General features: G+C 65.9%; 76 protein-coding genes. 31 read left to right on the plus strand and 45 right to left on the minus strand.

Features of this window, described 5'->3' with window-relative positions; genetic code table 11:
- Window positions 1–131: 131 nt before the first annotated feature.
- A complete protein-coding gene (locus tag Q4E25_RS00995) occupies window positions 132–734 on the minus strand; it encodes a sigma-70 family RNA polymerase sigma factor (RefSeq protein WP_303153026.1) in 603 nt (200 codons plus the stop codon).
- A 9-nt stretch (window positions 735–743) separates the two neighbouring features.
- Window positions 744–920, minus strand: coding sequence for a hypothetical protein (locus Q4E25_RS01000; RefSeq protein ID WP_303153028.1), 177 nt, complete (start codon window positions 918–920; stop codon window positions 744–746).
- Between the two features lie 161 nt (window positions 921–1,081).
- Here Q4E25_RS01000 and Q4E25_RS01005 point away from each other — a divergent pair, with 161 nt between their 5' ends.
- Window positions 1,082–2,659 carry a cytochrome c biogenesis protein CcdA gene (locus Q4E25_RS01005; protein ID WP_303153031.1) on the plus strand — a complete coding sequence of 526 codons (1,578 nt, stop codon included), beginning with the start codon at window positions 1,082–1,084 and terminating at the stop codon, window positions 2,657–2,659.
- 23 nt (window positions 2,660–2,682) lie between these two features.
- Here Q4E25_RS01005 and Q4E25_RS01010 read toward each other — a convergent pair whose 3' ends face one another.
- A complete protein-coding gene (locus tag Q4E25_RS01010) occupies window positions 2,683–3,123 on the minus strand; it encodes a hypothetical protein (protein ID WP_303153033.1) in 441 nt (146 codons plus the stop codon).
- A 168-nt stretch (window positions 3,124–3,291) separates the two neighbouring features.
- Here Q4E25_RS01010 and Q4E25_RS01015 point away from each other — a divergent pair, with 168 nt between their 5' ends.
- Entirely contained in the window at window positions 3,292–4,623 is a 1,332-nt protein-coding gene (locus tag Q4E25_RS01015; protein WP_303153036.1) for an O-acetylhomoserine/O-acetylserine sulfhydrylase, read from the plus strand.
- Window positions 4,624–4,665: 42 nt separating this feature from the next.
- Window positions 4,666–5,769, plus strand: a complete 1,104-nt coding sequence (locus Q4E25_RS01020; protein ID WP_303153038.1) for a homoserine O-acetyltransferase — start codon at window positions 4,666–4,668, stop codon at window positions 5,767–5,769.
- 32 nt (window positions 5,770–5,801) lie between these two features.
- Here Q4E25_RS01020 and Q4E25_RS01025 read toward each other — a convergent pair whose 3' ends face one another.
- Together Q4E25_RS01025 and Q4E25_RS01030 are read right to left on the minus strand one after the other, a co-directional pair.
- Window positions 5,802–6,173: a DUF3017 domain-containing protein gene (locus Q4E25_RS01025; protein WP_303153040.1), complete on the minus strand. Its 372-nt coding sequence runs from the start codon at window positions 6,171–6,173 to the stop codon at window positions 5,802–5,804.
- Complete coding sequence (locus Q4E25_RS01030) at window positions 6,173–7,030, minus strand: bifunctional methylenetetrahydrofolate dehydrogenase/methenyltetrahydrofolate cyclohydrolase (RefSeq protein ID WP_303153042.1); 858 nt, start codon at window positions 7,028–7,030, stop codon at window positions 6,173–6,175. Before Q4E25_RS01030 ends, Q4E25_RS01025 begins: the two co-directional genes overlap by 1 nt.
- Before the next feature lie 38 nt (window positions 7,031–7,068).
- Here Q4E25_RS01030 and Q4E25_RS01035 point away from each other — a divergent pair, with 38 nt between their 5' ends.
- The 5 genes from Q4E25_RS01035 (at window position 7,069) to Q4E25_RS01055 (ending at window position 12,276) form a co-directional block, all read left to right on the plus strand.
- Entirely contained in the window at window positions 7,069–7,539 is a 471-nt protein-coding gene (locus Q4E25_RS01035; protein ID WP_303153044.1) for a tRNA (cytidine(34)-2'-O)-methyltransferase, read from the plus strand.
- 109 nt (window positions 7,540–7,648) lie between these two features.
- Window positions 7,649–9,559 (plus strand): pyruvate kinase, encoded by a 1,911-nt coding sequence (locus Q4E25_RS01040; RefSeq protein ID WP_303153046.1) that lies wholly within the window; start codon window positions 7,649–7,651, stop codon window positions 9,557–9,559.
- A gap of 192 nt (window positions 9,560–9,751) precedes the next feature.
- Window positions 9,752–9,997: a FeoA family protein gene (locus Q4E25_RS01045; protein WP_303153048.1), complete on the plus strand. Its 246-nt coding sequence runs from the start codon at window positions 9,752–9,754 to the stop codon at window positions 9,995–9,997.
- A 6-nt stretch (window positions 9,998–10,003) separates the two neighbouring features.
- Complete coding sequence (gene feoB, locus Q4E25_RS01050) at window positions 10,004–11,965, plus strand: ferrous iron transport protein B (RefSeq protein WP_303153050.1); 1,962 nt, start codon at window positions 10,004–10,006, stop codon at window positions 11,963–11,965.
- Window positions 11,966–11,979: 14 nt separating this feature from the next.
- The gene (locus Q4E25_RS01055; protein ID WP_303153051.1) at window positions 11,980–12,276 is read left to right on the plus strand and encodes a FeoC-like transcriptional regulator; all 297 of its coding nucleotides are present in this window, start codon (window positions 11,980–11,982) and stop codon (window positions 12,274–12,276) included.
- Here the strand turns inward: Q4E25_RS01055 and Q4E25_RS01060 are convergent.
- Together Q4E25_RS01060 and Q4E25_RS01065 are read right to left on the minus strand one after the other, a co-directional pair.
- The gene (locus Q4E25_RS01060) at window positions 12,242–13,732 is read right to left on the minus strand and encodes a PH domain-containing protein (RefSeq protein ID WP_303153052.1); all 1,491 of its coding nucleotides are present in this window, start codon (window positions 13,730–13,732) and stop codon (window positions 12,242–12,244) included. The two genes, Q4E25_RS01055 and Q4E25_RS01060, sit on opposite strands and share 35 nt — an antisense overlap.
- Window positions 13,729–14,178, minus strand: coding sequence for a PH domain-containing protein (locus Q4E25_RS01065; RefSeq protein ID WP_303153053.1), 450 nt, complete (start codon window positions 14,176–14,178; stop codon window positions 13,729–13,731). The genes Q4E25_RS01060 and Q4E25_RS01065 overlap by 4 nt, the downstream gene beginning before the upstream one ends.
- A gap of 97 nt (window positions 14,179–14,275) precedes the next feature.
- Between Q4E25_RS01065 and Q4E25_RS01070 the strand changes: the two genes are divergently transcribed.
- Complete coding sequence (locus Q4E25_RS01070; protein WP_303153055.1) at window positions 14,276–14,536, plus strand: helix-turn-helix transcriptional regulator; 261 nt, start codon at window positions 14,276–14,278, stop codon at window positions 14,534–14,536.
- A gap of 2 nt (window positions 14,537–14,538) precedes the next feature.
- Window positions 14,539–15,012 carry a hypothetical protein gene (locus Q4E25_RS01075; RefSeq protein WP_303153057.1) on the plus strand — a complete coding sequence of 158 codons (474 nt, stop codon included), beginning with the start codon at window positions 14,539–14,541 and terminating at the stop codon, window positions 15,010–15,012.
- 28 nt (window positions 15,013–15,040) lie between these two features.
- Here Q4E25_RS01075 and Q4E25_RS01080 read toward each other — a convergent pair whose 3' ends face one another.
- On the minus strand, window positions 15,041–17,143 hold the full coding sequence (locus tag Q4E25_RS01080) for a BCCT family transporter (RefSeq protein WP_303153060.1): 2,103 nt from the start codon (window positions 17,141–17,143) through the stop codon (window positions 15,041–15,043).
- Between the two features lie 370 nt (window positions 17,144–17,513).
- Here Q4E25_RS01080 and Q4E25_RS01085 point away from each other — a divergent pair, with 370 nt between their 5' ends.
- From Q4E25_RS01085 to Q4E25_RS01100, 4 genes are all read left to right on the plus strand, one after another.
- A complete protein-coding gene (locus Q4E25_RS01085) occupies window positions 17,514–18,563 on the plus strand; it encodes a sensor histidine kinase (protein ID WP_303153062.1) in 1,050 nt (349 codons plus the stop codon).
- Window positions 18,560–19,225 carry a response regulator transcription factor gene (locus Q4E25_RS01090; protein WP_303153064.1) on the plus strand — a complete coding sequence of 222 codons (666 nt, stop codon included), beginning with the start codon at window positions 18,560–18,562 and terminating at the stop codon, window positions 19,223–19,225. Before Q4E25_RS01085 ends, Q4E25_RS01090 begins: the two co-directional genes overlap by 4 nt.
- Before the next feature lie 70 nt (window positions 19,226–19,295).
- Window positions 19,296–19,994: an ATP-binding cassette domain-containing protein gene (locus tag Q4E25_RS01095; RefSeq protein ID WP_303153066.1), complete on the plus strand. Its 699-nt coding sequence runs from the start codon at window positions 19,296–19,298 to the stop codon at window positions 19,992–19,994.
- An 889-nt stretch (window positions 19,995–20,883) separates the two neighbouring features.
- Complete coding sequence (locus Q4E25_RS01100) at window positions 20,884–21,447, plus strand: hypothetical protein (RefSeq protein ID WP_303153068.1); 564 nt, start codon at window positions 20,884–20,886, stop codon at window positions 21,445–21,447.
- On the opposite strand, the gene Q4E25_RS01105 is transcribed toward Q4E25_RS01100, so the two are convergent.
- Window positions 21,444–24,626 carry an error-prone DNA polymerase gene (locus Q4E25_RS01105; protein ID WP_303153070.1) on the minus strand — a complete coding sequence of 1,061 codons (3,183 nt, stop codon included), beginning with the start codon at window positions 24,624–24,626 and terminating at the stop codon, window positions 21,444–21,446. The two genes, Q4E25_RS01100 and Q4E25_RS01105, sit on opposite strands and share 4 nt — an antisense overlap.
- Before the next feature lie 185 nt (window positions 24,627–24,811).
- Between Q4E25_RS01105 and Q4E25_RS01110 the strand changes: the two genes are divergently transcribed.
- The 4 genes from Q4E25_RS01110 to Q4E25_RS01125 all read left to right on the plus strand — a co-directional run bounded on the left by Q4E25_RS01110 (window position 24,812) and on the right by Q4E25_RS01125 (window position 28,443).
- Window positions 24,812–25,693 carry a MetQ/NlpA family ABC transporter substrate-binding protein gene (locus tag Q4E25_RS01110; RefSeq protein WP_303153072.1) on the plus strand — a complete coding sequence of 294 codons (882 nt, stop codon included), beginning with the start codon at window positions 24,812–24,814 and terminating at the stop codon, window positions 25,691–25,693.
- Between the two features lie 6 nt (window positions 25,694–25,699).
- Window positions 25,700–26,602, plus strand: coding sequence for a MetQ/NlpA family ABC transporter substrate-binding protein (locus Q4E25_RS01115; RefSeq protein WP_303153074.1), 903 nt, complete (start codon window positions 25,700–25,702; stop codon window positions 26,600–26,602).
- A gap of 93 nt (window positions 26,603–26,695) precedes the next feature.
- The gene (locus Q4E25_RS01120) at window positions 26,696–27,766 is read left to right on the plus strand and encodes a methionine ABC transporter ATP-binding protein (protein ID WP_303153076.1); all 1,071 of its coding nucleotides are present in this window, start codon (window positions 26,696–26,698) and stop codon (window positions 27,764–27,766) included.
- Complete coding sequence (locus Q4E25_RS01125) at window positions 27,763–28,443, plus strand: methionine ABC transporter permease (protein ID WP_303153077.1); 681 nt, start codon at window positions 27,763–27,765, stop codon at window positions 28,441–28,443. Before Q4E25_RS01120 ends, Q4E25_RS01125 begins: the two co-directional genes overlap by 4 nt.
- 11 nt (window positions 28,444–28,454) lie before the next feature.
- Here the strand turns inward: Q4E25_RS01125 and Q4E25_RS01130 are convergent, their stop codons facing one another.
- Window positions 28,455–29,315 (minus strand): sucrase ferredoxin, encoded by an 861-nt coding sequence (locus tag Q4E25_RS01130; RefSeq protein ID WP_303153079.1) that lies wholly within the window; start codon window positions 29,313–29,315, stop codon window positions 28,455–28,457.
- 110 nt (window positions 29,316–29,425) lie between these two features.
- Between Q4E25_RS01130 and Q4E25_RS01135 the strand changes: the two genes are divergently transcribed.
- Complete coding sequence (locus Q4E25_RS01135; RefSeq protein WP_303153081.1) at window positions 29,426–30,025, plus strand: hypothetical protein; 600 nt, start codon at window positions 29,426–29,428, stop codon at window positions 30,023–30,025.
- Here Q4E25_RS01135 and Q4E25_RS01140 read toward each other — a convergent pair.
- Window positions 30,022–31,566 (minus strand): DNA polymerase Y family protein, encoded by a 1,545-nt coding sequence (locus Q4E25_RS01140; protein ID WP_303153083.1) that lies wholly within the window; start codon window positions 31,564–31,566, stop codon window positions 30,022–30,024. The genes Q4E25_RS01135 and Q4E25_RS01140 overlap by 4 nt on opposite strands.
- Window positions 31,563–32,255, minus strand: coding sequence for a hypothetical protein (locus Q4E25_RS01145; RefSeq protein WP_303153085.1), 693 nt, complete (start codon window positions 32,253–32,255; stop codon window positions 31,563–31,565). The genes Q4E25_RS01140 and Q4E25_RS01145 overlap by 4 nt, the downstream gene beginning before the upstream one ends.
- A 65-nt stretch (window positions 32,256–32,320) precedes the next feature.
- On the opposite strand from Q4E25_RS01145, the gene Q4E25_RS01150 reads away from it, so the two are divergent.
- Window positions 32,321–32,722 carry a hypothetical protein gene (locus Q4E25_RS01150; protein ID WP_303153087.1) on the plus strand — a complete coding sequence of 134 codons (402 nt, stop codon included), beginning with the start codon at window positions 32,321–32,323 and terminating at the stop codon, window positions 32,720–32,722.
- Between the two features lie 21 nt (window positions 32,723–32,743).
- Here the strand turns inward: Q4E25_RS01150 and Q4E25_RS01155 are convergent, their stop codons facing one another.
- On the minus strand, window positions 32,744–33,880 hold the full coding sequence (locus tag Q4E25_RS01155; RefSeq protein WP_303153089.1) for a hypothetical protein: 1,137 nt from the start codon (window positions 33,878–33,880) through the stop codon (window positions 32,744–32,746).
- 79 nt (window positions 33,881–33,959) lie between these two features.
- Here Q4E25_RS01155 and Q4E25_RS01160 point away from each other — a divergent pair, with 79 nt between their 5' ends.
- Both Q4E25_RS01160 and Q4E25_RS01165 read left to right on the plus strand, forming a co-directional pair.
- Window positions 33,960–35,000 (plus strand): low specificity L-threonine aldolase, encoded by a 1,041-nt coding sequence (locus Q4E25_RS01160; RefSeq protein WP_303153090.1) that lies wholly within the window; start codon window positions 33,960–33,962, stop codon window positions 34,998–35,000.
- Window positions 35,001–35,033: 33 nt separating this feature from the next.
- Complete coding sequence (locus tag Q4E25_RS01165) at window positions 35,034–36,080, plus strand: HNH endonuclease signature motif containing protein (protein WP_303153092.1); 1,047 nt, start codon at window positions 35,034–35,036, stop codon at window positions 36,078–36,080.
- Between the two features lie 266 nt (window positions 36,081–36,346).
- Here the strand turns inward: Q4E25_RS01165 and guaA are convergent, their stop codons facing one another.
- The 3 genes from guaA to guaB all read right to left on the minus strand — a co-directional run bounded on the left by guaA (window position 36,347) and on the right by guaB (window position 40,673).
- Window positions 36,347–37,909 (minus strand): glutamine-hydrolyzing GMP synthase, encoded by a 1,563-nt coding sequence (gene guaA / locus Q4E25_RS01170; RefSeq protein WP_303153094.1) that lies wholly within the window; start codon window positions 37,907–37,909, stop codon window positions 36,347–36,349.
- Between the two features lie 78 nt (window positions 37,910–37,987).
- Window positions 37,988–39,118, minus strand: coding sequence for a GuaB3 family IMP dehydrogenase-related protein (locus Q4E25_RS01175; protein WP_303153096.1), 1,131 nt, complete (start codon window positions 39,116–39,118; stop codon window positions 37,988–37,990).
- Between the two features lie 34 nt (window positions 39,119–39,152).
- Window positions 39,153–40,673 (minus strand): IMP dehydrogenase, encoded by a 1,521-nt coding sequence (guaB, locus tag Q4E25_RS01180; RefSeq protein WP_303153098.1) that lies wholly within the window; start codon window positions 40,671–40,673, stop codon window positions 39,153–39,155.
- 161 nt (window positions 40,674–40,834) lie between these two features.
- Between guaB and Q4E25_RS01185 the strand changes: the two genes are divergently transcribed.
- Window positions 40,835–41,209 carry a DUF5319 domain-containing protein gene (locus Q4E25_RS01185; RefSeq protein ID WP_303153099.1) on the plus strand — a complete coding sequence of 125 codons (375 nt, stop codon included), beginning with the start codon at window positions 40,835–40,837 and terminating at the stop codon, window positions 41,207–41,209.
- 143 nt (window positions 41,210–41,352) lie between these two features.
- Here the strand turns inward: Q4E25_RS01185 and Q4E25_RS01190 are convergent, their stop codons facing one another.
- Both Q4E25_RS01190 and Q4E25_RS01195 read right to left on the minus strand, forming a co-directional pair.
- A complete protein-coding gene (locus Q4E25_RS01190) occupies window positions 41,353–42,153 on the minus strand; it encodes a hypothetical protein (protein WP_303153102.1) in 801 nt (266 codons plus the stop codon).
- Window positions 42,154–42,273: 120 nt separating this feature from the next.
- Window positions 42,274–42,846, minus strand: a complete 573-nt coding sequence (locus Q4E25_RS01195; protein ID WP_303153103.1) for a sigma-70 family RNA polymerase sigma factor — start codon at window positions 42,844–42,846, stop codon at window positions 42,274–42,276.
- Window positions 42,847–43,355: 509 nt separating this feature from the next.
- Between Q4E25_RS01195 and Q4E25_RS01200 the strand changes: the two genes are divergently transcribed.
- A complete protein-coding gene (locus tag Q4E25_RS01200; RefSeq protein ID WP_303153105.1) occupies window positions 43,356–43,661 on the plus strand; it encodes a WhiB family transcriptional regulator in 306 nt (101 codons plus the stop codon).
- 564 nt (window positions 43,662–44,225) lie between these two features.
- On the opposite strand, the gene Q4E25_RS01205 is transcribed toward Q4E25_RS01200, so the two are convergent.
- On the minus strand, window positions 44,226–45,743 hold the full coding sequence (locus Q4E25_RS01205) for an LGFP repeat-containing protein (RefSeq protein ID WP_303153107.1): 1,518 nt from the start codon (window positions 45,741–45,743) through the stop codon (window positions 44,226–44,228).
- On the opposite strand from Q4E25_RS01205, the gene Q4E25_RS01210 reads away from it, so the two are divergent.
- The gene (locus tag Q4E25_RS01210) at window positions 45,735–46,208 is read left to right on the plus strand and encodes a hypothetical protein (protein WP_303153109.1); all 474 of its coding nucleotides are present in this window, start codon (window positions 45,735–45,737) and stop codon (window positions 46,206–46,208) included. The genes Q4E25_RS01205 and Q4E25_RS01210 overlap by 9 nt on opposite strands.
- Before the next feature lie 53 nt (window positions 46,209–46,261).
- On the opposite strand, the gene Q4E25_RS01215 is transcribed toward Q4E25_RS01210, so the two are convergent.
- From Q4E25_RS01215 to Q4E25_RS01280, 14 genes are all read right to left on the minus strand, one after another.
- Window positions 46,262–48,607 carry an excinuclease ABC subunit UvrA gene (locus Q4E25_RS01215; RefSeq protein ID WP_303153111.1) on the minus strand — a complete coding sequence of 782 codons (2,346 nt, stop codon included), beginning with the start codon at window positions 48,605–48,607 and terminating at the stop codon, window positions 46,262–46,264.
- Between the two features lie 125 nt (window positions 48,608–48,732).
- Complete coding sequence (gene groL / locus Q4E25_RS01220; RefSeq protein ID WP_303153112.1) at window positions 48,733–50,346, minus strand: chaperonin GroEL; 1,614 nt, start codon at window positions 50,344–50,346, stop codon at window positions 48,733–48,735.
- An 8-nt stretch (window positions 50,347–50,354) separates the two neighbouring features.
- Window positions 50,355–50,648, minus strand: a complete 294-nt coding sequence (groES, locus tag Q4E25_RS01225; RefSeq protein WP_303153113.1) for a co-chaperone GroES — start codon at window positions 50,646–50,648, stop codon at window positions 50,355–50,357.
- A 190-nt stretch (window positions 50,649–50,838) separates the two neighbouring features.
- Window positions 50,839–51,267: a hypothetical protein gene (locus Q4E25_RS01230; RefSeq protein ID WP_303153115.1), complete on the minus strand. Its 429-nt coding sequence runs from the start codon at window positions 51,265–51,267 to the stop codon at window positions 50,839–50,841.
- A gap of 145 nt (window positions 51,268–51,412) precedes the next feature.
- Window positions 51,413–52,462 carry a tRNA (adenosine(37)-N6)-threonylcarbamoyltransferase complex transferase subunit TsaD gene (tsaD, locus tag Q4E25_RS01235; protein ID WP_303153116.1) on the minus strand — a complete coding sequence of 350 codons (1,050 nt, stop codon included), beginning with the start codon at window positions 52,460–52,462 and terminating at the stop codon, window positions 51,413–51,415.
- Window positions 52,459–52,965: a GNAT family N-acetyltransferase gene (locus tag Q4E25_RS01240; RefSeq protein WP_303153118.1), complete on the minus strand. Its 507-nt coding sequence runs from the start codon at window positions 52,963–52,965 to the stop codon at window positions 52,459–52,461. Before Q4E25_RS01240 ends, tsaD begins: the two co-directional genes overlap by 4 nt.
- Window positions 52,966–52,975: 10 nt before the next feature.
- A complete protein-coding gene (gene tsaB, locus Q4E25_RS01245) occupies window positions 52,976–53,680 on the minus strand; it encodes a tRNA (adenosine(37)-N6)-threonylcarbamoyltransferase complex dimerization subunit type 1 TsaB (protein WP_303153120.1) in 705 nt (234 codons plus the stop codon).
- 20 nt (window positions 53,681–53,700) lie between these two features.
- The gene (locus tag Q4E25_RS01250) at window positions 53,701–54,189 is read right to left on the minus strand and encodes a hypothetical protein (protein ID WP_303153122.1); all 489 of its coding nucleotides are present in this window, start codon (window positions 54,187–54,189) and stop codon (window positions 53,701–53,703) included.
- Between the two features lie 61 nt (window positions 54,190–54,250).
- Window positions 54,251–55,843: an aspartate:alanine exchanger family transporter gene (locus tag Q4E25_RS01255; RefSeq protein WP_303153125.1), complete on the minus strand. Its 1,593-nt coding sequence runs from the start codon at window positions 55,841–55,843 to the stop codon at window positions 54,251–54,253.
- 1 nt (window position 55,844) lies between these two features.
- On the minus strand, window positions 55,845–56,309 hold the full coding sequence (gene tsaE / locus Q4E25_RS01260; protein ID WP_303153126.1) for a tRNA (adenosine(37)-N6)-threonylcarbamoyltransferase complex ATPase subunit type 1 TsaE: 465 nt from the start codon (window positions 56,307–56,309) through the stop codon (window positions 55,845–55,847).
- The gene (gene alr, locus Q4E25_RS01265; protein WP_303153127.1) at window positions 56,302–57,396 is read right to left on the minus strand and encodes an alanine racemase; all 1,095 of its coding nucleotides are present in this window, start codon (window positions 57,394–57,396) and stop codon (window positions 56,302–56,304) included. Before alr ends, tsaE begins: the two co-directional genes overlap by 8 nt.
- A gap of 48 nt (window positions 57,397–57,444) precedes the next feature.
- On the minus strand, window positions 57,445–59,316 hold the full coding sequence (gene glmS / locus Q4E25_RS01270) for a glutamine--fructose-6-phosphate transaminase (isomerizing) (RefSeq protein ID WP_303153129.1): 1,872 nt from the start codon (window positions 59,314–59,316) through the stop codon (window positions 57,445–57,447).
- A 64-nt stretch (window positions 59,317–59,380) separates the two neighbouring features.
- Window positions 59,381–60,565: a mannitol-1-phosphate 5-dehydrogenase gene (locus Q4E25_RS01275; RefSeq protein ID WP_303153131.1), complete on the minus strand. Its 1,185-nt coding sequence runs from the start codon at window positions 60,563–60,565 to the stop codon at window positions 59,381–59,383.
- A complete protein-coding gene (locus Q4E25_RS01280) occupies window positions 60,565–62,562 on the minus strand; it encodes a PTS mannitol transporter subunit IICBA (RefSeq protein ID WP_303153132.1) in 1,998 nt (665 codons plus the stop codon). Before Q4E25_RS01280 ends, Q4E25_RS01275 begins: the two co-directional genes overlap by 1 nt.
- A 204-nt stretch (window positions 62,563–62,766) precedes the next feature.
- Here Q4E25_RS01280 and Q4E25_RS01285 point away from each other — a divergent pair, with 204 nt between their 5' ends.
- Window positions 62,767–63,600, plus strand: a complete 834-nt coding sequence (locus Q4E25_RS01285) for a dienelactone hydrolase family protein (RefSeq protein WP_303153134.1) — start codon at window positions 62,767–62,769, stop codon at window positions 63,598–63,600.
- Window positions 63,601–63,623: 23 nt separating this feature from the next.
- On the opposite strand, the gene Q4E25_RS01290 is transcribed toward Q4E25_RS01285, so the two are convergent.
- From Q4E25_RS01290 to eccCa, 10 genes are all read right to left on the minus strand, one after another.
- The gene (locus tag Q4E25_RS01290) at window positions 63,624–63,887 is read right to left on the minus strand and encodes a hypothetical protein (protein WP_303153136.1); all 264 of its coding nucleotides are present in this window, start codon (window positions 63,885–63,887) and stop codon (window positions 63,624–63,626) included.
- Window positions 63,887–65,497 (minus strand): zinc metalloprotease, encoded by a 1,611-nt coding sequence (locus Q4E25_RS01295; RefSeq protein ID WP_303153138.1) that lies wholly within the window; start codon window positions 65,495–65,497, stop codon window positions 63,887–63,889. The genes Q4E25_RS01290 and Q4E25_RS01295 overlap by 1 nt, the downstream gene beginning before the upstream one ends.
- Window positions 65,498–65,505: 8 nt before the next feature.
- Window positions 65,506–65,817 (minus strand): hypothetical protein, encoded by a 312-nt coding sequence (locus tag Q4E25_RS01300; protein ID WP_303153141.1) that lies wholly within the window; start codon window positions 65,815–65,817, stop codon window positions 65,506–65,508.
- Between the two features lie 150 nt (window positions 65,818–65,967).
- Window positions 65,968–67,311 carry a phosphoglucosamine mutase gene (gene glmM, locus Q4E25_RS01305; RefSeq protein WP_303153142.1) on the minus strand — a complete coding sequence of 448 codons (1,344 nt, stop codon included), beginning with the start codon at window positions 67,309–67,311 and terminating at the stop codon, window positions 65,968–65,970.
- A 127-nt stretch (window positions 67,312–67,438) separates the two neighbouring features.
- On the minus strand, window positions 67,439–67,975 hold the full coding sequence (rpsI, locus tag Q4E25_RS01310) for a 30S ribosomal protein S9 (protein WP_303153145.1): 537 nt from the start codon (window positions 67,973–67,975) through the stop codon (window positions 67,439–67,441).
- Window positions 67,975–68,418 carry a 50S ribosomal protein L13 gene (rplM, locus tag Q4E25_RS01315; RefSeq protein ID WP_303153148.1) on the minus strand — a complete coding sequence of 148 codons (444 nt, stop codon included), beginning with the start codon at window positions 68,416–68,418 and terminating at the stop codon, window positions 67,975–67,977. Before rplM ends, rpsI begins: the two co-directional genes overlap by 1 nt.
- Before the next feature lie 382 nt (window positions 68,419–68,800).
- Window positions 68,801–69,088: a WXG100 family type VII secretion target gene (locus Q4E25_RS01320; protein ID WP_303153150.1), complete on the minus strand. Its 288-nt coding sequence runs from the start codon at window positions 69,086–69,088 to the stop codon at window positions 68,801–68,803.
- Between the two features lie 44 nt (window positions 69,089–69,132).
- Window positions 69,133–69,450, minus strand: a complete 318-nt coding sequence (locus Q4E25_RS01325; protein ID WP_303153152.1) for a WXG100 family type VII secretion target — start codon at window positions 69,448–69,450, stop codon at window positions 69,133–69,135.
- A gap of 138 nt (window positions 69,451–69,588) precedes the next feature.
- A complete protein-coding gene (locus Q4E25_RS01330) occupies window positions 69,589–70,695 on the minus strand; it encodes a type VII secretion-associated protein (RefSeq protein WP_303153154.1) in 1,107 nt (368 codons plus the stop codon).
- A complete protein-coding gene (gene eccCa / locus Q4E25_RS01335; protein ID WP_303153189.1) occupies window positions 70,692–74,273 on the minus strand; it encodes a type VII secretion protein EccCa in 3,582 nt (1,193 codons plus the stop codon). Before eccCa ends, Q4E25_RS01330 begins: the two co-directional genes overlap by 4 nt.
- Before the next feature lie 309 nt (window positions 74,274–74,582).
- Here eccCa and eccD point away from each other — a divergent pair, with 309 nt between their 5' ends.
- Together eccD and Q4E25_RS01345 are read left to right on the plus strand one after the other, a co-directional pair.
- On the plus strand, window positions 74,583–75,983 hold the full coding sequence (eccD, locus tag Q4E25_RS01340; RefSeq protein ID WP_303153156.1) for a type VII secretion integral membrane protein EccD: 1,401 nt from the start codon (window positions 74,583–74,585) through the stop codon (window positions 75,981–75,983).
- Window positions 75,983–77,224, plus strand: a complete 1,242-nt coding sequence (locus Q4E25_RS01345) for a S8 family serine peptidase (RefSeq protein ID WP_303153158.1) — start codon at window positions 75,983–75,985, stop codon at window positions 77,222–77,224. Before eccD ends, Q4E25_RS01345 begins: the two co-directional genes overlap by 1 nt.
- On the opposite strand, the gene eccB is transcribed toward Q4E25_RS01345, so the two are convergent.
- Both eccB and truA read right to left on the minus strand, forming a co-directional pair.
- Complete coding sequence (eccB, locus tag Q4E25_RS01350) at window positions 77,221–78,516, minus strand: type VII secretion protein EccB (protein WP_303153160.1); 1,296 nt, start codon at window positions 78,514–78,516, stop codon at window positions 77,221–77,223. The genes Q4E25_RS01345 and eccB overlap by 4 nt on opposite strands.
- Before the next feature lie 61 nt (window positions 78,517–78,577).
- Window positions 78,578–79,435 carry a tRNA pseudouridine(38-40) synthase TruA gene (gene truA / locus Q4E25_RS01355; RefSeq protein WP_303153162.1) on the minus strand — a complete coding sequence of 286 codons (858 nt, stop codon included), beginning with the start codon at window positions 79,433–79,435 and terminating at the stop codon, window positions 78,578–78,580.
- 364 nt (window positions 79,436–79,799) lie between these two features.
- Between truA and Q4E25_RS01360 the strand changes: the two genes are divergently transcribed.
- From Q4E25_RS01360 to Q4E25_RS01370, 3 genes are all read left to right on the plus strand, one after another.
- Complete coding sequence (locus tag Q4E25_RS01360; protein WP_303153163.1) at window positions 79,800–80,111, plus strand: peptidase inhibitor family I36 protein; 312 nt, start codon at window positions 79,800–79,802, stop codon at window positions 80,109–80,111.
- 93 nt (window positions 80,112–80,204) lie between these two features.
- On the plus strand, window positions 80,205–80,909 hold the full coding sequence (locus Q4E25_RS01365; RefSeq protein ID WP_303153165.1) for an ABC transporter ATP-binding protein: 705 nt from the start codon (window positions 80,205–80,207) through the stop codon (window positions 80,907–80,909).
- On the plus strand, window positions 80,902–81,960 hold a 1,059-nt coding region (locus Q4E25_RS01370; RefSeq protein WP_303153167.1), incomplete at its 3' end, for a hypothetical protein. The genes Q4E25_RS01365 and Q4E25_RS01370, both read left to right, overlap by 8 nt.

The following is an 81,960-nucleotide window of genomic DNA, read 5'->3' on the forward strand; positions in this document are numbered from 1 at the left end:
CCCAGCGCCGTCAGACCCAGCGCCGTCAAGCTGGGCGAAGACCCTGTCCTTCAGCGCGGGCGGCGGGGTGACCTCGGGAAGGGAGTCAAGGAAGTCATCAAAAGTCTCATCGGAGAACTCGTGTGTTGAGCTCATCGCCCCTCCTTTCCCAGGATCCTTTTCAGTTTCTTCACGCCGTCGCGCACGCGGGTCTTCGCGGTCCCCAGCGGCACAGACGTTGATTCTGCCAGTTCAGCGTGGCTTAATCCATCGAAGAAGGCGAGCATGACCGCCGTGCGATGCGGCTCGCCGATTCTCTCCACCGCCGCGCGCAGCCGCTGCGATTCCACGTTGCCCAGCGCCTCCTCCTCGATGCTCACGGCGGCATCACTGAGCTTGGCGTGCGCATCGTCGCGCTGCACGCTGGCCACGTGGCTGCGCAGCTTGTCGACGGCCCTCCCATGCGCCATCCTGCCCACCCACGCACGTGCGGTACCCAGCGAGGGATCGAAGGCAGCGGAGCTCGTCCACGCCTCGACGAAGACGTCCTGGGCCACCTCCTCCGCCAGCGCGGGGTTTCGCAGAACGTGCAGGCACACGCTGTAGACGGAGGGCGCGAGGGCGTCGTAAAGCTGGCTGAAGGCGCGCTTATCGCCCGCGGCGGACTCGACCAGCAGGTGGTTGAGTCGCGCGTGTTCTTCGGCGGTGAACGTTGGCACGGGGTGAGAGCTTACCTCCAGCGGCGGGGCGGTCATAACGCCGTGCTAGTGGGACATTTCGGAGCTGGGCGCCATCATCTCCGAGCTCATCATCGCGTCGGACTCGGGCGCTATCATCTCCGAGCTGGGCTCCATCTTCTTGGTGTCCTGCGCGTTGTTGCACGCGGCCAGGCTGGCGGCGGCGAAGGCGAGCGCAGCGGTGGTGGTCAGAAGCTTGTTCACGGTTTTCTCCTTGCGGTTGTGGGCCGGCCTTTCCGTCCCTCTCACCACCCATTCGGAGCCGGGGCGCGGGGTGGATTGGAAAAAATTTCTTGCAATCCACTTGCCGGGTGCGCTCCGAAGTGATGGATGCAAGCTTTCACTGGCATGGAGAAAGGAATCTCATGTTATCTACCCTGCTCATCGGGTTCAGCGGTGGCCTCATCACCGGCATCTCGCCATGTATTCTGCCGGTGCTGCCGCTGGTCCTCGCCGTTAGCGGCGGCTCGCGGTGGCGGCCGTGGCAGGTGGTCGGCGGGCTGGTGACCAGCTTCACGCTCGTCACGCTCTTTGCCACCACGGTGCTCAGCGCCCTGCACTTGCCGACGGACATCGTGTGGAAGGTGGGCATCGGGCTGCTCATCCTCGTGGGCCTGGGCATGATCTTTCCCCGCTTCCAGGAGCTCCTCGAGTGGCCCTTCCAGAAGCTGCCGCACGCCAGCTCCCTGCAGAATAAGGCCCGCGATAAGGGCGGTTTTGCCGTGGGCCTGGCCATGGGCATCGTCTTTGTGCCTTGCGCGGGCCCGGTGCTGGCCGCGATTTCAGTTGCCGGGGCCACGGGCAGCATCGACGCCCGCATCCTCGCGTTGAGCGTGTCCTTCGCCGCGGGCGTGGCCATCCCGCTGCTGGCCTTCGCACTCGGCGGCAACGAGGTGGGCAAGCGCGTCGATGCTTTCCGACGCCACCAGCGCAGCGTCCGCATCACCGCCGGCGTCGTGGTCATTGCCATGGCCCTGGCGATTGCCGGCGGGGCGCCGGCCTGGCTGCAGCAGAAGCTGCCCAGTGTGGGCCAGGAAGCGGTGATTGGGGAGGCCTCGGCAAGCAAGGCGGGCGATCTGGTGCCGGAATTGGTGGGGCTCAGCGGCTGGCTCAACACGGACTCCCCCGTTGATCCGCGTACGAACGGCAAGGTCACGCTCATCGATTTCTGGGCCTATGCCTGCATCAATTGCCAGCGCAACAACGTGCACCTGGTCAAGCTTTACGAGCACTACAAGGACTACGGCCTCGAGGTGGTGGGCGTTCACGCGCCGGAGTACGCCTTCGAGCGCGAGGCCGCCAACGTGCGCCGCGCCGTTGAGGAGCAGGGGATTTCCTACCCAGTGGCCCAGGACAACGACTTTGCCACCTGGCAGGCCTTCAACAATCAGTACTGGCCGGCGCACTACCTGGTGGATAGCACCGGCGTGCTGCGCGAGTCCCACCACGGCGAGGGCGATTACGCCGAGACCGAAAAGCTTGTGCGCGAGCTGTTGCGCGAGCGCGACCCGCAGGTAGCACTTCCCGCCCCGCTGGAGGAGGCCGATTCCGCCACCACCGCGATGCGCAACCCGGAGACCTACCTGGGAACCGCGCGGGCGCGCTACTTTGCCAACGAGAACTACTCCCCCGGCACCCGCGAGTTCCAGCTGGGCACCCCGGAGCTAGGCCAGTACTCGCTGGGCGGGACGTGGACGCTGGAGGGCCAGCCCATCACCGCCGGCGAAGGCGCGCGGCTGCGGCTGAACTACCACGCCGCGTGGGTGCAACTGGTGGTCTCCGGCCAGGGCAGCATCACGCTGCACCGCGCCGACGGATCCACGCGGGTCTTCCCCGTCACCGAGGACGGCACCGTGGACCTCATCAAGGGCGAGGAGAACATCGAGACCATTGAGTTGGAGGTCAGCGAGGGCCTGAGGCTCTACTCCTTTACCTTCGGCTAGGCTGCGGTACCCCAGCGGCGAATCTAAGCCGCTGCAGCCTTGCCGTCCGCCCCACGTCGCAAGAGCGCGCCCAGCCCCACGCCCACCACGGCGCCGGGCAGGAAGATGGCCAGCCAGAACAGCAGGTAGCCCGTGCCGTCGAGAGCGGTGCCATCGCCACTGCCGGAGAGGGAATAGATTCCCAGCCCCACCACGACCACCGCGGCGAGCACCGCCGCGTTGACCAGGCCCGCCCCCACCGAGGAGGGAAAGGCCACGAGGGCCACAAAGATCGCCGGGATGGCAAAGAGCAGCCAGCTATCTACCAACGCATCTGGGGCCACGAGCAGCCAGGCGGCCACGGCGATGCCGCCGAGCACCCCGGCCAGCGGCGCCGGGCGGGCCCCCGTGCGGCGAGCGACAGCCCAGGCCACGGCACAGACAAGAACAAGCGGGACCAGCCCGAAGAGTGCAAGAAAATACATAAACCCAGCGTAAAGAGTTCCCCCCCAGGCTCAAGGGCTTAACGGTAACCATTCCGTCACAATCGCCGCCCATTCCCGACTGCTCTGTCTATTTTTATTCACCCTGTGGCCTGCATCTTCGCGGCAACCCCCTTGTGACGTGAACCGCTTGGTCTAGTCTTGCCAAGCATGACAACCAAGTACAACAATTCCGCAGTCAATGAGTGGTCCTTCGCCACCCGCTCCGTCCACGCCGGCCAGAACCTGGACGGCTTCCTCAACGCCCGCAACGTCCCCATCTACCAAACCGCCTCCTACGTCTTCGACGACGCCGCCCACGCCGCCGCGCGCTTCGACCTCTCCGATTCCGGCCCCGTCTACACCCGCCTGACCAACCCCACCCAGGACGCCCTGGAAGAGCGCATCGCCTCCCTGGAGGGCGGCGTGGCCGCCGTAGCCTTCGCCTCCGGCCAGGCCGCTGAGACCGCAGCCATCCTCAACCTCGCCTCCGCAGGCGATCACATCGTGACCTCCCCGCGCCTCTACGGCGGCACCAGCACCCTGTTCACCGTGACCCTCAAGCGCCTGGGCATCGAGGTCAGCTACGTGGATAACCCGGACGATCCCAGCTCCTGGCAGGAGGCCGTACGCCCCAACACCAAGGCTTTCTACGGTGAGACCTTTGGCAACCCGGTGGCCGATGTCTTCGACATCCCGGCCGTGGCCGAGGTCGCGCACGCCAATCAGGTGCCGCTGATTATCGATAACACCATCGCCACCGCGGCACTTGCCCGCCCGCTGGATCTGGGCGCGGACATCGTGGTGGCCTCGACCACCAAGTTCTACACCGGCAACGGCACGGCGCTCGGCGGTGTCATCGTCGACGGCGGTAAATTTGACTGGACCGTCGAGCGCGACGGCAAGCCCGTCTTCCCCTACTTTGTCACCCCGGACGAGGCCTACCACGGCCTCAAGTACGCCGACCTCGGCGCCCCGGCCTTCGCGCTCAAGGCCCGCGTGGGCCTGCTGCGCGATACCGGCGCCACCATCTCCCCCTTCAACGCCTGGCTGACCCTCAACGGCATCGAGACCCTGGAGCTGCGCATCCAACGCCACAACGAAAACGCCCAGGCCGTCGCCGAGTTCCTGGAGTCCCACCCCAAGACCGCCAAGGTCAACTACGCCGGCTTGGAGTCCTCCCCGTACAAGGCCGTCAAGGAGAAGCTGGGCTACTCCTACACCGGCTCGGTTCTCTCCTTTGACATCACCGTGCCGGAGGGCAAGGACGCGCGCGAGACCGCGTGGGCGTTCATCGACGCCCTGCAGCTGCACTCCAACCTGGCCAACATCGGCGACACCCGCTCGCTGGTGGTGCACCCGGCCACCACCACCCACTCGCAGTCGGACGAGGCCTCGCTGGCCGCCGCGGGCATCACCCAGGCCACTATCCGCCTCTCGGTGGGCATCGAGGATGTCAAGGACATCATCGCTGACCTCGAGCGAGGTTTCGCAGCCCTCTAATCCACCCCGTCAGTCACACCAGGCCACGTAAAGGTAGCGAGGATGACCCAACTCCCCCAGCTGGCGCCCGAAGGCGAGCGCACCGTAGTTCCCATCGGCACATTCCGCACGGAGGCGGGCGCTGTGCTTGACGACGCCTCCCTGGCCTACCAGCGCTGGGGCACCCTCACCGTGGATGAGGCGGGCGCGAGCAACGTCATCCTCGTCGAGCACGCCCTGACCGGGGATTCCAACGTGGCTGACTGGTGGGGCGATCTGCTCGGTCCGGGCAAGGCGCTCGATACCGACCGCTGGTGTGTGATCGCCACCAACGCCCTGGGCGGGTGCAACGGATCCACCGGGCCGAGCTCTCCGCACCCGGACGGGGCGCCCTGGGGAAGCCGGTTCCCGGCGCTGTCCATCCGCGATCTCGTCGAGGCGGAACAGGCCCTGCTGGATCGCCTCGGCATCGAGCGCGTGCACGCCGTCGTCGGCGGGTCCATGGGCGGTGCGCGCGCCCTGGAGTGGACGCTGCTGCACCCGGAGATGGTGGATTCCGCCTGCGTCATCGCGGTTTCGGCCCGCGCCTCGGCGTGGCAGATCGGCATCCAGTCCGCGCAGATTTCCGCCATCGAGCGCGATCCCCTGTGGCAGGGCGGCGACTACTACGCCGGCGAGGCTCCCCGCGAAGGCCTGGCGGCCGCGCGCCGCATCGCGCACCTGACCTACCGCGGCGAGCAGGAAATAGACGAGCGCTTCGGCGTCCAGGCACAGGCGGGGGAAAACCCGCTCGGGCCCCACCGCCGCCGGGATCAGCGCTTCGCCGTGAACTCCTACCTGGATTATCAGGGCACCAAGCTGGTGGAGCGCTTCGACGCCGGCTCCTACGTCACGCTCACCGAGGCTCTCAACCGGCATGACATCGGCCGCAGCCGCGGCGGCCTCAACCGCGCCTTAGGCAACTCGACGGTGCCCACGATGGTCGTCGGTGTGGACACCGACATCCTCTACCCCTACCACCAGCAGGAACACCTCTCGCGCAACCTGGGCAACCTGATGGGCATCGCCAAGATTTTCTCGCCGGTGGGCCACGACGCCTTCCTCACCGAGTCCCGCCAGATGGACCGCATCCTGCGGCAGTTTCTCCGGCTCAGTGCGCGGCGCTGAACCGAGACCCCCTCACGCAGCTGGCCAAGCAGCTAGCTGCCCAGCGCGTCGATGGAATACGCCAAAAAGGCCATCGCCGCGCCCAGGGCGCCGGTGAAGGTGGCGTCGAAGCGGCGCGAGCGCACCGCCAGGATGCCCACCTTCTGTGAGTCGCAGGTCAGGCGAACCACCGATAGCCACATCAGCGCCCCACCCAGCAGGAAGGTGGCGCGGCGCCAGTGATCGAGCAGCGCGTAGACACCGGATAGCGCCACCGCGGCCACGAAAAGCCCGATGCCTGCCCACTGCACCGCTGCGGGCAGGGGCGAGGGGGCAAGGCCGACGTCGTGAGGATTGTGCAAGGACAAGCGCGGCGCCTGCGCTACCGCCTCATCCGCTTGCTCCGTGCGCGCGTGCCGAGCCATTAGGCCTGCTGCGCCAGCTTTTCTGCGCGCTCCACAATGTTGCTGACCAGGAAAGCGCGCGTCAGCGGGCCCACGCCACCCGGGTTCGGGGAGACGTAGCCGGCCTTCTCCCAAACGTCCGGGGCGACGTCGCCAGCCAGCTTGCCGTCCACGCGGGAGACTCCGACGTCGAGCACCGCAGCGCCCTCCTTAACCATGTCCGCAGTGAGCATGTGCGCCTTGCCGGCGGCGGCGATGATGATGTCCGCGTTGCGGGTCTCGGCGGCCAGATCCTTGGTGCCGGTGTGGCACAGGGTGACGGTGGAATTCTCACTGCGGCGGGTGAGCATCAGGCCGATCGGGCGGCCCACGGTCACGCCGCGGCCGATGACCACCACCTTGGCGCCGTCCAGCTCCACGCCGAAGCGGCGCAGCAGGTGAATGCAGCCGTTCGGGGTGCACGGCAGCGGGGCTTCCTCGTTGAGCACCAGCTTGCCCAGGTTGACCGGGTGCAGGCCGTCGGCGTCCTTCTCCGGGTCAATCTTGGAGAGGATGCGGTTCTCATCGAGGTGCTTCGGCAGCGGCAGCTGCACGATGTAGCCGGTGCAGGCGTCATCGTTGTTGAGCTCGTCGATGACCTTCTCCAACTCCTCCTGCGTGATATCGCCCGGCAGATCCTTGCGGATGGAGTTGATGCCGAGCTTCTCGCAATCACGGTGCTTCATCTTCACGTAGGAGTGAGAGCCGGGATCATCGCCCACCAGGACGGTGGCCAGGCCCGGGGTGATCCCCTTCTCCTTTAGGGCGTTCACGCGCTGCGCTAGGTCTTCGAAGATCTCGTCGCGGTACAGGTTGCCATCAAGTTTGGTTGCACTCATGCCCACCATCCTAGACTCAATCCCTAGACTGAAAACCCATGAGCACTCTGCATATCGTCTTTGACAATCCCGTCATCCCCACCAACACCGGCAACGCCATCCGCACCGCCGCGGTGACGGGCGCTACCCTTCACCTCATCGAGCCGCTGGGATTCAACTTCGACGATAAGCACCTCAAGCGCGCCGGCCTGGACTACCACGACCTAGCGGAGCTACGCATCCACAAGGACTTCGATGCCTGCATGGACGCCCTGCCCGGCTCCCGCGTCTTCGCGTTTACCACCCACACGGATAAGTGGTTCACCGATGTTCAGTACCAGGACGGCGACGTCCTCCTCTTTGGCACCGAGCCCACCGGGCTTCCCCCGGAGCACCTCAACCACCCGCGGGTCACCGAGCAGGTGCGCATCCCCATGGTCCCGGCGCGCCGTTCAATGAACCTCTCCAACGCGGCCTCCACCGCCGTCTTCGAGGCCTGGCGCCAGCTGGGCTTTGCCGGCGGGGTCTAGCTCCCGCGCTGCGCGGCGGGCTGGGGCGCGGCACAATAACACTGAAACAATAAGAAGAGCCGACCGCGGCACCTGCACTTGAGACCTGCCTATAAAGGAGCCCACCGCAATGTCCCCGAATACCGCACCGCTTCGCCCGCTGCTCAACGCCTTGATTTCCGAGGTGCAATCGGCCACCGCCGAGCACTCCGCGGCGATTGCCAAGGTCACCCCCAATCACCGGGCGGGCGCGGTCAACCTGGTGCGCTACCTGGCGCTGCGCAATCACGACGTCGTCTCGGTGCAGGACGGCCTCTCCGCCCTGGGCGCGACCAGCCTGAGCCACCCGGAGCCGGCGGTGCTCGACCGCCTGCACGCCGCGCACAACGTGCTCGACGCCTACGACGACGTCCCTCCGCGCTACCCGCTCGAGGCCATCTCCACGGCCTACGCCTCGGCCGATTCCCTGCTCGAGGCCAACACCGACGCGCTGCTGGGCGAGCCGCGCGAGGGCACCTACTCCCGCATCATGGTAACCCTGCCGCGCGAGGCCGCCGATGACTACGAGCTGGTGCTCTCCTTTGCCGCCGCGGGCATGGAGCTGGCCCGCATCAACTGCGCACATGATGACGCCGACGTGTGGGCCCACATGGTGGACAACGTGCATCGCGCGGCCGAGGAGGTAGGCCGCGAGATCAAGATCTCCTGCGACATCGCCGGACCCAAGGTGCGCACCGGCTCCATCGCCCCGGGCCCGCGCGTGATCCGGGTACGCTGCACGCAGTCCCCGGCCGGCGAGCTGCTGGCCCCGGCGGTGCTGGTGCTTTCCAGCACCCCCACTATCGAGCTCCCCGACGTCCCCCTCTCCCCCGCCGCCAAGCGCCCCGCCGTGCACGCCCAGGCCGATGAGCAGTGGCTCTCCGCGCTGCGCGCCGGGGCCACGGTGACCTGCACGGAAGCCCGCGGGCGGGCGCGCACCTGGGAGGTGGCCGAGGTAAGCCCGGGCTGGGCGGTGCTACACGGTGAGCGCAACGCCTACCTGGCCGAGGGCACCACGCTGCACTGCGAGGGTCGCACCGCCACGGTCAGCGGGATTCCCCCGCTGGAGCAGAAGATTCACCTCCACCAGGGCGATGAGCTGGTGCTGAGCACCACGCAGGATCCAGCACTGATCTCCGCCACGGGCCCAACCACCATCGGCTGCACCGCCCCGGAGGCCGTCACCGCGCTGGAGGAAGGCCAGAGGGTGCTTTTTGATGATGGGGCGATTGAGGGCGTCGTCAAGCAGGTGCGCCACAGCGGCCAGCAGGGCACCGCGCACGAGGGAGCCGGTGATGCTGGTGATACTGAGGCCGTCGTGACGATCACCCGCGCCGGGCTGGGCGGCACCAAGCTCGCCGCCTTTAAGGGCATCAACCTGCCGGATACCGATATTCCGCTGCCGAGCCTGACCGAGGAGGACTTGGAAGCGCTGCGCTTTGTGGCCACCCACTGCGAGATCGCGGCGATCTCCTTCATCCGCACCGCCCACGACGTCGAGCAGGTGCTGGCCTGCCTCGAGCGCATCGCCGAGGAGCAACCCACCGAGGAGGCCGCCCGCCGCGTGCGCGAGCTCGGCGTGGTGCTCAAGATTGAGACGGTGCCGGCCTACGAGTACCTGGGCAGCATCCTGCTCGCGCTCATGCAGCGCCGCACGGTGGGTCTCATGATCGCGCGCGGTGACCTCGCCGTGGAGCTGGGTTTTGAGCAGATTGCTCAGGTGCCCGGGCGCATCATGAAGGTGGCCGAGGCCGCGCACATCCCAGTCATCATGGCCACCCAGATCCTGGAGAACCTGGCCAAGACCGGCCTGCCCTCCCGCGCGGAGATCACCGACGCCGGCTACGCCCTACGCGCCGAGTGCGTCATGCTCAACAAGGGCCCGCACATCACGGAGGCCATCACCATCCTGGACCGGATGTCGCACACGCTGGGGCGGTCGCGGCTGAAGAACCGCCAGCGCCTGCGCCAGGTCTCGGGGTGGAAGCACGCCCTGGACTAAGCCTTGATGAGGCCCAGGCAGCGCCGCCGCGGGCCCGGCCGCTGTGCGCAGTATCACGCTTTCTAAGAACACCCTAAACTAGACAAAGCTACCCTAAGTAAGGGTAACCTATAAGCAGTTATAGACGGCTACAATCAAGCCGCTTCCGCGCCACTGCCTCCCCAGCGAGGCGGACTGGAAAGGTGTTCTCTTATGACGCTAAGCTGCCCCCGTTCCACGGCCGATACCCTGCCCCCTGGCTGCACCGTCACCCTGGGGCAGGAATGCGTCTCCTGCACGTGCGATGCCGCCCTGGCGCTGCGCCTAGGCGAGCTGGGCATTCGCCCCGGCGCCACCTTGACCATGGGCCAGCGCGTGGCCGGCGGCGCGCGCATTGTCTCCGTGGGCGCGTGCCGCTACGCCATCGATCAGCGCACCCTGCGCGCCATCGAGGTGTAGGCCGCGATGTCCACAACCTCCCCCAGCTGCCACGGCCATCCCGGCGGGGCGGTTGCCCCTGCGGGCTCGCCCATCGTCGCCATGGTGGGCGCCCCCAACTCCGGAAAGTCCACCCTTTTTAACGCCCTGACCGGCGCCAAGGCCCAGACGGGCAACTGGCCGGGCACCACCGTCGAGGTCAGCCGCGGCGCGTGGAAGCTCGGCAGTACCCACTGCGAGTCGGAGACCATCAGCGCCGACCTCATCGACTTTCCCGGCACATACTCCTTAGATCCGCTCAGCCCCGATGAGGCACTGACGCGCTCCATGCTCATTGACTGCGCCGACGAAGAGCGCCCCGACGCCGTCATCGTCGTAGTCGATGCCACCGCCGTAGCCCGCGGCCTCAACGTGGCCTTCCAGCTAGCCGAGCACCCCTACCGGCTCATTATCGCGCTGAGCAAGCTGGACGTGGCCGAGGCCCAGGGCCACAGCGTGGATCCGCGCGCCCTCGAGGAGGCCACCGGAATCCCGGTCTTTGCCGTGGACGGGCGCCGCCGCCAGGGGCTCGACGCCCTGCGCGAGCGCACGCTGGCCTGCCTGCAGGAGGAGCCGGTGGTGCTGCGCACGGACACCTCGCTCGACGCACGCTTTGCGGATCTCGATTCCGCCGCCAAGGCCGCCGTGCGCGAGGTCGAGCACGTCACCCCGCTGTCCCACCGCCTCGACTCCGTGGCCCTGCACCCCGTGGCCGGCCCGCTGCTCTTCCTGGCGGTGATGTGGCTGGTCTTCCAGATCACCACCACCGTGGCCGCGCCCCTGCAGGACGGCCTGGAAGCACTGGTCACCGGCCCGCTCAGTGACGCCGCCCGCTCCGGGCTGGAGGCCATCGGCCTGGGCAACCGCTTTGTCACGGGCCTGCTTGTCGACGGCCTCATAGGCGGCGTCGGCATGGTCCTCACCTTCGCCCCGCTCATGGCGCTGATGTTTTTGTGTCTGGCGGTGCTGGAGGACTCCGGCTACATGGCGCGCGCGGCGGTGGTCACCGACCGCGTCATGCGGGCCATCGGCCTGCCGGGCAAGGCCTTCATCCCGATCGTCGTGGGCTTTGGCTGCAACGTCCCGGCGATCTCCGCCACCCGCGTGCTGGGCAGCCCGCACCACCGCATCATGACCTCCCTGCTCATCCCGTTTACCTCCTGTTCGGCGCGCCTGGTGGTCTTTGTCATGCTGGCCTCCACCTTCTTCCCCGAGCACGCCGGCAACGTGGTCTTTGCCATGTACATCATCTCCATCGCGCTCTTAGTGCTGGTGGGCCTGGCGCTGCGCAAGACCCTGTGGCGCGCGGTGCCGGAGGAGGCCTTGGTCATTGACCTACCCACCTACCAGCTGCCCACCCCGCGCCTGGCGCTGAGCGTGATGTGGACTCGCCTCAAGGGCTTTCTGCAGACCGCCGGCGGCATCATCGTGAGCACCGTCGTTGTGGTGTGGCTTCTCATGGCCATCCCTTTCGGCGCAGCAGCGGGCTCGACCAGCCTGGCCGATGGCCAGCCACCCGCCCCGGAGGACTCCGTCTACGGCGCGGTCTCGCGCAGCATCGCTCCGGCCTTCGCCCCAGCGGGCTTTGATTCCTGGTCCCTGGCCGGCCCCCTGGTCACCGGCTTCGTGGCCAAGGAGGCGCTGATCTCCACGTGGTCGCAGACCTACGCCGTCGAGGACGTCACTGACTCCGCCCCGGAGGAGCAGGCCTCCAGCGCGCTGAGTGATCACGTCCGCGCGGACTTCGCCGAGGCCTCCGGCGGCCACACGCTGGCCGCGGTGTGGGCCTACATGCTCTTCCTGCTGGCCTACACGCCGTGCGTGGCCACCATCGCCGCCCAAAGGCGCGAGATTGGCTGGCGCTGGACGCTCTTCGGCTTCGGTGTACAGCTGGTCACCGCGTGGGTGCTGGCCGTGGCCGCCTTCCAAGTACTCAAGCTCTTCCTCTAAGGCCGGGCCTCACCATGGATTCACGGAACTCTTCGCACAGGCTCAGCCCCATCGACGCCGTGCGCGCCGCCATGGCCGAGGGCGCCGGCTCGCGGGCCGGCATCGCGCGCAGAACGGGGCTGGAGCCGGGCACCGTCGACCTCATCCTGGCCCACCTTGAGGCGGTGGGGGATCTCAGCGTGGAGACCATGAGCGCGTGCCCCAGCGGCGGCTGCGGCTCCTGCGCGGCGGCCTCGGCCTGCGGCTCGGCGGGCCACTCCCGCGGGCCCGTCATGCTCAGTCTGCGCCGCCGCGCTCCCCGCTCTCACTAACCGGGGCCTCCAGCGGCGGCAGGCTGCGCTGCCGCAGGCGCTGCAGCAGATCCTGTGCATCGGCGGGATCCAGCTCGGCGCCGGTCATCCGGACGGGGCCGGTGACGAGGTCGAAGCGGACGTCGTGAAGCCTAAGCAGGTGGCCCAGCGGCCGCACCACGAGGGTGAGCTCCTGGATGTGCGGGGTGGACACCGCGGCCACCCGGCGGCACCAGCGCCCGGAATGGACAATGGCCACCGGCCGCGGCCCCTCCACTAGGGTCACCGCCTGGCGGGACCAATCCACGGGGCTGGCCCACATGGCCCGGCGCGGCGAGGTGTAGGTGGGCTGCGTGTAGCCCTCGGGGCGGGCGTAGGCCTCGATCTGCGCGTGGGAAAGCTCGGAGACCAGCGCGAAGAGCGCGAGGGCTTGCTCGCGGCTGCCCACCGGCAGGATGCGGGTGGAGCCGGACTGCTTCCCGCCGCCGATCGCACCGTAGCCAGCCACGGAGACCTGCACCTCGTACCAGCCAAAGAAGCGCCACAGCGTGGGCTGGGCCACGCGCACCGCATGGATGCGGGAGAGCCGGATGGATTGGCGGCGTCGATCAGCCAGGCCGTAAGAAATGTGCACTACACCTTGGTCGGAGCCGAGGTTAACGTCGTCCCGCCCCTCCTCATGGCGCGCGGAAAACCGCCACGAGGTGTCAATGAGGTTCCATACCGAGGGGAACCAGCCCACGATGATCGGCACCGCCAGCGCGCGGGTCAGCGGGAAGCACACCAGCACCAGCATGCCCAGCAGCGTGAGGAGCGTGGGCAGGCGCAGCAGCTCCGAGCACAGCGTGCGCCGGATGGGGATTTCCTCGATGAGCGCGGGTTCCTCCGCAGCGGTGTGGCTCGCAGTGTCGCTCACGGCGGTGCTCACGGCGTGGCTTCCAGCGCCGTCCGCGCTATCTGCGCCGTCCACGCCATGCACGCGGTGCAGCAGCTCCGCGCGCAGGCCCTCAGCCTCGGCCTTGCGCAGGTAGCCGATCTCGATGGCCGAGGAACGCCCGCCGGCGGTCTCCACGCGCACCGCGGCCAGCCCAAAGAGGCGAGCGATCACCGGCTCCACCACGTCGACGGCCTGGATGCGCTCATAACGCGCGGAGCGAAACGCCGTGGTGAACACGCCGTGGCGCAGGGCAACGTCATCCTCGCCCAGCGCGAAGCCCAGCTTGCGCCACCACAGCTCGGAGACAAACCAAATGACCAAGCACACCAGCACGAAGCCGCCCAGCGCAATGAGCGTGCCCAGGCCGATCTCGCTGAGACGCCCGCTGCGGAGGTAGCGTAGGGCGTCGCCCAGCAGCGAGGCATTGAGGTTGAGCGCGAAAACCGCCAGCAGCGCCAGGATGATTGACCAAAAGCGCAGCAGCGGGGTGAGGCGGTGGACGCGGTGGAAACCGTCGGAATCGATAAGCTGGCGCTTCACAGCCCGCTCATCCTCTCGCGGGCCTTGATGGCGAGGCGCTCGCGCAGGGCGTCGGCATCGCCTGCCTCCAGGCCCTTGATGGTGCAATCGCTGCTGGCCGACGCCGTATGGATCTCCAGCCGCTTCAACCCCAGGGCCCGCTCGATGGGCCCGGCGGTGACGTCAACGAATTGGATGCGGCCATAGGGCACCACGGTGAAGGTGTGCCAGAGCTTGCCGCGGGTGATGAGCAGCTCGTCCGCGGTTTCCTGCCAGCCCATGTTGTTGACCTGCGCGGGAATGAGCCACAGGCAGTAGGCCATGAGCAGCACGTAGGCCCCGGCCACCCAGTAGAGCCAGCTGTGCCAGAAGTAGCCACCGAGCACCGCCGCGAGGGCAAAGAAGGCTTGCCAGGACAGGTGGTGGATGTAGCGCGCGGTCACGAGCTTGCGGGATACAGGATTCACGGTCTTTGAGCCTAACATCTTGGGATTTTGTGATGAGTAAACGACAGTTCTGTTGCAACCATTGACAGAACGTTGGGTTTATACAACACTGTGGTGCATGTCCCCAAAGAAGAAACCCAGCAAGCCCCTCTACAACCGGGTGCGCGTGCTCCGCGCTGAACGGGACATCTCGCGCGCCCAGCTCGCCGAGGCCATCGGCGTCAACCACCAAACCATCGGCGCGCTTGAACGCGGTGACCACTCCCCCAGCCTGGACCTCGCCTTCAACATCTGCGAGTACTTCGAGCTGCCCGTGGAGGCCGTCTTCTCCCGCACCGAGTTCACCCCCATGTCCCACGAGATCTACCGGAAGGACTAGCCATGACCTCTGAGAAGACCACCTCGGCCGTGCGCGCCCGCAATCTCTACACCACCGGAGCCGACGTCGGCATCGTGCTCATCATCCTCTCCATCGCCCTGCAGTTCACCTCGGTGTTTGGCTCGTTCATGCTTGCCGCCGTGGGCATAATCCTGGCGTCCTTCTTTACCTCGAAGCTGCGCAAGGCCATCGGCTACGCGGACATCCGCACCGAGGATCTCGATGAATACCAGATGCAGCAGCACGCCGAGGCCCGCGAGGACGGCCTGCGCAACGCGCTCATCGTGCTCATGGTGATGTTCCTGCTCACCGGCGTCATCGCCGTGGGCACGCGCTTTGTGCCCATGATGGACGGCATCTTTGTCACCCAGATCTACTTCAAGCTGCTCATGGGCCTCATGGTGTGGATCCCACTGTCCGTGGCACGCAGCCTGGCCGGAAAAATCAGCCGCGACGAGCTCATCTCTAGCGAGTAGCCGCCGCGGCCGATGGGGCGAGGGCAGGTTACTTGCTGTCCTCGGTGCCTGATTGCTGGGTGCCTGAGTGCTCGGTGCTGGATTCTGTGGTGCCGGACTTCTCGGTGCCGGGGGCGCTGTCAAGCGCGGCTTCCTCCCAGCTCTCCACCAGCTCCTGGATGTCCGCGTGCCCCAAGTCACGGGCCTCCTCCTCGGAGATATACTCGCCCGTCTCGTAGTCATAGGGCACGGGGTCGCCGTCCTCATCGGTGCGCACGTACCACTCCGTGACTTCCTCGGAGGTCGAGTCAAACTCGGCGCCGGTGGCGTACTCGGAATCATGAGCCGTCTCCTCCACCGTCAGGGCAAAGTCATCGCCGTGCTCGCGCACACCGTGGACCACCGCATTGGCCAGCGCCTGCTCCTCAAAGTGATGTCGGATCACCACCGGATCCGAGGAGAGCTCGCGCATCAACGCCACCACCATAAGCACAATAATGACCGCGAACGGCAAGGCGGTCACCGTAATGAAGTTCTGCAAACCGCGCAGCGCCTGGTCGCCGCCAGAGAGCAAGATGACCACCGCGATCCCGGCCATGCACACCACCCAGAAGATGGTGACCAGCTTGTTGGGCTGCGGGTTGCCGCGCTGGGACAGCTGCGAGTTCACGATGGACGCCGAATCCGCCGTGGTAATGAAGAACACCGCCAGCATCACGATGACCAATGGGGCAATCAGATTCGCCCCCGGCAGGTGATCCAGCACGATGAAGAAGATATCCTCAGCCGCCGGAATCGAATCAATCGTGCCATCCGGGGCGATGGGATCCGCCGAGTTGCGCTGCAGCCAGATCGTCGTGCCGCCCAGGATGGTAAAGGCCGCGACGATGATGATCGACGGGATGAAGAGCACGCCCAGCACGTACTGCTTGATGGTGCGGCCGCGGGAAATCTTGGCCACGAAGATGCCCACGAAGGGCGCCCAGGACACCCACCACGCCCAGTAGAACGTGGTCCACGAGGACAAGAAGGTCTCCATATCTTCGCTCTCCGCCATGTTGGCCGAGAGCATCTCCGGGGACGTCGAGATGTACTCCACGATCACCGAGGGCAGCATGTTGGCCAGGAAGGCCGTGGGGCCCACCACGAAGAAGAAGATGGCCAGCAGCAGGGCCAGGCCCAGGTTGATATTGGACAGCCACCGGATGCCCTTAGCCACGCCGGATACCGCAGAGATGATCGTGCCGATGGACAGCACCACGATGATGCCGATGGCCACCGCGTTGCCCTCCGCGGACCAGCCGGTGACCACGGTGACGCCGCGGCCGATCTGCAGGGCGCCGATGCCCAAGGAGGCCGCCGTGCCAAAGAGCGTGGCAATAATCGCCAGACCATCAATGATGCGCGCGGGCGTGGACTGCGTGCCCTTCGGCCCCAGGAAGGACTGCAGGATGGAACTCATCAGCGGCACACGCCCGCGGCGGTAGGACACGTAGGCCACCGCAAGGCCCACCACGGCATAGATAGCCCAGGCGTTGATTCCCCAGTGCATGGCCGCCTGCGCCAGTGCTCCCAACTGTGCTTCTGCCGACGCCGCCTCATAGGCCCCCGGGCGCGGGGACAGGTAGTAGGTCAGCGGCTCGTAGGGGCCGAAGAAGATGATGCCGATGCCAATGCCGGCGCCGAAGAGCATCGCCGCCCAACTCACCGTGGAGTACTCCGGCTCCTCGCCATCGAGCCCCAAGGGGATCCTGCCGAACTTAGAAAACGCCAGATACAGCAGGAAAAACAGCAGGCTGGCCGCCAGGATGGTAAAGACCCAGCCCAGGTTGGACATCACCCACGACAGCGCCGCCGAGGAGACATCAAAGACCTGCTGCGGGCGCGTGACACCCCACAGCACGAAGGCGATGATGAGCCCGCCGACGGTAATGAGGATGGGCTTATCGATGCTGTACTTGACCTTCTGTTCCTCAATCGAGACACCCGGCACCAACGCGGGGTGAATGTTGTGCGGGTAGACGATGTCCTTGAGGATGCGCCGCGCCCTGCGCGTGCGGCTTCGGCTCGCGACGTCCGGGGTGACGCTGTCTGGCTCTGTAATTCCGTGCGCATCGACGGAACGTGCGCCGGATTTCTTCCGCTCTTCCATTAATGCACCTATATTTTCTTCAGCTTTATCAGCTCTATGCCCCGTGCAGGGCTTTCTTACTCTGTACTCAGTACTGTGAACTTGGTTTAATTCGGCCACGCGCCGACGCGCCTATAGCCGATGGCTCCCCATTTGCGGGGAGCCATGCCACCCACCATACCTGGCGTTTTCCCTGAATACGGGCCTACCCACATTTTGACGCCACCCCCTGGCTGGTAAGTTCGCAGTGGTGAGATCCCCTGTACACGCACTTTCCACCCCTGTGTGGGTTCGGCCGCGTCTAGGGGACGTACTGCTCACCATCGCGGGTGCGGCACTCGCCCTTTTCTATTCCTTCAATGCCTCCTCAGCAGTGGGAATAGCGCAAGCAGTGCTGTCGTGGGCATTCATCCCCGGACTGTTGTGGTGGCGCACGCGCCCTGTCCCAAGCGCCGCGTGGCTCACCGTGTGTTTGGCCGGGTGGAGCATCACCTGGCTTGCCGCGCTGCCCGCCAACACCGGCTACTCACCGTGGCTGTTGGCCGCGCCGCTAGCGGTCTATAGCACCACGCGCCACAGCGCCCAGCGCAACGCCGGTGCGATTATGTACGCCGTGATGCTCGCCGCCAGCTTCCTCTCACCGGTGATGTGGCACATCGATCTCGATGATTTTTCCTTGCACTACCGCACGGGCACCCAGCTCGTCTTCGGCATTAGTTTCCACTGGCTGTTGCTGAGTGCTGTCTTTAGCCTGGCCCGCTACATGCGCCGCCAGGAGGAGGACCGTCGCGCCCGCGAGGCCGCGGCCCACCGGGAGGAGCGCCTGCTCATCGCCCGCGAGCTGCATGATGTGCTGGCGCATTCCCTCACGTTGCTCAAGGTGCAGGCCAACGCGGGCTTGGTGGCGGCGCGCGAGGAGCCGCAGGCCGCGCGCGAAGCCCTCGAGAATGTGCGAGATACCGCCGATGCTGCGCTTGGCGATGTCCGCTCCATCGTCCATGCCCTACGCGGCTCGGAAGGCAACGCCTCCTCCGCGGACCGCCAACCCACACAACAGCTGGCAGATCTTCCTGAACTCATTGCCGGATTCCGCGATGCCGGTTTGCTCGTCGCAGCCGATAGTGCTCCACCACCCTCGCCCCCACTGCCGGCACTGACGCAGTTGGCCGTGGTGCGCATCGTCTCAGAAGCCCTCACCAACGTCGTGCGGCACCAAGGTCCCGGCACCGAGGTTCAGATCAGTATCAACTACTCTCCTCAGGTGCGCATTGACGTCGAGTCCCGCACCACTCACCCCTCGCCCAGCGGCGCTCACGGCACCGGCAACGGATTGACTGGGCTACACGAGCGCGCGGAATCCCTCGGCGGAGCACTTTCCGTCTCAGGGGATGCCCACCACTTCCGCCTGTGTGCCACACTTCCTCCAGGAGCTCTGTCATGACTATCCGAGTTCTCCTTGCTGATGACCAAGCGCTGCTCGTCACAGCGTTGTCCACAATCCTCAACACACAGCCCGATATTGACGTGGTCAGCACCGCTGATAACGGCCGTGCTGCCGTCGCAGCCTGCCGTGAACATCTCGTTGACGTCGCTGTTCTCGACATTCGCATGCCGGGAATGGATGGCATCGCCGCGGCCCGCCTCATCCGGGCACAGCATCCCACGGTGCGCATCATCATCTTGACCACGTTTAATGATGATGGCTTGGTCCGCGAGGCACTCGAGGCCGGCGTTCACGGCTTTCTTCTCAAGGACGCCGACCCAGACCAGCTATGTGATTCAGTCCGCTGCGTCGCACGCGGCGAATCCGTGCTCGCCAGCGCAGTCACGGGCGGGGTGCTGGACGCGTACCGCGCAGCAATCGGCGGGCGCGGCGAGCTCAGCCCAGCCCAGCGCCAGGGGATCGCACAAATTACCTCCCGCGAGCGTGACGTCCTTCTGCTGGTGGGCCAAGGTGCAACCAATCCGGAGATTGCCGAGGCCCTCCACATCGCACCAACCACCGTGAAAACACATGTCTCCGCACTCATGAGCAAGCTGGCAGCTCGCGACCGGGTAGCACTCGTACTCACAGCGCTCAAGGCCGGCCTCCTACCGCGGTAGGAGAAGAAGCCTCAGAGTTTCCTCCGCCGCGCCGATGTGCTTCCTATGCGGGCAGCGCAGTGTTGACGCTATGGCTGAAAACAGAACGCATCCCACCCTCACTCTGTCTCACGTGGCCGCCGGCTACGGCTCCGATCCAATTCTCCAGGACATCTCGCTGGAGCTACGCGGCGGCAAGGTCTTTGCTCTGCTGGGCAGAAACGGCGTGGGAAAGTCCACGTTGCTCTCCACCATCGTCGGCCTGATCACTCCGACGGCAGGCCGCATTGCGCACACGGGGCATATTGGAGCAAGCATCAACGAGCCCGCCCTGTACGAGCACTTGAGTGCCCTCGACAACCTCCTCGTACATACGCGTCTTTTAGGGCTTCCCCGCGCTGAGGCCGGGCGCGCACTGCGCGTCGTAGGCCTAGACGCTCGCAGCCGCGCAAAGGTAAAGACCTTCTCCACGGGCATGCGGGCCCGCCTTGCTCTGGCACAAGCCATCCTGGGAGATCCGGAAATCCTCATCCTCGACGAGCCACACAATGGCCTTGATCCGCAAGGCATCGCCCAGCTGCGTGTCCTCCTTCGTTCGTGGGCACGCGAGGGGCGATTGGTTATCGTAAGCTCTCACCAGCTTGGTGAGGTCCTGCACCTCGCCGATGACGTAGCCATCCTCGCCGCAGGACGAATCAGCTACAGTGGACCGCTCGAAGAGCTGGCCCCAGAGGGCAACCTCGAAGAGGAGTTCTTCCGTCTATCCGCGCTGGAGGGCAGCCGTGCCTAGAACACGACAGCGCGGCAATGCACGTGCAACGATTCCGCTCAGCAACTATCTGCGCAGCGAACTTACCCGCGCTCACGGCTCGGCCTTGCAGTGGCTGCCGCTGCTCAGCCTCCCCCTCGCGTTGCTCACCTTCATTCTCGCACGCGTGACTGGCAGTGGAGGAGCGGAACGCTCCAGCGTCCTGCTGTGGCAGGCCATCTTCGTCACTGGTCTACTCGCGCCCCTCGCTGCGGTGTTTGCTTCCACTGCGGAGGCGCGCGAGAAAGCCGCGCACGGCGGCGGTATCTCCTACCGCGGGGTAAGTTCCTATCGGCTACGCCTCGCACGGTTCGTGGTGGTTGCGACCTCGATTGGCGCATTCTGCCTCATCAACTTTGGGCTCAGCGCTCTGGCTGCTTGTGGTGAAGCCCCACGCATCCTTCTCATCGGCGCGGTCTGCTGGCTGGCCATGAGCGCCATGGCTGGTTTCAGCGCAGCGGCCGCACGGCGTTGGGGCACGGTCCCTGCCTTGGTCGCGGCGGTGGTCTGGCAAGGGCTAAGCATCATTCCTTCCGTGGTGGAAGGACCACGGTGGTGGATCCTTCCCATGGCTTGGCCCATGCGGCTACTTTTGCCCCTCATCGGTGTGCACACGAACTCCACGCCTCTGGAGGAGGACGCCACATTGGCCACTGCCGACGCATGGGCGCCGTTGCTCCTGTGCCTACTGCTTGGTGTCTCCGGAGCGTGCAGTGCGATCTTCGCTTCCCCGCGCCACCCGCATAGCTCCCGGCGAACACGCGCTTCCCAGACAACTGATCTGTGCCTTGTCCCCGCTGTTCTCCGGAGGGCAGAGGCCGGGCCGCGTTACCCGCTGCGCGCTCTAGCGCCAGTGATACTGCATCCAGGAGTGCGCGCATGTTTGGTGCTCGCGGCGATATTAAGTGGGGCGATTGCCTGGATTTACCCCACCAAGTACGTCCAGGGCTGGTGTGTCTTTGGGCTCTTCCCGCTGGGTGCCGGGCTGCTGGCGGTGCTGGTGTGGCCGGTGCTCAAACCTGCCTGGGGGCTGCTGCGCACTGAATATCCCCATATAACGCAGAGCGTCCTGATCTTGTGCGCGCTCATTGTGGCAGCAGTAGTGTGCATGGGTTGGCTTCTGGGCCTCTCTTCCCCCGGAGCCGTGATGGCGCTGGCCACAACGTTGTGCTTCTTCCTCGCCGCAGTACTGTGCATGGTGAAGTGGGGAGCAGCAGTGACCCTGGCGCTGAGCATCATCCTCACGATTTTCTCCGCCACCATCGGCGGCGATGTGCTCGCGGATTCTGCGTTGTGGATCCTCGCTATGCCTGCGTGGCCGGAAATTGCCACCAGCGCCGCACGCTTCCCCATTGCCCTAGTCCTGAGCATCGCGATGAGTGCCGCCGCGTGGATTGGCGCATCCACACTGCTCCCCAAGCTACTGACGCGCTAACGAAAATCCCGCGAACCGCGCGAGAGCCACTCCCCCAGCGCCAGGGGCTCGAACTTATCGGCGCTCACGGTCACGGCGCCGGAGGCGTTGTGCACGATGCCCCGTACCACCAGCGCCTTCGATGTGCGGGCCAGCACCTTGTGGCGCTCCCACAGGCCGGGCGAGACCATGACGTTCATCAGCCCTGTCTCATCCTCCATGCCCAGAAACGTTACCCCGGAGGCCGTGCGCGGGCGCTGCCGGTGGGTGATGATCCCTGCGATGCGCACGCGGGTGCCGTCGGGGACCTCGTGGAGTTGGACGGCGGTGCGGATATCGTCGCGGTCGAGTGCTGCGCGCACCAGCTCCATCGGCTGGGCGTTGTGGGTAACACCGGATGCGGCGACGTCGGCAGCCATGAGCTCAAAAGCACTCATGCCCGGCAGCGCGGGGGCGTCAATGGCAGACAGCCCCGGCAGCATCCCGGCGCGCTCCGTGGCGGCCACGCCCGCCTGCCACAGCGCCTGCCGGCGGGTCACCCCAAAGCAGTCCAGCGCGCCGGCGGCGGCGAGGGCCTCGACGTGCTCGACGCTGAGATCGGCACGCCGGGAGAGATCCGCGATGTCGCTAAACGGGCGCTGCGCGGCCGCGGCCTCGATGCGCTCGGCGGCCTTCTCCCCCAGGCCATTGATGAGATTGAGGCCGAGGCGGATGCCGACGGCGTCGGTGGTGGGGGCGTCGCCAAGCCCGGCGCGAGGGTATTTCTCCGGGCGCGCCTGCGTGCCGGAGGCGTTGACGTCCAGCGGGAAGATGCGCACCCCGTGGCGGCGAGCGTCCTGGATGAGGGACTGCGGGGAGTAAAAGCCCATCGGCTGCGCGCGCAGCAGGCCCATGCAAAACTCCGCCGGGTAGTAGCGCTTAAACCACGCGGAAAAGTACACCAGGGAGGCAAAGGACTGCGAGTGGGACTCCGGGAAACCGTAGGCGGCGAAGGCGACGATCTTGTTCCACAGGCGGTCAGCCACCTCCCCCTCAATGCCGTTGGTGGCCTTGAGCCCATCGTAGAAGCGCTGCTTGAGCGCGGCCATCCGGGCAGGCGAGCGCTTGGAGCCCATCGCGCGGCGCAGATCATCGGCTTCGGCGCCGCTAAAACCGGCGGCGTCGACAGCAATCTGCATCAGCTGCTCCTGAAACAGCGGGATGCCCAGGGTCTTGCCCAGGGATTTCTCCAGCACGGGGTGGTCATAGGTCACCGGCTCGCGCCCGTCGCGGCGGCGCAGGTAGGGGTGCACCGAGCCGCCCTGAATGGGGCCGGGGCGGATGAGCGCGACCTCCACGACGAGGTCGAAGAAGACCCGCGGTTTCAGCCGCGGCAGGGTGGACAGCTGCGCGCGGGACTCCACCTGGAACACACCGACGGCGTCGGCCTGGCAGAGCATCTCGTAGACTGCTGGGTCCGCAAGATCCAGCTCCCAGAGGTTGATCTCCTCGCCGGTGGTCTCCCGCACCAGGTCGATCATGTGGTGCAGTGCCTCCAGCATGCCCAGGCCCAGCAGGTCGAACTTCACCAGGCCCGCCGCGGCGCAGTCATCCTTGTCCCACTGCAGCACCGAGCGGCCCTCCATGCGCGCCCACTCGGTGGGCACCACGTCGGCGATGGGCCTATCGCACAGCACCATGCCGCCGGAGTGGATGCCCAGGTGGCGCGGCTGGCCCAGGAATTGTTCCGCCAGCTTTTCCACGTCACTCGGCGGCTGACTCAGCCCCTTGGACCAAGAATCCGCCGCACCCTGCGGGTAGCCCAGGGCCCGGGCGGCGTCGCGGGTTGCACCCTTGCGGCGGTAGGTGATCACGTTGGCCACCTGAGCGGCGCGCTCGCGCCCGTGGGTGTCATAGACGTACTGAATGACCTCCTCGCGGCGGCCGGATTCGATGTCGATGTCGATGTCCGGCGGGCCGTCGCGGTCCGGGGAGAGGAAGCGCTCGAAGAGCAGGCCCGCGGAGATCGGCTCGGCGTTGGTGATGCCCAACGCGAAGCACACCGCGGAGTTCGCCGCCGAGCCACGCCCCTGGCACAGGATGTTTTCCCGCTTACAAAAATCCACCAGATCGCACACGATGAGGAAGTAGCCGGGAAAGCCCAGCTGCCCGATCACCCCCAGCTCGTAGCGGATCTGCTCCCAGGCGCGCTCGCGCACGTCTGCCGGCCGCGAGGCGTAGCGGCGCTCGGCGCGCTGCCAGGTGAGATGTTCCAGCCAGCTCATCTCCGTGTGACCTTCCGGCACCGCGCAATCCGGCAGGTTGGGGGCTAAGGCCTCCCAGGTAAAGGAGCATTCCTGCAACACCTGCACGGTCTCCGCGATGAGCTCGGGGCGGTCAGGCAGCATCTGCCGCATCTGCTCCCCGGAGCGCAGCCAGCCGGCACCCATGGGGTGCGCGCTGGGGGCGGCCTCCGCCACGGAAAGCCGCTGGGCAAGGGCCTGCTTGGCCGCGGCGAGGCGGGCACGCTGCCGGGTGGCGGCCGCGGGGCGGGCGGTGGCGATGGCCCGCATGTTGTTATATTTATCCAGCATGAGGTGGTGATCAGCGTCTTGTGGGGTCATGGTGCAGGCATACTCCAAAACCATGCTGTCTATTTTTATTCTTTCGAGCACATCATCGATTCGCTCCATCCACCGCCAGTCCAGCAGGAAGAGGCACTCCTCCTGTAGCTGCGCGGCGATCTCCTCCAGCGGAGGGTAGGCCACCCCGCCCTTCTCCCCGGCGTCCATGCGAGCGCGCGCGATGAGGCGCGAAAGCCGGCGGTAACCCTCCGGGGTGCGCGCCAGCACGGTCAGCGGGGCCGGGCCCACGCTGAGCTCCGCGCCAAAGACGGCGGGCAGGCCCACCGTGGCAGCGGCTTCCGCGAACTTCATCAGCCCGTAAAAGCCATCCCTATCTACCAGCGCCAAGCCCTCAAGGCCCAGCTCCACCGCGCGGGCCACCAGCTCCTCCGGCTCGGAGGCGCCCTGCAGGAAGCTATAGGAGCTCACGGCGTGCAACTCCGCAAAGGGCACGCTGCTGCGCCCGCGCCGCACGGCCCCGGCGGTGCCGGCCGCCTCCCCGCGGTGCGCCACCGGGACCGGCGTGGGCGTGGGCCTGCCAGATAGAATGCGCTCCACGCGCGACCACGGCAGCGCCGCTCCCCCATTGAATCTCATGCACCAACCATAGGATCGAACACCCGTTCCCGTCAAGACAGCTCGGGGCGGCGCGAAACTAGTAGACAAAGCGGTTCAATCATTGCTAGGTTTTCCCCAGCGCACCGCACAACACTGCATGAATAAAAGTGTGTGAATAAAACTGTGCCAACGAATTTTTAGTACCAGAAGGGACCCCGCCCACCATGAGCATTCGCCGCATCGTCGCTGCTGCGTCGGCAGCCGCCATCGCCGCCACCGGCCTGGCCGCTTGCTCCTCCGACTCGGAGGACTCCGCCAAGGAAATCACCAAGGAATCCACCATCCGCATTGGCACCACCGACGCCAACATGGAGGAGTGGTCGGTGTTCCAGGACCTGGCCAAGGAACAGGGTTACAACATCGAGCTGGAGAACTTCTCCGATTACAACACCCCCAACCAGGCGCTGGACCAGGGTGATCTGGAGGCCAACAAGTTCCAGCACCTCAAGTTCCTCGCCGAGTACAACAAGGGCAACGGCACCGACCTCGTCCCGCTGGCCGCCACCGAGATTTACCCGCTGGCCCTGTACTGGAAGGACCACAGCGACATCAAGGACATCGAGGGCCAGGAAGTCGCCATCCCCAACGACTCCACCAACCAGGGCCGCGCCATCGGCCTCTTGGTGCAGCAGGACCTCGTCACCCTCAAGGAGGGCACCGGCCTGACCCCGAGCCCACTGGACATCGACGAGAAGAAGTCCAAGGTCAAGGTCACCCCGGTGGATGCCGCCCAGACCCCGGCCGCCTTCGGCGAGGGCAAGCCCGCCGTCATTAACAACTCCTTCCTGGAGCGCGCGGGCATCGACCCGAAGTCCGCCGTGGCCCAGGATGATCCGAACTCCACCGAGGCCGAGCCCTACATCAACGTCTGGGCCGTGCGCTCCGAGGACCTGGACAACCAGACCCTCAAGGAGCTGGCCGAGCTGTGGAAGGACAAGTCCGTGGAAGAGGCCATCCTGCGCTCCTCCGGCGGCACCGCCGTTCCGGTTGAGCGCCCCCAGGAAGAGCTGCAGGAGATCCTCGACCGCCTCGAAGAGCAGGTCTAAAGCACCATGAAGCTTCAACGCATCGCGGCGGCCTTCGCCGCCAGCCTGGTCACGCTCGGCGGCCTGAGCGCGTGCTCCTCGGCCTCCTCTGAGGTCTCGGCGGGCACGGCGGAGGATCCGATCATCATCGGCACCACCGACGCCGAGCTGCCCGAGTGGGCTGTGCTCAAGGATCTCGCCTCCGAGGAGGGCATCGAGATCGAGATGAAGAGCTTCACCGACTACGCCACCCCCAACCAGGCTCTGGCGGAGGGCTCCACCGATACCAATAAGTTCCAGCACCTGAAGTTCCTCGCGGAATACAACGTGGGCAACGGCACCAGCCTGGTGCCCATCGCCGCCACGCAGGTCTACCCGATGCCGCTGTTTTGGAAGGGACACACGGACATCACGGGCATCGAGGGCCAGGAAGTCGCCATCCCCAACGACTCCACCAACCAGGGCCGCGCCATCAACCTCCTGGCCGCCAACGGCCTGCTCACCCTCAAGGAGGAGGGCAAACTCACCCCCGACCCCGCCGACATCGACGAGGCGAAGTCCACGGTGACGGTCCTTCCGGTGGACGCTGCGCAGACCCCCTCGGCCTACGGCGAGGGCAAGCCGGCCATCATCACCAACTCCTTCTTCAAGCGCGCGGGCATCGACCCCACCACGGCCGTGCTTTCCGACGACCCCGAGAACCCCAAGGCCGATCCCGCCATCCTCTTCGACCCGTACATCAACGTCTGGGCCGTCCAGGAAAAGGACAAGGACAACGAGAAGATCAAGAAGCTCGCCGAGCTCTACCTCTCCGACGAGGTCAAGCAGGCCGTGCAGGACACGACGGGTGGCACCACCATCTTCGTGGACACCCCGCAGGCCGAGCTCCAAGAGATTCTGGACCGCCTCGAGGACGAGGCCGCCAAGTAACGTGCGTGCACATCCCCCCGCCCACAGCTGGTGGCCGGGGGTTTCGTCCGTCACCAGCCACCTACTCATCACAGTCTAAGGACATCCTTCGAAGTGACATCACCATCGCAGAGCAAACTTCCGCAGAGCAAACCTCAACCCCGCCAGGGCACCCGGATCGAATTCCGCAACGTCACCAAGGTCTTCAAGAACAAGAAGACCACGACGACCGCCCTTAACGAGGTCTCCCTGACCGTCGAGCCCGGCGAGATCATCGGCATCATCGGTTTTTCCGGCGCCGGCAAGTCCACGCTCGTGCGCATGATCAACGGCCTGGATAAGCCCACCTCCGGTCAGCTGCTGCTCGACGGCACCGACATCGTCCCGCTGCCCGAGTCCAAGCTGCGCGGAATCCGCCGCAACATCGGCATGATCTTCCAGCAGTTCAACCTCATGACCTCGCGCACCGCGGCGGGCAACGTGGAGTACCCGCTGCAGCTGGCTGGCGTGCCCAAGGCAGAGCGCAAGAAGCGCGCCCAGGAGCTGCTCGAGTTCGTCGGTCTGGGTGACAAGGGCTCAAACTACCCGGAGCAGCTCTCCGGCGGCCAGAAGCAGCGCGTCGGCATCGCCCGCGCCCTGGCCACCAACCCCTCGCTGCTGCTGGCCGACGAAGCCACCTCCGCCCTCGACCCCACCACCACCCGCGAGGTCCTCGACCTTTTGCGCAAGGTCAACCGCGATTTCGGCATCACCATCGTGGTCATCACCCACGAGATGGACGTCGTGCGCTCGATCGCCGACAAGGTCGCGGTCATGGAGCACGGCCGCGTCATCGAATCCGGCAGCGTCTACGAGGTCTTCTCCAACCCGCAGACCGAGGTCGCCTCCAAGTTCGTGGCCACCTCCCTGCGCAACACCCCGGACGTCGTCGAGGCCGATGACCTGCTCGCCCACGAGGGCCGACTGTTCACCATCAACCTCACGGAGAGCTCCGGCTTCTTCTCCGCGGCCAGCACGCTGGCCGAGCGCGGCGTGTCCATCGCCGTCGTGCACGGCGGCATCACCACGCTGCAGCGCCACTCCTTTGGCAAGATCACCGTCCGCCTCAACGGGCCTGACGACGCCATCGAGCAGTTCTACTCCACTCTGCAGACCACCACCGACATTGAGGAGATCCAACGATGACCACCACCTACCTCGCGGAAGCGAACTGGAACCGGCTCGGTGACACGCTTGTCGACGCCATCAAGGACACCCTCATCATGGTGGCCACCACCATGGTGCTCGCCGGCATCATCGGCCTCGTGCTGGGCATCCTGCTCTACACCACCCGCCCCGGCGGAATCCTGCAGAACAAGCCCATCTACGTCATCATCAACGTGCTGGTGAACTTCGTCCGCCCGATCCCCTTCATCATCCTGCTGGCCTTCGTGCAGCCGCTCACCGTGGCCGTGCTGGGCGGCTCGATCGGCCGCGGGCCAGCCACCTTCGTCATGGTCATCGCAGCCACCTTCGCCGTGGCACGCATCGTCGAACAAAACCTCGTGGCCCTAGATCCGGGTGTTATCGAGGCCGCGCGCTCCATGGGTGCTTCCCCGTGGAAAATCATCACCACGGTGATTGTTCCTGAGGCCCTCGGCCCCCTGGTGCTGGGCTACACCTTCCTGTTTATCGGCATCGTCGACATGTCCGCGATGGCCGGCTACGTCGGCGGCGGCGGCCTGGGTGACTTCGCCATCGTCTACGGCTACCGCGCCTTCGAGTGGGAGGTCACCGTGGTGGCCACCCTCATCATCATCGTGCTGGTGCAGGCCGCACAGTTCTTTGGCAACTGGCTCTCCGCCAAAATCATGCGCCGCTAACGCGGCAGGAATCACGCGCTGCTAACAGCCTTCGCCACCAACGCCGTCGAGGTCTTCGGCTCATCCCCACACGAGGAGATGGTGCCGGAGACCTCACGCGTATCCAGCTCCACGCTCCACGCGCGGCCGTCGGCATGGCGCACCGTCACGCGGCTTCCCGCCGCCGCGGCACCCTCCACCGGCTCGACGGTGAGATCCCCGTAGTACAGGGCCTCGGAGGCGTCGAGAAGCTGGCGGGCCACCGCCAACTCCGCCACCTGCCCGGCCGGGGAATACAGGCCGCACCCGCGGTTGGCCGGGTAGAAGTACTCCCCGCGCAGGCTGGCGCGCATGAGCTGGCGCCCCGCCTCGGCGTTGAGGCGGCCGAAGGAATAGCCCCACGGCATGAGCAACACCGAGGGCGCAAAACGGTGCCCCTTGGTGTGCGAGGTCTCCCACACGTTCTCCCCAAACTCCTCCGCCAACTCGGCGGCCAGCGGGCGGCCCTTGAGTGCACAGCACACATCGCGCTTGGCGTGGGTGCACACCAGCGTCAGCGGCAGGCACTCGCCCTCCGGGTGCTCCAGATCCAGGTCGAGGATCTCCTCCGGGGAGCGCAGAACATGCGCCTTGACCAGGCCCTCTTTCGCCCACACCACGAAGCAACGGTAGTGGCCGCAATCGCTATGACCCTGCCGGCCGGGGCGGCGGATAAGTTGCAGGGAGGCCGTGCCCAGCTTCTTCTTCAACGCAGCGGTGAGCTCTGGGCCGAAGGTATCGCCGTCAAGGACGTCGCGCGACCATCCCTTGGGCCACTCGAAGAGAACGTAGACCTCGGCCTTCTTAGCAGTGCCGGGCAGAGGCTCTACCTGAACGTCGGAGCAATGCGTCATGGCGGACAGTCTAGTCCACCGCGGGCCTGCGTCACTGCGTTCGCAACAATGTGGTTACGATGCCCTAAGTCCCACTCCGGCCTGCGCAGCATCCGATTACTGTCAAAGGCATGCCGAATCTAACTCTCGTGCGCGCAGCCGCCGTCTTTCTCGCCGGCGCTGTCATCCTGCAAGGCTGCGCGGCCTCAACGGACACTGGTTCCGGCCCCACCTCCACCGTGGCGGCTACGCTTTCTGGTGCATCCTCCTCCACCGCCCCAGCCGGCATCTCACCGCTGGGCAGCGCCAACCTCGACCTTAAGACCCTGCGCCCGGCGGTGCCCTCGCAGCTGGTGGTCACCGACGTGCGTGTGGGCAAGCACGAGGGCTTCGAGCGGGTGGTTTTTGAATTCGTCGGGGACGGCTCCCCCGGCTGGTTCATCGACTACACAGAATCCCCCGCCCAGCAGGGCTCGGGCACTCCCATCAAGCACGGCGGCTCCACTGCCCTCAACGTCAACATCGATGGCACCACCTACCCCTTCGAGCTGGGGATGGAGGACCCACACATCGGCACCGTCAAGGGCGATGGCGGCGCGGTCACCGAGGTCACCCCGGCCGGCACCTTCGAGGGGCGCTCCCAGTTTGTCATCGGCATGGCAGAGCGCCACGCTTATTCCGTCGAAGTGCTCACCGGGCCCACCCGCTTGGTCATCGACATCCTCAACTAGGTATAGGTAGCCTCCACAGACCAGCGCCCGGCGGCCCACACCAGCAGCCAGGCGCGCTGGCCGCGCTCGGACTCCCCCACCACCTGCAGGCGGGCGCAGCGCTGCTCGCCCCAGGCCTCCACCGGCCACGGCCCGGCCCAGCCGATCACCCGGTAGCGCTGCCGACTCCAGCTCACCGCGGCGGGCTCCCCGGATAGCAGCGCCTCGGCGGTGACAAAGAGCTCGGCCGCGGAGGCATCAACAATCCGGATGCGCGCCGCCGGGTGTGCCAGCTGGGCCGGCAAAGGAGCCGGGATCCTCCCCGGCCAGGTGCCCTGCGGGGCGGGTTCACGCTGCTCGCCGTAGGGGACGTACTCGATCCTTCCGGCCACCCCGCGCCCGCCACCATCCCGTGGCTGCAGCACACGGTCCACCCCCAGCTGCGACTGGACGCGGGAAATCACCCGCTTGGCCTGCTCCGTGGAGGCCGCAGCCCCCCACAGCCCACGGGCCTCAGGCGCGGCGGTCTCCACTGGCTCCAGCAGCAGCTTCACCACCCCGCCGCCCTCGCCCGCGCGGGCGCTGCTTAGCCACCCATCCAGCTGCCAGCGCACGCGATCAGCCGTGGCGGACTCGCTCAGCGCTTCCTGGGTGCGCCACACCCGCTCCACGCGCTCACCCCGCTCAAACTCCGCACACACCCGCAGCCGCAGGCACACCTGCCCCGCCGCGCGCAGGCGCACGTGCAGGCGCGCTGCCAGCTGGCGCGCCGCGAAGGCCGCCGCATCCACGCGCTCCAGCGGCTCCTCAAAGTTCTCCTCCACGGCCAGATCTGGGCGCGCCAGCTCGGGGGCCACCCTCCTATCGGGGGCGGCGCTCGCGATGGCGTGGCAGCGCTTGCCCGCCTCACCAAACCGGGTGCTCATCTGCCGCAGCGGCAGCTCCGCCAGCTCGCCGAGGGTGCGCAGACCCAAAGCGCGCAACTGCGCGACCAGCTCCGGCGGGCAGCCCAGGCAGACCTCCGCCGCGAGCACGCCGAGCGGCTGGGCGGCCAGGAACTGCCGGGAGCCTCCCTCCGGGACCACCGCGCCCAGCCCCTCGTGGCGCGCGGCAATCAGTGCGGTAGCGATTTCATCCGCCACCCCGATGGTGGCGTCGAGCCCGGCGTGGGCGGCTGCGTCCACGAGCATCTCCGCGGCGGTATCCTCCCCGCCGTGGAAGCGGCCCGCGGCGGCGGCATCCACAATCACCAGGCCCGGGCGCAGCACCTCCACCGAGGAGGCCACCGCGTCCAGGCCCACCGCTATCTGGGCAAAGACTGCTCCGTCGCGGTCGGGGTTGGCCTCCTCCACACGCAGCTGCGGGGCCACCGCCTGCGCCTGCCGCACCCGCATGCCGCGGCGAATCCCCGCCCGGCGCGCGGCGGCGTTACACGCGAGCACCTGGTGCTGGCGCACCACGGCGCACGCGCCCTGTTCCTCCTGCGTCTTCCCCTTGACCGGCAGGCCTTCCCGCAGGGCCTGGACGGGCCAGTCTGGAAACCACAGGGCCGCGACTCTCACACTGCCTCCAGGCGACGGCGCTGTCCGCAGGTCACCACACCGCGCACGGGGTTGCGCCCCTTGGAGTCCACGTGCACGTCAATGTCCAGGCCACGGATGCGCCCGCTTCCCTTGCCCACGCCGCGGAAGGTGACCACCTCAGCCCGCAACGCGGTGGAGGTCCCCGGCAGGCGCGTACCCACGGTGAGCACCGCAGCCTGCCCGCCGCGCAGCTTGGCCAGCACCGGACGCGCCCGGGTGGGCGAGAGCTCGCCCGTGCCGCGGTGGATCACCAGATCCAGCCCCTCACACAAAATCCCCGTGACCGCCCAGGGATCCGCCCCGGCATCGGGCACCGTGACCACCCGGGAGACATCGCCTTCCTCGGCCACCTGTGCGAGCGATAGATTCGGCCAGCCCACCACCCCAACGTGTCCACCGTGCGCGCTAACATGCGTGATGAGTTCTACCGCCAAGGCGGCACACTCGCTGCACGCCACCGCCTGACGGCGCGCCAGGCCACCTGCGGGAAGCAGCCCGGCCAGCGCGGATGGCACCCCCACCACCTCAACCGCGGGCTGCACCTTAGGCTGGCGCGCAGGCGCGGCGGAGTTCTCCACAGCGTCAATGCGGGCACGCAGGGCCGCGATGCGCTCGGCCCTACTCAAGCCGGCCACCGCCCCATCAATGCGAACGCCTGTTTGATTCATGCACCTATTATGAACCCCGCCCCGGACACGTGCAATTGCGTGTTCGAATGGTAGCGTTAACCGGCATGAACACCCTGCGCACGAACACCACGCCCATCCCCACCCCGCTCTGGGTCCGCGCGGGTTCCTCCGCCCTTTCCGGTGCTGCCATCGCGGTGGGCGCCAGCCGCCTGCACTTCGGTCTCGCCCTCGGGCTGAGCTTGGTGCTCATCCTCCTCGCGTGCAGCCTCACGCTCCTGCACCCCTACCGCCAGGAGCTGCGGGACTACGCCCAGGACCACAACGTCACCATGCTGCCCACCATCGCCCAGCTGCTGCCGCTCATGGTGCTGTGGCTGCTCTTCATGCTCGCCCCGCTGTTCAGCCTGCCGGTCTGGGGCTGCGTGGTGGTATTCCTCCTCGTCACAGCGGCCACCTACGTGCTCTTCCCACACGTCGACGGCAGCCGCAAACTGGCCTTCGCTTAAGCCTTTGCCTGAGGCGCGCGCTTAGGGCCAGGGCCGCAGCACATCGTTCGTCGGCCAGCCGCTGCGGTCGAGGTCGGAAGTGACCTCCACCTTGCGCGGGCCGTCCTCCTCCAGGCGGATGGCGACAGAGGAATCGGAAATCAGCACGCTATCGCCACGGGTATCGATGAGCCGGCCGGCCACGTAGCTCACTTTTTCGTCGGCAAGCGCGGCGTCGGTGTCAAAGAAATCATCGCCCACCTGCGCAGGAAACACGCCGAAGGGCATCGTCATCGACAGCTTGGCGGCGCGCTCCTTCTGGTTGGAGGGGCCGGAAAGCTCAAAGTCGGCCTCGCTGCCAAAAGGCGTGGAGTCCTGGCTGGCGCAGACAAAATCAAAGCTCTGGAAGCCGCACACGTAGGAGCCTGTGGCCGAGGGCACGCGGAAAGTAACCTCGTTAAGGTCCGCGCGCTCCTCGTCCCAGGGCTTCACCCGCGCGTTGCCAAACCCCACGCGGCGCCCGCCGTCGCTACCCGGTAGCGACTTGCCCAAATCGAGGTAGACATCCGTGCCGCCCTGAACATCAGAGTCAACCTCGTCGATCTCCTCGCTGGGCTCCACAAAGGTGCCATCGCGGGTGTAGTCCACCGTGATGTCGCCGTAGGTCACCGTCGCGGTCTCGCCCTCGATGGAGACGTCATCCACGCTCGGGGCCACCTTGACCTCATCGCCGTCGAAACCTGCATCAAGGTACTCCGTGCCCGCGAAGAACAGCACCGCCTGCCCCTGCTTCACAAAGCCGTCCTCGTCATAATCCCCCACGTCCACCACCACATAGCTAAGCTCCGCGCAGGGGTCGAAGCGGTTCTTCGTCATCTTAAGGGAGGCAAAAGGGAAGTCGCTGGAAACGTCGCCAGCCAGCGGGGCCTTCATCTGCATGAGGTAGTAGCCGGCATAGGTGTTGCCCAGGTCCATGAAGGGATCCGCGCACTCCTGCGGGGCCTGCGCCCTATCTTTGGTGACGTTGCCGGACATCACGTCAATCATGGCAAATTGCGGTTCAGCGCTCTGCGTGGACTGCGCTTCTGGGTCAAAGGCCGGTTCCTCCTCGGCGGGGGAAGAACAGGACACGAGCGCAAGAGACGCAGCAACAGCCGGCGCCACCAAGGCTTTACGCATGATGAGCCTTTCTAGGAGAGAGACGGACTCCAACAGCATATCGCCCGCGGCGGCGCTGGGTGCTGACTACACTAGCCGCATGATTCACTTTGGCAACGATTACCACCGCAGCGCTCACCCCCGCGTGCTCGAGGCCATCGCCCGCGCCGAGGGCCCCTTCGACGGCTACGGCCTCGACCCGCTGTGCGCGAAGGCAGCCGCGGCCATCCGCGGCGCTTGTCAGGCGCCGGAGGCCGGCGTGCACTTCCTGGTGGGCGGCACCCAGACCAACGCCACGGTGATAGCCTCCCAGCTGCGCCCCTGGGAGGGCGTGATTTCCGCGGACGGCGGGCACATCGCCACCCACGAGACGGGCGCCATCGAGCACGCCGGCCACAAGGTGCTCACCCTGCCCGCCGATCTGGGAAAAATCAGCGCTGAGCAGGTGGATTCCTGCGTGCGCGAGTACCACGACTCGGGCGTCGAGGAGCACATGCCCGAGCCCGCCATGGTCTACGTGTCCCAGCCCACCGAGTACGGCACCGTCTACTCCCGCGCGGAGCTGCGCGCGCTGCGGGAGGTCTGCGATGAGCACGGTCTTTCGCTGTTTGTCGACGGCGCCCGCCTGGGCTATGCGCTCTCCGCCAGCGATGTCACCCTCCCGGAGCTTGCCACGCTTGCCCACGTCTTCTCCATCGGCGGCACCAAATGCGGCGCCCTCTTCGGCGAGGCGGTGGTCTTCCCGCGCACGAGTACCTCCGCGCGCGTGAGCGACGCCCGCTTCCGCAACGCCATGAAGCAAAACGGCGCCCTGCTGGCCAAGGGCTGGCTGCTCGGCGCACAGTTCACGGCCCTGTTCACCGACGATCTCTACGCCACCATCTGCGCCCAGGCCAACGCACAGGCCCGGCGGATCGCGCAGGCTTTCGCGACGGCGGGCATCGACATGCTCTTTGACTCCCCCACCAACCAGCAGTTCGCGCTGCTCACCCGTGAGCAGGAGGAAGCGCTCTCGGAGCAGTTTGTCTGCCAGTTCTTCGAGGAGCACCAGGGCCTGCGCGCGGTGCGTTTCTGTACGAGCTGGGCCACGGATGAGGAGGACGTCGACGCCCTGTGCGCTGCGATTTCCGCGCTCAAGTAGCGGGCGCGGACGGCCTGCCTTAGGGTGTGGGGCATGGAACTGGGGGGTTATCTGAAAGCGCTGGCGCATGGGCTCGACGTGGTCGAGCAATGCGCCGGGCTCACGCACGAGCAGCTCGTGGCGCTGGGCGCACGGCCGGGCTTTGCGCAGCAGCTGCTGGAGCTGCACCACATCTACTTCGCCGCCACCGCCTTCAGCGGGCGGCAGCGCACCGCGCGCACAAGCAGCCACGACGTGCACACGCTGCTGCGCATCGAGGAGCACTGCGCGCGGCTGCCGCAGGCCCAGGCGTGGAAGCTGCGCGCGGAGCTGGCGCTGACCCCGGCGGAGCAGATCGACGCCGTGGCCCGGCGGCGCCTCAAGGAGTTGCGGCCGGCACGAGCGCCCGAGGCCGGCGTGCGGGTTACCCGCCGCAGCGAGGGCAACCACACGATTTCCATCACGGATAGCCCGCTGCGGATTGCGGATCTGCTCGGCGCGTTCAAGGCCCGCAATCCAAAGGACCTGCTTGCCGGGGTGCATGACGTGGCCTTCTCCGGCGGCGGCGCGCCAACCACCCTGCAGACCAACGTGCTCGTTCACCTCGATGAGCTGGTGCAGATCCTCAACGGCGACGGCGAGGAGATCGAGCTGCAGCTGACCAACGGCGCCACCATCACCGGCGCCGAGTTTGTGCGGCGCACGCTTGCCGACGTCGGCCTCGTCACCCTCATCCACCCCCACCACGGCTCGGTCAACCTCTACCAGGATGAGCGCTTTGCCAACACCAAGCAGCGCTTGGCCAAGATGGCGGAGTACCCGCGCTGCGTGTGGAAGGACTGCCTGAAGCCGGCGGAGGAGGCGCAGTTCCACCACATCGAGCGCTGGGAGGACGGCGGCTTCACCAACCTGGACAACCTGGTGCCGCTGTGTGCCTATCACAACGCCGTCAATGACGACGATCCCGCCAAGCCCACCGGCCGCGGGCGGATAGTTCGGGTCGGCGGCCGGGTGGCGTGGTTGCCGCCGTGGGGTGGCCCGCCGCAGCTGGTGCCCAGCCGCGCCCACGACGCCCACCCGAGCCCAGAAGCCGGCCCCTAGGCATCAGCCGGCCCAGCCAGCCGCGATTTCGCGCTGCTCAGGGAGCATAAAACACAGAATGGACCCACATCAGCCGCCGTCCGGGGGGACGCGCGGCTACCTCTGCGTGCCCCGCCCCCGTACCCGCCACCGTGTGCCTGCCTCCCCGCGTGCCTGTCACCGCATACGCCAAAGGCCCCGCCCTTCAGAGCGAGGCCTCTCAGCGTTGGGCAGCGGGAGCGCTCAGCTCCCGCTGAATGCGAGCGCTCAGCTCGCACTGGCGGGGATTACTCCCACTCGATGGTTCCCGGCGGCTTCGAGGTCACGTCAAGCACGACGCGGTTGACATCCTTGACCTCGTTGGTGATGCGGGTGGAGATCTTCTCCAGGACGTCGTAAGGCAGGCGGGTCCAGTCCGCGGTCATCGCGTCCTCAGAGGAGACCGGGCGCAGCACGATCGGGTGGCCGTAGGTGCGGCCGTCGCCCTGAACGCCGACGGAGCGGACGTCGGCAAGCAGCACCACCGGGCACTGCCAGATCTCGTCATCCAGGCCGGCGTTGGTCAGCTCGGTGCGGGCGATGAGATCCGCCTGGCGCAGCACCTCAAGGCGCTCCGCGGTGACCTCGCCGATGATGCGGATACCCAAGCCCGGACCCGGGAAGGGCTGGCGGGCGACGATCTCCTCCGGCAGGCCCAGCTCGCGGCCCACGGCGCGCACCTCATCCTTGAAGAGCAGGCGCAGGGGCTCGACGAGCTCGAATTCGACGTCGTCAGGCAAGCCGCCGACGTTGTGGTGGGACTTGATGTTGGCCGTGCCGTCACCGCCGCCGGACTCCACCACGTCCGGGTAGAGGGTGCCCTGCACGAGGAAGGCGGTGTGCTCGCCGCCGAGGGCCTGGTCCACGGCGCGCTCAAACGCGCGGATGAACTCCGCGCCGATGGCCTTGCGCTTGGCCTCCGGATCGGTCACGCCGGCCAGCTTGGACAGGAAGGCCTCGCGCTCGTCGGCGGTAATGAGCTTGGCGCCGGTGGAGGCAACAAAGTCCTTCTCCACCTGCTCGCGCTCGCCGGCGCGCAGCAGGCCGTGGTCCACGAAGACACAGGTGAGGCGGTCACCGATGGCGCGCTGCACGAGGGCCGCGGCCACGGCGGAGTCAACGCCGCCGGACAGGCCACAGATGGCGCGGCCATCGGGGCCGATCTGCTTCTGGATATCGGCGATGAGCTGCTCGGCGATGTTATCCGCCGTCCAGTTCTGCTCCAGGCCCGCCACCTCGGTGAGGAAGCGGGTGAGCACCTCCTGGCCGTGCGGAGAGTGCAGGACCTCCGGGTGGTACTGGACGCCAGCCATGCGCTTGTCCAGGCACTCGAAAGCGGCCACGGGAGCGCCCTCAGAAGACGCGGTGACCTCGAAGCCCTCCGGGGCAACAGAGACGGAATCGCCGTGGGACATCCACACCTTGTGGGTGGACTCCAGGCCGGCGTGCAGCACGCCACCGGAAACGGTGAGGTCGGTGCGGCCGTACTCGCGGGTGCCGGTGGAGGCCACCGTGCCGCCGAGGGCCTGGGTCATGGCCTGGAAACCGTAGCAGATGCCGAAAACGGGAATGCCCAGCTCCAAGAGCTCAGGCTTGAGGGCGGGGGCGCCGTCCGCATACACAGAGGACGGGCCACCGGACAGGACGAGGGCGGCCGGGTTCTTGGCCTTGATCTCCTCGACAGACGCAGAATTGGGCACGACCTCGGAGTAGATGTTGGCCTCGCGCACGCGACGAGCAATGAGCTGCGCGTACTGAGCGCCAAAATCCACCACGAGGACAGGACGCGGAGTAGTGGTTGGGTTAGTCACGGCAAACAGTCTAACTCACCAACCGCCCCGCGAAGAAGCGCGGCGAAGCAGCCCGCATAGCGAGCGCTGAGTACACGCTTAGCGCACCGCCAGGCCGACCTTCTGGAAGGACTTCAAGTCGGTGTAGCCGCACTTGGCCATGGCGCGCTTGAGGCCGCCGACCAGGTTGAGCTCACCCAGGGGTTCGTTGGAGGGGCCGTGCAGGACGACCTCCAGGCTCGGAGACGCGCCCTCGTTGAGCGGGGCGTAATCCCAGGGTCCCAGGCCCACGGCCTCGATGATGCCGCGCGGGAAGCGCGGGTGGCCGGCCGTGGAGGGCCAGTACCAGCCGTTGCCGCCGGCCTCCGCCGCGCGGGCCAGGACCGGGCCCAGGACCACGCCGTCGGCGCCGCAAGCGATGGCCTTGGCGATGTCCGCGGAGGTGTGGATGTCGCCGTCGGCCAGCACGTGCACGTAGCGCCCACCGGTCTCATCGAGGTAGTCGCGGCGCGCCGCGGCGACGTCGGCAATGGTGGTGGCCATCGGCACGTCGATGCCCACCGTCTCCGCGTTGGTGTTCACGCCCGAGCCGACGATGATGCCGGCCGCGCCCGCCCGCATGAGGTGCAGCGCCGTGGTGTAGTCCGCCACGCCGCCGGCGATGACCGGGGTGTCCAGGGTGCCGATGAACTCCTTGAGGTTAAGCGGCTCCCCACCGGACTGCACGTGCTCGGCGGAAATCAGAGTGCCCTGGATGAAGAGAATCTCCGCGCCAGCCTTGATGACCACCGGCGCCAGCTCGCGGGCGCGCTGCGGGGAGACGCGCACCGCCACGGTCACGCCGGAGTCGCGCACCTGGGCGATGCGCTCCGCCAGCAACTCCTCGTTGAGCGGCGCGGCGTGCAGCTGCTGCAGGGTGGTGAGATCATTCGGGTTCCCCGCCACCTGCGCCAGGGCGCCCTCGAGATCCTCGTGGCGGCCCCACAGGCCCTCGGCGTTGATGACGCCCAGGCCGCCCTGCTTGCCCATCTCGATGACGAACTCGGGCGTGGCCAGGGCATCGGTCGGGTGCGAGACCAGCGGAATGTCGAAGGTGTAGGCGTCGATGTTCCACGAGGTATCCACGTCCTTGGAGGAGCGGGTACGGCGGTTGGGCACCAGGGACACCTGGGCCAGGTCATAGGTGACGCGGGCATCGCGCCCGACGCCGATTTCAACGTAATCGCGCATGATTAATCCTTATCGCTGTGTCGCTGCCGCCGCGTTAGCGGTAGTTCGGGGCCTCGATGATCTGCTGCAGGTGGTGCGGGTGGGATTCCTTCAAGCCCGCGGCAGTGATCTGGACAAAGCGCTTGGTCTTCAACTCCGCCAGGGTGGCCGAGCCGGTGTAGCCCATCGAGGCGCGCAGGCCGCCGATGATCTGGTGCACGATGGCGTCGATGTCGCCGCGGAAGGGCACGCGGCCCTCGACACCCTCCGGCACCAGCTTGTCCTCGCTCTTGACGTCGGCCTGGAAGTAGCGGTCCTTGGAGTAGGAGCGCTTCTCGCCGCTGAGGCCACGGCCCTGCATGGCACCCATGGAGCCCATGCCGCGGTAGCGCTTGTACTGCTTGCCCTGGACCACGACGATATCGCCGGGGGCCTCGGTGGTGCCGGCGAACATGGAGCCGAGCATGACGGCGTCGGCGCCCGCGGCCAGCGCCTTGGCGACGTCACCGGAGTACTGCATGCCGCCATCGGCAATGATCGGCACGCCGGCCGGGCCGGCCACGGCGGCGGCCTCCATGATGGCGGTGATCTGCGGGGCGCCCACGCCGGCGACCACACGAGTGGTGCAGATGGAACCCGGGCCGATGCCGACCTTGATGGCGTCCGCGCCGGCGTCGATCATGGCCTGCGCTGCCTCGCGGGTGGCGAGGTTGCCGCCGACGACGTCGACGCGGTCGCCGAAGTCCTTCTTCACGCGGGTGACCATCTCCAGCACGCGGTTGTTGTGTGCGTGGGCGGAGTCGACGACGAGGACGTCCACGCCGGCGTCGACAAGCGCGCCGGCACGGTTGTAGGAATCCTCGCCGGTGCCGATGCCCGCGGCCACGAGCAGACGCCCGGAGGCATCCTTCGAGGCGTTGGGGAACTGCTCGGACTTCACAAAGTCCTTGACGGTGATAAGGCCGACGAGCTTGTTGGCATCATCGACGATGGGCAGCTTCTCCACCTTGTTGGCGGAGAGCAGCTCGAGAGCCTCATCCTTGGACACGCCCTCCTTGGCCACCACCAGCGGCATCGGGGTCATGATCTCGGAAACCTTGCGGCTGAAGTCCGCCTCAAAACGCATGTCGCGGTTGGTGCAAATGCCCACCAGGGTGCCATCGGCATCCACGACCGGCAGGCCGGAGATGCGGTAGCGCGCGCAGAGGGCGTCGACCTCATCGATGGTCATGTCCGGGGAGGCGGTCACCGGGTCGGTGACCATGCCGGACTCGGAGCGCTTCACAATCTCCACTTGGGAGGCCTGCTCCTCGGTGGAGAGGTTTCGGTGCAGCACGCCGATGCCGCCCTGGCGGGCCATGGCGATGGCCATGCGGGCCTCGGTGACGGTATCCATCGCGGCGGAGGCCAGCGGCACGCCCAGGCGGATGTTGCGGGTGAACTGGGCTGAGGTATCAACTTCAGAGGGGACGATGTTGGATTCTGCCGGCAGCAGCAGCACGTCGTCGAAAGTAAGGCCGTAAAGCGCGACCTTATCCGGGTTGTTTCCGCCGGTACGTACGTGGCTATCACTCATGAGTGTGAGGCTCTCCTTCAATGACCAAATAGGACCAAGTTGGTTTCGCGGTAGTCCCAACTGTACTGCTTGTTTAGCCCTTGGTGGTAGCCGCGCAAGCCGCCCGGGCCTCCCCCGCGCGGGAATTGCCTTGCAGGGGCGAAGACAATAGGCTCGCAGGCGTGAACTTCTTCGCCAACATGCCCCGAGACCCCTTTGCGGACGATCCCAACGATCCCGCGTCCTTCCTGGAGGAAGATGACCACGTTGAGCCTTTGTCGGAGGAAGAGCGCGTAGCTCTCATCCACGATCTCGCCCTGGTCAAGGAATTCGCCCGCGTGCTGGGACCGCGCGGTATCGATGGCATCTTCTTCCTGTGCGAAGACTGCAACGAGAACCACTTCTACGAGTGGGACATCATGGCCGCCAACATGCAGGCCACCCTGCGCGGCGAGCTGGCCGCGGTGCACGAGCCGGGCGCGCAGCCGGACCCGATGCGCTACGTGCCGTGGGATTACGCCCTCGGTTTTATGGACGGCCTCGACGCGCGCGACTAGCCGCCGCGCGTAGCCGGCTTAGATCCGCCACGCCCGTGTTGCGCGAAAAATCCCCTGTACCAGCGATGTTGCGCTGGCGCGGGGGATTTCTTTCGGCGTGATGCGGGCCGGTTGCAGGCCCTGCTGCGCCCGGCCGCGGGGCCCTACTGCTGGAACTGCGGCGGGGGCAGCAGGCCGTTGTCACCGTTGCCGCCATGGCCGCCGTTGCCTTCAGATTCCTCGTTGCCGTTGTCACCCGGGGAGGTGGGCTCGGTCTGCTGGCCAGTCGGCGGGAACAGCGGGTTGCCCGGGTTCACGGTGCTGGTGACCACCACGGTGGAGACCACGGTCTGGTTCTCCGTCACGGTCACCGGTGCCGGCGACTCGGTGGGCTCCTTCTCCGGTTCCTTTTCCACCGTGGCGGTGGCAGTGACCGTGGTGCGGTTGGTGGTGGCGGCTTCGCGCTGCTTCTCGTCAGCCTTGTTCTTGTTCACCTGGTTGACCAGCTTGCGGGCCTCCTCCAGCAGCTGGCGGGTGCCGTCCATGTCACCTTCGGCGGAGCGCTTGTCCATCTCCTCCAGGGTCCCAGCCAGCTCCACCACAGAGGGGTTCTCCTTCTCGGTGGAGATCACGCCGGTGTTGATGGCCACCGCGCCGGCGCCAGCGATGAGCACCGTGGCTGCGGCCGCACCGACGAGGCCGTTGAGGAAGGGGCGGTTGCGGCGACGTTTGCGGGCGGCGCCCAGCGAGATGACCTCCGGCTCCATCTCGGCGCCCTCAATGAGCGGGGCGGGCGGCATCTGCTTCTCGACGTCCTCCCGCAGCTCCAAGAACAGCGCCGCGAGCTCATCCTCCCCGTCGGAAGGGTCCTGGCCTTGAGAGAGGTGAGTAAGGAATGCGTCATCATCGACCAAAGGCTGCAGCTGCTCGGCGATGCCGGGCTGGTTCTGCTCCTTCTTAGCCATGATGTCCTCCCTTCCTAGGGTTGGTAGCGCTGCCGCTGCGAACGCTGGTAATACGACTGCAAATACGACCGCTGTGATTTAACAAGAGATATGTGCCGACAAAGTTCCGAAGCGCCGACCTCATTGCTGCGAATCTGGCTGAGAATTGAGAGTTTTTCTCAACTGTGCCAGTGCACGGTGTTGGGCCACGCGGACAGCCCCCGGGGTGGAATCCACAATTTCTGCGGTTTCCTCCGCGGACAGGCCCACGAAAACTCGCAGAATGATGATGTTCCTCGCCTTGTCACTTAATGTATCGAGCAAAGCGCGGACTCTGTTACTTCCGTCCATCGCCAAAGCCGATTCTTCTGGGGTGGCGGACTCCTCGGCGTTTTCCGGCACCTCATCGGTGGGGTTGGACTGGTCGCGGCCCATCGCGCGGTGGGCGTCGGTGACCTTGTTGAAGGCGATGCCATAGACGTAGGCCATGAAGGGCCGGCCCTTGTCCTCATAGGAGTCGATGGAGGTGGCCACTGCGAGGCACACCTCCTGGGCCACGTCCTCCGCGGTGGGCTGGCGCCCGCCGCCGATGCGTGCGCGGCAGTAGCGCAGCACCTGCGGGTGGATGATCCGCATGATGCCCTGGAGGGCGCGTCGGCTGCCGTCGACAGCGTGCGGAACCAGGTCCGCCAATTTCTGATCGCTATCGCTCACTGTTGATTCCCTCTAGAGCAAGCAGCAGGGTGCAGCAGGCTCGCCACCGCCCGCGCCGCCGCTTTCTCGTATTTCTTTTTCAGATTTATTCGTGCATATTTTTCAGCTCTATTAGCTGCACCCTATTACTGCGGCTATCATGCCACATCTGACGTGCAGCCCAAAGCATATCCAAAACAGCATATCCAACTACGCACCCGCGGCCGCATTTCCCGGGCGCATGTCAACGGGCCTGTCCTGCGCTTTCACCCCAGCATTAAACTCACCAAGGAAAGTTCATAAAGCGTTCACCTTAGGCATCGACGCAGGTCACCCCACACAAAACCCAGAACAGTACCGGAAGTCCACCTGGTAGAAAGCAACGCGTAACTTTCAGTTCATCCACGGGGGCAAGACTGCTGTGCGTCTCTACAGAAGCGCCCCGGGGCGTTCCGCCTCGCCGACTCAACTCGCATGGTGCCGCGCGGATGGCATCCCAGCGGGCGCAGACCCATGAAGGAGAATCTCACGTGTCTCAGCCGCAACTACTTCCCGGACCCAACGCGGATTTTTGGGATTGGCAGCTGCAAGGAGCCTGCCGTGGCGAGAATTCTGACGTCTTCTACCACCCGGACGGAGAGCGCGGCCGCGCCCGCGCCCAGCGCGAGAACCGCGCCAAGGCCATCTGCTTCTCCTGCCCGGTCATCGAGTTGTGCCGCGAGCATGCCCTGGCCTCCGCCGAGCCCTACGGCGTGTGGGGCGGCATGAGCGAGTCCGAGCGCGTCGCCGCGCTGCGCTCGCGCCGCAATCGCGCTTCAGTCAGCGCAAACGTCTAGGCCCCGGATCTGAATCCCGCGCTCGTCTCTACGTTTCTTCCTTGGCGTCCCTTATTTCGGTTTTCTGCAGCCAAGAATTCTTAACCCAAGCGTCGAGTCCACTATTCTGGTTCAACCTCAACCGGCTCGGTGAACCGGTAGCATGATGGGGCTGAAATCCTTTTCATAAACTCACTCGCTCACAGTCGACAATGCAGCGGTATTTCGAGACTCGACGTCTTGGGCAATTTTCCTCCTCAGTCGATGTTGCGCTCTAAATTAAACCATTGAGGAACAACACCACTCCCGGCATTCGTCTCATATAGCGGAAACATAGTATTCACTCCACGCGTTTCTGAAGCGCTAGGAAGGAAAACTTGAGTTTCCACCACTCCTCGGAGCGTAAATGACCGCCCAGTATTGATTTGTTTGCCGTCGCTGGTACGGAAAGCTTCATAGATAGGGGTCTCGTAAACCCGATCGGTTCCCTCCATGCGATCTTGACAAAGACCCTCAAAATACTTCTTGATGGAATACAGGTTCCAGATACCGTGCTTGTGATAAATCTTGTCATAGCCCCAAGGTTTACTTCCTGTAGTGTTGTACCACCCCCGCCGCAGAACCACAGGAACACCGCACCTGTCTTTCGTAGACAGGACCACTGCATCGGTATACGCGTTGCCCCCCAGCCGTGGGGACGGATCGAAGTGTGCGGTTCGCGTGCTCAAGGCCGCCTCCGGGAAGAAAGCCGGGGAAGAGCTTTTCTAGTTGTTGGCCGTGAATACTTCCCTTCTCAAAGGTTTGTTTTCTCCAACCGTCGGCTTCTTGGACAGGATCCCCCGTAGGGTATCCGACATCACCGGCAATAGCGCCTGAGTACACCCATTGTAAAAGAACGTCGCCGGTTATAGCGTGCGCTCCGTAATGTGGATGCCAGATCATTATCCCACGCTGAAATAGGTTATATCGTCCTATTCCGTCGGGGGCCGGTTCTTCACTGCTGATGGGAAAACCCAGCACACTGTTCTGCGCCCCGAGTTCTTGCCATTTGTCATAAATCCGCCCCTGGATACCCGCCTGTACAGCAGGAATAGCATTGCGAGTGTAGATATGACCACCTTGGTAGTCCTGCTTGAACCAGGCATCCCCCAAGGCGATGTCATTAGTGAGCGGGTAGCCGAAGTAACCTCTTTCCCAACCGTGCGCTGCCCACACGACAGTGGCAGGAATACTCACGCTGTGAGCCCCGGTAGTGGGATGCCAGTAAATAAACCCGTTGACAAACTCAGAGCGCTTACCCACCTTGTCCGGATTGGTCAGCTCGTTGCTTTTGGGAAAAGCCAGGAAACTGCGTGGCCCTCCCAGAGAATCATAGAGTTGGCGAATTGCTCCGCAGACCTCAAAAGGCGATGGCCAGTACACTCTACACTGAGGGGCAGCAGACAGGGCAACGCCGCTTCGCTCTTGAGCTTGCAGGCGTGCTTCTTTGGTTTCTGCCAGATCTGCTTCTTGTTTAGTGAACCCGGCGGGTACCTGTTGCCTATCGCTGCGCATCTGCCCAGGAACAACAGTTGCGTGTGGTGAGACTGTCGGCGTCCACTGTTCGCCGCGATGCGGGTGCAGCTCATTATTCTGGACGTCTACTGAAGGCCTCTTAGCCCACTCTGGAAGGATTGGGATGACAAGAGCATCAGAGGGATTCTCGTGGGCAGTTCCCGCATCGGGTGCAGTCGCTTCAGCTGTTCCACCAAATACGCTTGCTTGCGTATTAGTTAAACCAGGCAGAGAGACAGACTGTGCTACCGCGCTTACGGGGGCAGCAACGACCAGTATGACCGATGAGAAAAAGCAAAGAACCGAGACAAGAAAGAATTCATAACACAAACCTCGAGAAAAACGAGAATGGACGAGACCTGCGCCTGTTTCAACACATAGCGGCAACCGGCAAACTCCGCTACTCAACCTCAGTCGCGGGCATTGGAATCCACAGGCAACATATACACTCGCTTCCAGGGGATGCCCTAGGCTACGAGCAAGGATGTAAAAAGCCTTCGCAGCTTCGCAGGTATACAGCAGAGCTTTGGTAGGTAAATCATGGAGCATATTGAGCTTATCGACGGGAAATGGGTCACGACGGATGACTGGAACATTACCCTCTTTGGGCGATATATGAACTCACTTTTGAAAAGATATCAGCCGTCCGAAAATGGTCTTTCTCCAGAAGATTTTGAACTTCGTGCAGCTTGGAGAACCCACAAACACGTCTTTGCTGTATTCTCCGTCAAAACATCCACAGGGCTCGCCTTCGTCGGAATGGAGATTGACCCACTACCTGGAGCCGTTGTTCCATCGGAAGGGCTCAACGTCTCGTCAGAAGAGCAAACAGCGGTGTCTGCGTGGACCGATCAACTTGCGGGCGATGCCATAGCACATAGAATCGATTACACCGCCGGAGATAAAATTCAGTGGCGTTGGAAAAGCACCGAGGGTGTTCCTCGCTATTTCTCCGACCTCAAAACAATGAATACCGAGGTCTACCTTCCTTCCACACCACACGACGAAGCGTAAGCGGTGCATGAGGTGCGCCGAATGCGCGCGCCGCGTCCGGTGGTGCGGCATCTCTAGGCCACGTAGCTGGCCAGATAGCGCCCGGTCACGGACTCGGCGGCCGGCCCGCTGCCGGCCTGGGCCTCCACGAGCTCGCGCGGCGAGCACGCCGCCACCACCTGGCCGCCGGCCGAACCGGCTCCCGGGCCCACGTCGATGACGTAGTCCGCGTGGGCAATCACCGCGAGGTGGTGCTCCACGCAGATAACGCTCATACCGGAATCCACCAGGTAGTCGAGCAGATCGAGGAGCGCGGAGACGTCGGCAAGATGCAGCCCCGTGGAGGGCTCATCGAGGATGATGATGTCCGCCACCGCCTTCTTATCCGCCAGGTGCACCGCCAGCTTGAGGCGCTGACGCTCACCGCCGGAGAGCGTGTTGAGCGGCTGGCCCAGGGTGATATAGCCCAGCCCCACCTTGACCAGGTGCTCGCAGATCTTGCGGGCCGCGGTGACCTTCGCCTCCTGAAAGAACTCCACGGCCTCCGCCGCCGGCAGCGCGAGCACCTCGGCGATGTTCTTGCCGGCCAGGGTGTGCTCGAGCACCTCCTGGGCAAAACGGCGTCCCTCGCAGACCTCGCAGGGCACGTCCACCCCATCCATGAAGCCGAACTCCACGTAGACCACGCCCGCACCCGAACACTTGGGGCACGCGCCCTCGGAGTTAAAGGAATAGAGCCCCGGCGTGGTGCCCGCGTTGGCCTTGGCAAAGGCCTTGCGGATGGAATCCAGCGCCCCAGTGTAGGTAGCCGGGTTGGAGCGCCGCGAGCCGCGAATCGCCCCCTGGTCCACCACCAGGATCCGCTCGTTATCCGGCAGGCAGCTCAGCAGCGAGGACTTGCCGGAGCCGGCCACGCCGGTGATAGCACCCAGCACCCCCAGCGGGATATCCACGTCCACGCCGCGCAGGTTATTCGCCCGCGCGTCCCGGATGGGCAAGAACTCTGCCGGCGTGCGCACGTTGGGCTTGAGCTGCGGCCTATCCGCCAGGTGGCGCCCGGTGAGGGTATCGGCCGCACGCAGCTCCTCCACCGTCCCGGCAAAGACCACCTCTCCCCCGCGGGGGCCGGCCAGCGGGCCCATGTCCACGACGTAATCGGCAATCCCGATGGTCTCCGGCTTGTGCTCGATGACCAGCACGGTGTTGCCCTTGTCCCGCAGCTGCAGCAGCAACGCGTTGAGCTTGGCGACGTCATGCGGGTGCAGCCCCGCGGTGGGCTCATCGAAGACATAGGTGACATCCGTCAGCGCCGAACCCAGATGCCGCACCATGCGGGTGCGCTGCGCCTCACCGCCGGAGAGCGTGCCGGTGGGCCGGTCCAGGCTGAGGTAGCCCAGGCCGATCTCGATGGCGTTGGCGACGGCGCGGCGGAGGGACTCGACAAGCGGGGCGGAGCCGGGATCGGTAATCCCCTCCAGCCACGCGGCGACCTCGACGAGCTCCATAGAGCAGACCTCGGCGATGGACTTGCCCGCCAGCAGCGATTCGCGGGCGTGGCGCGCCAGGCGGGTGCCACCGCACTCGGGGCACTCGACGGCCACCACCGCGCGCTCCACGAACTCGCGCATGTGCTTTTGCAGGCTGGCCTTGTCCTTAGAGAGCACCGAAGCTTTCATCCGGGCCACCAGCCCCTGGTAGCTCATGGAGACCCCGCCCACCTTGACCTTGACGTCGGTGAGGTAGAAGAGCGCCTCGCGCTGCTCCTCGGTGAACTCGCGCACCGGCTGATCCGCCGGGTAAAGGCCGGATTCCGCGTAGGCCTTCCACATCCAGGAGCCCACCTTCATTCCGGGGTAAAGGATGGCGCCGTCGTTGAGGCTCAGGGAGAAATCCACCAGCTCGTGCAGGTCGATATCGTACACGCGCCCGGTGCCCTCGCACTCCGGGCACATGCCGCCGGTGCGCTCGAAGCTGCGCACTTCCTTGGATCCGTTGATCTCAATCGCGCCGCGCCCCGAGGCCGAGGGCACGTTGAAGGAATAGGCAGCCGGCCCGCCGGCGTTAGGCTGCGCCAGCCGGGAGTAGAGCACGCGTAGCGAGCCCAGGATGTCTGTGGCGGTGCCGAAGGTCGAGCGCGCGTTGGCCACCATCGGCTCCTGCCCCACCACGATGGCAGCGGTCAGCCCTTCGAGCTGGTCCACGTCCGGCCGCGCCAGCGACTCCATGAAGCCCTGGACAAACCCCGGGTAGGTCTCGTTGATGAGCCGCTGGGACTCCGCGGCGACGGTGCCAAAGACCAGGGAGGACTTTCCGGAGCCGGAGACACCGCTAAAGACCGTCAGCCGGCGCTTGGGGATGTTCACCGAAACGTTGCGCAGGTTGTTATCCCGCGCGCCATGAACGCGAATGTATTCTTGCACGCACTCATCCTAGGTGCTCGCCGGCCGCTGGGCACATGAGAAACACTGCGCGCATGGGAAACGCCCCGCGCGCTGCCTGCCGGAGCAGGCGAGCGTGCGGGGCGCAAAGAGAAGCAGGGCCAGCGCTAGTGCTGGTGGCCAGCGGCCGGGGCGGGGTGCTCCTCAGCGGGCTTTTCCACCACGGAGGCCTCGGTGGTCAGCACCATGCGGGCCACGGAGGCGGCGTTGACCACGGCGGAGTGGGTGACCTTGACCGGGTCGATGATGCCCTGCTCCAGCAGGTCACCGTACTCCAGGGTGGCGGCGTTGAAGCCCTGGCCGTTGGGCAGGTCCGCCACGTGGGAGACCACGACGGAGCCGTCCAGGCCGGCGTTGGCGGCGATCCAGTAGGCCGGGCGGGTCAGCGCGCGGGCCACGGAGAGCACGCCAATCTTGGCCTCGCCTTCGAACTCCTCGGCGTAGGCCTCGAGTTCCTTGGAGATCTGCACCAGCGCGGAGCCGCCGCCGGCGATGACGCCCTCTTCCACGGCCGCGCGGGCGGCGTTGATGGCGTCCTCAACGCGCAGCTTGCGCTCGTTGACCTCGGTCTCGGTGGCCGCGCCCACGCGGATGACGGCCACGCCGCCGGAGAGCTTAGCCAGGCGCTCCTCGAGCTTCTCGCGGTCCCAGGTGGAATCGGTGCGCTCGATCTCGCGGCGCAGCTGCTCGCGGCGCTCCTCGACGGCCTCGGCGGTGCCGGCGCCATCGACGATGACGGTGTCCTCCTTGGACACGGTCACGCGGCGGGCTGAACCCAGAACCTCCAGGCCGACCTCGTGCAGGTTGATGCCCACCTCCGGGTCCACGACGGTAGCGCCGGTGACCACGGCCAGGTCATCCATGAAGCCCTTGCGGCGCTCGCCGAAGTACGGGGACTTCACGGCGGCGACCTTGAGCACCTTACGGATGGAGTTGACCACGAGGGCCTGCAGCGGCTCGCCTTCGATGTCCTCGGCGATGATGAGGGTCGGGCGGGAGGACTCCGCGATCTTCTCCAGCAGCGGCAGGAAGTCCGGCAGGGAGGAGATCTTGTTGCGGACGAGGAGAATGGCGGCGTCGTCAAGCACCGCGTTGTAGGTCTCCTCCTCGGTGGCGAAGTACGGGGAGAGGTAGCCCTTGTCAAAGGAAATACCCTCGGTAACGTCAACGGCGGAGTCAATGGTCTGGGACTCCTCGACGGTCACCACGCCGTCCTTGCCCACCTTCTCCATGGCGCCGGCGACCATCTCGCCGACCTCCGGATCGCGGGAGGACACGGTGGCCACCTGCGCGATTTCCGACGCCGAGTTGACCGGCGTGGCGCGCTTAACCAGCTCCTGCACCGTCTTCTCCGCCGCGGCGGCGATGCCGCGGTTGAGCTCGATCGGGTTGGAGCCAGCGGCCACGTTGCGCAGCCCCTCGAAGATGAGTGCCTGGGCCAGCAGGGTGGCGGTGGTGGTGCCGTCGCCGGCGATGTCATTGGTCTTCACGGCCACGGACTTCACCAGCTGGGCGCCGAGGTTCTCGAAGGAATCCTCGACGTCGATGTCGCGGGCGATGGTCACGCCGTCATTGGTGACGGTGGGGCCGCCGAAGGACTTGGAGAGCACGACGTTGCGGCCGCGCGGGCCGAGGGTGACCTTGACGGCGTCGGCAAGCGTGTCCACACCGCGCTGGATGCCCTCGCGAGCTTCCTGGTCGAATGCAATAAGCTTTGCCATATCGGCGCCTACTTCTCGATGACGGCGAGCAGGTCACGTGCGGACAACAGGAGGTACTCCTGGCCGTCGTACTTCAGCTCGGTGCCGCCGTACTTGGAGAAGATCACGGTGTCGCCCTCGGTGACGCCCACCGGGACAACCTCGCCTTTATCGTTGGTGCGGCCCGGGCCGACGGCCACGACGGTGGCCTCCTGCGGCTTCTCCTTGGCGGAGTCCGGGATGACCAGGCCAGACGCGGTGGTGGTCTCAGCCTCGACGATCTGAACGAGGACCTTGTCCTCCAGCGGCTTGATGTTTGCCATGATGTTTCCTCCAGTAAGTCTGTACGCAATACGTAGGTGTGCGCGAGCCGAGCTCGCAGTGGGTGTCCAGCACAGCCGTCGTCGCGGGTGAACAACTGTGGTTCAACACTGACTAGCACTCTACCCCCGAGACTGCTAACCCTCAACGTCGCCCGGCGCAGCGCGCTTTGAGACAGACGTAGCCGCGCCTTTAGACAGACTTATCGGAGTTGATGACCGCATTGCGCCACAGGTTGTATTCCTCCGGCATGTCCTCGCGGTAGTTCTTCACCGCGCGGATGCCGTGCTCCACGGCGGCGATGACCTCATCGATGTTGTGGTCCTCGCCGTCGGCGGCCACGAAGATCACCGGGCCGCAGATGGCGCGGATCGGATCCTGTAGAAAGGCGGAGTTGCCGGTGTCGGCGGCGTTGCGCGCGAGGGAGGCCACGGGGTTCGGCTCCGCGCCCTCTGCCTTGGCGTTGGGGTTGAAGAGCGCAGCGTAGGTGGAACCATCCTCCTGGAAGGCCACGGACACGCGGTCCTCGGTGGCACCGCCCAGGAACTCGGCGGCGGAGTCCAGTTCGAAGTTGACGGAACGACGAGTCAGATCAGGATTGACAAGAAAACCGGCGGTCATGGCGAAAGAGAGCTCCTTGAAAGGCCAGGTGGGCAGTATCGCGTGAAACGTTACCGCCGGTCAGAGCTAGCTGCATCCGCTGCAGGGAAAACTTTTGGTGAACAGTGCGCTCTGCCGAGCACGAAGCTGCCTGGCGCGCGGCTGCCTAGCGCGCGGCCACCAGTGGCACCTCGGCCTCCAGCTGGGTGTCCGTGGGGCAGTCCAGCCCGGAGGGCGCAGCGCCCTCGTGGATGAGCTGCGCGGCCACCGCCGCGATCATAACGCCGTTATCAGTACAGAGCTTGAAGCGCGGCACGCGCAGCTCGATGCCCGCGGACTCGCAGCGCTTGGCCGCCAGGGCGCGCAGCCGCGAGTTAGCCGCCACGCCGCCGCCGAGCAGCAGCACTTGGGCGCCGGTGTCCTGGCAGGCGCGCACGGCCTTGGCGGTGAGCACGTCCGCCACCGCCTCCTGGAAGGAGGCGCAGATGTCCTCGATGGAGACCACGCGGCCTTCTTTTTCCGCCTTCTCCACGTAGCGCGCCACCGCGGTCTTGACCCCGGAGAAGGAGAAGTTGTGCCGGTTGGGCCCGCGCAGATCCTCCGCGCGGGACAGCCCCCGCGGAAAGTCGATGCTCGGGCTGCCCTGCGCGGCCAACTTGTCGATGATCGGCCCGCCCGGATAACCCAGCCCCAGCAGGCGGGAGACTTTGTCGTAGGCTTCACCGGCGGCGTCGTCAAGCGTGGTGCCCAGCTCCTTCATCGGCTTGCCCACGGCCTCAACCTCCAGCAGCTGGGTGTGCCCGCCGGAGACCAGAAGCGCCACAGCGTGCGGCAGCTCCTCGCCCTCCAGGTTGGCCACCGCGACGTGCCCGCCCAGGTGGTTGACCCCATAGAAGGGCACGCCCCACGCGGAGGCGAAGGCCTTGGCCGCCGAGGCGCCCACCAGCAGCGCACCGGCCAGGCCCGGGCCCACGGTGGCGGCCACGGCATCCGGCTTGTCGATTCCCGCCTCCTCCAGCGCCGCGCGCATGACCTGCGGCATGGCCTCGAGGTGCGCACGGGAGGCGATCTCCGGGACCACGCCGCCGAAGCGGGCATGCTGCTCCATGGAGGAGGCGACGGCGTCGGCGAGGATCTCCATGTGGCCGTCCTCGGAAAGGCGGATGATGCCCACGCCGGTCTCATCACAGGAGGACTCGATACCCAGAATGATCATCGCTGGTTCCTTTCGCTGGTGCGGGGCCTGACCATGGTGTGTGCGTCGGCCCCGGAGGGTTGGTAGTAGTTGCGGCGGATGCCGGTGTGGATGAAGCCATAGGCCTCGTAGAGCGAGATGGCCGGCACGTTGCCCACGCGCACTTCGAGGAAGACGGGGGCGTCATACATGTCGGCCACATAGACGATGTTGTCCATCATCATCCGGGCCACCCCACGGCGCTGAGCCTCGGGCGCCACGCCGATGGTGTGGATTTCAAACTCCGGGGAGTCCGCGGGCCCCAGCTTGCCGATGCCCGCGTAGCCCAGCAGCGGCCGCGGCGGCGCGGGATCCGCGCCCTCCGGGTCTTCGGGGGCCTCATCCACCGCGATGTAGAACGTGTGCGCGGCGGCGATCTCCTGCTCGAAGGCCCGCGCGGGCCAGGGGCTCTCCCCCGGGAAGAGGACTTTCTCCAGCTCGGCGCAGCGCGCGGCGTCCGCGGCCTCCAAGGGGCGCAGCCTCATCGCATACCCCCTAAAGCAGCCCGGCGACGTCCGGCAGCGCGGACGAGCGCGGCTTCGGCTTCGGCGGCACCGCATCCGGGCGGCGCAGGTAGAGCGGAACCAGGGGCTCCGGAGTGCAGTCCAGCTGCGCCACGCCCACCAGGCCCGCAGCCCGCGGGGTGGCCCACTCGCGCGGCAGGCCGGCCAGCTGCTCGGGCAGGCGCGGGGCGATAGCCTCGGGGATGACGATGTGCTCAAGCCCTCCGGCAGCCTCCCCTGCGGCTTCTTCCACCGCAGCGAGGAGATCCTCCGGCCGGGTCACCCCGGGGCCGGCCAGGCGCTCCTCCCCTTGGAAGATGGCCCAGTAGACTTCCTTGCGGCGGGCGTCGATGGCCACCAGCCGGGTCCCCTCACCACGGGCGGCCACTCCCCGATTGATAGCGTCAAGCGTGCACACGCCGTGCACCGGTAGCGAGAGCGCAACCCCGAGCGCGGAGGCGGTGGCCATGCCCACGCGCAGCCCGGTGAAGGGGCCGGGGCCCGTGCCGACGACGATGGCGTCGAGGTCGGCGTAGCTCCGCGCGGCCCCAGCAAGCAAGGCCTCAATGGTGGGGATGAGCTGCTCGTTGTGGGCGCGGGTATCGCCGATCACCCGGTCCACCGCCTGCCCGGTCTCGGTGTCCACCAGGCCCGTCACCAGATCGGTGGTGGCGGTATCTATTGCCAGAACCAGCATGCTTGTTATCCCTTGACTTCTTAGCCCACGAACTGCCAGGCGTCACCCACGCGCTGGAACTGCAGCGGCTGGCCGGGCTGTACCGGGTAGACATCGGGTTTGCCCTCAGGAATGTACTCTGCCAACACGCCGCACATATCAATGCTCTGCGGATCCATCTTTTCGGCGGCAGCCGAGCCGAACTGATCAACGGCCAGGTAGTATCCGGCGCCCTCCGGAACCTTGCCGTCAACAAAATCCACGCCCATGGGATCCAGGCCGGACTCCTTCAGGTCTTGCTCGGTGGTGCCGGGGCAGACCACCAGGCCCTGCATCCAACGATCACCGTAGACATCCTGCGGAACGAGAACGGCAAACTGCAGGTTATCGGGGTACTTCTCCAACGTGGCAGCAACGGTGCTTTCCATCAACGGCTTGTCACGGAACTGCGTCAATGCGATCAACAGTGCGAGAAAAACGGCGAATCCGCCAATGACAACGGTGGTGATGAACTGAGCAACCTTGCTCATAAAAACTGCGCTCCTTTGTTGGGGGTCGGACGCGTACATCCTACTCGACGCCCCCACCGCATCACACGATAAGCAGCGCGAGCATCTGGCAGGCGAGGATCTTGCCAATCATCGCGGTGGGATACACGGTGGCGTAGCCGCGCTCGGCCAGCTGGGTGCCGGTCTGCGGGTTGAGGTAGGCCATAATGGCCGGGTTGGTGGTCATGCCGGCCACCACGCCCATGCCCTCATCAAACTTGAGCTTGAACAACACCATGCTGACCAGCAGCAGGCCCAAAGCAGAGATCAGGGTCAGGGCCAGGCCCACCCCGATGTAGGTAAAGGAGGCCGGATCCTGCAGCGCCTCACGGAAGGAGCCGCCTGCCGAGGTGCCCACGCCGGCCAGAAAGAGGGTAAGCCCCAGGGCGGACAGGGTCTGCTTGGCGTGGAAGGGCAGCTGCCAGTTCACGGGCCCGCTGCGCCCCAGCGCGCCGAGAATAAGTCCCATCACGATGGGCCCACCGCCAAAGCCGAAGGTCAGGGCGCTCCCGCCAGGCAACGGGATGGGGATGACACCGAGCAGCAGGCCCAGCAGCAGGCCCAGGGAAAAGGGCAGGAGGTCCACGTTGCCCAGCGTGGTCTCGGAGTCACCCAGGTAGCGGCGCACGGAGTCGAGGCGGTTGGGAGTGGTGACCACGCGCACGCGATCCGAGTAGTTCAGCACGGTGTCCTCAGCAGGAACCACGTCGGAGTCACCGGCGCGCACGCGGGCGATGAGGAAGCCGTGCTCGGCGATGTCCAACTCATCTAACCGGTGGCCTGCCACCTCCGGGTTGGAGACAGTCACGCGGCGGAAGATGAGGCCGTCGCGGTCGTGGAGGTTGACCTCGGCTTCCTCGCCCAGCTGCGCGATGGCCGCCGCCAGAGCGTCCGCGGTGCCGTTGAGGATAAGCACCATGCCCGCACGCAGCGGCTCATCCGCCTGGGCCAGCTCGTGAGAGTCCGGCCCGTGGACCACGCGGGTAACCACCACGCGCTGGCCGGTAATGGCGGGCACCTGCGCCAGTGTGGCGTCGACGTCGCGCGTGACCCGCAGCGCCTTCCACTCCAGCGGGGCGGCGATCATGCCTTCCTCCGTGGCGTCCTTGATGTGGTTCACCTTGAGCAGCTTCGCGCCGATGGCCGCCACGAGGATGGTGCCGATGACGCTTCCCGGGTAGGTCAGCGAGTACCCCACGACGGGGCTGGTATCACCGCCGATAGCTTCCACGATGGCCGCCATGCCCGGCGTCGAGGTGATAGACCCGGCCAGGGTGCCCACGCCAATAGCGGGATCCAGGTTGAATGCCCTGATAAAGAAGGCCGTGACGGCGGCCAACACCACCAGCATCACCACGATCAGCAGCGAAAGCTTCCACCCACGGCCCCGGAAATCACGGAAGAAGCTGCGGCCAAAGTTGAGGCCAATGACATAGACAAAAAGCGCGAGACCGAATTGATAAATGAGAGGCGGGATGACGATCTCCGGGTTGGCGGCAGAAAGGCCCAGGGCCACGAACATGGCCGCGGCCGCGCCGAGGGAGACACCTGCAACGCTAGTCTTGCCTACCGCTAATCCCACCGCCATGATGAGAAACAAGGTGAGGAGGGGCTGGCTGGCAAGAAAATCTAACATGTTAGGTCATCCACTTCCACGAGATCAGGCGTACATCGTCCTCGGAGTCACGGTTGATGCGCACCAAGAGGTACTCATCCGAGAGCTGCTCGAAGAAACCCCCACCCCACTCGGCCACCACGACAGCATCCTCGATTTCTGTGTCCAGATCGAGGCTATCGAGCTCGCCGAGCGGATCAGTGGACTGATCGAGCAAACGGTAGGCATCCACGTGCACGAGCGCTGGGCCGCCGACCAGCGAGCGATGCTCGCGGGCGATGACGAAGGTGGGCGAGGTCACCGGCCCCTTGACCTGCATGCCGCGGGCAATCCCCTGGGTCACGGTGGTCTTGCCTGCGCCCAGCGGCCCATCCAGAATCACCAGATCCCCGGCCTCCAGGGCAGCCCCCAGCTCGGCGCCGAACTCGTGCGCGTGCTCCGGAGTGGCGATCTCTCGCTGCCCCTCACGGGGGAAGCCGCTACGCAAGATCGATTCCTCCCTCATACTCGCGCCGCGTGCGCCCGCTGGGGCAGCACAACACTTCGTAGTTGATGGTCCCGGTGGCCTGCGCAAGCTGGGTTGCGCTCATTCCTCCAGTACCAAAAATAATGGCTTCGTCTCCGGCCTGCACCCCAAACTCATTATCCTCGAGCGATATCACAATCTGGTCCATGCACACCCGGCCCACCTGCGGGTAGAGCTTGCCGCCGATGCCCACCTGGAGCCCGCCCTGGAAGGCGCGCGGCAGGCCGTCTGCGTAGCCCACGGCCACGGTAGCCAGTTGGCCGGGCTTCTCCGCGGTCCAGGTCAGGTCATAACAGGTCCCCTCCCCTGCCGCGATGGGCTTGACGTTAAAGACGGTGGCCGCCCAGGTCATCGCCGGCTTGAGGCCGTGGTCCAGCCCCGGAATTGGCTCGTGGCCGTAGAGCGCGAGGCCCACGCGCACCATCTCGAAGCGCGCGCTGGGGCGGCTGAGCGCCGCCGGGGAGTTGGCCAGGTGGTTGACCGGGCACTCCAGCCCCAGCTCGCGGGCGCGCGCCAGGGCGCGGCGGAACTGCGACTCCTGCTCGTCGTTGTGGGGGTGCTGTGGCTCATCCGCGCACGCAAAGTGGGACATCAGGCCCAGGACGGTGATCTGGGGGGCGCTGCGAAGCAGGCTAAAGACCTCGTCCCACTGCGCCGGATCCACCCCGGAGCGGTGCAGGCCGGTCTCCACCTCGATGTAGACGCTGGCGGGCACGTCCGTCTCCACTAAGGCGCGGGCGTGAGCCAGGGAGGGCACGGCCACGTGGATGCGGCTGGCCAAAGCGCCGGTGATATCGGCCTCGGCGTCCCACATCCAGGCCACGATGGGCTGATCGATGCCGGAGTTGCGCAGCGCAACCGCTTCCTCCAGGGTGGCCACGCCAAAGGCGTCGGCCCCGGCCTTGGCCATCACCGGGGCCACGCGCTGCATGCCGTGGCCGTAGGCATCCGCCTTGACCACGCACATCAGCTGCGCGGGGGCCACGGCTTCCTTCACTGTGGCCACATTGTGGGCGATGGCATCCAAATCGATCCGAGTACGAAGCATGAACCTATTGTGCCACCGGTTTCCCCACGGCAAAATTGACCGCGCGCTTTACTCCACCGTGACGGATTTGGCCAGGTTACGCGGCTGATCGACGTCGTAGCCCTTGGCCGTGGCCACGCCGCAGGCGAAGATCTGCAGCGGCACCGTGGCCAGCAGAGGCTGCATGAGGGTCGGCGACTGCGGGATGCGGATGACGTGGTTAGCGTAGGCCTCCACGGCCTCGTCGCCTTCCTCCGCGATGACGATGGTGATAGCGCCGCGGGCCCGGATCTCCTGGATGTTGGAGACCACCTTGGAGTGCAGGGAGTCGCGCCCACGCGGGGAGGGAACGATAACAAAGACCGGCTGCCCCTCCTCCACCAGGGCGATGGGGCCGTGCTTGAGCTCGCCGGCCGCAAAGCCCTCGGCGTGCAGGTAGGCGATCTCCTTGAGCTTGAGCGCGCCCTCCAGGGCCACCGGGAAGCCCACGTGGCGGCCCAGGAAGAGCACGGAGTCGGCGTCCTGCATGGACTTGGCCAGGGCGTAGACCTGGTCCTCGTTGTCGATGACCTTCTGCACCTTCTCCGGCATGGCGCGCAGCTCCTGCAGCACGCTTTGGACTTCATCGGCAAACATGTTGCCGCGCAGCTGCGCCAGGTAGAGGCCCAGCAGGTAAGTGGCGGTGATCTGCGCCAGGAAGGCCTTGGTGGAGGCCACGGCGATCTCCGGGCCAGCGTGGGTGTAGAGAGCGGCGTCGGATTCGCGCGGGATGGAGGAGCCCTGGGTGTTGCAGATGGCAATCACCTTGGCGCCCTGCTGGCGGGCGTGGCGCACGGCCATGAGGGTATCCATGGTCTCACCGGACTGGGACAGGGCCACCACGAGGGTCTTCTCATTGACAATGGGATCCCGGTAGCGGAACTCGTGGGCCAGTTCCACCTCGGTGGGGATGCGGCACCAGTGCTCGATGGCGTAGCGGGCGACGTGCCCGGCGTAGGCGGCGGTGCCGCAGGCGATGACGATGATCTTGTCAATGGACTTGAGGATGGACTCGTCAATGCGCACCTCGTCGAGGCTCAGCTTTCCGGTCTCGTCAAAGCGGCCCAGCAGGGTGTCGCGCACGGCGGCGGGCTGATCGTGGATCTCCTTTTCCATGAAGGAGTTGAAGCCCCCCTTCTCCGCAGCGGCGGCGTCCCACTTGATCTCAAAGGGCTTACCCTCGGCGGGGTTGCCCTCGTAATCGGTGATGACGACCTCGTCGGCGGTGATGGTGACGACCTTATCGTTGTCCATTTCCACGGCGGACTTGGTGTAATCGATAAAACCGGAGACATCCGAGCCGAGGAAGTTCTCACCCTCACCCAGACCGATGACCAGCGGCGAGTCGCGGCGGGCGGCAACAATGCGGTCCGGGCAGGAGGAGTGGATGGCCAGAAGGGTGAACGCGCCCTCGAGGCGCTGGCAGGTCAGCTGCATGGCCTTGGTGAGATCCTCACCGGCCTCGTTGTGGAAGACATCGCCCAGCAGCGTGGCGGCGACTTCGGTGTCGGTCTCGGAGACAAAGTTGTAGCCCTTGCTCAGCAGCTCGTGCTTGAGCTCGGCGAAGTTCTCGATGATGCCGTTGTGTACCACGGCGAGCTGCCCGCCGTCCACCACATGCGGGTGGGCGTTGAGGTCCGTCGGGCCACCGTGGGTGGCCCAGCGGGTGTGGCCGATGCCCAGAACCGAGTTCTTCAGCGGGCGGGCCTTAATCTCCTCATCGAGGGCAGCGACCTTTCCGGCCTTCTTGCGCCAGGAAATTTCACCGTCGGCGTAGACAGCAACACCAGCGGAGTCATAACCGCGGTATTCCAGGCGGCGCAGCCCCTCGAGGACAACGTCAAGGGCAAAGTAGTCACGGCCTTCGGAGGCGTGACCCACATATCCAACAATTCCACACATAAATCGGAATTTTAGCGCATGACGTGTGGATCACGGTGGTATCGCCCGGGGTGTGACCGAGCGCCTATTCGGCTGCCTTTGCGAAGGCCTGCGAGAGCGCAGCGAACAGCGGGTGCTCGCTACCGATTCCGGTGAGCTCAGTCACTAGCGCGTCGGAGGCAGCGCGATCTCCGCGCACGGCGGCGAGTTTGGATTGCAGCTCCACGGATTCGGCGTCTTCAGGCACATCGAAGGCCAGCGCCGCCGAGACCGCGCCAACGAGAGCCGTTGCCTCGTAGCCGCGCTCCGCCAGCTCGGCCGCGGGCCCGATGAAGCGCTCATTACGTGAGATCTTGCGCAGCGGGGCACGGCCCACACGCTCGGTGGTGTCCGGTAGATCCGGGTTCTGGAAGCGGGTGAGAATCTTGTCCACGTAGGCCTGCTGGACCTTCGGGTCAAAGTTGAACTTCTCCACAATGAGCTGCTTGGTTTCCGCCAGCACCGCGGAAACCTTGGCAAAGACATCCTTATCCGCCAGCGCCTCAGCGATCTTCTCCTTGCCGGCCTGCTTGCCAAAGTAGGCCGTGGCGGCGTGCCCGGTGTTCACGGTAAAGAGTTTGCGGGTGATGTAGGGCGCCAAGTCCTCCACCCAGGTTATGCCCGGGATGTTCGGCACCTCTACCCCGGCGGCGGCAAACGGCGCGGATTCCACGGCCCACTCGTGGTAGGTCTCCACGGTGACGTCGAGGGCACGCTCGCCCTCACGGCGCTCCTGGTTGGGCACGATGCGGTCTACCGCAGTGTTGGCAAAAAAGGCTACTTCGTCCGCGGCCGGGTAAACCTCCCGGATAGCGGCCGCCAAGCCGTCGGTGGCGTTGATGGCGTTTTCGCAGGCCATGATGGCCACCTTGCCCTTGCCGGCTGTAGCGCGCTTTTCCAAGCCCTTGGCGATAGTCGGCGCGATGATGCGCAACACGGTGGGGCCCACAGCCGTGGTAATGAGGTCGGCCTCAACGATCTGCGCGTAGAGCCCCTCGAGGTCCTCGGCGGAATTGATCCCGGAGAAGCCAGTCACGGTGACGTCGCGGGCGTCCGCCCCGACCTCGTGAACGGTATAGGAATCAAACTCATTGAGGGCATCGATCAGCGGCGCGGCGACATCCGCAAAGACCAGCTTGTAACCCGCCTCGTGCAGGAGCACGCCGACGAATCCGCGGCCGATGTTTCCGGCACCGAAGTGCAGTGCTGTAGGTGCTGTGGGTGCAGTCATTAACTATTCACCTTCTCAAAAATGGCGAGGATTTCTTCCTTCGTGGTGGCCTTCTCCAGCTTCTCCACGGTCTCAGCCTTGCCAAAGATCTTGGCGATCTTGGACAAGGTCTTCAGGTGCGAGCCATCCGCGCCGGCGATGCCGACAATGAACGTAGCGGGCTTGCCGTCCCAGTCTACGGGCTCGTCCAGGCGGATAAAGGAGATGGCGGATTCCTTGATGGCGTCCTTGGCCTCGTTGGTGCCGTGCGGGATGGCCAGGCCGTTGCCCATGAAGGTGGACACGGACTTCTCGCGCTCGTGCATGGCGTCCACGTAGGACTGATCCACCGCACCGGCGGCCACCAGCAGCGCTCCGGCCTGATCGATGGCCTCGTCACGGCTGACGGCGTGCCCGCCAAGGACGATCGTGTCCGCGCTCAGCACCTGTTTGGTCTGCACTGCGGTGCCACCCTGCGCGGCTGCCTCTGCGGTCTCGCCCTGCTTGGCGACGTCCTCCTGGCCTGCCTCTACAGGCTCGGACGCGGCGGCTGCGGTACCAGTTTGCTGCTGGCGGATAAGCTCAACGACCTCATCGTAGCGCGGGGAGCCCATGAAGTTATCCACGGTGACGTGGATGGCCGAGGGCGTCACCGGCGCAGCGCGATCCGCCAAGTCCTGGTGGACGACGACGAGATCGTAGTCATCCTTGAGGTTGTTGATCGCGGAGTTAGTCACGGTCACGACGCCGCCAAAGCCGGCCTCCTTGATCTTGTTGCGCAGCACGGAGGCACCCATAGCAGAGGAGCCCATGCCGGCATCGCAAGCGAAGACTACGTTGCGGATCTCCGGAGTTTCTGCGGCCGAGCCACCAGTCAGGGCACCGGCGACGGAGGACTTCTTGCCCTTCATGGACTCCATCTCCGCAGTTGCCTTTTCCAGATCGTCCTCGCCCTTGGTGAGCTTGAGGATCGGCGCTGCAATGAGGAAGGACACGGCCGTCGACGCCAACACGGCGATGGTCACGCCCAGGTAGGAATCAGAGGCCACGGTGCCGTAGATGGCGATGATGGATCCCGGTGCCGCCGGGGAACGCAGGCCAACGTCCATCATGGTGTTGATGGCCACGCCGGTCATGCCGCCGCCCATGACGGCCAGCAGCAGCTGCGGGCGCATCAAGACATAGGGGAAGTAGATTTCGTGAATACCACCGACAAAGTGGATGAGGGCAGCACCCGGGGCGGTTGCTCGCGCGGAGCCCGCGCCGAAGATCATGAAGGCCAGCAGGACACCCAGGCCGGGGCCGGGGTTGGCCTCCAGCAGGTAGAGCACGGACTTACCGGTCTGCGCTGCCTGGTCGGTGGCCAGCGGGGTGAGCACGCCATGGTTGATGGCGTTGTTGAGGAAGAAGACCTTGGCCGGCTCGATGAGCGCGGAGGTCAGCCACAGCAGATTGTGGGTAATGAGGAATTCCACTGCCTTGCCGGCAACATCCATGATGAAGTTCATCACCGGGGTCAGCAGGTACATGGAGGCGATGGCGCCGACGAAGCCAAAGATGCCCAGGGAGAAGTTATCCACCAGCATCTCGAAGCCCGGGCGGATCTTGCCCTCCCACAGCTTCTCCAGCTTCTTGAACAGCCACGCGGCCAGCGGGCCACAGATCATGGCGCCAAGGAACATCGGCGAGGCGTGTCCGTCTTCACCGATCCACTCCGGGGCGGAGGTACCCATGATGACACCCATGGTGGTGATCGCACCGACGACGCCACCGCGGACATCGTGGATGAGCTTGCCGCCGGTGTAGGCGATGAGGATCGGCAGCAGGTAGGTCACCATCGGGCCAACGAGGGTGTTGATGTGCTCGTTGGGAGTAAAGCCTTTAGGGATGAAGAACGCCGTAATGATGCCCCAGGCAATGAAGGCACCGATATTCGGCATGATCATTGAGGACAGGAAGGTACCGAATTTCTGAACGGCGACGCGCGCGCCGCCTTTCTTTGCTTGTGTCTCAGCCACAGTTTTTCCTTTTCTTTGACCTGGCGCGGAAGCATGCGCTCCGCGCTAAGAGACTTCCTACGGAAATCCTATTACCCAATAAGGAAAACAGGTACTTTAGCGGCGGTTTTGCTTCATGAACAAGCCCAGCACGCAGGGGACGTGCTCGTGGGCGCCCGCACGTTCATCCGCGCGTTGCATGCTCTTTCCTCTATTCTGGAGGGCGTGTCTGCGAATTTGAAGAAGCATCTAGCAACGTTGTCCAAGCGTGGTCCCCACCGTGTCATGGTGGGTGACCTCTCCTACGCCGGTATCGAGGGCAAGGTGTACACGCCCGCTGAGGGCAAGGGCCTTCCTGCTATCGCCTTCGCGCACGACTGGACGAAGAAGGTCAAGGATTACCACGCCACCCTGCGCCACCTGGCTAGCTGGGGCATTGTGGTCACCGCACCGGATACGGAAACCGGCGTGATGCCGAACCACCGCAACTTCGCTGCCGACGTCGAGTCCGCGCTGCAGATTGCCACCAACGTGCGCATGGGCAGCGGCAAGATTTCGGTCTCGCCTGCCAAGCTGGGCATCGTGGGCCACGGCATGGGCGGCGGCGTGGCGGCGCTGGCCGCGGTGGACAACGACAAGGTCCGCTCCGTGGCCGCCGTCTACCCCGCGGATACCGCGCCCTCAGCCGCACAGGCGGCACGCAAGATTAACGCCCAGGGCCTGATTATCGGCTCCGGCCGCGACGATATCTTCGCCGCCGGCAACCCCGCGAAGCTGGCCTACAACTGGCGTGGCCCGGTGGCTTACCGCGAGATTGCTAAGGGCACCCAGTCCGGCTTCAGCGAGGACACCGCCTTCAAGCTGACCCTGGGTTCCGGCCTCTTCCAATCCTCCCAGGTGGAGACCGCCCGCGGCCTCATTACCGGCTTCCTGCTGGCCACCCTGAACAACGAGTCCAAGTACAACGGCTTTGCTGAGCCCGAGGCCACCGCCAAGGGCGTGGAGAGCTTCGTGGGCGAAGAGCTGGCTGAGAAGGCCAGCTTCCGCCGCGACGCCTAAGCCGCCGCCCCCGGGGGGCGGCCTCACTGCGGGTCATAGGCGGAGCGAAGCACCGACTTCACTGACTTGTAATTCTTATTCGGGCGGGAAGCTCCGCCCGCGCCCCAGCCGCCCTGGGTTCTTCTTTCTGCTGAGCCAGTGTTCGCCCGGGCACTCTCAGCTGCTCGCTGCGCAGACTTTTCCAGGTCCTCTTGGGCCTTGGCCATTGCTTTTTCAAATTCCAGCAGCCGGGCAGCAGTGCGCTGCCGGAAGCCGCGGGCAAACTCATCAAAATCATTGCTGGGCATTACCACTGACCTGCCTTTCGGGCGCGTACGGAAGAACCTTGTGAACTACTCTCAGCGCCTGCCTCAGGTGCTGGTGCGGGAGCCGGTGCCGGCGGCTCGGGTGCCGGTGGGGCTGGAGCTGGATCGGGGGCTGGCTCAGGCGCCGGCGGGGCGCTGGGCGCTGCCGCGGCCTGCATGTGAGCAACCTTCTCCGGCGGCGGGGTGGGCTCCTCCACCTGGGCCAGCTCTGGCGGCGGTGGGATAACCCCGTCCGCCGGTGGCTGTGGCTCCTCCGGGCAGGGCTCCGGCTCAGGTTCCGGCGCTGGTTCTGGGGCGGGCTCCGGAGGCGGTTCGGGAGCAGGCTCCGGGCACAGCTCGGGGAGGTTTTCGAGGAAGTTCGCGGCGGCGTCGACAAGCAAGCCCACGCCCACAATCGCAACGCCCACCCCGAGCACACCGAGCACACCAGAGCACGTATCTTCCACCGTGCACTCGGACTGCGCTGGCTCCTCCGGGCAGGGCTCCGGGGCTGGTTCCGGCTCAGGCTCTGTCTCTGGCTCAGGCAGCGGCTCGGGTTGTGGCTCGGGCTGCTCCGGCGCCGGGGTGCACGTGCACTGGGAAGGCTGCCCACACTGGCAGGAGTTGTTGTCCGGCTCGGGTGTCTCCACCTGGCACGGTTGAGTCGGCGGCACCACAGGCTCCGGCGGGGTCTGCGCCGGGGTGGTCGGCGGCACCGGCTTCTTCTCTGGCGGGCATGGTTCCGGTGTCGGTGCAGGCTTGGGCTGAGATTGTGGTTCCGGCTGAGGTTGTGATTCCGGCTGTGGCTCAGGCTTGGGCTGTGGGGTTGATTGCGGAGCGGGCTCTGGCGGGCACTCCGCCTGCGCAGTGCCGGTGCCAGGATTGCTCGGTGCTAGCTCGCAATCCTCCACGCCCGAAGGCCTTTCCGGGGTGGACGGGCAGGAGCTCTCCTTCGGCGGCTCACACGCCTGAGGGCAGGCCACCTCAGGTGGGGTCTCCGGCAGGGGCTTGTCACACATGGCAGAGCAGCGCTTCTCAAACTCGGCGTAGCACTGCTCAATGGCTGTATCGCGGTCCCGGCAGGTCTCCGCAATGGTGCCGTTGGTCTGCTCAATGAGGGAGCCGCCGATGCGCGAAAGAATCGGCACAATGAGCGCGCCCAGCGGGTGGCGGGAGGCAACCATAGTCAAGATGTTGAGCAGCGGCACCACCGCGGAAATGAGCTCCGCCACGGCGGTATCGGCCACATCGACGACCTCCTGAACCGCATCCGAGCACTGCTGCGCCGACTCGGTGAGCTCATCGCCTTCGCGGCGCTCCTCCTCAAAATCCTCCTGTACGCCCCAAAGATGATCCGCCAACGCTCCCCCAGCGATGCTGGCCAGGGTCCCCAGGAGGAAGTCCTTCAGCCCCGTCCCGCCGCGGCCAGGGCGCCGCCCGCCCACGGCGGAGACAGTGTGGGTGACCAGATCCTGCGGCCTGATGCCATCGACAGAACCCACCATGGTGTCCAACAGCCCGATGGGAGTGCTGGGGCCGGCGTAGGTGCCCTGGCTCGCCGCCTGAAACTGGGATACCGCCTGGGAATAGTCCCCCAGGAGCGACTTGGTCATGGTGGACATCAGCTTCTCACCTGCCCTTGGCGCGCAAAGTCCTGGGCAAGCTGCGCGTCCACCGCACTCAGCGCCGCGAACTGATCCCGCGCGGCTTGCGCATTGCGCTCGATATTGTTCAGCCGCCACGCACCACGCTGGTGTAGCTGCGTGAGCAGAGTCTGTATGCGCACCCCGTGGCCGCCGAAGTCCCGCCCTGTCGAAGCCGCCGGGAAATCCGGGACGTCCGCGCCATGGGCATGTGCTTGTTCGCGTGCTTGCTCCATCACGTTGCTCAGCAAGCGTGGGGCTTCTTCCTCATCAAAAAACACTTCGGGCATACGCGCCCTCCTTTTAATCCGCGGCCTGTCATTTCCTGCCCTTATTGGACTGTGCAAGCCAGGCAACGGTTCCCGAAGACGCAAAAATACCGGGGACCCACAGGTCACCCGGTATCGCGTGTGTGAAAGGCGGGCTGGCTTGAGCCGGACTTAGACGCCAGCCACCACCGCAGCGAGCTTGCCCGCTACCTTGCGAGCATGCTCCTCCTCAGCGGCCTCCACCATGACGCGGAAGAGCTCCTCGGTGCCCGAGGGACGAAGCAGCACGCGCCCGGTAGAGCCCAGCTCCTCCTCGGCGGCAGCGATGGCCTCCTGGACCTCCGGGGCGGACATGATGATGTTCTTGTCCGAGACCGGGACGTTGATGAGGACCTGCGGCAGCACGGTCATCACCGAGGCCAACTCCTTGAGTGTCTTGCCGGTCTTGGCCATGCGCGCCAAAATCGAGAGCCCGGTCAGGGTGCCGTCACCGGTGGTGCAATCATCCGGCAGCACGACGTGCCCGGACTGCTCGCCGCCCAGCGAGTAATCGCCGCGGTTGAGCTCTTCAAGAACGTAGCGGTCCCCTACCGAGGTCTCCTTGACCTCGATGCCCTGCTCCTTCATCGCGAGCTTGAGGCCCAGGTTGGACATCACCGTGGCCACCAGGGTGTTGTAGCGAAGGTCGCTGTCTTCTTTCATGCCCACGGCCAGGATGGCCATGATCTGATCGCCGTCCACGACGTTGCCTTCGGCGTCCACAGCCAGGCAGCGATCCGCATCGCCGTCGTGCGCCAGCGCCAGATCGGCGCCGTGCTCCAGGACGGCGGCCTGGGCGATCTCGATGTGGGTGGAGCCGCAATCTTCGTTGATGTTGAAGGCATTCGGCTTGTTATGGATGGCGATGACTTCAGCGCCGGCGGCCTCATAGGCCTTGGGCGCTACCTTCGACGCCGCGCCATTGGCCGTATCGACAACCACGGTGATGCCACTGAGATCAGTGGTCACTGCTTCAGAGAGGTGGTGCAGGTAGCGCTCGCGGCCGTCCGGCGCCTCGGAGATAATCCGGCCCAGCTTGGTGCCCGTGGGGCCGTCCTCCGTGAGAGTGTCCATGGCTGCCTGGATTTCGTCCTCGACGGCGTCGGGAAGCTTCTTGCCGCCCGCGGAGAAGAACTTGATGCCGTTATCCGGCATCGGGTTGTGGGACGCGGAGATCATCACGCCGAGATCCGCCCCATAATCGTCGGTGAGGAAAGCGATGGCCGGGGTAGGAAGCACGCCGACCCGGATAACGTCGACGCCGCGGGAGGCCAAACCAGAGGCGATAGCGGCATCGAGCATCTCACCCGATACGCGCGGGTCGCGCCCGATGACCGCCAGGGGCCGGCGTTCATAGGATTCGCGGTCCGCGGTGAGTACTTCCGCCGCCGCTTGACCCAAGCGCAGAGCCAGGATCGGGGTGAGTTTCTTGTTCGCGAGTCCGCGTACGCCGTCGGTTCCAAAGAGTCGAGTCATAAATTCAATTATGCACCCTAAGTCTCATGCGTCACAGTTCAGGGTTGTGAGTGCCCACCAACGGCGAAAGCCGCCGCCTTCCACGAGGGAAAGCAGCGGCTTTCGAAGAAAAGCACTAAGCGAACGATTAACGCTTGGAGTACTGCGGGGCACGACGTGCCTTGTGCAGACCAGCCTTCTTGCGCTCCACGGCACGAGCGTCACGGGTGAGCAGGCCAGCCTTCTTCAGGGCGGCGCGGTCAGCCGGGTTGTAGACGTTCAGTGCGCGGGCGATAGCCAGACGCAGGGCGCCGGCCTGGCCGGTCGGGCCGCCGCCAGCGACGGTGACCTTGATGTCGAACTGACCCTCGCGCTCGAGGATGGTCAGCGGCTGCAGGATGTCCTGCTGGTGCAGCTTGTTCGGGAAGTACTCGTCGAAAGCGCGGCCGTTGACCACGATCTCGCCGGAGCCGGCGATGAGGCGAACACGAGCGACGGCGCGCTTACGGCGACCGACGGTCTGGATCGGGCCCTCGTGGATCGGAGCGGCGGTCTCAACCTCTGCCTCAGGGGCAGCGGCAGCCATGGAATCACCGATGGTGTTGGTGAACTCCTCGGTTGCGGCGGTTGCTGCAGCGATGTCGGCAGCGTCGGCTACGTTGTTGTCGATGTTCTGCTCGGTCATTACTGTGCCACCTGCTTAAGCTCAAAGGTTTCCGGCTTCTGGCCGGCGTACGGGTGCTCTTCGCCTGCAAAGACGTGCAGCTTCTTGATGGAGGCGTTGGAAAGCTTGTTGTGCGGCATCATGCCCTTGACAGCTTCCTCGATAACGCGGACCGGGTTGGCGTCCAGGGACTGACCAAGGGTCAGGGACTTCAGGCCACCCGGGTAACCGGAGTGACGGTAGCGCATCTCGCGCTCGCGCTTGTTGGAGGAAACGTGGATCTTGTCGGCATTGATGATGACGATGTGGTCACCGCAATCAACGTTCGGCGCGAACTGCGGCTTGTGCTTGCCACGCAGCATGTCAGCCACGGTGGAAGCGAGCTTGCCCAGTACCACGTCGGTAGCGTCGATGACGTACCACTTGCGGGTGATGTCACCGCTCTTCGGGTGGAAAGTAGACAAAATGACTCCTTGAAAGTCTGTCTCGGAACTGCCGGCCATCGCTATGCCATCCCTACGCAGTACATACAGCGGCCGGTGGAGACCTGCAGCACGCGCGCACAATCAACGTGCGGACACATAGGGGGCTAATGCTACCGGCGGGACGCCGAAAAACCAAAACGCCGACATCGCCGCCTGCCTGGGTGCTTCTCCCACTGGGCTGCGGGGAATGGGAGCTGCTCCCAGACAGGAAGCGATGCCGGCGCCTCTCAAAGCGGGGTGCGTCCGCCTCCCTGCCCCACCGTGTGCCTTAGGTGCGTGTGGTGAGGTGTGGATAAGCGCCGCTTCAAGAGCCGCAGTGCAAGTAATGCCAGTGTGTGGGCGTGGCCTGTGGGCGTGGCCCTTAGCCCCAGCTGGCGGCGGCGCGACGGTTGACGTCGCTCATGTTGTCATTGCCCTGGGAGACGGTGGTGGAGATGGTGGCCAGCACGGTGTTGAGCTCAGCGGCGGCCTTGTCCCACTTGGCCTGCGCCTCGTTGTAGGCCACTGCTGAATCGCCTTCCCAGGTGGCCACCATGGGCTGCAGGGTGGACTTGAGGTCACCGAGCAGCCCATTGATGCGACCCGAGGTGGAGTTGATGTCTGCAGCGGCATTGGAGATGGCGCCGAACTGGTACTTGATTCCGGACATGTCTGTTCCTTCCTTGTGGTGTGTGCCTGGTGTGTGGAGTTGTTTTAGAGAGCCAGGCCGGCGCCGCCGACGTTGTCAAAAGCCTGCGAGTTCTCCGCCTCAACGTGGTCGAAGTTGCGGGCGTTATCGCGGATGTTCTCGCTGATGGCGGTCAGTGCCTCACGCAGCTGCTGTGCGGAGGTGTTGTAGCGCTGCATCAGGTTGTCAAAGGACACCTGTGCGCGGCCCGCCCAGCTGGCGCGAACGGAATCAACCACGCCCTGCAGGCGGGTGAGCTCACCCTGGACTTCATCATTAGTGGAGTCGACGCGGCCGGCGGTGGCCACCATGACGTCGGCTTCAGTACGGAACGTCTGAGTCATAATCACTTCCCTTTCTTGGGCATGACCTGTGTCATGAACTGTGTGTGTATTTCCCCCGAAAAAGCCTTCCGTGGCTTTCTCACTCTTATTGGACTGCGCTAGCGGGCAATCGGTTCCCGCCCGCGCAAAGTTTTCTGACTACTTCTTCACCAGGGACTCCGCCGCCATCCGGCAGGCAGCCTTATGCACCACGTTGGGCTGATGCTGGGTGTGGCAGCCTACGGACATCTGGTGGCCTTTATCCTCCCAGGTGATCCACGTGACCACCGAGCCGTCCCCGGGTTCCTCGGTGTAGCGCAGGCGGCCGGACTCCTCGGTGACGTCCTTGAGCGCGGGATCCTCCTCCACCTGGGCCTTGATTTCCGTGAAGAGGGCCTCGATGGGCACGTTGTAGAGCGGATCCGCGGCCAGCAGGATGCGCAGCTGGGGGTCCTCGCCAGTGGCAGTGACCAACCCATCTTTCACCGCAGTCTGGAATCCCTGCGGCAACACCACGTTCATCCCCTCCACGTCAATGCTCTTTTGCCCCGCCTTGGCCCCGTATGCCCCGGCCGCCCCCGAGTCCCCGGCAGGCGCGTCTGGCTGGGCCGCCGCGGAGTGCTGGGCGCTGGTCGCCGTCACAGTGCTCGCATTCATTTCTGCTTCGGCGGCATCCTTCTTGCCCACCGCCCACCAGGCCACCACCGCCACACCGAGCACCACAGCGGCGATGAGCAGGTAGAAGGGGTCTATCCCGCCGGGCAGGCGCAGCTGTGGCAGGCCCGCCAACCCGGCGCGCCGCTTCTTGTCCTTCGGCGTCGAGCCTGCCCGGCGCCCGGCGCGGGTGCGCGGCTCCTCGGGTCTGTCCCCGGCCAGACCGTGCACCTCGGCGGCGGCACTGGCATCGGCACTGACGTCGGCGCCACCGTGGGCCTCCGGTTCTTCGGTGGATAGCACCTGCACGCCCACCGCGGCGAGCTGACGGCGCACGATGTCCACGGCCTCGTGGGAGACCTCGGTGCCGGAGGAATCGGCGATGACCACCGCCTCAACCTCCGGCCAGTCCGGACCGCAGAGCTTCGCGCATTGATCGATGACATTGTTCAGCGCCCAGCCATCAACAATGCCCGTGCCCGGGAGGTCGTAGCGGTAGACCGTCTCGGGGCCTTCGAAGATGGTTGCGGCGTCGAGCACCGTGATGCTTAGTACTTCGTTTTCTGATCCGCTCTCACCCAGGGTGATCCGCGCGGCGTGGGTCGTGGTCATGAGTCTTCTCCTTCAGTGGTTTCTGTCGTGGATTCTGTTTTGGGGCACAGCACCTGCGCCAGCCCGTGGTTGCGCCCGCGCACCACCCACTGGCCGCGCCCGGGCGGCAGCGCGGTGGGCTTGATGCCAAAGATGGGGCCCTCGTCCCGCTCGGCGTCGAGAAGCAACACGGCAGGCTGCAGGTCACGCACCGCGGAGAGGAACTGGCCAAACATCGCGCGCCCGATTCCGCCGGCCTTGCGCGCCAGCAGCAGATGCAGCCCCACGTCGCGCGCGTGCGGGAGGATCTCCAGCAGCGGGGCCAGCGCGATATCGGAGACCAAGTCCAGGTCATCGATGGCCAGATAAATATCGGGCCCCTCCCACCAGCTGCGCGTGGCCAGCTGCGCCGGGGTGACCTCCGGGCCGGGCAGGCGCTGCTCCAGCGTGCGGACGGTATCGAGGATGGCGCTGGTGGCCGCGCTTGCCGACGCCGCATACACCGCCACCATCTCCTCCGGCAGCGTCCCCAGGTGTGCGCGCCGCTCGTCGATGACCACCAGACGCGCCTCCTCCCGCGGCAGGCGAGTGATCTCCGCCATGAGCACTGCCAGGAAGGTGGACTTGCCGGAGCCCTGTGAGCCCACGCACACCGCGTGCTGGTGAGCCTCGTGCTGCCAGACCATGACGTCGAGGTCCGGCCCGCCGATTCCCCACGCGATCTCCCCCGCGGGCCGCGGCAGGGTTGCACCACCTGCGGCCTGCGGCAACTCCCGCAGCACGGCGGGCAGCATCTTGAGCCGGGGCGCGGGCTCCGCGCCCTCGTGCAGGCGGCAGATGTGGGCCAGATCCTGCGGCGACGTCGACGCCCACAGCAGGTTCTCCCCCGCCAGGTTCAGGCCCCGGCCGGGCTTGGCGGGAAGCTTCTGCTGCGCTTTGCGGTCAATGAGGGAATCCATCGCCTCGCCCAGGCGCAGCTCCACGCGGGCCGAGATGAGGTCGCGGATGGACGGGCGCATGCTCGTCCACCGCGAGGTGGCAATGATGACGTGGATGCGGGCCGAGGCGCCATCGGCCACCAGGTGGGTAATCGGCTCGGCCAGATCCTCGTAGTCCGCGCCCGAGGTGCCGATGTGGTGCCAGCCGTCAATCACCAGGAAGGTATGCGGCGGCGCCGGGCGCCGCACGAAGCCCGCTACTTCGTCGACGATGCGGCGGATTTTCTCCGGCTCCTCGCGTCCGGCCACCGCCGCCACGTGTGGCAGGCGCCCCAACAGCCCCAGCGTGCCGCCTCCTAGGTCAATGACGTAGAAGCGGACCTGCTGCGGCTCGTGGCAGGCCGACATGCTGGCCACCACGCTGCGCAGCGCCATCGACTTGCCCGACTGCGGCCCGCCGCAGATGGCCAGGTGCCCGCCATCGGTAGAAAAGTCCACGGAGAAGGGGTCCTGGCGCTGCTGGTAGGGCCTATCGATGAGCCCCACCGCCGCGCACAGCGCCGGGGAGTCCGGTTCACAGACCGCGGATAGCTCCACCACGTCCGGCAGCGGTGGCAACCAGATGCGGCGCGCCTCCTGCCCGCGCCGGGCAGCCTCCCGCGCGGCGGCGGCAACCACGGCGGCAAGCAGCGTCGTGGACTCATCGATCACCGTGGTGTACTGCGCCTCCTGCTCCTCCCGGCCCCAGCCGGAGAAAAGCTGCACCCGCGGCGCCTGGGACACGGCGTCTGGCTGAAGGGGAATGCGGCGGCGCAGCGGGCCGGAGACGTACGCTGCCTGGAAGCGCACAGGCGCATCGGCATCCGTCTTGAGGTAGCCCGCGCCCGGCTGCGCCGGCAGGTGATAGGCATCGGTCACCCCAAGCACCTGGCGGGACTCCGCGGCAGAAAAGGTCTTAAGGCCAATGCGGTAGGACAGGTGCGAATCCAGGCCGCGCAGCCTGCCCTCCTCCAGGCGCTGCGAGGCCAGAAGCAGGTGCACGTGTAGCGAACGCCCCAGGCGCCCCACCGCCACGAAGAGCTCCGCAAAGTCCGGGTGCTGGCCCAAAAGCTCTGAGAACTCATCCACCACGATGACCAGTGCCGGCAGCGGGCCGTGCGCGGCCACCGCGTCCGCGGAGGCGTTGAACTGGTCCACGTTGGCAAAGTTGCCGGCCGCGCGCAGCAACTCCTGGCGGCGGTTCATCTCTCCGGAAATCGCGTCATACATGCGCTCCACCAGGGTGGACTCCTCCTCCAGGTTGGTGATGACCGCCGAAGTATGCGGCAGGTCATCGCAGCCTAGGAAGGTAGCGCCGCCCTTGAAATCCACCAGCACCATGTTGAGCTCGTCCGGGCTGTGCGTGGCCGCCAGGGCCACCACCAGTGTGCGAAGAAGCTCGGACTTTCCCGATCCCGTAGCACCGATGCACAGCCCGTGCGGCCCCATGCCGCCCTGCGCGGACTCCTTAAGATCCAACAGCAGCGGCTGCCCGGACTCGTCCACTCCGATGGGCACCCGCAGGCGATCCGCCGGGCTGCGCCCCTGCCACATCCCGGCCGCGATGAGCTCATCCACATCGCCGTAGCCCACCAGATCGATAAGGTCTCCGCCGCGCCCGCGCCGGGGCGCATTCCCGCCCTCACCGCGCTCGGGGCGCCGGAAGGGAGCCAGACTGCGGGCGCGTAGCACGGCATCGGCGTAGTCCACCACATCGCAGGCCCCGATCTCCTCCTCCCCGGCGGCGGTGACCACGCGCAGTTGCTCGTCGGCGTGCAGGTAGATGCCCTCGTCCTCGGCCTGGCGGCCCAGCTGCGAATAGGGGCTCACGCCCACGGCGATGATGGTGGTGATAGTGGGGTCGTCGACAAGCGCGGCGCTCTCCGCCGGCAGGCCGGGGCCCTCGGCCACCACGGCGATGCGGTAGCGCGCGGTGGCGGGGTCACGGGCGTGGGGCAGCCACTTGAGCCATTGCCACTCCTGCTGCGCGCGGCCGTCGGTGGCGCCGTGGTGGAACTCGATGCCCACCGTCTCCGGCCCGTGCAGCACCGCCAGGTGCAGCACCATCGCCCGGGCCACACCCCAGGCATCCTCGCCGGCCAGGCCCAGCACGCGGAAGGCTTGCAGCTGGATCACCACCGGCATGTCCTGCACGCTGCCCACCGCCCGCACGGTGTGGCGCACGCTCACCGCGCACACTGGGTCAAGGTCCTCTGCCGCGCCGGAATCCGGGACGTTGACGGGAGTGCACAGCGAGACCGGCCCGGTGCCCACTCGCACCTCGAGGGCATCAGCAGCATCGCCGGGGCGCTCCCACAGGCGGTGGGTGCCCACCAGCGCGGCGAGCTCCCGCGGCGCGGGATTGCGGTGCTCCTCGTGGGCGCGTTGCTTGTCCGCATTGCTCAGCGCGGTTGCTCGCAGGGCGGCGAGGTGGCGCAGGTAGGTCCGCCGCGTCTCATCCGGGTCCTCCCCACCCGAGGCGGGGTTGAACATCATGAACACGCTGGCCAGCATCATGAGCGGAAACATCAGGCTCATGGGGCTGACCCGGCGCGCATCCCCGGCGCCGAGGACCATGAGCGCTACCATGCCCAGCATCGCCGCCACCATGAAGATGGGCATGAGCAGGCGAATCAGCGGTACCGGCTGCGGGCGCACGGCCTCCGGGACGGCCTCGGCCTCGATGCTGCCCTGCGGTAGCGCCGGCGCGGGTTCGCGGTGCGGCGTGAACTGTGAATCGATGATGCGCGTATGCGAAAGCACGCTGAATCCTTCCCCCGAATTTTTGCTTCGCCTTCTTGTGCGTCGCCTTCTTGTGCGTCGCTGTCACACCGAACCCCCGTTGCGGTGGACATCACGCCACCAGTAAGCCACAATGTGTGGCATCGGGCAAGGGGAGCCCATAAAAATTTTCACTCGGGGGAGGATTCCATGAGCGCTACGCTCGCGCATTCTGTTCGCGTCACCGTCCGCATTCGCGCCCACGATATCCGCAAGGAGGCGGATGTCTCGCTGCCGCTTTCTTCCAGCCTGGGGGAGGTGCTGGAGGAGCTTTTCTTGCTTGTCGACGTCCCCTCCTCCCCCATCCCCTGGCGCGCCACCACCGCCGCAGGCAAGACGATCCCGCTGACCGTCCCGCTGGAGCGCACCCCAGTGGCCGAGGGCTCCGTGCTACTCCTGGCACCCAAGGAGAAGCCACCGGCCCCGGTGATTCGCGACGCCGCCGAGGCACTCGCCGAGGATTCCCTCGTCTCCAGTGCCACCAGCCTGCGGGGCCTAGCCATGCTCTGGGGATGCGCGGGCGTGCTGGCCGCCACCGCGTTGCTTGCGGCCGCGCTGCCGCTGGCGCTGGCGCTACCCATGAGCACTGTCATCGCCCTGGGCCTGGCGGTGTGGACTCGGCATCCCAGCGCGCTCGTGCTGGTTTACGTGGGCGCGGCAGCCAGCGGCTGGTGCATCGTCGGGCCCCGCGGCACCGAGGCAGCGCTGGGCATCGCCGCCGCCTGCCTGGGCGTGGTGGGCATGAGCCTGCTCAGCCACGCGCTGCGCCTGGGCTCGCTGCGCGGGGTTGCCGCGGCACTGAGCTGGTGCGTCTTACTGCTCTGCGCGGCGAGTGGCTACGCTCTCAACACGCTTGGCCCTGCCGGGGCCCGCGCGCCGCTGACTGCCGGCGCCGCGGCGCTGCTGGCCTGTACTGTCATCTTGCTGGCCTGCGCGCCGGCGCTGTCCACCCGCGCGGCCGGGATTCGCGTCCCGCGCCTGCCCACCGCGGGCCAGGACCTCGCGGTTTCCGATGAGCCGGACGCCCAACCGGAAAGCTCCACCCGCTGTGCCTCCCGCTCCGCGGCGTGCTACGAGGGTATCGCCCTGGGCATTGCCTGCGCGGCCGTGCCCGCGCTGTGTTTTCTCGGCGTCGGCAGCATTCTGGTGGAGGGCTTCTCCGGAGCCGGCTTTGTGCAAGCCCTGTGCCTATGCGTCGCTGGCGCGGTGGTCATCCACTCGGTGCGGCATGCGCGCCACCGCGCCGCGTGGGCGCTCGGCGCCGTGGCGGTCACCGCGGCCTGCGCCGTAGCCGGCATCGCGGCGCAGACCTGGCGGCAGCTGGCCGCAGCCGGCCACTCGCCGGGGCTGAGCGCGTGGATCCTCACGGCGGTAGCAGTAGCGGTCATCGCCGGCATGCTGGCGGGCGCGCTCTGGGCGCCGCGGCTGGGCAGCGTGGAGCCCACGGTCATCGTGTGGTGGGAGCGCGCCGAGTCGCTGGCCATCGCCGCCAGCCTCCCACTAGCCGCGCACATCGTGGGTGTGTTCATGATGATCCGGGGCCTCGGCTAATGGCTGCGCCAAGGCACCACCGCGGCGGGCGCGCCGTCCTAGCGGCAGTGTTGTGCGCGGTGCTGACGCCGCTGGCTCCGCTCGCGACACTCACTCCGCTGGCCCCCGCGCCCGCGGCCGCCGCCCGCGAGCCCGATATCGCCTGCGCCCGCACGCAAACCAGCGCCCAGGGGCCAGTGCCCAGCGCGCAGCAGGCCGCCTACCGTGCGCGCCTTCACTCCTTTGCCACCGGCCGCGGGGTGCGCGTCGCGGTCATCGATACCGGAGTCTCCCCGCACCCGCAGCTGGCTCACCTCAGCCCCGGCGCGGACTTCGTCACCGCTGAGGAGCCCGATCCGCTCCGGGACTGCGACGTGCACGGCACCGTGGTGGCCGGGGTGATCGCTGGGCGCGAGAGCGGGGTGGCGCCCGATGCAGAGATCTACTCCATCCGCCAGACCAGCGCGCACTACCGCTACCGCAGCGAGGAGGAAGACTCCGGCGCGGGAACCCTGGCCACCCTGGCTGCCGCGATTGACGACGCCGTCCACAACCACGCCAAGGTCATCAACATCTCCGTGGTCTCCTGCGTACCGCCTGCCGCCGCCTCCCGCGTGGACACCGCCGGGCTGGACGCCGCCTTGCGCCGCGCCGAGGAGGCCGGGGCCGTTATTGTCGCCGCCACCGGTAACGCGGCGGCCGGCGGCTGCGCCAAAGAGGACGTGGTCTTTCCCGCCAACGCGGAGACCGTCCTGGCCGTCGGCGCGCTGGCCACTCCGCATGACCTTGCCGAATACTCCATCCCCGCCGCGCACACCGGGCTGGCCGCGGAGGGCCACGTGCCGCTGGCTCTCGATCCCGCCGGCGGCTGGGCCACCGGCAAGTTCGCCCCGAATTCCAGCAGCGGCGCGCAGGGCGCAAGCGCCAGTGCAGAGCCTCTGGCCTTTCACGGGACCTCCTTTGCCGCGCCGGTGGTCAGCGGCACCGTGGCCTTGCTGGCGCAGCGCTACCCCGAGGATTCCCCCGCCCAGCTGCGCGCCCGCATTCTTGGCTCTGCCGAGCCCAGCCACGGTGTGGTCGACCCGCTTAACGCACTCACCTTCGTGCCCAGCAATTCACCTGTTCCCACCAACGAGCTGGAGGTCCTCCCGAGCGCACAGCACTCCAGCCCGGCGGTGGCAAGGCTGGGCTCGCTAGCCCTCGTGCTGGCCGCATCGTTGGTTGTGGCTGCTCTGCGGGCCGGTCAGCGGCGCGCAGGCTAGCTTGCGTGGGCGGCGCGCAGGGCGGCCTCGCGGCTCAGCTCTGAGCCCTCCGGCAACAGGCGCAGAATCTCCCAGGGCACCTGCGCCGGGTTCTCCACGCCCAGCGCCTTAAGCCCGGCGGCCTGCGGCACGCTGTGGCGAATGCCGGTGGCGGAAACCACGTGGTAGCCGTGCCCACTATCCACGGCCACTCCGCCAGCACTAAGCCCCGCAAAGCGCTGTGCCACCGAGTCACCGGCCAGCTCCACGGTGGAGCCCACCGGGGCCAGTAGCGCTGCGCCCGCGCCGGACTCCGGGCGCGCAACCGCGCACAGCCACCCGGCCTCGGGCCCGAGGAAATCCAGTGCGTGGGGTGGGAGGTGGAAGGGAGAGGGGGCGTCGCCAAGCAGGGCGATTTCTTGTGACTCCGCCGAGAGGCGCTGGGCACCCAGGCCCACGAGGATCTCCGCCTGGGTGGCGGTCACCGGGCTCACCCCAGACTCCGTGCGCGCCCACAGGCCCTCCCCGCTGTCGAGGATCTGCGGGGGTTGCTCGGGAAAGCGCAGCGGCTCGAGCTCGGTGAAGGCGTTGAGCAGCTGCGGGGGAATGTGCCACACGTGCACCTGCGGGTTAATCCCCAGCGCGCGGCGCACCACCCTGCCCTGGGTGCTCGTGGGATCCGGCAGCGCCACCCGGCCCTCCTGCGTGAGCAGCCAGTCGGTGCCCTCCACCTCGGCCACAGCACCCCGGCTGTCCCCGACGTTGCTGGCCTGCGCGTTGGCCACCACGGTGACAATCCCCTCCGGGCGAGCCGCGGTCATGCTGGTCGGCGAGCTCTCCCCGGCACCCGCCGGCTCCTCGAAGCACGCCGCCCACCCGGTCGCACCGGGGCTGGTGCTGGCCAGGAGATTGGGCGCGTCATCAATGCCCAGCGGGGTCCCCAGATGCACCTGGCTTAAGAAGCTCTCCCCCGCTGCGGCGGGCTCCACGGCTTCGCCCGCGATGAGCCGCGCGGAGGCAACGTTGGCCACCGGGTGGTACTGCTCATTGACCTGCACCAAGAGCTGCCCCTCTGGGCTGCGCACCAACGCCGCGTCCCCCGGCTGCGGATCCGGCTGCAACCACGCCACCAGGCCGGAGCCGATGGAAAGAAAAGCCACCGCGATGACCCCAAAGATGAGCGCGCGGCGGCGGGTGGCCAGCGGATCGTGGATCATGCGGATATCGCCAAAGACCAGGCCGTGCTCAACCCTGCGGACCAGAAACTTGTGACCCGAGACCTGGGCCTTGGTGGTGGGCAACGCGCGTGCCATGAATCCTCCCCGACTAACCTGCCCCCGCCACCCCTAGCGGAGAAACATCGTTGGGCCAAGACTAGCCCAGATCCACCTCCCGCGCATCGCGGCGATCCCGGGTGACCGCGGCGCGGGCAGCCAGCTCCTCGTCGGCGGGGTACTCCACGCCCACCAGCGAGAGGCCCTTGGCCGGGGCCAGCGGGATGTGGGAGGAGCGCTTCGTTTCCTGCAGCATGGCGGCAGCAAAGTCGACGTCGCGCTTGCCCTCGCCCACGCGCAGGCAACAGCCCACCAAGGAGCGCACCATGGACCAGCAGAAGGCGTCGGCGCTCACGTGGGCCTCGTAGAGCTGGGGCTCCCACGGGGTGGAGACGTCCCGCCATTCGAAGGCGTGCAGGTCCCTGATGGTGGTGGCGTGCGGCTTGGCCTTGCAGAACGCCGCGAAGTCGTGCAGGCCCACCAGGGCGGTGGCGGCCTCCTGCATGGCGTCAATATCGACGGGCTTGGGCCAGTGGGCGGTATCGCGCGCCCGGGTGGGCAGGGCTCCGCGCGGGTGGGTGGTGATCCGGTAGACGTAGTGGCGCTGCAGCGCCGAGAAGCGCGCGTCGAAGCCCTCCGGCGCCTGGCTGCAGCCGTGCACGCGCACATCCTCCGGCAGAAGCTTTGCTAGCCGACGCACCAATTTCCCCGGCTTCCCCTCAATCGAGCGCTGTTCCAGGGCATGCGCCGGTACGTCGAAGTGCGCCACCTGGCCCGCGGCGTGAACACCTGCGTCGGTACGCCCGGCCACGGTGAGCTCGATGGGATGGCGCAGGATCATGCTCAGGGTGTCCTCAAGCACGCCCTGCACCGTGCGCAGCTCCCCTTTTTGCCGCGCCCAGCCGTGGAAGTCGGTGCCGTCATAGGCGAGGTCGAGGCGCAGCCGAAGGGTATCCATGAGCAGTAACTCTACCTGGCTGCACCGCGGCTACCACACGCAAGGCCAGCCGCGCCGCTGAGGCCGGGGACGCAGCATACAGAAGTCTATGCCTTAGAAATGCAGACCTCGATGCTGCCAAGCATTTGACGTGTTAATGGAAACAATATGCATAGAAGCTTTTGATTATATTCAGTTTCCCTGCCGCCTCGCACCCAAAAGGCGAAGAACTAAAGTTCCGTACTTTCAGCAGGCTGGACATTCATTTTTGCTGATACGTTCGCAGTGAGCACAATGCTCACGCCTGTCAATCTCTAGTAAGGAGAACACATGAGAGTAAAGAAACTCGCTTTGACCACAGCAACTCTCGCTGCTTTCGCCGGCATTGCTGCTGCCCCCAGCCGCTGATGCCTCCGCCAGCGATTGTGGCGGCAATCTGGTCTGCATTTTTGATGAAGCAAGCTTTGACGGATTCCTAGGCTCCCGTGGCTCTGGCATCGGAATCATGAATTTCTCATCCCGTGCGAATGACAAGACCTCATCTTGGATCAACAACACTGGAGGGGAAGCAGCTTGGTATCAGCACGCCAACGGCAGCGGAAAATGCCACACTATGACGCGGTTTTCTAACAACAACTACGTGGGCTGGTGGGACAATGACACGCTGACCTCTTGGCGCACCAACCACGGCTGTTAGTTCAATCATCTGAAAAGATTTCCTGAATATTTTTCGCTGCACCGGGAAAAGGGTCTCGTATCCTTTCCCGGTTTTCACTTTAGAAAGCAGAACATGAGCACAATCCTAGTCCAACAGGTCCACAAAACTTTGGGACACGGCCCTCAGGCTACGCATGCACTCCGGGGAGTGAGTCTGGAGGCAAAGCCCGGAGACTTCGTTGCAATCTCAGGCAAGAGCGGCTCTGGGAAGACAACGCTATTGAACAGCATTGCAGGACTCTTACCGGTGGACAGCGGCACCATCACGGTCGGTGATTCCGTCGTCAGCCAAAGTGATGAGACTGAACTTCTTAGTCTTCGGAGGGAAACCATCGGTGTAGTACACCAATCCGATCTCATTATCGCGGAGCTCACCGCAGCAGAGAACATTGAGCTGGTACTCGCTGCCGCCGGGTGGGATCCTGCGCTTACCCGTCAAGAGACCGAGCGCTTGCTCGATCACGTTGGGCTCGCAGGACTCGGGCATCGCTACCCTACTGAGCTCTCCCGTGGACAATGCCAGCGGGTGGGAATCGCTCGCGCGCTCAGCGGGCAACGATCGGTTCTCCTCGCGGACGAGCCTTCGGCAGCCTTGGACCAAGAAAACTCTCATGCAGTCTTTGCCTTGTTCCGTTCATTAGCGCGTGCCGGCAGCACGGTGATCGTGACGTCACACGACCCCCTCGTCCTCGAGTATTGTTCGCACTCATTCGAACTCATCGACGGCAGCCTCCGTGACGCCAACGGCATGAAAAGGAAGGCAAGCACGCGTGCTTAAACGCCTCATTCTCAAAATCACGCGCAACCAGCCCAGGGTCCGGTTGTTTCTTGGACTGAGCTTTCTCAGCTTGGTGTTACTAAGTGCGACTTCGACTGCTTCCATGCTCATGGTGCTGTCACCTGCGCAAAGCGTTGCCTCGAAACTCGGAAGCTACCAACAACGAGCCGATCTGCCATCAACGCTGCATCTTGGCGAAGACCTGTCAGATGCCGTGGCACCATCGCCTGATCCAACGCGATTTGCGGTTCAGCTCATGTCCCCTGACTTCTACTTTGATTCGGCCCCCGCTCAATCGTTGATGTACTTCGAGGGGTCCTGGGACCATGAAGGTTCCGCTTTTGGTCTTAACCTCGACTCGGGTCGGTGGCCCTCCGCAGCGGGGGAGGTGCTAACTACAACGACCACCGGAGAAGTCAATCACGGAAATGCGAGCGCCTTTAGCGGAAACTTGAAGGTTCATGTTGTGGGCACCGTCACCAACGCCTACGCCGAAAACTCCAAAGCCGTCTACGCGGCGCCGGGAACGTGGGACCAGACTACGCAGCCAGCTTTCGCCTCCACTATTGCTGCCCGCCCCATGCTCTTTGACAGTGAGACTGAGGATCCAGGGCAGCTCCAGCAAGCGATAGAAGCCATGGGCATGAGAAGAGAATCCGACTTCAGCTCAGCCACTTCTATCGAGGCAACCCGTATCTCTGCTACCGACCTACTCCGGCACCCACCGCGCAGCATCATCGAGGACTATTCTTTCCTGTTCGGCGCATTCGCTGTGCTCCTACCGTTCTTCTTCACCTTCTTTCTCACCGCCGTGCAGCGCCGCGGTGTGCAACGGGCAGAAGATTCTCTTTACCAACTCGGAATTCCACGTTCTGTCATGCTGCGCCTCTTCTTCCGGCGTGCGTTCATTACAGTCGGCGCCCTATCTGTACTAGCCCTACTTGTGGGCGTAGGCATTCCTCACCTCGCGAAAGAATGGCTGGCGAGCATTGCCTCTGGGTTGCGTCCGTTAGCGTGGTGTATCTGTGACCCGGGGTTGTGCTCATGTCGG

The sequence above is a fragment of the Corynebacterium sp. genome, assembly GCF_030532325.1.
In the GTDB taxonomy this organism is placed as follows: Bacteria; Actinomycetota; Actinomycetes; order Mycobacteriales; family Mycobacteriaceae; genus Corynebacterium.

What these genes read in the sequence shown, in the direction of transcription:
- Q4E25_RS00995 (WP_303153026.1), bottom strand. Translation starts at nt 734, where the DNA reads ATGACCGCCCCGCCGCTGGAGGTAAGCTCTCACCCCGTGCCAACGTTC.
- Q4E25_RS01005 (WP_303153031.1), top strand. Translation starts at nt 1,082, where the DNA reads ATGTTATCTACCCTGCTCATCGGGTTCAGCGGTGGCCTCATCACCGGC.
- Q4E25_RS01010 (WP_303153033.1), bottom strand. Translation starts at nt 3,123, where the DNA reads ATGTATTTTCTTGCACTCTTCGGGCTGGTCCCGCTTGTTCTTGTCTGT.
- Q4E25_RS01015 (WP_303153036.1), top strand. Translation starts at nt 3,292, where the DNA reads ATGACAACCAAGTACAACAATTCCGCAGTCAATGAGTGGTCCTTCGCC.
- Q4E25_RS01020 (WP_303153038.1), top strand. Translation starts at nt 4,666, where the DNA reads ATGACCCAACTCCCCCAGCTGGCGCCCGAAGGCGAGCGCACCGTAGTT.
- Q4E25_RS01025 (WP_303153040.1), bottom strand. Translation starts at nt 6,173, where the DNA reads ATGGCTCGGCACGCGCGCACGGAGCAAGCGGATGAGGCGGTAGCGCAG.
- Q4E25_RS01030 (WP_303153042.1), bottom strand. Translation starts at nt 7,030, where the DNA reads ATGAGTGCAACCAAACTTGATGGCAACCTGTACCGCGACGAGATCTTC.
- Q4E25_RS01035 (WP_303153044.1), top strand. Translation starts at nt 7,069, where the DNA reads ATGAGCACTCTGCATATCGTCTTTGACAATCCCGTCATCCCCACCAAC.
- Q4E25_RS01040 (WP_303153046.1), top strand. Translation starts at nt 7,649, where the DNA reads ATGTCCCCGAATACCGCACCGCTTCGCCCGCTGCTCAACGCCTTGATT.
- Q4E25_RS01045 (WP_303153048.1), top strand. Translation starts at nt 9,752, where the DNA reads ATGACGCTAAGCTGCCCCCGTTCCACGGCCGATACCCTGCCCCCTGGC.
- feoB (WP_303153050.1), top strand. Translation starts at nt 10,004, where the DNA reads ATGTCCACAACCTCCCCCAGCTGCCACGGCCATCCCGGCGGGGCGGTT.
- Q4E25_RS01055 (WP_303153051.1), top strand. Translation starts at nt 11,980, where the DNA reads ATGGATTCACGGAACTCTTCGCACAGGCTCAGCCCCATCGACGCCGTG.
- Q4E25_RS01070 (WP_303153055.1), top strand. Translation starts at nt 14,276, where the DNA reads ATGTCCCCAAAGAAGAAACCCAGCAAGCCCCTCTACAACCGGGTGCGC.
- Q4E25_RS01075 (WP_303153057.1), top strand. Translation starts at nt 14,539, where the DNA reads ATGACCTCTGAGAAGACCACCTCGGCCGTGCGCGCCCGCAATCTCTAC.
- Q4E25_RS01080 (WP_303153060.1), bottom strand. Translation starts at nt 17,143, where the DNA reads ATGGAAGAGCGGAAGAAATCCGGCGCACGTTCCGTCGATGCGCACGGA.
- Q4E25_RS01090 (WP_303153064.1), top strand. Translation starts at nt 18,560, where the DNA reads ATGACTATCCGAGTTCTCCTTGCTGATGACCAAGCGCTGCTCGTCACA.
- Q4E25_RS01095 (WP_303153066.1), top strand. Translation starts at nt 19,296, where the DNA reads ATGGCTGAAAACAGAACGCATCCCACCCTCACTCTGTCTCACGTGGCC.
- Q4E25_RS01105 (WP_303153070.1), bottom strand. Translation starts at nt 24,626, where the DNA reads ATGAGATTCAATGGGGGAGCGGCGCTGCCGTGGTCGCGCGTGGAGCGC.
- Q4E25_RS01110 (WP_303153072.1), top strand. Translation starts at nt 24,812, where the DNA reads ATGAGCATTCGCCGCATCGTCGCTGCTGCGTCGGCAGCCGCCATCGCC.
- Q4E25_RS01115 (WP_303153074.1), top strand. Translation starts at nt 25,700, where the DNA reads ATGAAGCTTCAACGCATCGCGGCGGCCTTCGCCGCCAGCCTGGTCACG.
- Q4E25_RS01125 (WP_303153077.1), top strand. Translation starts at nt 27,763, where the DNA reads ATGACCACCACCTACCTCGCGGAAGCGAACTGGAACCGGCTCGGTGAC.
- Q4E25_RS01130 (WP_303153079.1), bottom strand. Translation starts at nt 29,315, where the DNA reads ATGACGCATTGCTCCGACGTTCAGGTAGAGCCTCTGCCCGGCACTGCT.
- Q4E25_RS01135 (WP_303153081.1), top strand. Translation starts at nt 29,426, where the DNA reads ATGCCGAATCTAACTCTCGTGCGCGCAGCCGCCGTCTTTCTCGCCGGC.
- Q4E25_RS01145 (WP_303153085.1), bottom strand. Translation starts at nt 32,255, where the DNA reads ATGAATCAAACAGGCGTTCGCATTGATGGGGCGGTGGCCGGCTTGAGT.
- Q4E25_RS01150 (WP_303153087.1), top strand. Translation starts at nt 32,321, where the DNA reads ATGAACACCCTGCGCACGAACACCACGCCCATCCCCACCCCGCTCTGG.
- Q4E25_RS01155 (WP_303153089.1), bottom strand. Translation starts at nt 33,880, where the DNA reads ATGCGTAAAGCCTTGGTGGCGCCGGCTGTTGCTGCGTCTCTTGCGCTC.
- Q4E25_RS01160 (WP_303153090.1), top strand. Translation starts at nt 33,960, where the DNA reads ATGATTCACTTTGGCAACGATTACCACCGCAGCGCTCACCCCCGCGTG.
- Q4E25_RS01165 (WP_303153092.1), top strand. Translation starts at nt 35,034, where the DNA reads ATGGAACTGGGGGGTTATCTGAAAGCGCTGGCGCATGGGCTCGACGTG.
- Q4E25_RS01175 (WP_303153096.1), bottom strand. Translation starts at nt 39,118, where the DNA reads ATGCGCGATTACGTTGAAATCGGCGTCGGGCGCGATGCCCGCGTCACC.
- guaB (WP_303153098.1), bottom strand. Translation starts at nt 40,673, where the DNA reads ATGAGTGATAGCCACGTACGTACCGGCGGAAACAACCCGGATAAGGTC.
- Q4E25_RS01190 (WP_303153102.1), bottom strand. Translation starts at nt 42,153, where the DNA reads ATGGCTAAGAAGGAGCAGAACCAGCCCGGCATCGCCGAGCAGCTGCAG.
- Q4E25_RS01210 (WP_303153109.1), top strand. Translation starts at nt 45,735, where the DNA reads ATGGAGCATATTGAGCTTATCGACGGGAAATGGGTCACGACGGATGAC.
- Q4E25_RS01205 (WP_303153107.1), bottom strand. Translation starts at nt 45,743, where the DNA reads ATGCTCCATGATTTACCTACCAAAGCTCTGCTGTATACCTGCGAAGCT.
- groL (WP_303153112.1), bottom strand. Translation starts at nt 50,346, where the DNA reads ATGGCAAAGCTTATTGCATTCGACCAGGAAGCTCGCGAGGGCATCCAG.
- groES (WP_303153113.1), bottom strand. Translation starts at nt 50,648, where the DNA reads ATGGCAAACATCAAGCCGCTGGAGGACAAGGTCCTCGTTCAGATCGTC.
- Q4E25_RS01230 (WP_303153115.1), bottom strand. Translation starts at nt 51,267, where the DNA reads ATGACCGCCGGTTTTCTTGTCAATCCTGATCTGACTCGTCGTTCCGTC.
- tsaD (WP_303153116.1), bottom strand. Translation starts at nt 52,462, where the DNA reads ATGATCATTCTGGGTATCGAGTCCTCCTGTGATGAGACCGGCGTGGGC.
- Q4E25_RS01240 (WP_303153118.1), bottom strand. Translation starts at nt 52,965, where the DNA reads ATGAGGCTGCGCCCCTTGGAGGCCGCGGACGCCGCGCGCTGCGCCGAG.
- tsaB (WP_303153120.1), bottom strand. Translation starts at nt 53,680, where the DNA reads ATGCTGGTTCTGGCAATAGATACCGCCACCACCGATCTGGTGACGGGC.
- Q4E25_RS01250 (WP_303153122.1), bottom strand. Translation starts at nt 54,189, where the DNA reads ATGAGCAAGGTTGCTCAGTTCATCACCACCGTTGTCATTGGCGGATTC.
- Q4E25_RS01255 (WP_303153125.1), bottom strand. Translation starts at nt 55,843, where the DNA reads ATGTTAGATTTTCTTGCCAGCCAGCCCCTCCTCACCTTGTTTCTCATC.
- alr (WP_303153127.1), bottom strand. Translation starts at nt 57,396, where the DNA reads ATGCTTCGTACTCGGATCGATTTGGATGCCATCGCCCACAATGTGGCC.
- glmS (WP_303153129.1), bottom strand. Translation starts at nt 59,316, where the DNA reads ATGTGTGGAATTGTTGGATATGTGGGTCACGCCTCCGAAGGCCGTGAC.
- Q4E25_RS01275 (WP_303153131.1), bottom strand. Translation starts at nt 60,565, where the DNA reads ATGACTGCACCCACAGCACCTACAGCACTGCACTTCGGTGCCGGAAAC.
- Q4E25_RS01290 (WP_303153136.1), bottom strand. Translation starts at nt 63,887, where the DNA reads ATGCCCAGCAATGATTTTGATGAGTTTGCCCGCGGCTTCCGGCAGCGC.
- Q4E25_RS01295 (WP_303153138.1), bottom strand. Translation starts at nt 65,497, where the DNA reads ATGACCAAGTCGCTCCTGGGGGACTATTCCCAGGCGGTATCCCAGTTT.
- Q4E25_RS01300 (WP_303153141.1), bottom strand. Translation starts at nt 65,817, where the DNA reads ATGCCCGAAGTGTTTTTTGATGAGGAAGAAGCCCCACGCTTGCTGAGC.
- glmM (WP_303153142.1), bottom strand. Translation starts at nt 67,311, where the DNA reads ATGACTCGACTCTTTGGAACCGACGGCGTACGCGGACTCGCGAACAAG.
- rpsI (WP_303153145.1), bottom strand. Translation starts at nt 67,975, where the DNA reads ATGACCGAGCAGAACATCGACAACAACGTAGCCGACGCTGCCGACATC.
- Q4E25_RS01320 (WP_303153150.1), bottom strand. Translation starts at nt 69,088, where the DNA reads ATGTCCGGAATCAAGTACCAGTTCGGCGCCATCTCCAATGCCGCTGCA.
- Q4E25_RS01325 (WP_303153152.1), bottom strand. Translation starts at nt 69,450, where the DNA reads ATGACTCAGACGTTCCGTACTGAAGCCGACGTCATGGTGGCCACCGCC.
- Q4E25_RS01330 (WP_303153154.1), bottom strand. Translation starts at nt 70,695, where the DNA reads ATGACCACGACCCACGCCGCGCGGATCACCCTGGGTGAGAGCGGATCA.
- eccCa (WP_303153189.1), bottom strand. Translation starts at nt 74,273, where the DNA reads ATGCCCATCTTCATGGTGGCGGCGATGCTGGGCATGGTAGCGCTCATG.
- eccD (WP_303153156.1), top strand. Translation starts at nt 74,583, where the DNA reads ATGAGCGCTACGCTCGCGCATTCTGTTCGCGTCACCGTCCGCATTCGC.
- Q4E25_RS01345 (WP_303153158.1), top strand. Translation starts at nt 75,983, where the DNA reads ATGGCTGCGCCAAGGCACCACCGCGGCGGGCGCGCCGTCCTAGCGGCA.
- eccB (WP_303153160.1), bottom strand. Translation starts at nt 78,516, where the DNA reads ATGGCACGCGCGTTGCCCACCACCAAGGCCCAGGTCTCGGGTCACAAG.
- truA (WP_303153162.1), bottom strand. Translation starts at nt 79,435, where the DNA reads ATGGATACCCTTCGGCTGCGCCTCGACCTCGCCTATGACGGCACCGAC.
- Q4E25_RS01365 (WP_303153165.1), top strand. Translation starts at nt 80,205, where the DNA reads ATGAGCACAATCCTAGTCCAACAGGTCCACAAAACTTTGGGACACGGC.